The following is a 114,600-nucleotide window of genomic DNA, read 5'->3' on the forward strand; positions in this document are numbered from 1 at the left end:
TGCCAAGCAAGGTGCCTGATCATGCTCATCGACGCATTGCAATGCGGAAATTTCGACCGCGAGGTCTTCGAGGAACTGAAGGCGGGTGGGTTTACCTGCGTCACCCCGACACTTGGATTCTGGGAAGGGACCCTCGAATCGCTCGATGAGCTCGGCCGCTGGCGCGACCGCGAGCGGGAGTATCCCGATCTCATCAAGATCGTGCGCAAGGCCGAGGACATCCGCGCTGCCGAACGCGAGGGCAAGGTCGGCGTCCTGCTCGGCTACCAGAACACGAACCTGCTCGAAGACCGCATCGCCTATGTCGAGTTGTTTGCCGATCTCGGCGTGCGCGTGCTCCAGCTCACCTACAACAACCAGAACGAGCTCGGCGGCAGCTGCTATGAAGAGCACGACAGCGGGCTTGCCCGCTTCGGCCGCGAAGTCGTGCGCGAGATGAACCGCACCGGCATCGTCATCGATTGCTCGCATGTGGGCGACAAGACGACGCTCGATGTCATCGAATACTCGCAGAAGCCGGTGGCGATCACCCATGCCAATGCCGATTCCCTCTTTCCGCACAAGCGCAACAAGACGGATCCCGTTCTGAAGGCGTTGTCGCAGACTGGTGGCGTCATCGGCTGTGCGGCCTATCGCAACATAACCCCGGCGGATGCCTGCGCCACGGTCGATGCCTGGTGCGAGATGGTGGCGCGCACCGTCGAGATCGCCGGCATCGACCATGTGGGTCTCGGCACCGACTACAGCCACAAGACCGGGCCGAACCATCTGGACTGGATGCGCAAGGGCCGCTGGACCCGCGGCGTGCAGTATGGCGCCGGGTCGGCCGCCGTCCCGGGCAAGGTCGCCAAGCCCGACTGGCTCGTCAATATCGGCGCGTTGAACAGTGTCGAGGGCGGTCTGCGCCGCGTCGGCTTCGATGAGGGCGATATCGCCAAGATCATGGGCGGCAACTGGCTGCGCCTCTACGAAGACGTGTTCGGGTGACCACAGAGAATTTGTTGGAACAGACGGGGAGATAACAATGACAAAATCAGATATCGGCGGCATTTCTTCTCCGGAGCAGGCCGCGCCGACCACGGCGGGTAAGGTTTCGCGCCGCTCGTTCCTGGCAACCGCTGCCGCAGGCGCTGCCTTGTCCATGCCCGCCGTGCGCCGGGCTGCGGCCGCCGACGAGAAGGTGCTCTATGTGAACACCTGGGGCGGCGCCTGGGAGGAGGCGGCGAAGGAAGCGCTGTTTACGCCGTTTACGCGCGATACGGGCATCGAGATCCGCACGGTCGCGCCGGTGTCCTTCGCCAAGCTCGCGGCGCAGGTGCGCACCGGCGTCTACGAATTCGACGTCACGACCCTGGGTGTGGCCGAGCTCGGGCGCGCCAACCAGGCCAAGCTGATCGCTGCGCCGGACAAGGCGATCCTCGATCCGGCAAAGCTCTGGCCGGGCGCCGTGGTGCTCGACGGCGTGGCCTCGCACGCCTTTGGCAATGTGTTGGCCTACCGCAACGAGAAGTTTCCCGCGCCGGGCCTCCAGAGCTGGGCCGATTTCTGGGATGTGCAGAAATTCCCGGGGTCGCGCTGCCTGCAGCGCTATGCCGGCCGGGTCATTCCCATCGCGTTGCTGGCCGATGGCGTGGCGCCGGACAAGCTGTTTCCCCTGGATCTCGACCGGGCCTTCAAGGCGCTCGACCGGATCAAGCCCCATATCCGCGTGTGGTGGTCGCAGGGGCCGCAATCCCAGCAGTTGCTGCGCGACGGCGAGGTCGACGCCATCGGCATGTGGAACACCCAGGTACAGCGCCTCGTCGAGGCCAAGGCGCCGATCACGGTGAGCTGGAACCAGGCCGTGGTCGACGTGGCCTATTGGGCCGTCGCCAGAGGAACGCCGCGCGCGGAGAACGCCTGGCGCTTCGTGAATTATGCCGTGCAGCCGGAGCCGCTTGCCCAGTTCGCGGTGAAGAATGACTACGGCCCGATGAATCCGGAGGCCTTCAAGTATATTCCGGAGGACAAGGCGAAACAGCTGCCGACCTGGCCAGCCAATTTCAAGAACTCGATCGTTCTCGATCCGGCGAAGATGTTGCCGCAGATTGACGAATTCTCGAAGCGCTTCGACCAGTGGATCGCGAGCTGACAGCTTCCGCGCCCGTTTCGCGGCGCTCGACTTCTCCCGGTCGTCTTGAAGGCGGCCGGAATTTTGGAACGCGCGGCACCTGCCACCGCGCGGCGGGCGCTGCCCGTCCGGTCTACGCGATGCTTGAGGAATAGGTTTATGGGGTCGAGCGTCTCGCGCCTGTTGAGAGGACCGGCTGTGCTTTATCTGCCGGCCGCGCTCTTTCTGCTCGTCTTCTTTCTCGTGCCGCTGTTCAACGTGGCGTGGATGAGCTTCACCGAGCCGGACACCGGAGTCGGCAACTATATCGCATTCTTCTCGTCGTCCTTCGACGTCGGCGTGCTCCTGAATACGTTCAAGACTGCGGCGATCGTCACCCTGACCTCGCTGATCTTCGCCTATCCCGTGGCCTATGTGGCCGCGCGCTACGGCGGGGCGTTCGGCTCCTTCCTGCTCATCGTCGTGACGCTCAGCTTCTGGACGAGCTTTCTGGTCCGCACCTATGCCTGGATGGTGATCCTCGGCGTCAAGGGCCCCATCACCGCCGCGCTCGTCATGCTCGGCTGGTCGCCGCCGCCGCAGATCCTGTTCACGACCTTCGCCTCGACCTTCGCCATGACGCATCTCCTGATGCCCTTCATGATCCTGACCCTCTATGCCGTCATGCGGCGTATCGATGCCACCTACATGCGTGCGGCGGCCGGGCTGGGCGCCAAACCCCTCAAGGCGTTCACGTCCATCTATCTGCCGCTCAGCCTGCCCGGTATCGCCAATGGCTCCGTGCTCGTCTTCATCACCTGCCTTGGCTTCTATGTGACGCCGGTGCTGCTCGGCAGCCCGCGCGACAAGATGATCGCCGGCCGGATCGGCGACGAGATCGAGCAGATGCTGAATTTCGGCGGCGCCTCGGCGATGGCGATGGTTCTTCTTGTCGCGACGCTCGGCCTCTTCGCGCTCTACAGCCGCTTCTTCGGCCTCGACAAGCTCTGGAAATAGCGATGTATTCGGAGAAGACCTTCCCCATCAAGCTCGTCGCCGGCCTCATCGCCCTGTTCATCGCGGCGCCGATGTTCATCGTCATCCCGATGTCGTTCTCGACGGCGCCCTCGCTCGAGTTTCCGCCGCCCGGCTACTGGCTCGGCTATTACCAGCGCTTCTTCACCGATCGGAACTGGACGCTTCCCCTGTTCAATTCCATCGTCATCGGGCTCGGCACCACCGTGTTGACCCTGGCGCTGGCCGCGCCGGCCGCCTTCGCGCTCGTGCGCCACGATTTCCGTGGCAAGGCGCTGCTCAATCTTGTGCTGATGATGCCGCTGGTGGTGCCACATATCGTCATGGCGCTGGCCTATTACAGCTATTTCGGCGCGCTGCGGCTGGTGCAGAGCTACACCGGGCTCATCCTCGCCCATACCTGCCTGTCGATGCCGGTGGCGATCCTCATCCTGACGGCGGCCTTGAAGACCTTCGATCGCAATCTGGAGCGGGCGGCCGCCAATCTCGGCTCGCGGCCGCTCACGACCTTCCGGCTCGTCACCCTGCCGGTGCTGAAGCCGGCATTCCTCGTTGCCGGCCTGTTCGTCTTCATCCACTCCTTCGATGAGACGGTGATCGCCCTGTTCATCTCCGGCCGCGATACCACGACGCTGCCGCGGCAGATGTTCAATTCCTTTCTGATGCAGGCCGACCCGGTGCTGTCGGCCGCGTCCTCCGTCCTTTTCACCGCCGTGCTCATCGCGGTCGCGGTGCCGGCCGTCATGCGTGCCATGCGCCGCAGGCGTCCGACGCCGGGCCGCGCCTGACCCTGTCGCCATTCGTATCGTTCATTCGTCTGAGAAGAGTTCATGCAGCCGCGCTCCCTGATCCTGACAGATCTCGTCAAGTCCTATGATCGGCGCACCAATGCCGTCGACCATATCGATCTCCGGATCGAGGCGGGTGAATTCGTCTCCTTTCTGGGGCCATCCGGTTCCGGAAAGACGACGACTTTGATGATGATCGCCGGCTTCGAGCAGCCGACTGCGGGCGAGATCAAGCTCGACGGTCGCGCCATCGAGCAGGTGCCGCCCTATGACCGCAACATCGGCATGGTCTTCCAGAACTATGCGCTGTTCCCGCATATGACGGTGCGCGGCAACGTGGGCTATCCCCTGCGCATCCGCCACATGGCGAAAGACGTGATGCGCCAGCGTGTCGACAAGGCGCTCGCCATGGTCGGGCTCAGCACCTTCGGGGAGCGCTATCCCGCGGAACTCTCCGGCGGCCAGCAGCAACGCGTTGCGCTGGCGCGCGCGCTTGTCTTCGAGCCCGGCCTCATCCTGCTCGACGAGCCCCTGGGCGCCCTCGACAAGAACCTGCGCGAGCATATGCAGGTGGAACTCAAGCGCATCCACAAGGAGCTCGGCGTCACCATGATCTATGTGACGCACGACCAGACCGAGGCGATGACCATGTCGGACCGCATCGCCGTGTTCAACGCCGGGCGGATCGAACATCTCGGCACGCCGACGGAGGTCTATTTCAAGCCGCGCACGCGCTTCGTCGCGTCCTTCGTCGGCGACAGCAATCTCCTGGAAGGGACCGCCGGCAAAGGCGGGGTGGTCGAGATTCCGGGCTTCGGCCCGGTCGCGACCGCTGCGACCGATCTGGCGCCGGGCGCGCCGGCGCTGCTGCTGATGCGGCCGGAGATCTTCGAGGTCGTCGCGGACGGGGAGGGGGCCTCCGTGACCGGCAACCACCTCGAGGTCGCCGATGTCGTGAACTACGGTGATAGCCTGCTTCTCATCGGCAAGGCGGGCGGGCAAGCCCTGCGCGTGCGGGTGCCGAGCCGGGTCGCGGCAGGCTATGAAGCGGGCGGGCGATACGGCATCCGCTGGAATCCCGCCAATGTCCAGGTGGTCGGCGGCTGAGCCCGTGACCGACGACAAGCGCGGCCGTTCCTGATATTCACGGCGGAAGCCTGTTTCGGGAGCCCGCCCCATGTCTGCGCCAAACTCCGCGCCAAACTCCGCTTATTCCGAACTTCACGCCCATTTTGGCCGCGTCGCGGCGCTGGCCAATGCGGTCGGCATCCTGCAGTGGGACAATGACACGATGATGCCGCGGGGCGCGGCCGGTCAACGCGCCGAGAGCATGGCGCTGCTGCATGTCCTGCGCCACGGCATGATGACCGATCCGCGCATCGGCGACTGGTTGGCCGAGGCGGAGGAGGATGCAAGCCTCGGCGCCTGGGAAAAGGCGAATCTGCGCGAGGTCCGGCGCGTCTGGACCATCGAGACGGCCGTGCCGCCGGATCTCGTGGAAGCCTCCAGCCGGGCCATCTCGGCCTGCGAGATGACATGGCGGCAAGCGCGCGCCGATGCCGATTTCAAGGCCCTGCTGCCCTCGCTGACCGAAGTGCTCAAGCTGCAGCGCGCGATCGGCGCGGCAAAGGGCGAGAAGCTCGGGCTCTCGGCCTATGACGCGCTTTTGAACGACTACGAGCCCGGCGGGCGTTCCACGGCCATCGATGCCTTGTTCGACGATCTCGCCGATTTCCTGCCCGGGCTCACCGCCGAGGTGCTCGCGGTGCAGGCGCGCCGGCCGGCCGATCCGCCTCTGACGGGGCCGTTTCCCGTTGCGGCCCAGCGCGCCCTCGGGGTCGAGATGATGGGCGTGCTCGGCTATGATTTCGAGCGCGGGCGCCTCGATGTCTCGACGCATCCCTTCTGCGGCGGGGCGGACAACGACGTGCGCATCACCACGCGCTACGACGAGGACGATTTCACCAGCGCCCTGATGGGTGTGATCCATGAGACCGGCCATGCCCTCTACGAGCAGGGGCGGCCGCAGGCACAACTCGGCCAGCCCGTCAGCCTCGCGCGGGGCATGAGCATCCACGAAAGCCAGTCCCTGCTCATGGAAATGCAGGCCTGCCGCAGTCGCGAGTTCCTTCGCTTCGCTGCGCCGGTGATGCGCAAGGCGATGGGAGGCAGCGGCCAGGCCTGGGAAGCCGAGGCCCTGTGGCGCCGCTACACCGAGGTGGAGCGCGGCTTCATCCGTGTCGATGCGGACGAGATCACCTATCCCGCCCATGTCATCCTGCGCTATCGCCTGGAGAAGGCGCTCATCGCCGACGCGATGCCGCTGGCCGAATTGCCGCTCGCATGGAACGCCGGCATGCGCGACCTCCTGGGTGTGACGCCGCCGAACGACCGCCTCGGCTGTCTTCAGGATGTGCACTGGCCGAGCGGCGGCTGGGGCTATTTCCCCACCTATACGCTCGGCGCGATGACGGCCGCCCAGCTGTTCGACGCGGCGTGCCGTGCCAATACGGATATCTTGCCGGCTATCGGTCGCGGCGATTTTGCGCCGCTGGTGAACTGGCTGCGCTCGAACATCCATATCTACGGGTCGTTCTACGAGACGAACGATCTGTTGATCCATGCAACCGGGCGGCCGCTCGATGCGAGCGTCTTCAAGGCGCATCTGCGCCGGCGTTACATCGAGGAAATCTAGGCGCAGCCCTGATTTCACCTGAAGGTTCACAGGGCGCCTTGATGCAAGTTTGGCGCAACAGAGGATCGTTGGCGTCCCTTCTCCCCGCCGGGGAGAAGGACAGGATGAGGGGGGCCGCGTTCGGGAACGAAAGCCGGGCCCTGGAGCATTTTCGCGTTTCTCCGAAGCGCGAAAATGATCCATGTCTTTGTTTTAGCGTATTTTCTTCACGCGAACCGGTGTCCACTTCGCTCGAAAATGCCCTAATCCTTCGATCCGCCGGTCAATCCTTCCGGCGCGGGGCCGTCGGGGGCTTCGATGAACATGCCGGAAACAGGCTCGACATAGGTCAGGTGGTCCTTCACGGCCTTCGTGCCGGCAATGCCTTCGGCCAATACCTTCAAGGCATAGCGCAGTTCATCGGTGACGATGACGCCGACGAGATGCACGACACCGTCACGGACGAAAACATCGACGCCATTGACGGGCGCCCAGGGCTGCTTGGCGATCTCGGCCGTGATCGCCTCCTGGATCGCCGCATCGCCCTTGGCGGGCTCCGGCCTGCGGAGCAGGGCCACATTCAGCGCCTTGAGAAGATCGGCGCGGGTGATGATCCCGACGAGGCGCCCGTCCTGCGTCACGGGAACGCGCTTGATCTTCTTGCCCTCCATCAGCCCCACGACCTCCTCGAGGCTGGTGTCGGGCGCGACGGTCACCACATCGCGCGTCATCACCTCCTCGACGCGGCGGGCATGGGCCTGCACGTAGTCCTCGGCGAGGCGGCCGGGCCCAAGGATATACGACAACCAGCGCTTGCGCTTGACCTCCGTCCCCAGCTCGGAACGCCGCAGGAGATCACCTTCCGTGACGATGCCGACGAGCTGGCCTGCCGTGTCGACGACGGGAAGACCGCTGAATCCATGTTCGACCAGCGACTGGACGGTATCCGCGATCGTCGCGTCCGCCTCAACGCTCATCACCGGGCTTGTCATGACATCCGAGGCTTTCATGGCCTGATCCTTTCGATACGGCTTATCTTTGTAGTGGACGATGCCGGCCGCATTGACAGCGATCAAACCACAGTTGATCGACGTCAAGGAGAAATAGTTGGTCCGGTATAGGTTTCGGTTTCGATCGGTATCGGCCGCGCGGCTCCAAGCCAAGCTGCCCGGACAAGGGAGCAGACCTCATGCCCAAGATGAAAGCCGCTATCTTCGTGGAACCCGGCCGGATCGTCCTCGATGAGAAGCCAATTCCTGAGATCGGACCGCTTGACGCACTTCTGCGCATCACCACGACAACGATCTGCGGGACCGACATCCACATCCTCAAGGGCGAATATCCGGTGGCCAGGGGGCTGACGATCGGCCATGAGCCGGTTGGGATCATCGAGAAGCTCGGCTCTGCGGTGACCGGCTATCGCGAGGGACAGCGCGTCATCGCCGGCGCCATCACGCCGAGCGGCCACAGCTATGCCTGCCTGTGCGGCTGCGCCTCGCAGGATGGCCCGGGCACGCGCCACGGCTTCAAGGCCGCCGGCGGCTGGAAGTTCGGCAACACCATCGATGGCGCGCAGGCTGACTATGTGCGGGTGCCGGACGCCATGGTGAACCTGAGTCCGGTGCCGGACCATCTGACCGACGAACAGGTGCTGATGTGCCCGGATATCATGTCGACAGGCTTTGCCGGTGCCGAGAGCGGCGGCGTTCGCATCGGCGACACGGTCGTCGTCTTCGCGCTGGGGCCGATCGGGCTCTGCGCGGTGGCTGGCGCCAAGCTGATGGGGGCGAGCACCATCATCGGCGTCGACACGGTGCCGGAGCGCTTGGCGGTGGCCAAGGCGCTGGGCGCCGATCACGTGGTCGATTTCAAGCAAGGCGATCCCGTCGAGCAGATCATGGCGTTGACCGACGGCCGCGGCGTCGACGTGTCGATCGAGGCGCTCGGGACGCAGGGTACCTTCGAATCAGCGCTTCGGGTGTTGCGTCCCGGCGGCACGTTGTCGAGCCTCGGCGTCTATTCGAGCGATCTCACCATCCCGCTCGATGCTTTTTCCGCCGGACTCGGGGACAACCGGATCGTCACGTCGCTGTGCCCCGGCGGCAAGGAGCGCATGCGGCGGCTCATGAGCGTCGTGGCATCGGGGCGGGCGGATCTGACCCCGCTCGTGACGCATCGCTTCAAACTCGAAGATATCGAGGACGCCTACGATCTCTTCTCGCATCAGCGCGACGGGGTTTTGAAGGTCGCTATTACGCCCTGACGCGCGAGGGCGGCGCAAACGAAAACGCCGCCCAAATGGGGCGGCGTTTCAGCGAAATCCTCATGTCTGAGGGAGTGGAGCAGGCCCGCTCTAGCCTGCGCGGGCCAAGGGCTGGCCTTCCTCCGCATTGTCGGTACCGCCGCTGAGGTCGCGCAGGCTGCGGGGGCGCTCGATGGTCAGGTGATAACGGCCGCGGAAGGAAATCACGCCTTCGCGCTGCATCCGCGTGAGCACGCGGCTCACCGTTTCAATGGTCAGGCCGAGGTAGTCCGCCATGTCGAGGCGGCTCATCGGCAGATCGATCTCCCGCCGCGACGGCCCAAGGCGTTCGGCCATGGCGAGGATGAAGCTCGCCACGCGTTCGTCGGCGGTTTTGCGACCCAGCATGACGATCTGGTCCTGCGCGCGCCCCAGCTCCCTTGCGATGGTTGCGAGTGCCTCGAAGCGAAGGCTCGGGATTTGATCGGCGGCGCTGTAGAGATTGCGGCGTGACGCGCGCCGGAGCTTGACCTCACCCACCGCCTCGGCGCTGCAGGGATAGCGGCCTGTGAAGGCAAGGCCGACGATCTCGCCCGCGCAGGCGAAGCCCGTGATGGCCCGGCGTCCGTCAGGAAGCGCCCGGTAGAGCCGAAGCAGGCCTTCCACGACGGTAAAGACATCCTCCGCCCCATCGCCCTCCCAGAACACCGTCTGACCCACAGCAAAGGGTTCGAGCGCCGCCTCGCGGAATAGGACACAGAGACCCTGGCCGCCCTGTCCGCCCTGCACCGCCTCCCAGCCACGTTGCGACAGCGAAGGGTGCCACGCGGGAAAGGGGAAGACGGCGGGTGTTGTCGAGACGGTCATCAGAGTTTGCATGGCGCTTTCCTGTCGAGGTGCGACAATGAGAAAGCGCGCGCTGTGTGACGTGCGTGTCAGACCTATCGCAAGAATCCGTGCGATTGTGTAACAGTTTGTAATCGGTGAAGGTCCAGTGGTTCGTCGTCGACATGTGCATCCGCCTGATACGGGCCTCGGAGCCAATGTCGGATTGACGAGAACCACTAGCAAGTTATTGGTTTTAGTGGAGCTTTTGAATTTGACATTTGATCCGGAGCCTCATGTCAGGCGGGACTCACATGTCAAATTCGCTCCACGAGCTGGTGTTTGGAGCTGGTTTGAGCGACGACGACAAGGCAACGGCGCATATCCTGGTGGTGGACGACGAGGTTCGCATCCGCGATATGCTCTATCGTTATTTCGACGGCGAGGGCTTCAAAGTCACCTTGGCCGATGGCGGCCCGTCCATGCGCGCCGTGCTCGAGCGCGAACAGGTCGACCTCGTCCTGCTCGATCTCATGATGCCAGGTGATGACGGCTTCGTCCTCGCCAAGGAGATCCGGGCGCGCGCGGACATCGGCATCATCATGCTGACCGGTCGCAGCGACATGATCGATCGGGTCGTCGGGCTCGAGGTCGGCGCCGATGACTATATCGCCAAGCCCTTTCACCTGCGGGAGGTCCATGCGCGGGTGAAAAGCGTGCTGCGGCGCCTGCGGCCCGGCGCCCGGCCAGCCGGCCAGACCGGACCAGCGGTCGAGCAGACCGTGCGTTTCGATGGATGGGTGCTCAATCTCGATCGCCGGCAGCTCACGGCCCCGACGGGCGAGGATGTGGCATTGACCACCGGTGAGTTCGACCTCCTGTCGGTCTTCGTCAGCAATCCCGGGCGCGTGCTCGATCGCGACCGGCTGATGGATCTGACGCGGGGGCGCCAGTGGGAGGCTTTCGATCGCACCATCGATGCGCAGGTCGGCCGTCTCCGGCGCAAGCTGGATATCGATCCCAAAGATCTCACAGATGCCAAAGGCCTCACGGATTTCAGGAGCTCCTCGCTCATCAAGTCCGTGCGCGGCGTCGGCTATGTCTTTACCGGCGCTGTGTCGCGCGGGTGATTGGTCGGCCGTTCAATCGAGGACGGCGCGTAATTTTTTCGCCAGGGCGGCCGTTGTATAGGGCTTCATCAGCCATTGGGCGGACGATGCGGGATGCCGCAGAACGAGGTCGGGTTCGGCATAGCCCGATGTGAACATGAGCTTGATGCCTGGGCGCAGCACCTCCGCGGCCTTGGCAAGGTCACTACCGGTCATGCCGCCGGGCATCACCATGTCCGTGAAGACGAGCGCGATCTTCTCATGATGCCGGAGCCGTTCAAGCGCCACCGGGCCGTTCTCTGCCTCCAGCACGTCGTAGCCGAGGTCACGCAGCCGGCTGACGGTGACGCGGCGCACGCGGGGGTCGTCCTCGACCACCAGCACCGTCTCGCCCCGCGCTCGCGGCAACAGCGTCGGATCCTGCGCCGAGGATGCTGCGTCGCTGTCCGGCTCATCGATGGCGGACGGCAGGTACAGCCGCACGGTCGTGCCATGGCCAGGCTCGCTATAGAGCTGGACATGCCCGCCGGACTGCTTGATGAAGCCATAGACCTGGCTGAGGCCAAGCCCCGTGCCGGCGCCCACCTCCTTGGTGGTGAAGAACGGCTCGAAGGCGCGGTCCCGCACCTCCGCCGTCATGCCGGTGCCGCCGTCGGTTACAGCGATCAGCACATAGTGTCCGGCGACGGCGTCCGGGTGGATCTCGCAGTAGCCGGCGTCGAGTTCCGCGCGGCTGACCGCGATCGTGAGCCGTCCGCCATCGGGCATGGCATCGCGCGCGTTGATGCCGAGATTGAGCAGCGCGTTCTGCAATTGCGATGTATCGACGACCGCCTGGAGATTATGCTCGTCAACGACCATGCGCACCTGGACCCGTTCCCCGAGGGTGCGGCGCAGCAGCCCGGCGAATTCGCTGACGAGTGCGCTGATATCGACGAGCTTGGGGTCAAGAGGATGCCGCCGTCCGAAGGCGAGAAGGCGCTCGGTCAGTTTGGCGCCGAGCTGGGCGGCCTCCTGTGCCTCGCGCACCAGAGTGCGTTTGAGCGGGTCCGGCCGCAGCCGGCGCTCGAGCATCTCGAGATTGCCGAGGATGACCGTGAGCAGATTGTTGAAATCATGGGCGATGCCGCCCGTGAGCTGTCCCACGGCTTCCATCTTCTGCGCGTGCCGCAGCTCCTGCTCCATGCGATGGCGCGCGGTGAGGTCGCGGATGAAGCCGGTGAACAGCCGTCGGCCGTTGGCGATCGCCTCGCCGACGGCAAGCTCCATCGGGAAGGTCGAGCCATCCTTGCGCAGCCCTTCGACGGCCCGGCCGATGCCGATGATGCGCTTCTCGCCGGTCGCGAGGTAGCGGTCGATGTAGCCGTCGTGAGCGTTCCGGTGGGGGGCTGGCATGAGCGTGCTGACATTGCGGCCGACGATTTCATCGGCGCCATAGCCGAACAGGATTTCCGCGGACTTGCTGAATGATTCGATAAGGCCGTGCTCGTCGATGGTGACGAGCGCTTCGGGAGCGGTATCGAGGATGGACCGCAGCCGTGCCTCCCGCTCGCGCAGCACACTTTCCGTATCGCGCTTGTCAGCCGTGCCCTGTTCGGCGGCCGCGCTCATCTTGGAGGCACTCTCAGTCACGCCGGCTTCGTCCCTGGATTCCGGAAATGTATCGCATTGGACGCAATTACAGTGCTTCTTCCCACGCCATGCATTGCGCGATGTCAAACCGAAGCCAATGATTTTGGACTTGTCCACCGCCCCCAAAGCGCAAGGCAGGGCAGAAAGACGTTAATTTTTGCCTGTTCGCACCTGCGGCTGTCTGTCGCGACAACCCTTGGGTTCGTTAAAGTTTTGGTAACTTTTTGGAAGTTTTCTCGTCATGTTGCCGCAAAAAAACACGCGGCAGTTGATGGACGAACCCGACGCCACCGTTATAGTGCGGACATCTGTGGCGTCAGGGAGCTCCGGCATTGGATAAAGCGGCATGAACGAACGCAGCTTCGCGAAGATCTCGATGGGCTTGGCCTTGCTGCTCGTGACACTGACGCTCGGTGCCTGCAGCGCTTCCCGTGGAACGGTTTCCGACGCGCGTACGTTCTCCGGCACGAGCCGGGAATGTCTGGCGCGGGCCATGTATTTCGAATCCAACCGCTCAAGCGAAGACGGCATGCTGGCCGTCGGCACCGTGGTCATGAACCGCGTTGAGTCGCGACAGTTCCAGAATTCTGTTTGCGGCGTGGTCGGTGCGCCCCGGCAATTTGCCCAGGGGGTTCTGTCCAAGCCGATGAAGGAGGGAGCTTCCCGCGAGCGTGCGCTGAAGGTGGCGGACGCCCTTCTTGCCGGCAAGCGCCACAAGGGCGTCGACAAGAAGGTCATGTACTTCCACACGGCCGGCCTGAAGTTCCCCTACAAGAACATGCATTACACGGTCGTCGCCGGGGGCAACGCCTTCTACGAGAAGCGTGGCCGCAAGCCGACGATTCCGCTGGCCCCGATCGAGACCGCCTCGCCGGTCATCATGGTCGCGGATGCCCGCCCGGTCTCGCGTGCCACGCCGAATATCGTGCTGGCTTCGGCGGACCAGCCTGAGGTTGTGAGCGAACAGCGCAGCGTTGTCGCCAGCTATGCACCCGCGCAGGAGCCTGCGACGCCGGCGCCCGTCGTGGCGCGCGTCGAGCCTGAGGCTCGGCCGGCCGCAGCGGCGGTGCAGGAAGCGGTCGCGCCGGCAAGGCTGCCGGTCCTGCGCACGGCGATGCAAGCCAAGCCCGTCTACCAGCCCAAGCCGGTCGTCGTGGCCTCAATGATGCCGCTTCCGCCGATCCGCGCGGCTGTGGCAGCGCCGCCGGCCCGTGCGCCACGCAACATGACGGAGCTCATCGAGGCGACGTCGCATGTGAATGCGGGTCTCGGCCCGATCTACTGATACCGCCGTTCTGGTATCCGGATGCAGTCTTGAGCCGCCCCATGGGCGGCTCTTTTGCGTCCGGGGCTGATTTCTATCGGCTCGCCGCAACCCCCGGCATTGCCTGCCAGCCGCCGCCCAGCGCCCTGAACAGCCCGACGCTGGCCTGCAGGCGCTGGAGATTCACAACCGCCATCTGGTCTTCGGCCTGAAACAGGGTGCGCTGTGCGTCGAGCAAGGTGATGAGATCCGTGGCGCCGGCGCGGTAGCGGGCGTCGGCGAGCCGGAAGGCGATCTGCGCCTGTCGCTGCTGTTCGGCGACGAAGACAGCCTGCCGGTTGAGCGTTTCGACGGCCTTGAGCGCGACGCTGACGTCGGCGAAGGCAGAGGCGATCACCGCCCGGTAGCTGGCGACGAGCTCCTGCTGGCTGGCGAGCGCCAGATCCCGTTCGGCGATCAGCCGCCCGCCTTCGAAGATCGGCTGCACCAGCCCGGCGGCGAGGCCATAGGAATAGCTGCCGCCGCTGAACAGGGCGGTGAGGGCAGCGCTTGCGAGATTGCTGCTGCCGGTGAGGCTGATGGTCGGGAAAAAGGCGGCGCGGGCCGCCTGCACGTCGGCTCCCGCCGCAGCCAGGCGCTCTTCCGCCGCTTTGATGTCGGGGCGCCGTGTCAGGAGGCCGGATGGAAGGCCGGGCTTGACCTGCGGCGCGCGGATGCCGGAGAGAGAACCGCCGACGACCGTCAACGTGTCGAGGGGCTGATCGAGCAGGACCGCCAGCGCCGAGCGGGCCTCGAACTCCTGCCGTTCGAGCTGGGGCAGCGCGGCCTCCTGGCCAGCGATGACAGCCCGCTGCTGGGCCAGATCGAGATCCGTTCCCGCGCCCGCCCGGACCCGGGCCTCGATCGTGGTGAGCACACTCTGGGCATTGGCGAGGTTGGAGCGGGCAATGCGGAGCCGGTCGCGCAGCGACAGCACGATGAGATAGTTGTTCACCACGTCCGCGGTGATGCTCAGCGCGACGGTGCTCTGGTCCGCGGTGCTGGCACGGAGCAGGGCCTGGGCGGCCGATTCGTTGGCGCGGAGGCGCCCCCAGAGATCGACCTCGTAACTGCCGCCGATGCCCGCTCCGTATGAGCGTGTGACGCTGCTGTTGCCGGCGTTGCCGCGCAGCGCCGCATCGGCGTTGAAACTGATTCGCGGGAACAGCGCCGCGCCGACGATGCGCGTGCGCGCCTCAGCCTGGAGGATGCGCGTCGCGGCGATGGCGATGTCCGTGTTGTTGGCATGGGCGGTGACGACGACCCTGTCGAGCTCGCGGCTGCCGAAGCCGCTCCACCACTCCGGCGCCGGCCAGGTTGGGGCACCGTTGGCCACCGGCGCGCTCCAGCCGCGCGGTTCGGCGACCGCCGGCTTCTCCGCGGGCGTGCCGATGCATCCCGCGAGCGAGGTCATGAGGGCCGCGCCGCAGCCGAAATGGATGATGCGCCTGATCGTCATTCGTTGGCGAGCGCGACGACGGGATCAAGCCGCGAGGCCTTGATCGCCGGGGCGAGACCGAAGAGGAAGCCCGTGCTGACGGCACAACCGAAGGCGAGCAGGACCGGACCGGCGGTGAGCTGCACCGACAGGCCGGTCAGCGTCGTGACCCAGGCCGCAAGGAAGCCGAGCGCGATGCCGGCGATGCCGCCGCAGGCCGATATGACGAAGGCTTCCGTCATGAACTGGCTGAGGATATCGCGCGTCGCGGCACCGGTCGCCATGCGGATGCCGATCTCGCGCGTGCGTTCGGTCACGCTCATCAGCATGACATTCATGACACCGATCCCGCCGACGAGCAGCGATATGGCGGCGATGGAGCCAAGCAGCACTGTCATGGTGTTGGCTGTCGCCGAGACGGTTTCGATCAGTGACGCCATGTTGCGGATCTGGAAATCCTCTCTGCCGTGCCGGTCGGTGAGGAGGGCGCGCACGTCGGTCTCGCTCTGGTCGATCCGGCTTGTGTCCGCGACGGCGACGGTGACCGACTGGACATGGCGCCGGCCGAAGATGCGCAGGCTGCCGGTGGTGATCGGGACGATCATGACGTCGTCCATGTCGCGCCCGCCGGTGTTGGCGCCCTTGGGCGCGAGCACGCCGATGATCTGGAAGGGGACGTTGTTGATGATGATGAACCGCCCGAGCGGGTCCTCGCCGTCGGGAAAGAGAATGGTGGCGACGGTGGTGCCGAGTACGACGACCGCGGCATAGCTCGCCGCATCCTCAGCCGTGAAGAAGGTGCCGCGCGCGATATCCCAGCGCTGGGCGACCGGATAATCCGCGGTCGTGCCGGTGGTCTGGGTGCTGTAGTCCACGCGCCCGCCGCGCACCGTGACGGATGAGGAGATTTCAGGCACGGCGACGACGATATTGTCCAGCTTGGCGATGGCCTCCGCATCCGCGGGTATGAGGCTCGTCACCGATCCGCCCGCGGAGAAGCGCTGGTTCGGCGCGCCCGGCCGCACCAGGAGAAGGTTGCTCCCCATTGCGGAAACGCGCGCAAGCACGTTCTGCTTGGCACCCTCGCCGACAGCCAGCATGGCGATGACCGAGGCGACGCCGATCATGATGCCGAGCAGCGTGAGCACGGTGCGGAACGGGTTTGTGCCGAGCGCGCGCATGGCCATCTTGGCCGCTTCCGCCATCTGGCCGGCCGCATGGCTCATTTCCGGCGCGGGATGGGCGGCAAGGCCGTGAAGCGCCGCATGGTCGAGCGAGGCGAAGTCGTTGCCCGTATCGGACAGGATGCGGCCGTCCTGGATTTCGACGACGCGCCGGGTTTGCGCGGCGACGCTGCGGTCATGGGTGATCAGGATGATGGTGCGGCCTTCGTCGGAAAGGCGTTTCATGAGATCGAGCAACTGCTGGCCGCTCTTGCTGTCCAGCGCGCCGGTCGGTTCGTCCGCGAGGATCACGCGGCCGTCGTTCATGAGGGCGCGGGCGATCGAGACGCGCTGCTGCTGGCCGCCGGAGAGCTGGTTCGGCAGGTGATGCAAGCGTTCGCCAAGCCCGAGGTCCGTCAGGATCGTCTCCGCCGCCTCGTGGCGCTCGGCCGCCGGTCGGCCCGCATAGATCGCCGGTATCTCCACATTCTCGACGGCCGTGGCATTGGCGATGAGGTTGTAGCTCTGGAACACGAAGCCGAATTCGTGCCGGCGAAGCTGGGCGAGCTCATCGCGCGACAGGTCTTCCACGTCGCGTCCGGCGAAGCGGTAGCGGCCGGAGGTGGGCCGGTCGAGACAGCCGAGGATGTTCATCAGGCTCGACTTGCCGGAGCCGGAGGAGCCGACGATGGCCACGAACTCGCCGGGATAGATGGTGAGCGAGATGCCCTTCAGCGCTTCGGCCCGGACCCCACCCTCGGTCACATAGACCTTGGTGATGTCCTCGAGCGCGATCAGGGGCTGAACTATTCCCTCCGGCTTGGCTCGAGGTTGGTGAGGATCGGGCTCGGCGTTCATGGCATGCCCGGGTCAGAAGCGCATGCGGGGCAGGCCGGGGGAACCGCCGGGCCGGTTGCCCTGCGCCGTGCGTGGCTCTGCCGCGCGGTTGCCGATCACCACGCGTTCGCCGGGCGTGATGCCCGAGCGGATTTCAGCCAGAACGCGGTTCGTCACGCCGACTTCGACGGGGCGTGTCTCGATGGCGCCGTCTTCGCCGACGACATCGACGGTCGCCTTCCGCTCGCGGCCGCTGCGTTTCACCGCGGAGAACGGCACGGTCACGACGTCATGGGCTTCCCCCACGACGAAATAGACCTGCGCGGTCATCTGCGTCATCAATTCCTGCTTCGGGTTGGCGACGTCGAACAGGGCCGTGTAGAGCACGACGTTATTGACGACCTCGGGCGTCGGCATGATCTGCCGGAGCCTGCCCGTCCAGCGTCGCTGCGGCGTGCCGAGCGTGTTGAAATAGGCCTTCATGCCGAGCTTGAGCCGCGACACGTCGGCCTCCGACACCTGGGTCCAGATGGTCATGGTCGACAGATCGGCGATGCGCAGGATGATGGGGGCCTGCTGGTTGGTGTTGAGCGTCTGGCCCTTGCGCGCGGTCAGGGACACCACCGTCCCCGCCATGGGCGCATAGATCTTGGTGTAGCCGAGTGTCGCCTCGTCTCCACGGATCGTCGATTCGACCTGGCTGATCTGGGCCTTCAGCATGTCGACCTGCGCGGCGGCCGAGCGCGCCGCGGCATCGGCGCTCTCATAGGCTTCCTCGCTCGTCGCCTTGTCGCGACGGAGCTTGCCCTGCCGCTCAAAGACCAGGCCGGCAAGCGTCGCCTGCGCCTGCCGATCGACGAGCTGGGCCTTGAGGCTCGCGAGCTGGGCGCGCCCGCCCTCCACCCGCGCCACGAGGACCACGGGATCGATTTCGGCCAGCAGGAAATTGTTGGGCACGTCCTGGCCCACCACGACGTGGATCTGCTTGAGCTGGCCTGACACCTGGGCGCCGACATCCACGTAGTCCCGTGGCTGGATGTTCCCCAGGGCCGAGACCGCGTCTTCGATATCGCCGCGCACCGCGAGCGCGGTCACCGGCTCTGCCTGCGCCTCGGCGTCCGAGGCGGTGCGGAAGTAGCCAAGGGCCCCGCCACCGGCGGCGAGGAGGACAATTGCAATGAGGAGAGGGCGCCAGCGCGAACGCCTGCGGCGCTTGACCGGGGCGGGCCGCGCCGTGTCATTCGACGATGGATTGGTGCTCTCGGCCATCAGTTGTCGGATCCGCCGTCTGTCACGTCCACCGGAACATCCCGAAGCTGGGTCAGTCCGTCGGCTGTCTCATTCGACGCGCACAGCCCATGATCTCTGATTGATGAGATATGCCGGCAATATCAATAGCGGCCGATAGGTGCGTACGTCGAAATCGCATTAAATTTTTGTAAACATTACGTGCGGCGCGACCAAGGCGGCGGAAACGCGGCCGCAAAAAGCCTAGGCTTGCGTGCGGATGGCGCCAAAAATTGCCGCCACGCCGGAGGTGACGGCGGCTATGACGAGCACGGCCGTCGGAGCGCCGCTCCCAATGAGGCCGAACACGGCTGCGACGCCGGCGACCCCGAGGGTCTGGCCGACGAGGCGGGCGGATGACTGCATGCCGCTGGCGCTGCCGCTGCGCGACCGCGGGGCGGCCATCACGATGGTCATGTTGTTCGGCGTCTGAAACAGCCCGAATCCGATACCCGCGAAGGCCAGCCGCCAGAGAATATCCGTCGTGGTGGCCGCCGCGGGCAGCATGGCGAGCAGGGCGATACCGAGCGTCATCAGGATGAGGCCCGCCGACGAGACATAGGGTGGGGGGTAACGGTCGGCCAGACGGCCGGCAAGGGGCGCGGTGCAGGCGACCGCCACAGGCCAGGCCGTCATCACGAAACCGGCCTGGATGACTGGCCAGCCGAGGCTGTCCTGCAGATAGAAGGCAAGCGCCAGGAAGGTCATCGCCTGGGTTGCGAAGGATGAGATCGAGGTCAGGATCGACAGGCTGAATATCGGCCGTTTCAAGAGGTCGATCGGCAGGAGCGGGAGCGGAAGCTTGAGCTGCCTGCGCACGAAGAACACGCCGACGACGATGGATACGGCGATTTCCGCGATTGGCAGGGTTCGGTCCGCCGCGCCCCCGATGGTGCTGACGCCACGGACGAACAGGCCGATCACCACCGCATAGAGCAGGGTACTGATCGCATCGAAGGGCCGTCCGGATCGCGGGGTCAGCGGCAGATGGCGCAGCGATGCGGCCAATGCGAAAAGGCCGATCGGAACGTTGAGGAGGAACAGCCAGTGCCACGATGCCACGGAGAGGATGGCGGCGCCGATCGTCGGCCCCGAGGCGATCGACAGAGCGACGACCACCGCCATGCGCCCCGCGCCAAGGCCGAGCAGATGGGGCGGATAGATGAAACGCACCAGGGCGAAATTCACACTCATGACGCCGGCCGCGCCGAGACCCTGGATGGCGCGGCCCACCAGAAGAACCTCGAACGATGGTGCTGCGGCGCACAGCACCGAGGCGAGCGTGAAGATCGTGAGGCCCGCACAGTAGACACGCTTGTAGCCGTGGCTGTCACCCAGGGCGGACAAGGGCAGCAAGGCGATCGTCACCGCGAGCTGGTAGATATTGACGAGCCAGATGGCCTGCGCGGCGGGTACATTAAGGTCGCGCGCCATGTGGGGAAGCGCGATATTGACGGCCGTGCCGTCAATCACCGAGAGGCTCACCGACGCGGCAATGGCGATGAAGGCGAGGTTGCGCGCGGTACGGGGCAGGCCTTCTTCGCTCACGGCCGGCTTCGGTGAATTGGCGGGCGTCGCAACATCATGCCCGGCCGGGGAATCCCCGCTCCGTGGCGTCTCGCCTTTCGCATCCCTATCCGGACACGCGCCGGAGGATGGTCCCGCGTGAGGCCCCCTGGCCTCCTGGCCGTCCCTGGAGCGCTGATCGTCCTTGCCCGCATCGTTGCTGGAAAGCGTCATTCCTGGTCCATAGGGTGTGGCCGCCGTCTCACGAAGCCACTGAAACTCCAATGCGGCTCTATCGTTTTGCGCAATCTGCGACAAGCGCTGATTTCGCATGGCTTCAGCCCATCTCAGGAATGCATGGGCGATGCCTTTATTTTCCGGCTTTCCCGGCCTATAAGGCCGCCACATTTCCTTCATACGGGATCGCAGCACGCGGCCGTTTGCGCCGTGGGCCGATCCGCCAGCCGGAGCAGACCATGGCCGGACATTCACAGTTCAAGAATATCATGCACCGGAAAGGCAAACAGGACGCCGTCCGGTCCAAGCTCTTCTCCAAGCTCGCGCGGGAAATCACCGTATCGGCCAAGCTCGGTCTGCCCGACCCGAACATGAACCCGCGCCTGCGCGCCGCCATCCTGGCCGCCCGCGCCGAGAACATGCCGAAGGACAATATCGAGCGCGCCATCAAGAAGGCGGCCGGCGGCGACGGTGAGAACTACGAGGAAATCCGCTACGAGGGCTATGGCCCCGGCGGCGCGGCGCTCATCGTCGAGGCGATGACGGACAACCGCAACCGCACCGCCTCCGACGTCCGCTCCTATTTCGGCAAGGCCGGCGGGAACCTCGCCGAGACCGGAGCGGTGGCCTTCATGTTCGATCGCGTCGGGCTCATCGAGTTCGATGCGGGCGTCGCTTCCGCGGATGCCATGCTCGAGGCTGCGGTCGATGCCGGTGCTGACGATGTGCTGTCCAGCGAGGACGGGCACGAGGTCTATTGCGAGCAGGGCGCGCTGGCCGAAGTCTCCAAGGTGCTCGAAGGCCATTTCGGCGAGCCGCGCAAGTCCAAGCTCATCTGGAAGCCGCAGACGCCGGTCGCCGTCGACGACGAGACCGCCGAGAAGCTCATGCGCCTGATGGAGACGCTCGAGGACCATGACGACGTGCAGAACGTCTATGGTAATTTCGAGTTCTCGGACGCGTTCCTGGCGAAGCTTGCGGATTCATGAGCATTCCAGCCCGGGGGGCTGGTGTGTTCTTATTTTGTTTCCGCTAAGCTCCCGGCATGGCGATCCGTCCGATTCGAATCCTGGGTATCGATCCCGGCTTGCGCCGCACGGGGTGGGGCGTTGTCGTGGCAGAGGGCTCGCGACTGTCCTTCGTCGCCTGCGGCTGCGTGGAGTCCAACGGCAAGCTGAGCCTGGCGGAGCGTTTGCGCGAGCTGCATATCGGCCTCACGGAGGTGCTGGAGCGCCACGCGCCGCATGAGGTCGCGGTCGAGGAAACCTTCGTCAACAAGGATGCCCAGGCAACCCTGAAGCTCGGGCATGCGCGCGCCATCGCGCTCCTGGTGCCGGCGCTCGCGGATCTGTCTGTCGCTGAATATGCGAGCAATCTCGTCAAGAAGACGGTGGTCGGCGTCGGCCACGCCGAGAAGGCGCAGGTCGGTGCCATGGTGCGCGTGCTCCTGCCGAAGGCCACGCCCAAAACGGCCGACGCCGCCGATGCCCTCGCGGTTGCCATCACGCACGCCCAGCACAGGCAGGCGCGGGCCCTGGCGCGGCGGGTTCTGGAGAGCGCATCATGATCGGACAAGATATTCTGGATCGAATTGTCCGGATTGATGCGGCGGGTGAAATCGGAACGGGCTTATTCCTGAGTTTTTCGGGTCGAGGGTTCATACTCACTGCAAGGCACGTGGTTGCGTATGTGCATAAGACGCAGGCGTTGGATATTGCAGGACGGTTATGGGCTGACAAGATCCCCGTGGTCGCGAAGTTCCAGCGTGAATCTGGCGCTGATATCGCTCTCGTCGAGGTGAAGTGCGAGGCCACTTGGCCAAGTATTTCATTTTCGATAGATCCATCAAAGAGCTTTTATACACAGGACGTTTTCCTGTTTGGCTTCCCCCACGGAGCTCAAATCGAAACGCGAACTCAACGTGGACGCGAGCTCAATCCGTTCTGCAAAAAGGGAATCATCGCGCAACTCGATGGTCACCAATTTTATGTCGATGCCCCAATTGCTAAGGGTTTTTCAGGTGGGCCGGTTTTCTCCATATCCTCGCCTTCATCTTCTGACGGCTCAAATTACAATCTGATTGGGGTGTTGACTCACGATTGCCCAAAAGAATGTGGGTTTTCGTCAGCTTATAGCTCTGCTCTCGTTCGAGAGCTCCTTGAGGAGGCTCTCGCGTCATGATCGGCAAGTTGAAGGGGCTCGTCGATTCCTATGGCGAGGATTTCGTCATCATCGACGTGGGGGGTGTCGGCTATGTCGTGCATTGCTCGACGCGCACCCTGCAGAATCTGCCGCCGGCGGGAGAGGCCGCAACGCTCGCCATCGAAACCCACGTCCGCGAGGACATGATCCGGCTCTACGGGTTCCGTTCGGACGCCGAGCGGGAGTGGTTTCGCATCCTGCAGACGGTCCAGGGCGTCGGTGCCAAGGTGGCGCTCGCCATCCTGTCCGTGCTCGATCCCGGCGCGCTCGGCACGGCCATTGCCATGGCGGACAAGACGGCGGTGGCGCGGGCGCCCGGCGTCGGCCCGAAGCTTGCCGCCCGCCTCGTCGCGGAGCTGAAGGACAAGGCGCCGGCCTTCGGCGCCGTCGATCCGATCGTCGCGAGCCTCGCCGTTGCCGTCGAGGATCGGCGCGCGCCGCAGCCGGCGGCGGATGCCATCTCGGCGCTGGTCAATCTCGGCTATGGCCAGCCGCAAGCGGCGGCGGCTATCGCGGCAGCCATGCGGCAGGGCGGCGACGATGCGCCGACCGCCACCCTGATCCGCCTTGGCTTGAAAGAACTAGCGCGATGATGGGGGGAATCGACGCCGGGGCTGTCTTGTTTCATCGCCCGGCAGGCGCATGCCGGGCGGGAGGTCCTTGGCTGACGGAAGGTCCTTGGCTGAAGGAAACGGCCGGGCAGGGGCAGAAGAGGGCGTATCCGGCGGAGAGAGCGACCGTGGGCCTTTCGTGTCCGGACAATGTCCCGGCATCCAACGCTCGCATTCGCCCGCTCGCCCATCATAGGGGACCGGAGGGGTGGTTTCCGGCCCGGACTGACGCCGAAAGTCCGCGGAAACGGCGTAAGGCCATGCCACTGCAAGCACGAGCCACACGCCGGCAAGCCTCACTCGATGCGTTCTGCACAGCATGATAATCCTGGATTTCATAGAGGGGACGACAAGAGCTATAGGGCTGTGGACCGGCGCAGGCGTCGCAACGCGACGCGACCCGTTGGCATCAGCTGCCGGGCAAAGCGTGCGGTGATGCGATCAAATTTCCATGTCTTTGCCGAAACGGCCGGTTTCGGGCTCTTCAGCGCACGGGTCAGGAGTGCCTTACGGTGACAACACCTTCCCGCCTTGTGACCGCCGAGAAGCGTGACGACGACCAGGAGATGTCGCTGCGCCCGCTGGCGCTGGGTGAATTCATCGGCCAGGCGGCGGCGCGCGCCAATCTTGGCGTGTTCATCGAAGCGGCCAAGACGCGCGGCGATGCGCTCGACCATGTGCTGTTCGTGGGGCCGCCGGGCCTCGGCAAGACGACGCTGGCGCAGATCGTCGCGCGGGAGCTCGGCGTCAATTTCCGCTCGACCTCCGGCCCCGTGATCGCCAAGGCCGGCGATCTCGCGGCGCAGCTCACCAATCTGGAAGAGCGCGACGTGCTCTTCATCGACGAGATTCACCGCCTCAACCCGGCGGTCGAAGAAATCCTCTATCCCGCGATGGAGGATTACCAGCTCGACCTCATCATCGGCGAGGGGCCGGCGGCGCGTTCAGTCAAGATCGACCTGCCGAAATTCACGCTCGTCGGCGCCACGACGCGCCAGGGCCTCCTGACGACGCCGCTGCGCGATCGTTTCGGCATTCCCATCCGCCTGCAGTTCTACACGGTGGAGGAACTGGAGCTCATCGTGACACGCGGGGCGCGGGTGCTCGGCATCGGCATGAGCGCTGACGGTGCCAACGAGATCGCCCGCCGCGCGCGCGGCACGCCGCGCATCGCTGGCCGCCTTCTCAGGCGCGTGCGCGACTTCGCGCTGGTCGACGGCGATGCCACGGTCACGCGCAGCGTCGCCGACAAGGCGCTCAGCCTGCTCGACGTCGACGGGGTCGGGCTCGACCTCATGGACCGGCGCTATCTCACGATGATCGCCACCTCCTTCGGCGGCGGCCCGGTGGGTATCGAGACGATCGCGGCCGCCCTGTCGGAGCCGCGGGATGCGATCGAGGAGATCATCGAGCCCTTTCTCATCCAGAAAGGCTTCGTGCAGCGCACCCCGCGCGGGCGCATGTTGACGCCCCATGCCTTCCGCCATCTCGGCTTGGCCGAGCCCTCGCGGGAGGGCCCGCAGATGCCGCTGTTCGACGAAGGCGATTGAGCCTGTCGACGGCCGCGCTTCCGTCATGTAAAGCCTCATCACATGAGCGGGTCCAAAAAGGCATGAGCTGGTCCAAGAAGGATGGTCCGCGCGGCTATCATCACGGCAACCTCCGGGAGGCCCTGATGCAGGCGGCGCTCGACCTGATCAACGAGAAAGGCACGGCGGGCGCGACCTTCGCCGAGGCGGCGCGGCGCGCGGGCGTCAGTCCGGCTGCGCCGTATCGCCATTTCCGTGACCGGGACGAGCTTCTGGCCGCCGTCGCCGCCTCTGGATTCGCGCAGTTTGCCGAGGCGCTCCAGACGGCGTGGAGCGACGGCGGCCCCCAGCCTGCCCAGGCCTTCGAGCGCATGGGTAAGGCTTACCTCGCCTTTGCCCGGGATAATCCGGCGCTCTATGTGGCCATGTTCGAATCCGGCCTGCCCGCGGACGCCAGTGCCGAGCTCCAGCAGGCGGCCGAACGTGCCTTCGGCGTGTTGCGCCAGGGCGCCGAGGTGCTCGTCGCTGCGATGCCGTCGCCGGGGCGTCCGCCCGCGCTCATGGTCGCGCTGCACATCTGGTCCATGGCGCATGGGGTGGCGAGCCTGTTCGGCCGGGCCGATGCCGCGCGGCGCAAGCTGCCGATGGCGCCGGAGGACCTTTTGGAGGCAGGATTTCTTATCTATCTCAAGGGATTGGGCGGGGCGCCGCAGTCGGGTTGATCGACGTCAAAGGCCAGGCGAATGGCGCTGGCTTGGTCTCTCCCCGGCAGCGGGCGCGATCGGCGGCTTTGCTGCCCGGTGAGGGGTCTGCCCGGCCCTGATCTCTGCCAGCCAACCCTCACCCTGTCCCTCTCCCGACCGGGAGAGGGAACGCCAACGCCGGCCAGCCCTTGACCGCCATATTTCGCGCATGATCCCGACATCGTGTCGGACGTTTCGGCGCCTATCGTCGCCAAGGTCGCCGGCTTGCGCGCCGCATCGCTGACGGGCGCCTCCCGTCACGTGGCGCGTGGCAGCGACACCGGACGCCGTTGGTTTCTGCGATTTTTCAATGCCCATTATTGACAGAACGGCCAACCCGATCTAACTATGTAAATGTGATTAACATTCACAGAGGACGGACGGTGATGCAGCTCGCAGCGAAGCTGGATGAATTTGGCAAACCGGCCTGGATCGCCCTCATGGTGCTCGGCTTCATTGCCTGGTGGCCTTTGGGCCTGGCGGTCCTCGCCTTCTCGATATGGAGTGGACGTATGGGACGCGGTAGCAGGTGCGGTGGTTTTGGCCCTTGGGCGTTCCGCCGGGATGATGGGCAGCGCTGGGGCGGCCGGTGGGGCGGCCCGCCGTCGAGCGGCAACCGCGCCTTCGACGAGTATCGCGAGGAAACGCTGCGCCGGCTGGAAGACGAACAGCGCGAATTCCGCGACTTCCTCGAGCGCCTGAGGCTCGCCAAGGACAAGGCCGAGTTCGACCAGTTCATGGCGGACCGGCGCAACCGCCCGCAGACGCCGCCTTCGCAGCCGGAATCGCAGGCTTGATCTCGACGCCTGCCGGCCCGGGCGGGTGGCCTGATGGGACCCGTTCCCACAAAGACAACGCCGCGCTCGTCAGAGCGCGGCTTTTTTTTGCCCGGGTGGCTCCCCGTCCTTCACGCGCGATAGGCGATGAGGACCGCGCCCGCTGCAATCATGACGACGCCGAGCCAGTTGGTGCCGGACAGTTTCTCGCCGAGGAACAGGACGCCGAAAATCGCGACGAGGACCACGCTCATCTTGTCGAGGGGAGCGACGCGTGCGGCGTCGCCGAGCTTCAGCGCGCGGAAGTAGCATAGCCAGGAGGCGCCGGTCGCCAGGCCCGAGAGGGCGAGGAAGACATAAGTTCGGGCGGGAACCGAGCCGGGCGACTGCCATTGACCGGTCGCCATCAGCAAGGCCGCGACCGTGATGAGGATGACGATGGTACGGATGAAGGTGGCATAGTCGGAATTTACCTCGCTCACGCCGATCTTGGCGAGGATGGCGGTTGCGGCTGCGAAGGCGGCGGACATCAGCGCCCAGAACTGCCAGGTGAGAACGAAGGGTTTCATGAGGTGAAGGGTCCCATGAGGTTAGGGGTCCCATGAGGTTAAGGGGACCATGAGGTTAAGGGGGCCATGGGTTCGATGGGCCTCTGGTGTGATCCCGCCGAAATTCGTATCACCGGTTCCGGGCCAGCGGCAGACGAGCCGCCGCATTCGGGGCGCCCTGCCCGGACGCGTGGCCGCGATGTCAAAAGCGCCAGATCAGGTTTTGGATATCCGATGAGTGAAACGCAACGCACCGATTTTTCCTACCTCGCCGGCCAGTTGAGCGACGGTGTTCATCGCCTGCCCGTGCGCATCTACTACGAGGATACGGATTTCTCGGGCATCGTCTATCATGCCGGATATTTGCGTTTTCTGGAGCGCGGACGGACGGATTTCCTGCGGCTCGCGGGCGTCGACCAGTCCGTGCTCCACGACGAAGGGCAGGGCCTGGCCTTCGCCGTGCGCCGCATGACGATCGACTTCATCCGTCCGGCGCGTATGGACGACGTGGTCGAAGTGGAAACGCGCATGGCCGAGGTGCGCGGTGCCTCGCTCGTCATCGCCCAGGCCATCACGCGCGGCAATGACGTGATCGTGACGGCAGATGTACGTGTCGCGCTTATCCGGGGCGGCGCGCCCGCCCGCATTCCCGAGGCCCTGCGCCGCATTCTGAGCGGCGGCAACACGCCCTGATCGCAGGTGTCTTATGTCCAAGGGGCGTCGTCGCCGTGTCTACCGCCGGTCGGGGAAGCGGCCTCGGGTGCCGCGGGCCGTTCGACCAGGACTTGATCATCACGGCCGTTGCTAACTGCAAATTAACCTTATCTCATGCTTAACTCATCGGGAGGGCGCGAGAGGGGGCTGCCTTGGCTATCCCTTTGCAGCGCCCTCATTTCGACAGATTCCGGGGCGAGTGAGGGGTACGCGGATCATCCCATATTTCACAAGCCGTTCGACCGTGGTGACTTGACACGCGCCGAAGAGGATGGGCCCGCGCATTGAAGGAGTAGCCGATGAATCCGGCCGAGGTTACCCAGGCGGCACTGCCCCATGCGGGCGGTGGTTCGTTGCTGGAGTTGTTCTGGCAGGCGCACATCGTTGTCAAACTGGTGATGCTGGGGCTGATCGCCGCTTCGGTGTGGTGCTGGGCCATCATCGTCGATAAATCGCTCCTTTATGCGCGCACGCGCCGCGCCATGGACCGCTTCGAAGAGGTGTTCTGGTCGGGCCAATCGCTCGACGAACTCTACCGTTCGCTGCACAACCGCCCGACCCAGGGGCTGGCGACCTTGTTCACGGCCGCAATGCGCGAATGGAAACGCTCCTTCGAAGGGGGCGGACGCTCGATGGCGAGCCTGTCCCAGCGCATCGACAAGGTGCTCGATGTGTCCATCCAGCGGGAAACCGAGCGCCTGGAAGCGCGCCTGCTCGTTCTGGCCACGGTCGGGGCTTCAGCACCGTTCATCGGGCTTTTCGGCACGGTCTGGGGCATCATGACGGCCTTCCAGTCGATCGCCGCGTCCAAGAACACGAGCCTTGCGGTCGTCGCGCCGGGCATCGCCGAGGCCTTGTTCGCCACGGCGATCGGACTGTTCGCCGCCATCCCGGCCGTCATCGCCTACAACAAGCTGCAGGCGGAGGCCGCCAAGGCGCAGGGGCGCATGGAGACCTTCGCGGACGAGTTTTCGGCCATTCTGTCACGGCAGATCGACGAGCGGGTCGCCGCCTGACGGCGCGCATGGGGAGCGGACAGCATGGGCATGTCTCTCGGAGCATCGGCCGGTGGCGGCGGCGGGCGGCGCAGGCGGCGGCGCAAGCATGCGGCCATGGCCGACATCAACATGACGCCGTTCATCGACGTCATGCTCGTGTTGCTGATCATCTTCATGGTTGCGGCACCGCTGTTGACGGCCGGTGTGCCGCTGGACCTGCCGCAGACATCGGCCAAGCCGATCAATGTCGACCAGAAGCCCTTGACGGTCTCCATCAATGCGCAGGGGCGCGTCTATCTCAACGAGGACGAGGTGCAACCCGCCGATGTGGTGGCGCGCCTCAAAGCCCAGGCCCAGGAGGGGATGGATCAGCGCATTTACGTGCGCGGCGCCAAGAGCGTGAATTACGGCCGCGTTGCCGAGGTCATGTCCCTGATCACGGCGGCCGGCTTCAAGAAAGTTGCCCTGATCACCGAACCGGACCAGCAAAGCTGATATCGTGACTGTGAAATCGGCCATCCTGCGTTTTGTGAAGCGTGAACCCGGGCTTGTCGCATCAGGCACCGGGCATGCGGCGATTCTCGTCGCCGGGCTGGTCGCCTTTTCGTCGGCCACGCCTTTCGCGGACCAGCAGGAGTCGGTTGCCGTCGAGCTGATGTCGGCGAGTGAGTTCGGCGCCATGATGCGCGGCGACAAATCGGCGAAGGAGGTCAAGCCCGACCCCAAGCCCCGCGCCGACAAGGTCGCCGAGGTGGCCGAGGAGAAGCCCGTGCCGGGCGAGGCTGCGCGTGATGTTCCGGCGCCGCCATCGCGGCCGCAGGTCTTGCCGGATCCCAAGGCCGTCGAGACGCCGCCGCCTCCGCAGCAGCAGGCAAAGGTGGAGCCGACGCCCGAACCGCCCAAGGTCGAGCCGCCCAAGGTCGAGCCGCCGAAGCCGATGCCCAAGCCCGAGCCGGTCAAGGCGGAGCCACCCAAGCCGGAGCCGGTGAAGGAAGCGGAGCCGAAGCCGGAACCGCCGAAACGGCCGGAGCCGCCGAAGCAGGCCGAGACGAAGCCTGAGCCGCCGAAGCCGGAGCCGAAGAAGGTCGAGGCGCCCAAGCCGGAGCCGCAGAAGCCCGAGCCGAAGAAGCAGGAGCCACCGAAGCAGGACTTGGCCAAGCTCATCGAGAGCAGCGAGCCGAAGGCCAAGCCTCAGCCGGCGAAGCCCGCCGAGCAGGCGAGCAGCAAATTCAACCCGAGCGACATCCAGAAGCTTTTGCAAAGCAAGGAGAAAGCTCAGAATGCGGCATCGACCGGTCACGAGGTGAGCCGTACGGCGTCGGCCGGCACGCGCACGGGGGCCGGCACGAGCAATACCAACGCGCCGAAGCTCTCGATGGCCCAGAGGGATGCCATCGGCCGGTTGCTGAAGGAACAGATTCAGCGGTGCTTCTCGGCGCCGCCCGGCGTGGAGCAGGTCAAGACCTCGCCCATCGTTCGCGTGGAATTGAGCGCGGATGGTTCGCTGGCGGCTTCACCCAAGGTGGCTAACTCATCTGACGACCCGGGCTTTCGGTCCTATGCCGAGAGCCTGCGCCGGGCCATCCTGCGCTGCGCGCCTTATCATATCCCCGCTCAGTATGCGCCTTTCATGAATGACTGGCGCGATCTCAATATCGTCGCCGACCCTCAGGACTTCTTAGGCTGATGCGCATTTTCTCCTTTCTTCATCCGATGCCTGAACGAGGTATCGCCATCGATACCGGCTTTTTGGGCCGGGACCGTCTTGGCCTCACCCTCGGCGACGCGGGTTCGCTCGCGGCTGTCGTCTGGAGGGCGCTGCAACGTGGCCGGCGGGAACTCGCGTGTGGGCGGCATCTCGCCCTGCGGGCGATGGCCATCGGCGCGGCTGCGTTTCTCGCTGCCGCGGTGGTCGGGCCGGCCCATGCCGAGATCACCATCCGGCTCGATCGGGCCAATTTCGAGCCGCTGCCCGTGGCGATCACGGATTTCGTCGGTGATGGCGATCTTGGCGCAAAGATCGCGGGCGTGATTGCCGCCAATCTCAAGCGCTGCGGTTATTTCGTCCCGATCGATCGCCAGAGCATGCCCGCGAGCGTGGCCGGCTTCGACGCGGTGCCCCAGTTCCAGGCCTGGCAGGCGCTGAACGTGCAGGGCCTCGTGACCGGCCGTGTCACGCGCGAGGGGTCTGGTCGCCTCAAGGTTGAGTTCCGCCTGTGGGATGTTCCGGCCGGGCAACAGCTCACCGGCCAGCAGTATTTCACCGACCCCGCCAACTGGCGCCGCATCGCGCATATCATCTCGGACGCGGTGTTCACACGGTTAACCGGCCTCAAGGGCATGTTCGACACCAAAGTGGTGTTCGTCGACGAGTCCGGTTCGAAGGAAAACCGCCGCAAGCGTCTTGCCGTGATGGATCAGGACGGCGCCAATGTCCGTTTCCTCACGCGCGGCGAGGATCTGGTCGTCACGCCGCGCTTCTCGCCGACGAGTTCCGAGATCGCCTATATGGCCCAGCGCCGCGGAGCCCAGCCGCATATCCAGTTGCTCAATCTGGACACCAACCAGCGCGAGATGGTGGGGAATTTCCCCGACATGACGTCGAGCCCGCGGTTCTCGCCGGACGGGAGCCGGCTGCTGCTCAGCCTGCAGCAGGGCGGTAACGCCAATATCTATGTGATGGACCTGCGCTCGCGCACGACCACCCGCTTGACGTCCACCAACGCCATCGATACGAGCCCGTCCTTCTCGCCGGATGGTTCACAGATCGTCTTCGAATCGGACCGTGGCGGCCAGCCGCAGCTGTATGTGATGCCGGCTTCCGGCGGGGAGGCGCGGCGCATCTCCTTCGGCCAGGGCACCTATGGCCAGCCCGTCTGGTCACCGCGCGGCGACTATATCGCCTTCACGCGTCAGAGCGGCGGGCGTTTCGGCATCGGCATCATGAAGCCGGATGGATCGGGCGAGCGCATCCTGACGGAAGGCTTCCACAACGAAGGCCCGAGCTGGGCGCCGAACGGCCAGTTCCTGATGTTGTGGCGTGATGGCGGCGGTGCCAATGGCGGCCGGCTCTTCATGGTCGACATTACCGGGCGGGTAGACGTGCCGGTGCCGACCCCGTCCTTCGCCTCTGATCCTGCCTGGTCGTCCGTTCTCACGGAAATTCGCTGACGTCCATGCCCGCCCGACGGCGCTGCCACTGGCGCGGCGCCGCAAGGCTCGGGCCAGTCTTCACCGGCCGTTAACCCTGTTTTACCTTTTGGTCTTGAAACGAGCCGGAGGCTCGCCGCGTCAAGGACCCGTCAAGGTTGACGGATCATGAATTGTAACAAACCGAGCGGTTCCTCTGCCCCGCACTCTCCGGCCGGATGTTTCAGGCAAAGGGAGTATTGGCGGGCGAACTGCAGCACAAGCCGACGTCCTGGAGTGTCCCGATGCTGTCTTACATCTCATCTCCGCGCAGCATGAAGCTGGCAGCGGTCCTCGTTGCAACGCTCGCCATGGCCGCCTGCGCCAAGGACGCCGACAAGGCGGGGCTTGGCGGAGCGGGCGGCGCCGGTGGCTATGGCGCCGGTGGCGCCAGCACGCCGGGCTCGACCCAGGACTTCGTGGTCAATGTCGGCGATCGCGTCTTCTTCGAGACGGATTCGAGCGATCTGACGCCGACCGCCATCGCCACGCTCAACAAGCAGGCGCAGTGGCTGCAGCAATATCCGCGCTACACCTTCGTCCTTGAAGGGCACGCGGATGAGCGCGGTACACGCGAGTACAACTTCTCGCTCGGTGCCCGCCGGGCCCAGACGGTTCGCGACTACCTTGCCTCGCGCGGCATTTCCGCCTCGCGCATGCGCACGATCTCCTATGGTAAGGAGCGGCCTGTCGCTGTCTGCGACGACATCTCCTGCTGGTCGCAGAACCGGCGTGTCGTGACCGTGCTTGACGGGGCCGGGGCGTAACGTCGCCCCCCAGGGGCGGCTGCCTCTGCCGGGCGCGGCGAGGATGGCCGGCGAAGTGGCCGTACCGGGCGGGTTATGGTAAAAGCCACGGGATCGTCGGCTGGCCGGCGCGCGAGCCATTGGATTCGCGGCAACGGCCGCCTGGCGATCGGAATGGGGAAATTCGCTTTGTACCGCGATCTCGTGAATTGACGCGACAGTGCGAATTGTCTCCGCTCGTCTTGGTTCTCCATTGTAGGGCTCTTCATGATCAGAGTTCAGCGTTCGCTTCTGCTCCTGACCGTTTGCGGACTGGCTCTTTCGGCTGCGGCCGGGGCGCGGGCCCAGGACGCCTCCGAGATGTTCGTCCGCTTGCAGCGGCTCGAGGGGCAGGTGCGCGAGCTCTCCGGCCGCGTTGAACAGCTCCAGTTCGAGAACCGCCGCCTGCAGGACCAGACGCGCAAGTTCCAGGAGGACGTGGAATTCCGTTTCCAGGAACTGGGCGGGAAGGGCGGAAGCAGCCCGGCGCCGCAGCGGCCACCGCAGAAGCGAAGCGATGCCTTCGATCCGTCGACGCAGGCCGGGCAACCCGGCGCGCCGCGTCCGCTCGGCCAGTCACCGTCGAATCTCGCCGCGGCTGATCCCGATGCGACAGGCGGCATCGCCATCATCGACGAATCCGGGCCGGATACCCGTCCAGACGCGCCGCTCGACTTGTCGAGCGTCGGCCGCCAGGCGTCGGCACCACCTGCGCGCGAGCGCATGAGCGTGGCCGCGACGACGACCGATGATCCGCGCACGCAGTATGAGACGGCGGTGTCCCTGCTGCAGCGGAAGGAATACGAAGGGGCGGAAATGGGCTTTCGCCAGTTCCTGCAATCACATCCCCGTGACCGGCTGGTGCCGGATGCAACCTATCTCCTCGGTGAAAGCTATCTCTCCCGCGGGCGCTATCGCGAGGCCGCCGAGCAGTATCTCAAGGTGACAACCGAATACGGCAAGAGCAGCCGCGCGCCTGCCGGCATGGTGAAACTCGCGGTGTCGCTGAATGCGCTCGGCGCCCGCGACCAGGCCTGCGCCACGCTGGCCGAAGTCGGGCGCAAATATCCCCAGGCCGATGCCAATGTGCGCCAGAACGTCGCGCGGGAGCGTGCACGCGTCAAATGTTCCTGAGACGCCAGCCCCGGTGCTGGGCGACCGGGTGACACGCGAACCGTCGTCTCGTTCGCCCATGGGCGAGCCACTGCCGGGCTTTGCCGACAGCGAGATCGCGGCGTTGCTCGATCCGCTCCGCGATGCCAAAGGCATCGTGCTGGCGGTGTCGGGCGGGCCTGACTCGCTTGCGCTACTCCTCATGGCCTGGCGTTGGCGGGCGATCGTCGCTGCCCCGCCGATCACAGTCGCCAGCGTCGATCACGCCCTGCGGCCGGAGAGTGCGGCGGAAATCAAGGCCGTGGCCGCGCAGAGCGCGCGTTTCGGGCTCGTCCACCGCGCCCTGCGCTGGGAGGGGCCGAAACCCGTGACGGGCGTGCACGAAGCGGCGCGCGCCGCGCGTTATCGTCTCCTTGAAATCGCGGCCCGGGATGCCGGCGCGACGCATCTCGTCACGGCGCATCACGAAGACGACCAGGCCGAGACGGTTCTCCTGCGCCTCGTCCGCGGCAGCGGGGTCGGCGGCCTGGCTGCCATGCGGCGCGAAAGCCGCATGGCATCGGGCCTGATCCTGGCGCGGCCGCTCCTTGGCCTGCCGAAGGCGCGGCTCGTCGCCCTGGTGGATGCCATGGGCTTGGTGGCCGTCGATGACCCCTCCAATCGCGATCCCCGTTTCGCCCGGGGTGCGTTGCGCATTCGGGCCGATGCGCAGGAAGGGCTGGGCTTGACCGCCGCACGGCTCGCCTTGCTGGCACGCCGGGCCGCGCGTGCCGATGATGCCATCGAGCAGGCGGCGGACCGTGCCGCTCTGCGCTGCGGCTTGCCGGAGCCTGCCGGGGCGGTGGCCGAGATCCGGCTTGCTCCTGCGCTCTTCCTCGAGGCTGAGGAGGTGCGGCTGCGCCTGCTGCGGCGGGCGATCCTGCAGGTCGCGGGCGTCCCCGCCGGCGCGCAGGAGCTGCGGCTGGAACGCCTGGAAGCTTTGGGAGAGGGGCTCGCCGAGGCGCGTGCGCGCGGCGCGACGCTTAAACGAACTCTTGGGGGAATGGTGATACGCTTGGCAGCGGACGGGAATGTCAGCCTGACCCGGGAGGGCCCGCGTCAGCGGGGACAGTCGCGCCATGTTTGACTTTTAGACCAGGCATCTGGGACAATCCCGCCCAGTTTCTGGCGCTTGCGTGAACTTCCTCTGCCTCTTCCCTTGGCAAGGGTGTCCGTGAGCCCTAAATTAGCGCGTAGGGTGGCTTTCGCGGATAACATATGCCGCCGCCGAGTGACGAGGAAGACGTAAACAGATGAACCCCAATTTTCGCAATTTCGCCCTGTGGGTCATCATCTTTCTATTGGTGCTTGCGCTCGTCACGCTCTTCCAGAATCCGGGCACGCGCGGAACCGCGAATGAGATCCCCTATTCGCAGCTTCTGAACGATGCCGACGCGGGGCGTATCACGAGTGTGGTGATTTCCGGCCAGGACATCACAGGCACCTATACGAATGGTGGTTCGTTCCGCACCTTCGCGCCGAATGACCCCTCGCTGGTGAGCAAGCTCTCTCAGAAGGGGGTACAGATCACGGCGAAGCCCCCGTCGGATTCCACGCCCTGGTTCATCGCGCTTCTCTTCAACTGGCTGCCGCTGCTCGTGTTCATCGGCGCCTGGATTTTCCTCTCGCGTCAGATGCAAAGCGGCGCGGGGCGTGCCATGGGTTTTGGCAAGTCCAAGGCCAAGCTCCTCACGGAAGCCCACGGCCGCGTGACCTTCGAGGACGTCGCCGGCATCGACGAGGCCAAGGAAGACCTGCAGGAGATCGTCGAGTTCCTCCGCGATCCGCAGAAATTCCAGCGGCTCGGCGGACGCATCCCACGCGGCGTGTTGCTTGTCGGCCCTCCCGGCACGGGTAAGACGCTGACCGCGCGTGCGGTCGCTGGCGAAGCGAATGTGCCGTTCTTCACGATTTCGGGTTCGGACTTCGTCGAGATGTTCGTCGGCGTCGGCGCGAGCCGCGTGCGCGACATGTTCGAGCAGGCGAAGAAGAATGCGCCCTGCATCATCTTCATCGATGAGATCGACGCGGTCGGCCGCCATCGCGGTGCCGGCCTCGGCGGCGGCAACGACGAGCGCGAGCAGACCCTGAACCAGCTTCTCGTCGAGATGGACGGCTTCGAGCAGAACGAAGGCATCATCATCATCGCCGCGACCAACCGTCCCGACGTGCTCGACCCGGCGCTGCTGCGCCCGGGCCGTTTCGACCGCCAGATCGTCATCCCGAATCCGGACGTCGCCGGCCGCGAACGCATCCTGCGCGTCCATGTGCGCAAGGTTCCGCTGGCGCCTGACGTCGATCTCAAGACGATCGCGCGCGGCACGCCCGGTTTCTCCGGCGCCGACCTGATGAACCTCGTCAATGAGGCGGCCCTGCTCGCGGCGCGGCGCGCGAAGCGGATCGTCACGCAGGCGGAATTCGAGGACGCCAAGGACAAGGTCATGATGGGCGCCGAGCGCCGCTCCATGGCCATGACCGAGGAAGAGAAGGAACTGACGGCCTATCACGAGGCGGGCCACGCCATCGTCGGCCTCAATGTTCCGAGCCACGACCCGATTCACAAGGCCACGATCATTCCCCGTGGCCGCGCCTTGGGCATGGTGATGTCCCTGCCCGAAACCGATCGCCATTCCTACACCCGTGAATGGTGCGTGTCGCGCCTCGCCATGATGTTCGGCGGGCGCGAGGCGGAGATCATGAAGTTCGGCCCGAACAAGGTGACCAACGGCGCCACCGGCGACATCCAGCAGGCCACACGTCTCGCCCGGGCCATGATCATGGAATGGGGCATGTCCGACAAGCTCGGACGCGTGCGCTACCAGTCGAACGAGCAGGAGGTGTTCCTCGGCCATTCCGTGGCGCAGAGCCAGCTCATGTCCGACGAGACGGCCAAGCTGATCGACGCCGAGATCCGCAAGCTGATCGAGGATGGCGAGAACGAGGCCCGCCGCATCCTCACCGAGAAGCGGCAGGATTGGGAGACGCTGGCTCAGGCGTTGCTCGAATACGAAACCCTGTCCGGCGACGAGATCCGCGACCTTCTCGAAGGTAAGCCGCCGACGCGTGACAACGGCGGCGACCCCAAGACGCCCACGCGCAGTTCGGCGGTGCCGTCCACCGGTCGCAACCGCCCGCGCGGTGAACCCGACACGGGGCTGGAGCCGCAGCCGCAGGTCTGATCACGTCTGAGACTCCAGAAATGGCCTTTGCGACCTCCGACGGATTCCATCCGACGGGGGTTTTGCGCTTGAAGGCGTGCGCGTGAAAGATTTGCTCACATTTTTTGAACGAAGTCCGGTCACACTCGGCCGATGGCGCTGCTATAAGCGTCGGCAGTCTGCACGTCGTGAGCGGACTGAACTGCGGAGGTCGCGATGGCGCGTAAGGGCCGTGGGGCGCGCCTTGAGACGACCCCTCCAGTCGAAGACAAGAAGGCTGCCGATATGAGACGCGCGTATTTCGGGACGGATGGCATTCGCGGCCTGGCCAATACGGTGATCACGCCGGAACTGGCGCTCAAGGTCGGGCAGGCGGCGGGCCTCTTGTTCCAGCGTGGCGAGCATCGCCACCGCGTGGTGATCGGCAAGGATACGCGCCTCTCGGGCTATATGATCGAATATGCGCTGGTGGCCGGCTTCACCTCCGTCGGGATGGACGTGTTGCTGCTCGGCCCCATGCCGACGCCGGCCGTCGCCATGCTCACCCGCTCCATGCGCTGCGATCTCGGCGTCATGATTTCCGCCTCGCATAATCCTTACGAGGACAACGGCATCAAGCTGTTCGGCCCGGATGGCTACAAGCTTAATGATGAGGTCGAGGAGGAAATCGAGGGGCTGATCGATGCGGATCTGCGGCTCCGCCTCTCCAAGCCGGACAGCCTCGGCCGCGCCAAGCGTATCGAGAGCGTGCACGCCCGCTATATCGAATTTGCCAAGCGCACCCTGCCGCGCCAGCTCGACCTCGACGGTTTGCGGATCGTCGTCGATTGCGCCAATGGAGCAGCCTACAAGGTCGCGCCGGAAGCTCTTTGGGAGCTCGGCGCGGATGTCATTTCCATCGGCGTCGAGCCGGATGGTTTCAATATCAACCGCGACGTTGGTTCCACCGCGCCGGCGGCGTTGATCGCCAAGGTGCGTGAGACACGGGCCGATATCGGCATCGCGCTCGACGGCGATGCCGACCGTGTCATCATCGTCGATGAAAAAGGCCATCTGGTGGATGGTGACAGCCTGATGGCTGCCATCGCCACGAGTTGGCGGGAGGACGGGCGCCTGTCCCGGCCCGGTATCGTCGCGACGGTGATGTCCAACCTTGGGCTGGAGCGCTATCTCGAGGGGCTCGGGCTCAGCCTCGTCCGCACTGCCGTGGGGGACCGTTACGTGCTCGAGCGCATGCGGCAGGATGGCTATAATCTCGGGGGCGAGCAATCCGGGCACATCATCATGCCGGATCATGCGACGACCGGCGACGGGCTCGTGGCCGCGCTCCAGCTGCTCGCGGTGGTCAAGGGCCGTAACCGGCCGGTCAGCGAGATCTGCCAGTGCTTCGAGCGCCTGCCGCAGATCCTGAAGAACGTGCGCTACAGCAAGGGCCAGGTTCTGTCGGAGGACCTGGTCGGACCGGTGGTTGAGGCCGCGCGCCAGAAGCTCGGCTCCGGCGGCCGGCTGGTCATCCGGCCTTCAGGCACCGAGCCGCTCATCCGCGTGATGGGCGAGGGCGATGATCGACATCTCGTGGAAGCGGTGGTCGATGAGGTTGTCGAAGCCTTTACCCGGGCCGCCGCCGCGGCGGCTTAGGCCAGCCCCGCGCAAGAATCGACGCGCAAATCCTCACTCTTGGATGGTGACTGCCGACACCATCCAAGCCGGATTGGCGCCACGCGGGCCGATGCGCTCCATTGCAGCCAAAATCCCCTCGCAATACTCGCGTCGCCGCGCCGTTGTTAACATCCGGCCGTCCCGCCGTATGGCGCTGCGCGCCCTCTGCCGCGCTGGGCTGCAGCCGGGGCTGGACGATGCCAGACCGCTTGCGGCTGTCCGCTGCGGGCATCTCTTTCAATAAATCACTGTGATACTTGCCTTTTCCGATGACCGGCGGCGTCTCACGCGGGATGGGGGAGGGCACTGTGCGATGCGCTCAGCGCAGCTGCAGAACGGCATGCGATTTGGCTCAGCGTCTAACCGTCAAGTCATCGTGGTAAATTATTAAGGTTAAGCCCTGCTTAAGAAATTTGTGCGAACGTCCGCTCATGTGCAGTGGGGAGCTCCACAACCGGAACCTTCCCTGACAAGAAGGAACTTCGTTCATGCGTGGCATGAAAACTCTCGTCCTGGCGAGCGGCCTCGTTGTGGGGGGCATGGGCGGTGGCCTGGCGGCGGATCTGTTGCCGCCGCCGCCACCGTTGTTGCCTCCCGTTCCGCTCGAAGTGAGCGGATGGTATCTCCGCGGCGATATCGGCTATAGCAATCAGCAGGTCGACAAACTCGACAACGTGCTGTTCCAAGGTTCGAACGTCACGGTGGTCAACAAGGAGTTCGATGCTGCGCCATTCGCCGGCGTGGGCGTTGGTTACAAGTTCAACAACTGGTTCCGCACAGACCTGACGACCGAATACCGTGCCAGGGCGAATTTCAAGGGGCTCGATATCTATGAGGCCCCCTATCTGTCGACCGGCTACGCGACCAATCAATACTCCGGCGGCAAGACGGAGTGGACGACGCTCCTCAACGCCTATTTCGATCTCGGGACATGGGCCGGTGTTACGCCCTTCGTGGGCGCTGGTATCGGCTTCTCCCGCAACACCATCTCGGGCTTCACAGATACCAATGTGATAACCCAGGGGCTTGCCTATGGCAGCGACAAGTCGAATTGGGATTTGGCCTGGGCGCTTTATGCCGGTCTCGGCTATGAGGTGACGCCGAACTTCACGATCGAACTGGCCTATCGTTATCTCAACCTGGGTGACGCGGAATCCGGTGATCTTATTACATATTCCGGCTATAATTCGACCTATAATCCGATGAAGTTCAAAGATTTGAGCTCGCATGACATCAAGATCGGCATGCGCTGGCTTCTCGGTGGTCCGGCCTATGCAGAGGCCGAGCCTCCCTTGATGCGCAGCTACTGACTTATACTGTCGGGGCGCGCGCGTCGCGCCCTGCCGAGCGCGCCTCCGGCGCTCGCGTGGTCGTTTGATATCGCAAGGCGCAGTTTCCCAGGTTCTATCAGCGCGCGTGGAAAAGCACGGGCGCGGGATAAAGTGGAGCATGTTCACGTGGCTGGCCCAGCCGGCTTTGCGTGATGTGCTCCTTTTTTTTATGCTGCGCTTCCGGGCCTATGGGGTGTCCCCAGGCTCGATCCCGGCGAATTCTGCCGCGGCCTTTGCGTTATCAATGTATTTGTAAATCTAGTATAGATATACATGATATACATTTTATAAGAATTTTCATTGCGGGTTTATATGATATGAGAATCTCTTTCTATATATCAGCTTTTCGAACGATTATTGCTGATCGAAATAATATTACCTTTCTCGATGCGGGTATTTGACGCGAATTCGCGATTTGTTAACCAATACGGCCAAGCATCTGCCGGCCGTAGCAAGTTGTCGTGAGTTGGGGGCCGGCGGGTCGATCTCGCCGCGCTGCGCGAAACGAGCTTCGAGGATGACAGGAACATGCGTGCGTTTTTCTTCGGGACGGATGTCTGGGCTGGCGCGCCTGCGACGGCTGCGCTGCTGGTGTGGGCTGTCCTCGCAATTCCGCTGACGCCGGTGCGGGCTGCGGACCTCGATTACGCCGCGTTACGCGGTGCCGTGATGGATGATAAGCCGACAAAATTTGGCGATTGGAGCGGTGTCTACGTTGGTGCACAGGCCGGCTATGCCAATACGAACGTGGATTTCGGCAATGCTGCGGGTGATCTCGTCGCCTATGCGCTGCGCGACACGATCATCGAGGCCGAGGCTGCCGTCTCGGGCTGGACAGTGCTTCCCGAGAGGGACGCGCGGCGCGGCGTTTTCGGCGCCTTCCTGGGGTACAACAGCCAGTGGGACGACGTGGTCCTCGGTGTAGAGGTGAACTACAACTACACGGATCTGAGCGTATCGGCGCAGGATAAGCTGCGAAGAAGCTACGTCACGTCCAATCAATACACGTATGATGTCGGTCTGGATTCCCGTTCGGCAGTCAAGATTGTAGACTATATGACGTTCCGGACACGCGCAGGATACGTGCTCGGCAGCTTCATGCCCTATGCCTCGTTGGGCGTGGCCGTCGGGCGTGCGAGCATCGATCGCTCGGCGTCGGTATCGACGACCGCGGTCGATTATTCCGGCGCCAGACGGCCCACGCTCAGCCTCGATCCCAATCCGACGACAATCTCTGAGACTAAAAATAACGAATTCGCCTATGGCGTTGCAGCAGGATTGGGCGTTGACGTCCTCGTGACCGAAAGTATATTCCTGCGCGGCGAATACGAATACATACGCTTCGTCTCGCTCTCCAAGGCGCGAGCAGATATCAATGCCTTGCGGGGTGCTGTTGGCGTGAAATTTTAGAGCTTGTTCTGTAAACTCCAGTTCACCGGACATGCTTCAGGTCTGTGCTTCTCCGCATTGTCTTCGCGCGAACCGGTTTTCACTTCGCGCGAAGATGCCCCGGCGTTTCCGCTCAAAACTGGGTTGCGGGACCGCTCAATCCTATCCGGTTGCTTCGAACAACTCCGGACGGGAAGCCGTTCCTTGTGTTGCGGGACTTGCTCCGGGATAGCCGGGCGCTTCCCGGCGCAGATGGTGGCGCGGGCTCCTCGATCGCCAAGCCGGTGCTGCAGTGATATCGCAGCATCGGCGTGTGGCTTTCGCGAAAATGAACCGTTGACTGTCCGCGCCGTCTCCCTTATCTCCATCCGCGGGACACCTTCCCCCAACGGAAGGCGCCCATCTGTAAGGATGGACTGACATGACAGAGACAGTACCTGCCGTGCGCCCCGCGCGGCCTCATTTTTCGTCTGGCCCTTGCGCAAAGCGCCCCGGCTGGAATGCCGCCGCCCTCGATACGAGTTCGCTCGGCCGCTCCCATCGCGCCAAGATTGGCAAAGCCAAGCTCAAGCTGGCGATCGATCTCACCCGTGAAATTCTGCAGGTGCCTGCCGATTATCGCATCGGCATCGTGCCCGCGTCCGATACCGGCGCCGTCGAGATGGCGCTGTGGTCGTTGCTCGGCGCCCGCCCGGTCGACATGCTCGCCTGGGAATCCTTCGGCGAAGGCTGGGTCACGGATGTCGTCAAGCAGCTCAAGCTTGCTGACGCCCGTGTCATCAAGGCCGGCTATGGCGAGCTGCCTGATCTCGCGCAAGTCGATACCAAGACCCGCGACGTCGTCTTCACCTGGAACGGCACGACATCCGGTGTGCGTGTCCCCGACGCCGACTGGATCGCCGCCGACCGCGAAGGCCTCATGATCTGCGACGCCACCTCGGCGGCCTTCGCGCAGCGCCTCGACTGGCCGAAGCTCGATGTCGTCACCTTCTCCTGGCAGAAGGTTCTCGGCGGCGAAGGCGCCCACGGCATCCTCATCCTCTCGCCGCGGGCTGTTGCGCGCCTCGAGAGCTATACGCCGGCCTGGCCGCTGCCGAAGATCTTCCGCATGACCAAGGGCGGCAAGATCGTCGAGGGCATCTTCCAGGGCGAGACCATCAATACGCCGTCGATGCTCTGCGTCGAAGACTATATCGACGCGCTGGAATGGGCGAAGTCTCTCGGCGGGCTCGATGCGCTGGTCGCGCGCGCCGATGCCAATGCCAAGGCCATCGCCGACTGGGTGGCGAAGACGCCGTGGGTCGCCAATCTCGCGAAGGTCGAGGCGACGCAGTCCAATACCTCGGTCTGCCTGTCGATCGTCGATCCGGACGTCGTCGCCAAGGGGCCGGAGGCGGTTGCCGCCGTTGCCAAGGGGCTCGCCGCCACGCTCGACAAGCTTGATGTCGCCTATGATATCGGCGCCTATCGCGATGCGCCTCCCGGCCTCAGGATCTGGTGTGGCGCAACGGTCGATACGGCCGATGTCGCGGCCCTGACCCACTGGCTGGACTGGGCTTTCGCGCAGGAAAAGGCGAAGCTCGCCTGATTGGCCGGCGCCCTTCCTTCATCGTGAAGGGCGCTTTCGTGCAGGCCGGAATGGATAACTGCTCTGCCATTCCGCCCGCTGACACCGACAAGTCCCTGAAATTCCACTTCGCAGTGAATGCGCGGCGCCCGACACCCCTAGCGTGGACCGGCTTGCGTCGCAGCTCCTGAAAGGACGTCCGATGCCCGCTCCCAAGGTTCTTATTTCCGACGCTTTGTCCCCCGCCGCCGTGCAGATCTTCAAGGATCGCGGCATCGAGGTCGATTTCCAGCCCGATCTCGGCAAGGACAAGGACAAGCTCGCCGCCATCATCGGCAATTATGACGGTCTCGCCATCCGCTCCGCCACCAAGGTCACGCCGAAGATCCTCGAAGCGGCGAAAGCGCTGAAGGTCATCGGCCGCGCCGGCATCGGCGTCGACAATGTCGATATCCCCGCGGCGACCGCCAAGGGTATCATCGTGATGAACACGCCTTTCGGCAATTCGATCACGACTGCCGAGCATGCCGTCGCGATGATGTTCGCGCTGGCGCGTGAGATCCCCGCTGCGGATGCCTCCACCCAGGCCGGCAAGTGGGAGAAAAACCGCTTCATGGGTGTCGAGATCACCGCCAAGACGCTCGGCATCATCGGCTGCGGCAATATCGGCTCCATCGTTGCGGAACGCGCGATCGGCCTGAAGATGAAGGTCATCGCCTACGATCCCTTCCTCTCGCCGGAGCGGGCGCTGGACCTCGGCGTCGAAAAGGTCGAACTCGAGGACCTGCTCGCGCGTGCCGATTTCATCACGCTGCATACGCCGCTGACGGAGAAGACCAAGAACGTGCTGTCCGCCGAGGCTCTCGCCAAGACCAAGAAGGGCGTGCGCATCATCAACTGCGCCCGCGGCGGTCTGGTCGACGAGGTGGCTTTGCGCGCCGCGCTCGATTCCGGCCATGTCGCGGGGGCTGCCTTTGACGTGTTCGTCGAGGAGCCGGCTAAGGAGAACCCGCTGTTCGGCCATCCGAACGTCGTCTGCACGCCGCATCTCGGCGCTGCCACCACCGAGGCGCAGGAGAATGTCGCCCTCCAGGTCGCTGAGCAGATGTCCGAATATCTCCTGCGGGGCGCGATCTCCAATGCGGTGAACTTCCCGTCGATCACGGCCGAGGAAGCGCCGAAGCTGAAGCCTTTCATCGCGCTGGCCGAGAACCTCGGCTCCTTCGCGGGCCAGTTGACCGAGACGGGCATCAAGAGCGTCCACATCACCTATGAGGGCACGGTCGCCGGGCTCAAGATCAAGGCGCTCACCTCGGCGGCGGTCGCGGGCCTGCTGCGCCCGATGCTGGCCGATATCAATGTCGTCTCGGCGCCGAGCGTGGCCAAGGAGCGCGGCATCGTCATCGAGGAGACGACGCGCGAGGCCCAGGGCGAGCATGACGCGCTGATCACGCTCACGGTCGTCACCGAGAAGCAGGAGCGTTCCGTCGTCGGCACGGTCTTCGCCGATGGCGCGCCGCGGATCGTCGCGATCAAGGGCATCAAGGTCGATGCCGAGTTCGCGCCGTCGATGATCTATGTGACGAATGAGGACAAGCCGGGCTTCATCGGCCGCTTCGCCGGGCTCTTGGGCGATGCCGGCGTCAATATCGCGACCTTCGCCCTGGGCCGGGACCGGCAGGGTGGATCGGCGATCGCGCTCGTCGAGGTGGATGGAGCAGTGCCGGACAGCGTGCTGGCGAGCGTCCAGACCATCCCGGGCGTCAAGCAGGTGAAGCCGCTGAAGTTCTGAGGCGGCGGGAGAAGGATCTCCCAACGCCCATCGAGACGACCGACGGCGGCTCTTCCGGGAGCCGCCGTTCTGTCATTGGCGGAAGGATCCACTAGAGCAAATCCGACTTAGATGGAATCGCCGGATACCAGCTAAGTTGGTGAATTTGCTCGTTAATTTTTGAACGGAGCAAGTCCGCAAAAGACGGACTTGCTCTAGCGCAGGCGCTCGGCGATGAGAATGCCGCCGATCACCAGCACCATGGCCGCCATCTGGTAGAGGCCGAAGGCCTCACCCAGCAGCACGATGGACAGGGCGATGCCGAAGACCGGCATCAGATTGTTGAACAGGCCGGCGCGGCTCGGGCCGATGAGCTGGACGGAGCGGATAAAGAAGATCTGCCCGAGGAGAGACGGAAAGATCCCGATATAAAGAAGCGTGAGCCAGCCGGTCGGGCTCGGCCAATAGGCTTTGCCCTGGGCGATCTCGATGGCGAGCAGCGGCAGGGATGACACGAAGGCCGCCAGCGCCATCGCCGCGAAATAGGCGGTGTCCGACACCTTCGGCCGGCTGCGCAGATGCAGCGCATAGGCTGCATAGAACGCGCAGGCGACCAGCATGTAGAGGTCGCCGCGGTTGATGGTGAGATTGAGCAGCGTTTCCAGGTCGCCATGCGAGGCCGTCACCATCACGCCGAGGATGGTCAGGACAAGACCCGCGGTCTGGCCGATGTTGATCCGCTGACGGAAGAACAGGATCGCCCCGACCACGACGAACACGGGAATTGCACTCTGGATGATCGTCATGTTGACGGCGGTTGTCTCGTAGGCCGCGACATAGAACAGCGCGTTGAAGCCGGTGAAGGCCAATGTGCCCATGCCGACGATGACCGGCCAGCGGGACTTCAGCACAGGCAGATCGCGGACGATGTCCCGGCGGCTGAAGGTCAGCAAGACGACGCAGACGATGCCCCAGCGCAGGCAGACGATGCTCATCGGCGAGATCTGGCCCACGGCAAATTTGCTCGCCGTGACATTGCCCGCCCACATCAGCATCGTGAGCGGCAAAAGGACATAGGCTTGATCGAACAACCACCGGGTGGCGCGCGCAATCGGGGAGTTCGTATCAGGCATGTCTGCCTGGCGCGCTCGTAGTCGCGATCATGGGAAGAGACACTCCTGCGCGCGGGGTACCGCGGGTTTCATCCATGGACCGTCATCCCATGGAACCTCATCGACGAGAACGCTATTCGGGGGCGCGACCATACCCAATAGCACAGGGACAGGGTTAGCAGACTGCGCGCAACGCAGACATGCAGAAAGACCGCCCCGGATCCGCTTCGGCAGCGGCGTCCTTCGGCCATCAACGGCTCGCGGGCGGCCGCGGTAACGCTGTGGCTTGACCTCGCCGGCCTAATCGTCGATGAGAGGCTGTAAGGACCCCGGCCTTGCGCCGGGGTTTGTCATGTGAGGGGTCGGCTGTCCGCCGGCTTGAAGGATATGGCGAACGTCGTAGTGGTCGGTGCCCAGTGGGGCGATGAAGGCAAAGGCAAGATCGTTGACTGGTTGAGCGAACAGGCCGACGTGGTCGTGCGCTTCCAGGGCGGTCACAATGCCGGTCATACGCTTGTCATCGATGGCACCACCTACAAGCTGTCCCTCCTGCCATCGGGCGTCGTCCGTCCCGGCAAGCTTGGCGTCATCGGCAATGGCGTCGTGCTCGACCCGCAGGCACTGATCGCGGAGATCGCGCGGCTGAAGGAGCAGGGGCTCGCGATCTCGCCGGAAAATCTGCGTGTTGCCGACAATGCCGCCTTGATCCTGCCGTTACATCGCGAGCTTGATGCGCTGCGCGAAAGTTCCAACAGCGGCACGAAGATCGGCACGACGCGCCGCGGCATCGGCCCGGCCTATGAAGACAAGGTGGGGCGCCGCGCGATTCGCGTGATGGATCTCGCAGACCTCGACACCCTCGAGGACAAGATCGAGCGGCTGCTCGTCCATCACAATGCCTTGAGGCGCGGCTTCGGCCTGCCCGAGTTCAACGCCTCCGAGATTTTCACGGAACTCAAGGCCATTGCGCCTGATATCGTGCCCTATATGGGCGTGACGTGGCTGCTGCTCGATGACCATCGCCGCGCCGGCAAGCGCATTCTCTTCGAGGGAGCCCAGGGCGCCCTGCTCGATGTGGACCATGGCACCTATCCCTTCGTCACATCGTCGCACACCGTTGCCGGCCAGGCTGCCGCCGGCTCGGGGCTCGGCCCCAATGCCATCGGCTATGTGCTGGGCATTGCGAAGGCCTATACCACGCGCGTCGGCGAGGGGCCGTTTCCGACGGAACAGGACAACGAGGTCGGCGAGATGCTCGGCACGCGTGGCCATGAATTCGGGACGGTCACGGGGCGTAAGCGGCGCTGCGGCTGGTTCGATGCCGTCCTCGTGCGCCAGACGGTGAAGACATCGGGGATCAACGGCATTGCCCTGACTAAGCTCGACATTCTCGACGGCTTCAAGACCATCAATGTCTGTGTGGGCTATCGCCTCGACGGCAAGGCGTTCGACTATCTGCCGGCAGGGCAGGCCCAGCAGGCGCATGTCGAGCCGATCTACGAGACCATCGAGGGCTGGGAAGGTTCGACGGCCGGGGCGCGTTCCTGGGCTGACTTGCCGGCCCAGGCGATCAAATATGTCCGGCGTATCGAGGAATTGATCGGCGCGCCGGTGGCGCTTCTCTCGACGAGCCCGGAACGGGATGACACGATCCTGGTGCATAACCCATTCGAAGGTTGACCTGACGCGCGATTCGAGACATTCGACCTGAATGGCCGATTATTACACCCTGCTGCAGCGGGCAATTTCTGGTCTGCCGGAGAATACGCCCGAAACTCGCGGAGCCATCTACGAGCGGGCGCGTACCGTGCTCGTCCAGCAACTGCGAAAAGTCGAGCCGCCGCTCCCTGAGGCTGATATCGATCGCGAATATGCCGCGCTCGATCTCGTCATCGCCCGCATCGAGGCAGAGGCCCGGCCGCGCGAAGACGCCGCGTGGCCGGATGAGAACTGGCCCGACCAGGAGCATCTGCACGCCTTCGAGCAGGTGCCGGAGGCAGTTGATGACGAGCCCGGGTCCGACGAGCAGGCTCCGCGGCGGGACGAGCCTGTCGAGCCGCAGCCGGCGGAGCCGCCACAGCCCGAGTTCGCGGCCTCCGACGCAGAGACCAATGGATCGCCCGGCCGGGAACGGCCGCGGCTGGCGCCTGTCCGTCCCAAGCGGGACTGGCACAGCCACATGCGCACCTTCGTCGTGGCGGGAGTGCTCGCCGCTGTCGTCGCAGCGATCGCAGGTGTAGCGGTCGTGCTGCGTGACCAGCCTGTGGAGATCCCCCACGGCGCCGAGCAGGCGGCACCACAGGAGCAGAGCGACGGCAAGTTCACGGAGCGCCTCGGGGGCGAGCCGGCGCCGGCAGCCCCGCCGCCCGCAGCACCGACGCAGACGCAGACGCAGACGGCAAGCCCACAGCAGCCTCCGGCCCCGCAACCACAGCCGCAGCCGCAGGGTGGCGTTGCCGTTGCGCAGCGCGCCAGCCTGTATGAGGAATCGCCGGACAATCCGCAGGCTCCCATCGTCACGGCCGGTCGGACCACCTGGAGGATCGACAGCATCAACCCGGGCCAGGGCGAGCCGTTGGAAAGCGTTGTGCATGCGGATGTCGAGATTCCACAGGCCGGGCTTTCCCTCGCGCTGGTGCTGCGGCGCAACCGCGACACCACCTTGCCCGCCTCCCATACGGTTGAGCTGACCTTCCGCAACACCTCCGGTGATGCCACGCGCTCTGTGCGCGACGTCGGCGTGATGCAGCTGAAGGCGGACGAGGGCGGCCGGGGGGCACCCCTGGCAGGGCTTCCAGTGCCCGTGACCGAGAATATCTTCCTGATCGGCCTGTCGAACCTCAGTGCGGACATGGAACGCAACGCCGCTCTGCTCAAGAGCCAGGCCTGGATCGACCTGCCGCTGCGCTTTGCCAACGGACGCCGCGCGGTGCTGACCTTCGAGAAGGGCGTCTCCGGTGAAAAGGCGATCAATGAGGCCTTCCGCCTCTGGCAATAGCGCGAGGGCGACTTGAATAGAGTCGACAGAATCCACTCAAGTTTTTGAATTTACTCGTCTCTTTTCGAGTTGAGCAAATCTGCGAAAGACGGACTTGCGCGCGCGCGGTGCGCTCCCGTCTCGACGGGGCTGCCTGGTGATGGCCAGTCGGCGTCCGGTCTTCACCGAAGCCAGGGCAAGACCCACAAAAAAAATGGCCCCGCGAGGGGCCATTTTCGCTCAGGCGGCCCGTCGGCCGGACCAAAAGGTTACATTGCCGGCAAAGCCGCCGGGGTGGCCATTTCGAGCTTGGCCAAGCCCTTCTTCACCGCCTCCTGAACCTTCTCGAAGGCGCGGACCTCGATCTGGCGGACGCGTTCGCGGGAGACGCCGAATTCGCCGGACAATTCCTCAAGGGTGACAGGCTCGTCCTGCAGACGGCGCGCCTCGAAGATACGCCGCTCGCGGTCGTTGAGGACGCCGAGCGCATCGCGCAGGGCGGTGAGGCGATTGCGCCCCTCCTCCTCGTTGGCCAGGATCGTCTCCTGGTCGGCGCTGTCGTCGACAAGCCAGTCCTGCCACTCACCTTCGCCTTCCTGACGCAGGGGCGCATTCAGGGACGTGTCGCCGCCAAGGCGGCGATTCATGTCGATGACGTCCTGTTCGGTCACACCGAGGCGAGTCGCAATGGTCTTGACCTGCTCCGGGCGGAGGTCGCCCTCCTCGTAAGCCGAGATATGGCTCTTGGCTTTGCGCAGGTTGAAGAACAGCTTCTTCTGGTTGGCCGTGGTTCCCATCTTCACGAGCGACCAGGACCGCAGGATGTACTCTTGAATCGCGGCCTTGATCCACCACATCGCATAGGTGGCAAGGCGGAAGCCTTTATCGGGCTCGAAGCGTTTCACGGCCTGCATGAGGCCGACGTTACCCTCCGAGACGACTTCCGAGATCGGCAGGCCGTAGCCGCGATAGCCCATGGCGATTTTGGCCACGAGCCGCAGATGGGAGGTGACAAGTTTGTGGGCCGCTTCGCGATCATCGTGCTCGCGCCAGCGTTTCGCGAGCATGAACTCCTCTTCCGGTTTCAGCATGGGAAACCGGCGGATTTCGTCGAGATAGCGCGATAGGCCACCTTCGTTAAGCAGCGCGGGAAGAACCGTCGAAGCCATGAAAACCTCCTAACCAACCCCCTTTCAGGCAGGTTGTCTTAGAGCCGCCTTTGTGGCCGGCTCCGTATTGTAGCATACAGGTCTCGACCTGAGCGGGCGAGGCACCCTTTTGCGTCAGGATGCATATTGAAGTGCGAATACGCAGAATGCAGTGCGATTCCGCACATGGCCTATCGTTTGGGCCTTGTCGCCGGCAAAGCCGCTACCAACCGAGCAAGGTCGTCCGGCGGGGCACTCTCAAAACACATGAATTCACCGCTCGCGGGATGGGCGAAGCCAAGCCTCGACGCGTGCAGGGCCTGTCGTCCAAGTGACTGGAGCGCAGCACGCGCATCGGAATCGAGCAGGCTCTCCTTTGTCCTGAAGCCCCGCCCATAGAGCTGGTCGCCCAGCAACGGATGGCCGATATGGGCCATATGAACGCGGATCTGGTGAGTTCGCCCGGTTTCAAGACGACAACGGATGAAGCTTCCGATGGGTTCCACGCCCCCGCCGCGCGTGCCATCTCCCCAGAAATGCCCATCAACCTCATAGTGGGTGATCGCCACCCGGCCACGCCCTTCGCGCGTGACGGTCATCTTCTCGCGATTGTGCGTCGCCCGCTCGATCGGCTGATCGATGGTGCCTCTGAGGGTGGGCAGGAGCCCCCAGGCAAGGGCCGTATAGACGCGTTCCAGCGGCCCCGTGCGGCCGTGATCGGCGAACTGCTGCGACAAGGCCGCGTGGGCCTGGTCGGTCTTGGCGACAACCATGACGCCGGAGGTATCCTTGTCCAGCCGATGCACGATGCCAGGCCGCCGCACGCCGCCGATGCCGGACAGGCTGTCGCCGCAATGGGCAAGCAGCGCATTGACGAGCGTGCCGCTGGCATGGCCAGGGGCGGGATGCACGACGAGGCCGGCGGGCTTGTCGATGACGATGATGTGATTGTCCTCATAGAGGACGGTGAGAGGGATTGTCTCAGGCTCGGGCTCCGCAGGCGCTGCCGGCGGCACCACCAGACTGACGGTCGCGCCGGCGACCACCTTATGCTTGGGGTCCGAAACCACCGTGCCATTGATGCGCACCTGACCGGCGCGGACCAGCTGCTGCAGGCGCGAGCGGGACAGATCGGCGAAAGCCACCGCGAGAAATCGGTCGAGGCGGTCGCCGGCGAAGTCATCCGCCACCGTCACGGTCCGCGCTTCGGCGGAGGTGGCGTGAGGTGCGGGATCGAAATCAGCGTGCATCGCTCAGGCATGCATCACTCCGCCCGAGGGGGCAAGCATCATGACCGGTGCTGTGGGGAATGCCTGTCGGACGCCCCCGCGCCGTCCCGGCGTGACCTATGGTCACCCGCGCCCCTGAATCCGCCTCGAATCCATCGTCGCGGTGGAACGTTTTCGCAGTCCGGCGTATGATAACGGCGCTGGGGCCTGCGGTGCCTTGACAGCCTTTGGCTGTCTGGGGTTCCTGCGCGTGAACCCGGCGCGCCGTGCAATCCGGCAGATGGGACAGCTTGAGGGAAATTCGGACCGGATGAATACGCGAGCAACGCGTTGCAGGGGCGCTGATATGGGGGCAGGTATTGCGTCTTGGCCAGAGCATCGGCGGAGGCCAAGGTGAGCGATCTGCGGCTGCCCCCCTCGCTCGTCTCGCTGCAAGGCGTCACGTCCTCCCCCGCGAATGCCGACAGCCCTGAGAAGCCGATGGTTTCCGGCCTGTTCGAGGGTGACGAACGGGATATCCTCGCCGCCGAATTGTCGCGGCTGCGGGAGGAGCATCGCGATCTCGACATGGCAATCGGCGCCCTGGAGCATGTCGGCCCGGCCGATCAGTTGCAGATTCAGCGGTTGAAGAAGCGGAAGCTTGTCCTGAAGGATCGTATCTCCTTCATCGAGGACCAGTTGACCCCGGATATCATCGCGTGACGATGCGCGCGGGACCTCGGGCGCGGCTTCGCGCGCAGGGGCTCGCCTGCGAAAGCGCGCTTGGCACGCGGGGTACAACAATGTCAGCCCTTGCATAGGGCCACGGCAGCCGCTATGGCGCGATCGTCAAAGGAGAGCAAACGCATGGGAAGCGCCGGCTGCGGCACCCGCCCGCATTGGAATGGGATGATCGCCCGATGAATGGAGACGCGGGGAAGGCACCGGTTGCCGTCATCATGGGGAGCCAGTCGGACTGGGCGACCATGCGTCATACCACCGAGACGCTCGAGGGCCTCGGCATCGCCTTCGATGCCAGGATCGTGTCCGCCCACAGGACGCCGGACAGGCTTTATGATTTCGCCAAGGGCGCGGCCGATGCGGGCTACAAGGTCATCATCGCCGGTGCCGGCGGCGCGGCGCATCTTCCGGGCATGGCGGCCGCGCTGACGCATCTGCCGGTCTTCGGCGTGCCCGTGGAGTCGAAGGCCCTCTCCGGCCAGGACAGCCTGCTGTCGATCGTGCAGATGCCGGCCGGCATTCCCGTCGGGACGCTGGCGATCGGCCGGTCCGGGGCCGTGAATGCGGCCTTGCTCGCGGCAGCTGTCCTTGCGCTCGGCGACGCCGCGCTGGCGACGCGCCTGAAGGACTGGCGCGCCCGCCAGACGGCTGCGGTGGCGGACGTGCCCGAGACCGCATCATGAGCACGTCAACGCCCGCGAACGAGACCGCGATGCGCATGCTTCCGCCCGGCGCGACCGTCGGCATTCTCGGCGGTGGGCAGCTCGGCCGCATGATGGCGATGGCGGCGGCGGCCTATGGATTGAAGACGCATATTTTTGCGCCGGATGCCGATAGTCCGGCCTTCGAAGTGTCCGGTAAGCACAGTTTGGCGGGCTATGACGACGAGGCGGCGCTGGTCGCCTTCGCGGCGTCCGTCGATGTCGTCACTTATGAATTCGAGAACATTCCGGCTGAGAGCGTCGACCTGCTTCGCCGGCATGTCCCGCTCTTCCCGGATCACATGGCACTGGCGACGACCCAGGACCGCCTGCTCGAGAAGCGCTTCGTCGCGGCTCTCGGAATTCCCACCGCACCCTTCCGGGATGTCGCCAACAGGGCGGATCTCGCGGCGGGGCTTGCCGCGCTCGGTACCCCGGCGATCCTCAAGACGCGCCGCTTCGGCTATGACGGCAAGGGGCAGGTGAAGATCGAATCCGCGGATGATATCGACGCCGCGCTCGCGGCGATCGGCCATGCGCCGGCGATTCTCGAGGGGTTCGTGCCGTTCGAGCGCGAGGTGTCGGTGGTCGGCGCGCGTGACCGTGCCGGCGGGTTCGCGGCCTATGACGTCTGTGAGAACGTCCATCGCCATCACATTCTCGATACAACAACCGTTCCCAGTGCCCTGTCCGCGGCGCAATGCGCCAAGGCGGTCGAAGCGGCAAAGCGCATCGCCGATGCGCTGTCCTATGTCGGGGTCCTTGCGGTCGAAATGTTCGTGCTGGCTGGCGATGACAGCCCGATCATCGTGAACGAGATCGCGCCGCGTGTGCATAATTCCGGCCACTGGACGATCGAGGGGGCGGTGACCTCCCAGTTCGCCCAGCATATTCGTGCGGTCTGCGGCTGGCCGCTGGGCTCCACCCGCCGCAACGGTCGGGTGGACATGCGCAATCTCATTGGCGCCGATATCGAGGCCTGGGCCGACATCGTTGCCGAGCCCGGTCTGCACCTTCACCTCTACGGCAAAACCAGCGCCCGGCCGGGGCGCAAGATGGGGCACGTGACGCGTGTTCTGCCCGAATGAGATCGGCAAACGCCCTCGTGCCTGGAACAACAGGCCTGTGACAATCGTCGGTCTTTCATGCCGGAATCATGGATGCGGCGGTGGACAGCCGTGATGACATCTGCTATTCGCAACCATCTTTGGCGGCGGCGCGTTTCAGCGCCGCTTTCGGCTTTTGCCAACCTTATTCAGAACACGGGATGAAGGCGTGCAGGTTCTCGTTCGCGACAACAATGTCGATCAAGCGCTGCGTGCGCTGAAAAAGAAGATGCAGCGTGAGGGCATCTTTCGGGAGATGAAGCTTCGCGGACATTACGAGAAGCCGTCCGAGAAACGTGCCCGCGAGAAGGCGGAAGCCGTGCGCCGCGCGCGCAAGCTGATGCGCAAGCGTCTGCAGCGCGAAGGCCTGCTCCCGTCGAAGCCGAAGCCCACCCGCTGATCATCGTCTCGCAGGGCTCGGTCGTTTCGCGACCGGCCCGGCCGTGGTGCACAGTCATGGGAAACCGCACTGCTTTCAGGGTAGCGGTATGGTCTGGCAAGGGGTGCGGTCTATACGGCGGTCGCAACCTGCGCGGGTCATGGTAAAACAGTTCAGTTGTGCGGCGCCCTGGAACGTCCCGGGCGCTTTTTGCGTTTGCGCTCAGTGGCGGCTTCGCATGCGGTCGGCTGTTGTCGGGACGGAGGGCACCCTGTGCGGGCTGCCTGGCTGGTCTGCTCATGGCGCAGGGTTGAGACAATCCGCCGCGTCGATGCGGGCCGATCGCGCGGCTGCTCGTGCCGAAAACGCTTCCGGAGGCAGCGGCCATTGCCTGTAACCCCTTCTCAATAATGGGAAATTTCCCCTGGGGGTGGCGGCGGCCGACAGCCTCCACCGTGGGCCATTTTGGCGTTGATATATGTCAGTTGATAGAAATCTAAACGCTTCCGAAACCGGATTCGGCAGAATGATGGTTAAGGGTTAACCGAACAGGTGTTTAAAGCGTTGAGGCTGGCATCACAGGGTGGCGGCAGAGCGGGGCCTTGTTCGGGATGCCGGATGTCGAGCGGCATCGAGGTTAGGAGAATCTGTGGTGATGAATCAGCACGCGGCGCAGGCCTCTCCCCGCCGTTTTGATGGCACGGCGGGAAGCCGATTTCGGGTGGGCGCGCGCCTTGTCGCGGCAGCGGGCCTGATGTGCGGACTTGTCGCCTGCGAAACGGTGGCGCCGCAATCGACGCGGGTTGCCGAACTCGTGAAGGACAACTCAGCCGCCACATCGACCAACATTGCGTCCTTGACGGACGTCATCAAGGCTAATCCCGGCGATCCCGGGGCCTATAACACGCGTGGCGCCGCCTATGCCCGCACCGGGCAGTTCTCGGAAGCGGTGGCGGATTTCTCGCAGGCCGTGAAACTTAACCCCAATTATGCGCCGGCCTATACGAACCGGGCCCTGGCCTACCGTCAAACCGGGCGTGACCAGCAGGCGCTGAGCGATTTCGACCGCGCCATTGCCTCCGATCCAAGCTATGCACCGGCCTATGTCGGACGCGCGAACCTGCTCCGCGTGCAGGGGCGCTTCGATCAGGCCCAGGCCGATCTGAGCAAGGCTATCCAGATCAATCCGGAATCCGCCGAGTCCTTCCACGCCCGGGCGCTCGTTTATCAGCGCCAGGGTCAGAATCAGCTGGCGATCAAGGATTTTGACGCGGCGCTCGATCGCAACCCGTTCGTCGCGGCGCCCTATACGGGCAGGGGGCAGAGCCTGCTGGCGGTTGGCCAATATGACAAGGCGATCGAGGACTTCAACGCGTCGCTCAACGTCGACAATCACAACGCTGATGCATGGGCGGGCCGCGGCATGGCCTACGAGCGGCTCGGCAAGAAGAACGAAGCGGTCGAATCCTATCAGCGCGCCCTCTCGGTCGACCCGAACAATGATATCGCGAAGCAGGGGCTTCGTCGCGTGCAGGGTGGCGGCGGATTGTTCGGCTGAGATCCGCCGCATTCAAACGAGTCCCGGCGGAGTGCGCCGGTGCTGCGAGAGCCAATCCCTGCGCAATGGGCCGCGGCCTTGTGGTCAGCTCTTGATACTCGAGGGCTCTGCCGTCATCGGCAAGGCCTTGCGTCTGCGCCCTGAGAGGGGGGCGGCCGGGCGTCTTTCATCACAAAAGCCGCGCCATGATGTGTAGCCGACGGCCAGCCAGAACGATAGGCCGGCGACGACTGTCGCGATCCACTGTGCAACAAGCATAGCTACCTTACCTGAGATGGAGGCGCTTCCCTCAAAGCACTCTTGATCTATCTCTATCAGCTTGCCGCGCTGGAACGACAACAGGGGTGTTTCGGCGCGTTTCAATCTGTTTCAGAGCAAGCCAACAAAAAAGGCGCTTCGAACGAAGCGCCTTTCAGGTGATGGCAGACCTCCTGCCCCTCGCGGAGGCCTATCAGGCTCAGTCCTCGTCCTCTTCGTCGCGTGGCCGCAACTGCTTGAGCTTGGCGAAGACGCTGTCGGCGTCGATTGTCTCTTCCTCTTCCTTCTTCGGCCGGCTCATGCCGCCGAAAGGATCATGCGTCTCCTCAGGAAGCGGCGCGGTCGTCTCTTCCGGCGACAGCAGGGTCTGGCCCGCATCCATCTGGGCGGGGCGATCCTTGGCAGAACGGGCAACCTCGAAATCGAGGTCGATCTGCGAACAGAGGCCCAAGGTCACCGGATCCATTGGGGTGAGGCTTGCCGCATTCCAATGGGTGCGCTCGCGGATCTGCTGGATGGTCGTCTTGGTGGTGCCGATCAGCCGCATGATCTGCGCATCCTTCAACTCGGGATGGTTGCGCAACAGCCAGAGAATCGCATTGGGACGGTCCTGGCGCCGCGAGACCGGCGTATAGCGCGGGCCTTTCTTGCGCTTCTGCTCAGGCAGCTTGACCTTGGGGGCCGCCATGCGCAGGACGTGGTTTTCATCTTTCTCGGCGCGGGTGATCTCTTCACGGGTCAACTGGCCCGTCGTCGTCGGGTCGAGGCCCTTGATGCCGATCGCGACTTCGCCATCGGCGATGCCCTTCACCTCAAGCGGGTGCAATTTGCAGAACTCGGCGATCTGCTCAAAGGTCAATGCCGTGTTCTCGACCAGCCAGACGGCTGTCGCTTTCGGCATCAGGGGGCCCGTGGACATAGGGAGCTCCTTAAAGGTCTTATTCGCGGCATCGTCTTCACGACAACGCCTGTGAGGTCAAGCGCCAGAGCCCATTTGGCAACGGCGGGCCGCGTCGCGAGCCTGCAATACCCTGCCAAGTCGGCTCCAAGTTATTGATCTGGAGCATTTTCCTGTGAACCGCATGATACCATTCGGCTCACAAGCGCTCTAGAGCACGTCGGTCTATTGCGGACTTGCTCCGCTCCACAACAGACGAGCACATTCACCGACCTGCATGGGCATCGGACGATTCCATCCAAGTCGGATTTGCTCTAGGGCGGTGGACGCGCCGATTTGATCGGAGCGGCCGCTCTATCGCGTTGCTTGAGCATCGGGTCATCCCAAAAACCGTACTCGGTCCTTGGCCCGATGCTCCAGGTAAACCTTCCGCGGGCTTCCGGCCAGGCTAACCGGCCAGGGCGGGACGTCACCACCGATGAAGGGGAACCCGCGGAATATAGGCCTTGGAAAGGTCGCTGGCAAATGGCGAACCGCGAGAAAGCGACATTCCGGGACGCAAAAAATAAGCGCAGCGCCGTTCGTGCCGCCCCACACGCGCCTTGACTGCAATATCGGGTCAATTGTTCCATGGGCTCGTGGTTCTGCTCCGACATTTGCATCCGCCTGATACGGGCCTCGGAGAAAATGTCGGAATCAAGAGAACCACTAGCAAGTTATTGGTTCCAGTTCGGATTCGGGACACGAGGGGCATGCCCCCGCAATGGCAGTTATGAGGAGAATTGCCGATGGTTGGCCTCTTCGATGATGACGCTCCCAGGCCGGCGACCCAGCATGTCCTCGGCCAGGATCTCAGCACGTTGTCGCTCCACGAGCTCAGCGAGCGTATTGCGCTGCTTCGGGCCGAAATCGAACGCCTGGAGGCGGCCCGCTCCGCCAAGGAGGCTTCCCGGGCGCAGGCGGATGCGGTGTTTCGCTCCTGAACGCATGACGGATATCTGTATCTTTTTGGAGCGCATGCGCTGGCCCAGGCTTCCGTGCAACGCTCCATTAAGGTTTCTAATATATGACTAACCCGTCCATTTCCTGGACGCTGAGTGGCCCTGTCCACTCTTTTTGACGCCTCCCTGCTTCGACCTTCAGCCGCCCTTGAGGCGGCTGCTTTTTGCGTGGCATACCGCGCCGCCGCGAGCCGCCCCAAGCCATGACTGGCGCCGTCCTTGCGATGTCGGATCCAGGTGGGAATCGATGTTTCATTACGAGACGTCGGTATCCGGCCGGAGCCGGAAAGGTGAGGTATGGCAAGCGTAGACATGACTCGGCAGGCGACGGCGCCGATTCCGTTCGGTGTACATTTTGTCGCTTCGGAGCAGTTCCGCCGCTTGTTCCGTGAAGGCATGGCCCTGATCGAAGAGACGGCCACCTATCTGGAGGGGGCAGGGCGCGCGGAGGCTCGCGCGCTTCGCCGGCAGGCTGCCTTGGCCTATGCGACCGAGAGCATGCGCCTGACAACGCGCTTGATGCAGATGGCCTCCTGGCTCCTGTTGCACCGCGCGGTCGCGGATGGCGAGATCAGCCTGTGTGAAGCGCGCAGCGAAAAATCCAAGGTGCGCCTGACCAACGCCGAGCCGGGTGAAGTTGTCTTGACGGACGATGCGCTACCGCCGCGACTAGGCGAGCTGCTGGCGCGTGCCCAGCGTCTCTTTGCCCGTATCAAGCATCTGGACCTCGTACTCGCGACCGGCGAGGCGGACGTGGTCTTCGTGGCCGCCCAGGCCCCATTGACGCAGGTCAACCGTCTCCAGTCCGTCTTGCTGTAGACGAGGCAAATTGGGGGGGGGAGGACCGGCTCGCCGCTTTTCATGGTGGCGGGCCGGTCAATTCCGGGGGCTCGCGTGGTGCGAACACCTGCGCGGGGCACGTGGAACGCATGGGTTCCCATATGGAAACGGGTCAAGACCGGGGCTTGGCTGCGCCATCCGGAAGCTGGTCGACGGCAATCAGCTGACTTAAAGACTGCTAAAGCAGGCTGATCTCATACGGAACCACCGCGTCATTCCGGGCCCCTCGCTGATACGAGGCCGCCGGAATGACGGCGGGAGCCCGTCCAAACACGGCATGCTCTTGAGGACGTCCATCTCTCGCGGACTTGTACCGCTCCCGAAAAACGAGAGAATTCACCGACTTGGATGCTAGAGCATTTCCGGTGAACTCCGGTCCACCGGAAGTGCTCCAGGTCTTTGATTCTACGCATTTTCTTCACGCGAACCGGTGTCCACTTCGCTCGAAAATGCTCTATCCGACGAAGCCATCCAGGTTGGATTTGCCAGCGCGTGATTCTGGACAAACGTCAAACGGCGGCAGGCGATCATCCCGCCGCCGTTTGATTATGAAGCGCTGTCCGCTTGACTGAGATGCAATCCCAGGGGGCAGGGAGCCGTCGTCGCCCGACGCTCGACCTGCCGTGGTGCGGAGACCAGGTCCCTTCAGGATGCCGGCCAGGGCGTGCCCTGGCACCGGCACCGGCGGCTCACTTCTTGGCGAAGCTGAGACCGGCGAAGCGGTTGTTGAAGCGCGACAGGCGGCCGCCACGATCGAGAAGCTGCTGCGACCCGCCGGTCCAGGCCGGATGGGTCAGATTGTCGATATCGAGGTTGAGGTTGTCACCCTCTTTGCCGTAAGTCGAACGCGTGACGTAGGTGGAACCGTCGGTCTGCGTGACCTTGATGAAATGATACGTGGGGTGAATGTCGGCCTTCATGGCAAATTCCTTTCGAAGTCACCGCAAGCGGCGGCAACCACGCGCGTCGTCGGCAGGTTGTCTCAGGGTCGCGACCCTATAGCGCAGCGCCAAGCGAAGGACAAGCGGACAAAAGGAAGCAAATGCGGAGGATCGATGATGGCACGCCGCTCGGCAAGGCCGACTGACGACGTGGGACAAGAGACCGGATCGGGAAACGCGCCCGGGACGCGGGCACCGCTCAGCGCCTTGCGGCCGCTCCTGCCCTATGCGCTACGGTATCGCGGCCGCATTGCTGCTGCCTGCCTTGCCCTGCTGATGGCGTCCGCTGCCACCCTGGCCCTGCCGCTGGCCGTGCGCCGCGTGATCGATCACGGCTTCTCGACCGATGGCGCCGGCATGATCGACAGCTATTTCGCCGTGCTCGTGGTCGTGGTCGGTGTTCTCGCGCTGGCCAGCGCCACGCGCTATTATTTCGTGACGACGCTTGGCGAGCGGGTGGTCACCGATCTCCGCTCGGCTGTCTTCCGCCATCTGACGCATCTCGACGCGGGCTTCTATGACCAGGCGAAGAGCGGCGAGATCACCTCACGCCTCACCGCCGATACCACCATGATCAAGGCCGCCTTCGGGGCGAGCGCCTCGGTTGCGCTGCGCAACATGGTGCTGTTCTTCGGCGCTGCGGCGATGATGGTGATCACGAGTCCGCGCCTGTCGAGCCTTGTTCTGATCGTCATCCCGGTCATTGTCATTCCGCTGGTCGTGTCCGGCCGCGGCGTCCGGCGCCGTTCGCGGATCGCCCAGGACAAGCTCGCCGCGGTCGCGGCCTATGCGGTCGAGGCGGTCGGCGCGGTGCGCATCATGCAGGCCTTCAACGCCGAGGATGCGACGGCGGCTCGCTTCAGCCGCGCGGCCGAGGAGACCTATGAGGCTGCCCGCGCCTCGGTGACGGCGCGCGCCATCCTCACCGCCTTTGCCCTGTTCCTCATCTCCGCGAGCGTCGTCGGCGTGCTGTGGTATGGCGCGCAGGATGTGCTCGCCGGCCGCATGACGGCGGGGCGCCTGTCGCAGTTCGTGATCTATGCCGTGCTGGCCGCCTCCTCCCTGGGGGAACTCAGCCAGGTCTGGGGGGAGGTTTCTCAGGCCGCAGGCGCCGCGGGACGGCTTGCCGAGCTTCTGGCGACGCGGCCCGCGGTGACGGCGCCGCAAAGCCCCGTGGCGCTGCCCGAGCCGCCCCTCGGCACGGTTGCATTCGAGAAGGTTCGCTTTGCCTATCCGACGCGCCCGGACACACCCTCGGTCGATGATCTCAGCTTCGAGATCCGCCGCGGCGAACGCGTGGCCCTTGTCGGCCCGTCGGGCGCGGGCAAGAGCACGGTGATCCAGCTTCTGCTGCGTGCCTATGATCCGCAGGCGGGCGTGGTACGGGTCGACGGTGTGGATATCGCCACCGCCGATCCCGCGGCGGTGCGCCGCCGCATCGCCTTCGTCCCCCAGGACCCGGTGGTCTTCGGGACCAGCGTGATCGACAATATCCGCTATGGCCGGCCGGAGGCGCGCGAGGCCGAGGTGCGGCAGGCGGCTGCCCTCGCGGCTGCTGACGGCTTCATTCAGGCGCTCCCGGACGGCTACGAGACGCTTGTCGGCGAACGTGGCGTCACGCTGTCCGGCGGCCAGCGCCAGCGCATCGCCATCGCCCGCGCCGTGCTGAAGGATGCGCCCATCCTGGTGCTCGACGAAGCGACCTCGGCGCTCGATGCCGAGAGCGAGCAACTGGTGCAAAGCGCGCTTGACCGCCTCATGGAAGGCCGGACGACGCTGGTGGTTGCCCACCGCCTGGCAACGGTGCTCTCGGCTGACCGCATCCTGGTGATCGATGACGGGCGCATCGTCGAGGAGGGCACGCACCAGAGCCTTGTCGCGCGTGGCGGGCTCTATGCACGCCTGGCGCGGCTCCAGTTCAACCATGCCACGCCGGAGCGGGTCGCGGTCGCCGCCGGCGATCTCCGGCTCACCGCTCCGTAAGCTTCAGCTCGATGCGGCGATTGCGGCGATAGGCCTCTTCGCTGTCACCGAGCTCGATCGGCTGATATTCGCCAAAGCCGGCGGCGAGCAGCCGCTGCGGCGGCACGCCCTTCATGACAAAATACTGCACCACGGCGATGGCGCGCGCTGCCGACAGCGCCCAGTTGGACTTGAATTCGCCGAGGCCCGAGAGGGGCCGCTTGTCGGTGTGCCCGTCGACGCGAATGATCCAGGGGATGTCGGCCGGGATCTCCTTGTCGAGGTCGATGAGGGCACTCGCCACCTTGTCGAGCTCGGCCGCGCCGGCCGGCAGGAGGGCGGCGGAGCCCGCGTCGAAGAACACCTCGGACTGGAAGACGAAGCGGTCGCCGACGACGCGGATGTCCGGGCGTTCCCCCAGAATCTGCCGCAGGCGTCCGAAGAAGTCCGAGCGGAACCGGGCGAGCTCTTGGACACGCTGCGCCAGTGCCACATTGAGGCGGCTGCCGAGATCGGCGACGCGCGCCTGACTGTCCTTGTCGCGCGCCTCAGAAGCCGCGAGCGCGTCCTCCAGCGCCGCGAGCTGGCGGCGCAAGGCGGCGAGCTGCTGGTTGAGCAGCTCGACCTGCGACATGGCCCGCGCGGAGATAGCCTTCTCCTTGTCGATTTCCGCCGTCAGCTGGCCGATGCGGGCATTGGCAGCCGTGCTGGTGGCTGAACCCGAGCTCAGCAGGCCTTGCAGCCGTTGCCTGTCGGCCTCGGCCGTCTGCAGGGTCGATTGCAGCGCGGCGAGGTTGTCCTCCGCGTCCTGGCGGTTCGCGCGCTCGAGGGCGAGCAGTTCGTTGAGCTCGAGGATCTGGCGGTTGAGCCGCTGCAGCGCCGTGTCTCGCCCGGAAATTTCCTGGGAGAGGAAGAACTGCCCCAGCACGAAGACCGTGAGAATGAAGATGATCGACAGCACAAGCGTCGACAGGGCGTCGACGAAGCCCGGCCAGTAGTCGAGCCGGCGCTCGGAGCGGCGGGCGCGGGACAGGGCCATGTCAGCGGATCCGCTCGTCGACGAGGCGTTCCAGCAGCCGCTTCAGCTCGCGCTGCTGGGCGGCCTGGGCCTCCACCCAGTCGCGGATCATCTGTTGCTCGGAGCGCATGTGCTGCACGAGGCCCTGCACGCCCTCCGCCAGATTGGCCATGGCATGGGTCGCCGCACGGCCGCCCTGGCCGTCGTTGATCACCGTGGCGAGTTTCTCGAGCGCCCCCGCGATGTCCTGGTCCGAACCGCCCAGGGCCGGCGGCAATCGTCCGGATAGGGGGTTCTCGACCACATGGGCGGACAGCCAGTCCTCGAGTTCCGTGTAGAAGCGCGCCTGCGCCTGGCCGAGCTGCAGATCGAGGAAGCCGAGCACCAACGAGCCGGCGAGGCCGAACAGCGAGGACGAGAAGGAGATGCCCATGCCGGCGAGCGGCGCGGCGAGCCCGCTCTTCAGTTCCTCGAACAGGACACCGGCCTCGGCGCCTGTGCGCATGGAGGAGATGACGCCGCCGACGGAACTGACGGTCTCGAGGAGGCCCCAGAACGTGCCGAGCAGGCCGAGGAAGACCAGCAAGCCAGCGAGATAGCGCAGATTCTCGCGGTTTTCGTCCAGGCGCGCGCCGATCGATTCGAGGATCGCGCGGAAGGTATTGGTGCTGACGCCCCGGGAGGAGCTCTTGCTGCCGAACAGCTTGGCCGTCGGGCCGAGCAGGCTCGGCGGTGTGTCGAGCGTCGCATTCGCATTCGAGCGTCTGAGCTCGTTGATCCAGCGGACCGAACGGAACAGGCGGATGACCTGGCGGAAGGCCAGGATGATGCCGATGAGCAGGGCGCCGATGATGAGGCCGTTCAGCCCGGGGTTCGTCAGGAAGGCAACGGTGATCTGCCGGTGCAGCACGAAGGCGAGGAAACCGACGAGCAGGATGAATACGAGCATGCGGACCACATGGATCCGGGGCGGTGTCAGCTTCAGGGAGTCATCGGCAACCATGCATCCATCCGCCTCATTACGGCCATCTATAGAAGTGGCTGCATGTTCGCTGGCGCGGCCCTCGCAATCAAGCCTTTACGGCGAGCAGGCGACGCCATCCCGGGGGCTTTATGCACCCGGGCCCGGACCGTGCCATTTTTGTACGCCCTGTTGAACGGTTAAAAGGGGATCGGCCCGGTGACACGCGCGATGCTGCCCCTGCCTTCTCCGAGCAAATCCGGCGTTTGCGGACTTGCTCCACTCCATTCAAGCCGGATTGGCTCTAGGTCTTTGATTCTACGTATTTCTTCACGCGAACCGGTGTCCACTTCGCGCGACAATGCTCTAGGCCGCCGGCTGGGTCGCGCGCGCCGTCTTGAGCACATCGAGCAGTTCGCGGTGCAGGGCTTCGTTGCCGCAGGCGATATGACCCTTGGCGACAGGATCGGCTCCCCCTTCGGCGTCGCTTGCAAAGGCACCCGCTTCGCGCAGGATGGCGAGGCCGGCGGCCATGTCCCAGCTCTTGAGGCCGCGGCCGAAGAAGGCATCGAAACGGCCGCAGGCGACATAGGCGATATCGAGGGCGGCTGCCCCGTAGGAGCGCAGGCCCGCGGCCCGCGCGCTCATGGTCGCGATCTCGCGCAGCGTCGTTGCCTGGGTGCGCTCGCCGAGATGAGGGATGTCGCAGCCGACGACCGATGCGCTCAGTTCACGCCGCGCGGCGACGCGCACCCGGCGGTTGTTGAGGAAAGCCCCCTTGCCCTTCTCGGCAATGAACATCTCGTCCTTGATCGGATCATAGATGATGCCCGCAACCATCTGCCCGTCGCGCTCCAGGCCGACGGAGATGCAGAAATGCGGGATGCCGTGCAGGAAGTTGGTGGTGCCGTCGAGCGGATCGATATGCCAGCGATGCGACTGGTCGGTACCTTCGACGACCCCGCTTTCCTCCATGACGAGGCCGTAGCCGGGCCGGGCCTTCTCGAGTGCCTCGCGCAGGATTGTTTCCGCCTTGCGATCGGCGTTCGAGACGAAATTGCCCGGACCCTTGATGGAGACCTGAAGGGCCTCGACTTCGCCGAAATCGCGCTTGAGCGAACGTGAGGCCTTGATGACGGCCTCGGACATGACGGTGATGAGCGGAGAGCGAATCATTGCTTGGGGTCTGCCTTCGCGCCGTTTCGCGACGCCATCGGTAAAACGTGGATTATGTCCCGGAGGGTCGTATCCAAGAGGCGCCGGCCGAAAGGCCGGCCCGCGGACACTAACCCAGGGAATTGATCCGGGGAACCGGTCTCGGAGGCTTTGCCCGAAGGACGGGTCCCGGCCCTCAAAGATCGGAGCCGTTGTGTGCCCGCCCGCCAGCCGCCCGTCAAGGCTGGAGATTGGCGGAAAGATCGGCGTTGCGCTGCCGCGCCAGCCCTTCCGCCTTCATCCGCTCCGCCGAAGAGAGGTCCTTCAGCGCATCGTCGAGCCACCGGTCGGTGAGACCTTGCTGCGCCGCCATCAGATTCCAGGATGCGGCCTCGACCCGGCTTTTCGGCACGCCCCGGCCCATCAGCAGCAGGCGTGCATAGCGGTTTTGCGCAATGGCATTGCCGCGACCGGCCGCCAGCGCGAACAGGCGCGCGGCGCGTTTCTCATCAGCCTTCACGCCCTCGCCGTTGAACAGCATGATCGCGTATTCGACCTGCGCGCTGATATTGTCGTTGGCGGCGGCACGCGCCATCCATTGCGCGGCCTCCGTATCACTTTGCTGTACGCCGCGGCCCTGTTTGGTCAGCACGGCGAGCGCATACTGGGCGTCGCCGATTTCGCCCTCCGCAGCGGTGCGCAACAGATCCACCGCGCGCTTCAGGTCATCCGGCTTGCCTGTGCTGATCAGCGCCACCGCGAGGTTATACGAGGCCGGTCCCTGGCCGGCCTTGGCGGCCTTCTCGAGATAGCCGAGGGCGGCCATCTCGTTCTTCGGCACCCCGCGGCCCGCCAGCATCATCATGGCCAGCCCGAAGGCCGCATTGGGATCGCCCTGTGCCTCCGCCAGCTTGTACCATTCCGCCGCCTTGGCGAAATCCTGGCGAACGCCGAGGCCCTGGTAGGTGAGTTCGGCAAGCAGGGTCAGCGCCGCCGCGTCACGCGGGTTCTGGTCGACGCGCGCCTTGGCCTCATCATAGGCGCGGCGATAGAGCCCCCGCTGGTAGGCGCCATAGGCGAGATCGGCATTCGGATCAGGCAGGCTAGGCAGCGTCGGTATGGCCGATGCCGCAGGCTGCCCAAAACCGCGCCGGCTGGGATCCCCGAACGGGCTGTCCGGCGCGTCGAGGCTCGGCGTCACCGTCGACGGCAACTGGCGGGGGCGCGTGCCCTGCGCCCCCCGATCACCGGCGAAGGGCAGCAAGCCCTGCGGGTTCACCGGGGCAGGGTTCACTGGGGCAGGGTTCACCGGTGCAGGGCTCGCCGGCGCGGGCTTGTCAGCAGGACGGCCGCCGGCCGGGACGCGCGCGCCATCCTGAGCTGCCGCGGCGGTGGCCGTCAGCAAGAGCCCGCCGAGGACGAGCGCCCGCGCGATCATGGCTCAGCCGGCACATTGGCGGCTATGCTGGCAAGGGCCTCGCTGATGGCTGCGGCCGGTCCGGCTGGGTGCGTCCAGGCCGCATCGCCGAGCGCGACGAATTCGACGCCGGCCGCTGCGAGCGGGCCGACGTCGTCGAGGGTCGGCGCGAAGGCCACGCAAGGGATGGAAAAGATCGCCGCCCACCAGCCGGCGCGTTCCAGTGTCTCGGAGGCTGGTGGAATGCTGCCGTCAGGGCGTGGCTCGCCAAACATCACATAGTCCACATCGGCCTCGCCGGCCTGCATGGCGATGTGGCGGCTCTTGAGGCCGCCCACACCGAGAATCCGCTGGGGCCGGAGCTGCGATGCCGCATCCTCGAGCACGCCGGCTGGCTCCTCCATGCTGCGGATATCGAGATGGGCGCCGTCCGCTCCGCCGCGTACCGCAACGGCCGCCGGGCCCGCAACGATGAGGGCGGCCCCTGCGTCCTGGACGATCGGTGCGAGGTCCTTGACGATATTCACGGCCGCCCGCTCGTCGTCGGTGACGAGCCGGAGCAGCACCGCAGCAACATCGCCGGCGGCGCAGGCGGCCTTCAGCACAGGCGCAAAAGCCCGGGGATCGGTGACTGCGGGGCTGACAAGATAGAGACGGCAGAAGGGTTTGGTCATTCGTTCACTCGATGCCACGCAATCGCTATGCTCCGCGGTTAGCGCGGAGCATAGCCTGATTCTGCCGTGATTCTGTCGTTGATGATGGCGCGAGAGTGGCGCGCCATCATTCGCCATCATACCAAAAAGCGAAGATGCTGACGCATCCGCGCTTTGGCGACGCTCAGGCGCCGCGCGGGCTTGACCAACGTGCGATGACCAGCGCTCATCGCACGGTGGCATTAGCTGATCTTGGGCGCAAGCTCGCCCTTTTCGTAGCGTTTGGCCATGGCGGCCAGCGACAACGGCTTGATCTTGCCGGCCTGGCCGGCGGTGCCGAATTCCTCGAAACGCTGCTTGCAGAGCTTCGTCATGGCGTCCATGGCGGGCTTCAGATATTTGCGCGGGTCGAACTCGCCCTTGTTCTCGGTGAGGACCTTGCGGATCTGGCCGGTCATCGCCATGCGGTTGTCGGTGTCGATGTTGATCTTGCGCACGCCGTGCTTGATGCCGCGCTGGATCTCTTCCACCGGCACGCCCCAGGTCTGGGGCATCTCGCCGCCATAGGCGTTGATGATGTCCTGCAGGTCCTGCGGCACGGACGACGAGCCGTGCATGACGAGGTGGGTGTTCGGCAGGCGGCGGTGGATTTCCTCGATCACGTTCATGGCGAGGATGGCGCCGTCGGGCTTGCGCGTGAACTTGTAGGCGCCATGCGAGGTGCCCATGGCGATGGCAAGCGCATCGACCTCGGTTTCCTTGACGAATTTCACGGCCTCGGCCGGATCGGTCAGCAACTGGTCGTGGCTGATCTCGCCCTCGACGCCGTGGCCGTCTTCCTGTTCGCCGCCGCCGTGCTCCAGCGAGCCGAGCACGCCGAGCTCGCCTTCCACCGAGACGCCGCCCCAATGGGCCATCTCCACCACCTTGCGGGTGATGCCGACATTATAGTCCCAGTCCGCCGGGGTCTTGCCGTCGGCCTTCAGCGAGCCGTCCATCATCACGGAGGTGAAGCCGTACTGGATGGCGGTGGCGCAGGTCGCCTCGTTGTTGCCGTGGTCGAGATGCATGCACAGCGGAATATGCGGATAGAGCTCGGCCAGGCCCTCGATCAGCTTCGCCAGAACGAGGTCGTTGGCGTAGGCGCGTGCGCCGCGGCTCGCCTGGATGATCACCGGGGCGTCCACCGCGTCGGCCGCAGCCATGATGGCGAGGCCCTGTTCCATGTTGTTGATGTTGAAAGCGGGCACGCCATAGCCGTTTTCCGCGGCATGATCGAGCAACTGGCGCAGGGTGATGCGAGACACGGTTTGGATCTCCTATGCGACGGTGGCCAGCGGCCACTCATGTGGTGGATTTGAAATTCGTCACAGAATGGATCGAGGGTGATGGACGAATTTCAAATCCGAAAACCACACGAGAATTACTAGCTTTCTAGTGTCCTGATCTCATCCGAAATTCGAACGACACCCCCCGGAGATGATACGAATTTCGGTTTCGGGACACTAGGGGACGGGAGCGACAGGGCCGGTTGGCCCCGAATTGCGGATCAGGGCACTTTCAGAGCGCTGACACCCGGCAGGTCCTTGCCTTCGAGCCATTCGAGGAAGGCCCCGCCAGCCGTCGACACATAGGTGAAGTCGTCGGCAACCCCGGCGTGGTGCAGCGCCGCGACGGTATCGCCGCCACCGGCGATGGACACGAGCTTGCCTTGCTTCGTCCGCTCGGCTGCGTGGCGGGCGGCGACAACGGTGCCATGGTCGAAGGGCGCGAGTTCGAACGCACCGAGCGGGCCGTTCCAGACGATGGTCGCGGCGTCGTCGATTGCGGCCTTGATCCGCTCGATCGACTGCGGCCCGACGTCGAGAATCATGCCGTCGGTCGGCACCGCATCGAAGCCATAGGCATGATGCGGCGCATGCGCCTTGAATTCGTAGGCGACCACCCCGTCCACCGGCAGGATGATGGCGCAGTTCTTCTCCTGCGCGACAGAGAGGACACGGCGGGCGGTGTCCGCGAGGTCCTTCTCGGCGAGCGACTTGCCGATATTGACGCCCTCAGCATGGAGGAAGGTGTTGGCCATGCCGCCGCCGATGACCAGCGCATCGACCTTGGCGACCAGATTCTCGAGGAGGTCGAGCTTGGTCGAGACCTTCGCGCCGCCGACGATGGCGACGACCGGGCGCGCGGGCTTTTCGAGGCCCTTGCGCAGCGCGTCGAGCTCCGCCTGCATGCTGCGGCCGACATAGGCCGGGAGGACGTGGGCGAGGCCCTCGGTCGAGGCATGGGCGCGATGGGCGGCCGAGAAGGCGTCGTTGACATAGAGGTCGCCGAGCTTCGCGAGCTCGGCCACGAAGGCCTTGTCGTTCTTTTCCTCGCCGGCATGGAAGCGCGTGTTCTCGAGCAGCAGGACATCGCCCTCGCCGAGTTTCGCGATGGCTTGAGCAGCGACATCGCCGATGCAGTCGTTGGCGAAGGCGACAGGCTTGCCGAGCGCCGCGGATACGGCCTTCGCCACGGGCGCCAAGCTGTCCTTTGGCTCGCGCTTGCCTTTCGGGCGGCCGAAATGGGCAAGAAGCACGACCTTGCCGCCACGTGCGGAAATCTCGCGTAGCGTCGGTATCACCCGCTCGATGCGCGTGGCATCGGTGACCTTGCCATCTTCCATCGGGACATTGATGTCGACGCGCACGAGGACGCGCTGCCCCTTCACCGGTGCTTCGTCGAGGGTGCGGAACGAGGTCATAGGCCAAGGCCTCCTGCATAGCGGAGAAGGATGACGGCGAGCACGGCCCCGCCAACGGCGGCCAGCGCTGCGACGACGATGAGCGCGCCATAGCCGGGAAGCCGCCTGACGCGGTCGTGGACGACCGCGATGTCATCCTGGCGGGCCAGCGAGCCGGTGATACCCGTCGACTTTTCGATCTGCGCTTCGAGCCGCAGCATCAAGGCCTCGGAGCGCGCGAATTTTTCCTCGATGCGGGCCGCCTTTTCCTCGATGCGGGCCAACTGGTCGAGGCCGGGACGCTGGGTCGCCGGGACGGCCTGCTGCGCGGGTGCCGCGTGCGATTGCGATTGCGGTTGTGGGGGCGCGGGACGCGGAGCCGGCTGAGGCGCCGGATGGGGCGGGGGCGCAGCCCGCGTCTCGGCTGGGGGCTGAGGCGGCGGCGGTGCCGGACGCGTCTCGGGCTGTGCTGCTGGTGGGTGCGGCATGGCCTCTGCCTCAGGTGTCGACAGGCTGGGTTCGATACGTCCGCTCGTCCGGGGGTCGCTCATGGCATCCATCCAGTTGCGAGAAGGAGTGGCGGGTAAAACGCCCGCCGATTATCCGTCATCACGGCGTGTCTGCCAGAGCCTCCCGCTCGCTGCGGCATGCACGGTCCTCGTTTCGAATGAAAAAGGCACCGGCCGTGCCGATGCCTTTGACGATACGGAGTGGCTCAGATGAGCTTCGCCATCGCGACGGCCGTGTCGGACATGCGGTTGGAGAAGCCCCACTCGTTGTCATACCAGGACATCACACGGACCAGCTTTCCATCCAGCACCTTGGTCTGGTCAAAGGCGAAGGTGGAGGAATGGGGATCGTGGTTGAAGTCGATCGAGACGTTCGGCGCGTGGGTATAGGAGAGGATGCCCTTCAGCGGGCCGTCGGCTGCCGCCTTCAGGGCCGCGTTCACCTCATCCTTGGTCGTGGCGCGGCTCGGCACGAATTTGAAGTCGATGACCGAGACATTCGGCGTCGGAACGCGGATCGAGGTGCCGTCGAGCTTGCCTGCGAGCTGCGGCAGCACGAGGCCCACCGCCTTGGCGGCGCCGGTCGAGGTCGGAATCATCGACATCGCCGCCGCGCGGGCGCGATAGAGGTCCTTATGCATGGTGTCGAGCGTCGGCTGGTCGCCGGTATAGGCGTGGATCGTCGTCATGAAGCCCTGTTCGATGCCGAAGGCGTCGTTCAGCACCATGGCGACGGGCGCAAGGCAATTCGTGGTGCAGGAGGCGTTGGAGACGACGAGGTGATCCTTGGTCAGCTTGTCGTGGTTGACGCCATAGACGACGGTAAGGTCCGCGCCGTCGGCCGGCGCCGAGACCAGGACGCGCTTGGCGCCGGCGGCCAGATGCGCGGCTGCCTTCTCACGGCTCGTGAAGATGCCCGTGCATTCCAGTGCGATATCGACGCCGAGATCCTTGTGCGGCAGCTCGGCCGGATTGCGGATGGCCGTGACCTTGATCGGCCCGCGGCCGACATTGATGGTGTCGCCGTCGACCGTCACCTCATGCGGGAAGCGCCCGTGAACAGAGTCGAAACGCAGCAGATGGGCGTTCGTCTCGACCGGGCCGAGATCGTTGATCGCCACGACTTCGATGTCCGTGCGTCCGCCTTCCACGATGGCCCGCAACACGTTGCGCCCGATCCGCCCGAACCCATTGATCGCGACCCGAACCGCCATAACCTCACTCCTCCGCTTGGCCTCCCGCCATGGGGAGGCCTCCGTTCCAAAAAGATACCGACCGTCATCAGCCGTTGTGGCGCGCGGTCACTCGCTCGACAACGCTCTCAGCCGTAATGCCGAAATAAGCGTAAAGATCCTTGTAGGGCCCGCTCGCGCCGAATGTCGCCATCCCCACGAAGATACCATCGTGGCCGATGACGGCGTCCCAGCCGAAACGGACCGCGGCCTCGATGGCCACCTTGATGGGCGCATCGCCGATCACGGCCTTCTGCACGTCCTCCGGCTGCTCGAGGAAGAGTTCGAGCGACGGCACGGAGACGACGCGGGCATGGATGCCCTTCTCGGCGAGCTGAGCCTGCGCCGCGACCGCGATCTCGACCTCCGAGCCCGAAGCGAAGAGCGTCGCGGTGGGCTTGCCGCCCGCGGGTGACAGCTCATAAGCCCCCATGGCGCAGAGATTGCTCTCGACGGGCTCCTTGCGCAGGAGCGGCAGGTTCTGGCGCGTGAGCGCGAGGACCGTCGGGCCGTCCTTGCGGGTGAGCGCAAGCTGCCAGGCTTCAGCCGTTTCGACGGCATCGGCCGGGCGGAAGACGCGCATGTTCGGCATGGCGCGAAGCGCCGCCAGATGCTCCACCGGCTGGTGGGTGGGACCATCCTCGCCAAGTCCGATGGAATCGTGCGTCATGACGTAGACCACGCTCGCGCCCATCAGCGCCGCGAGGCGCATGGCCGGGCGCGCGTAGTCCGTGAAGACCATGAAGGTCGCGCCGGCCGGCAGGAAGCCGCCATGCAGGGCGATGCCGTTCATGGCCGCGGCCATGCCGAATTCGCGGATGCCGTAGTGGATATAGCGGCCACTGAAATCCGCGGCATTGACGGCCTTAGCCGTCTTGGTGCGGGTGTTGTTCGACGGCGTCAGGTCGGCCGAGCCGATCGCCATTTCCGGCAGGAGCGGCACGACGGCCTCAAGGACGAGTTCGCTGGCCTTGCGCGTGGCGATCGACGGCGCCTCGGCGATCAGCTTGCCCTTCAGCGCCGAGATGGTCGGACCAAGCGCCTTCGGGCGCTCGCCGACAAGCCGGCGCACGAAATCGTCGCGCGTATTCTGCGGTGCGGCGGCAAGGCGGCGCTGCCATTCCTCGCGCGCGGCGCGGCCACGTTCGCCGATCGCGCGCCAGGCGCTGGCAATATCTGTGGGAATCTCGAAGGGGCCGTATTCCCATTTCAGGGCTGCCTTGGCGCCCGCCAGCTCCTCGGCGCCGAGCGGCTCGCCATGGGCCTTGGAGGTGCCGGCCTTCTTCGGCGCACCGAAGCCGATGGTGGTGCGGCAGGCAATCATCACGGGCCGGTCGGCGGTGCGCGCATCGGCGATGGCGGCAGCGACGGCCTGGGGATCATGCCCATCGACGCGCGAGGCGAGCCAGCCGGCCGCCTCGAACCGCTTCACCTGGTCCACGGTGTCGGCAAGCGAAAGCGGGCCATCGATCGAGATGCCGTTGTCGTCGTAGAGGACGATGAGCCGCGAGAGCTTGAGATGGCCGGCGAGCGCGATGGCCTCGTGGCTGATGCCCTCCATCAGGTCGCCGTCCGAGGCGATCACATAGGTATAGTGGTCGACGAGGTCCTCGCCGAACTCGGCGGCGAGCATGCGCTCGGCCAGCGCCATGCCGACCGCGGTCGCGAGCCCCTGGCCGAGCGGGCCTGTGGTCGTCTCGACGCCCGGCGTCACGAAATTCTCAGGGTGGCCCGGGGTCTTCGAATGCAACTGGCGGAAGCGCTTGATCTCGTCGAGCGTGACGCTCTCGTAGCCGGTCAGATGCAGCAGGGAATAGAGCAGCATCGAGCCATGGCCCGCCGACAACACGAAGCGGTCGCGATCGGGCCAGGACGGGTCGGCGGCATCGAATTTCAGAAACCGCGAGAACAGGACCGTCGCGACATCGGCCATGCCCATGGGCAGACCGGGGTGGCCGGACTTGGCCTTCTCCACCCCATCCATGGAAAGGGCGCGGAGCGCATTGGCCAGACGGTCGTGTTCAACCTGGGATGTCATTGTTTCGCCTGCACGCGTTCGGAGGTCACTGCGATCGCGAAAAATCGCGCGATGGACGTGAGGCGCAGGAGCGCCCGGCACGCTGTGGGCTTGATAGCAGCAGATATGGGCAAGTCAAAGAGGCACATTGACGTTCTATCTTGCACTCTGCACCCTGACGCGCAGAATTGGCAGGGATATGGCAGAGATTCGGGTGCGCGCGATCGTGCGCTGCAATGTCGGCTGGCAGGGTGCGGCCGCCCCTTGCCGTGGCTGTGGACACCGGGGCCGGGAGGGCGATCGACATGACGCTTGCTGAGGCGCTGAAGCGGCTCGAGGCGGCGATCGGGACGCTTGAGGCCGCCACCATGCGCCGGTTGGAGACCGAGCGCCGCCGTGGCGATCTTGAAACCGAGCTGTCGCTGATGCAGGACGATCGGGCGCGGATGGCGGTGGAACTCGACGGCACGCTGGCGCGCCTCAACAATCTGGAGGCCGTCACCGAGGATGTCGACAAGCGGCTGGCCCGCGCGACAAGCGTCGTGGGCGCAATCTTGGCCGGGGCTGCGCCGCGTTAGGAGCAAGTCCCATTCACAAGTCCCATTCAAGGGCACATGAGCGTTCTCATTCCGTGTTATCCCGGCGGGCTGCGTGGAAGCCCGGGAAGGGGATTGAAGAAAAGGGGACTCAAGAGTTGTGCATCCGGGGTGAATGGATCCCCTTCCCGTCGCTTCGCGACGCCGGGGATGACACGCCGTGGTTCGCTGTGCGTTTGTGGAGTGCGCCGTTGGTGATCAAGGGGAATTCCGTTTCGCACGGATGTGGGGGCGGGGAGGGCTGAATGGCGGAGGTCAATGTCAGCATTGCCGGGCGCAACTATCGCATGGCCTGCGGCCCGGGCGAGGAGGAGCATATCGCTGAACTGGCGGGTCTGCTCGATGGACGCATTCTCGAGCTCAGGCAGTCCTTTGGCGAGATCGGCGACATGCGCCTGCATGTCATGGCGGCGCTCACCATCGCGGACGAGTTGTCCGAGGCGAAGCGCGGCATGGCCAATCTCGAAGCCGAGGTGGCCAAGCTCAAGGATGCGGTCGGGGCCGGCGATGAACGGGTGGGGGCCATGGAGGCCGAGCTCACCGAGGCGGTGGCTTCCGCCGCGGCGCGCATCGAGCGCATCGCCCGCGAGCTGAACACGCCGCAGCAGAACGGTTGATTCCGGGCCGGATTGCTTGGATTGCGCGCGGAATGATGCGTGATGGCGACTGGCCACTAGTATTCCGCGCGGGAGGCGACTATCTTCGGTCACGCGGGGCTATGGGGTGCGTCAGGAGACATATTCCCCGGGGCCTTACGATCTCCTAGGGAGCTGTTCCTGGCCAGGTCCGTGGACCTGGACACACGGCGCCCACCTACTTATGTAGGTTCCCGGGATCGTCACTCCAACGGCCTTCGTGGCTCCGCGCTTTTCTCAACGGGTCGAGCCTTTGAACGATCGTCCGATCGCGGCGCTGAAATCTGAACTCCGCGCCGCCCTGCTCGCCGCCCGCAAGACCTTTGCCTCGTCAGACGGTGCCGCCGCCAGCACGGCGCTGGCTGCCCGGGTGATCGAACTGCCGGTTTTCGCCCAGCGGGACGCCGCGGTCGGCGGCTACTGGCCGATCAGGGGGGAGGTCGATCCAAGACCTCTTCTGGCAGCGCTCGATGCGAGAGGCGTCCCGACTGGCCTGCCCGTCATCGTGGAGGACGACCTCGCCTTTCATCTCTGGCGGGACGGCGATCCGCTCCTTTCCGCCGGCCTTGGTACCTTCGGACCCGACCCGGCGGCAGCGCCCATCGTGCGGCCTTCGATCCTCCTCGTTCCCCTTGTTGCCTTCGACCGTCGGGGCCACAGGCTCGGCTATGGCCGCGGCTTCTATGACCGCGTGATCGCGCGGTTGAGGGCGGGGGGGCCGCTCACCACCATCGGCCTCGCCTATGCGATGCAGGAAGTCCCGGTCGTGCCGACCGAGCCCCATGACCAGCCGCTGGACTATATCGCCACCGAGCATGAAGTCCTCGGCATGAAGTCCTCGGCATGAGGTCCTCGGCATGAGGTTCTCGGCATGAGGTCCTCATTCTCCGGGCGTGACGGCAGGTGAAACGGAGTTCACTTCCCTTTGATCAGCTTTCCGCCGCGAAAGGTGCTGCTTGCGCCGCCGCGCCGAACCCTGCAAGAGGGGATCGATCGATAGAGGCTTTTTAGAGGGCATCATGCGCCTGCTGTTTCTCGGCGATGTCGTCGGCCGTTCCGGCCGTTCCGCAGTCACGCGCCTTCTGCCGGGGCTCAGGCAGGCATGGGCGCTCGATTGCGTCATCATCAATGGCGAGAATGCGGCGGGCGGCTTCGGGCTGACAGAGGCGATCTGCGACGATCTTCTGGGAGCGGGAGCCGATGTCGTCACGCTGGGCAATCACTCCTTCGACCAGCGCGAGGCGCTTGTGTTCATCGAGCGGCAGCCGCGTCTGTTGCGTCCGGTGAACTTTCCGCCGGGCACGCCCGGACGGGGCGTCACGATGGTCGAGACCACCACAGGCGCGCGCGTCCTCGTCGCCAATGTCATGGGGCGGCTCTATATGGATGCGCTCGACGATCCCTTCGCGGCGATGGAGCGGGTGGTGGGCGAATGCCCCCTCGGCCTCGGCGCGGACGCGATCGTCGTCGACGTGCACGCCGAGGCGACCAGCGAGAAGCAGGCCATGGGCCATTTTCTCGACGGACGCGTCAGCATCGTCGTCGGCACGCACACCCATGTGCCGACGGCGGATGCGCGCATCATGCCGGGTGGAACGGCCTACCAGTCCGACGCCGGCATGTGCGGCGATTATCAGTCCATCCTCGGCATGCAGCATGAGGAGGCGGTCCGCCGCTTCGTGGAGAAGACGCCGGGCGCGCGCCTCGAGCCCGCGACGGGGGAAGGGACGATCACGGGCCTCGCCGTCGAGACCGATGACCGGACGGGCCTCGCGGTGAAGGTCTCGGCCGTGTCGATCGGACCGAACCTGGCGGAAAACCGCCCTGCGTTCTGGGAATAGGCTCAATAGCCGCGCGCGACGTCGAACCGGTTCGGGAGCGGGCGCCCCTCACGCAGTGCCTTCATGTTCGCGAAGAGCACGTCGAGCGTATTCGCCATATAGCGCGCGGGATCATCGGCCGACATATGCGGCGTGATCACGACATTGGGCGTCGTCCAGATGCGCGCATCCGGCGGCAGCGGCTCCGTGACGAAGACATCGAGCACGGCGCCGGCGAGCGCGCCTGCGTCGAGGGCATCGCAGAGGGCCTCCTCGTCGACGAGGGCCCCGCGCCCGATGTTGACCAGGCCCGCATGCGGCGGCAACAGCGCGAGCCGACGGCGGTCGAGGATGTTGCGGGTGGCCGGTGTCAGCGGGCAGGCGAGCACGAGATAATCCGTCTCCGGCAGGACGCTGTCGATATCGGCGGTCGCAACCACGCGGTCGCAGGCGGGATGGGGCGAGGCGCTGGTGCGCACGCCCGTCACATGCATGCCGAAGGCCTTGCCATGGTGGGCGGTGGCCCCGCCGAGGGCGCCAAGGCCGACCACGGTGAGGCGGCCGTCGCGCAGAAGCCGGCCTGCCTGCCGGCTCCAGCGCGCCTCGCCCTGCGCCGTGACGAAAGCCGGAATGCCATTCGCCAGCATCAGCAGCGCCATGAGAGCATATTCGCCGGCCTTGTCGGCATGGGTGCCGCTGTTCGTCAGAAGGGTCACGCCGCGCGGCAGCCAGTCGAAGGGGGCGAGCGAATCAAGGCCGGCGTTTCCGCACATGACGTATTTCAGCCTGGGCGCCTCGGCGGGGAAAAGGCTCGGGATGCTTCGGTTGTGGCTGAGCAGGAGCTCGGCATCCGCAATGGCGCCGGCGTAGTCGTTCGGGGTCTTGCCGAAGGTGACCTGATAGGCCGCGGCGTCCTCGCCGTTGCGGGCCAATGCGGCGGACCACACGGCTTCGTCGACGGTATAGGTGGGGCTGAGGCTCGCGGTGTTCTGGATATGGATGCGCATGCTGGACCTTCAGTGGGCTGAGAAGCGGACACCCGGACGGGCGAGGCCGCCGCCGATGCCGATGACCGTACCGTCGGCGCGCCAGCAGGCGGCGCCCGTCATGGAGCCGTCGGGATGGAAGGCAATGGCGTTCATGCCGCCGGCGACGCGCCCGACGCGCGTGACGCGATGGCCACGGCGGGCGAGTTCGGCCTGTACCGCCTCACTGACGCCGCGCTCGACCTCGAGGTCCCACCCTTGCGTCCAGACACGCGGCGCTTCCACCGCCTCCTGCAGTCCCATCCCATGATCGATGAGATTGATGAGCGCCTGCATGGCCGAGCCGAAGATGCGCAGCCCGCCGGGAAGGCCGAGCGCATAGGCGATCCGCCCGTCCTTGAGCGCCATCATCGGCGCCTGCGAGGTGAACACGCGCTTGCCCGGGGCGATCGACAGCGCCTTGCCGGGGTGCGGATCGAAATTGAACATGTAGTTGTTGGCGATCATGCCCGTACCGGGCACCATCACCCGTGCGCCGAAGACGGAATTGATGGTCTGCGTGGCGGCGACCACGTTGCCCTCGCTGTCGGCGATAGTGACATGGGTGGTGTTGGGCGATTCCGGCGGCATGAGGCTCCGGCCCGCGGGAATGCCGGGCGGCCAGTCCCGCGCCTGATCGAGCGACAAGGCCGCCCGTCGCTCGGCCGCATAGGCGGGATCGATGAGGCGGGCGACCGGCACGTCGATGAAGGCCGGGTCGGCGGTGGCGACGGCACGATCGGCAAAGGCGATTTTCAGCACTTCGGCGAGGAGATGCACGTTATCCGCTGAGCCGAAGCCAAGCGCGCCGATGTCGTAGCCTTCGAGGATAGTGAGCATCTGGGCGATATGCACACCGGCCGAAGAAGGCGGCGGCGGTCCGACGATCTCGAAGCCGCGGTAATGGCTGCGAACGACGTCGCGGGTGACGGTCGCATAATCGCGGAGGTCCGAGACGGCGATGGTGCCGCCGCCGCCGGAGATGGCTGTTGCCAGGGCCGCGCCGAGCGGGCCGTGATAGAGCGCATCGGCCCCCTCGTCGGCGATGGTCTGGAGCGTGGCCGCGTAGTCGCCCTGAACGAGGCGGTCGCCCGTCTGCAGCGTCCGGCCGCCGGGCAGGAACAGCCGGGAAAGGCCGGCGTCGCGCGCGAGGTCGGCGGCCGTGTCGGTGATGCAGTCGACCAGATAGGGTGTGACAGCGAAGCCGCGCGCGGCGAGCTGGATCGCCGGGGCGACGACATCGCCGAGCGGCAGCCTGCCGAACCGCTGAAGCGCCTCACACCAGCCGGCGAGCGCCCCGGGCACCGCGACTGCCGCCGCGCCCGTCTCATTGCGGCGTCCGACGGTGAGCTGATAGTCGGGCAGCCCATCCGATACCGTCTCGTACATGCCGGCATGGGCGGCCGCTGGCGCGGTCGACAGGGCATCGATCACGCGATGGGTGCCGTCCGCCAGGCGGATATGCAGCAGCCCGCCGCCGAGCACGCCGACCATCATCGGCTCCACCACGGTCAGGGCGAAGAGCGCGGCAACCGCGGCGTCGACCGCGTTGCCGCCGGAGAGCAGCATCTGGCTCGCTGCCTGGGAGGCCAGCGGGTGGTTGGTGACGACCATGCCCTTCGTCGCACGGACGGGTGTCTTCTCGCATAAAAACGCCGGGGACACGGCTGGCACGTCGGGGTCTGGGGCAGAGGGCGCGGCATTGATGGGCATGACTTGATGTCCTTCCGGCCGGGACCGGCCACTCATCGGTTCCGTTCGCGGTTGGCCCCATGGCACAGGCCCGTCCGTCGGGTTGCACTCTGTCGAGAAATCGCGCTCCCGACAACCGTCTTCCCTTTAACGCATTCTGCATTCCCCTTTTTCCAAGGGTGACCGCGCCTTGATTGTCTTCGCGGTGCAGGGTAAGGAAAATCACTACCCGCCGATGGCGAAGTCGACGATTCACTCGAGAGATGTGGCCGCGCGTGCTCTTCTTTTCCCAGTCGTTCCTCTTCGTCTTCTTGCCGATCGTGCTGGCCGGCGCGCTCTTCCTCTCGCGAATCCGGGGCGCCTTGTTGGTGGTGCCCTGGCTCGCCGTCGCCTCGGCCGTGTTCTATATCCAGGATGGCTGGCGCCACGGCCTCCTGCTGGCCCTGTCCATCGTGGTGAACTGGGTTGTGGGAGCCGCCCTGATGCAAGCGCGGGGGAACCCACGCTTGGCCCGCGCGATTTTCATCGCCGGTGTGGTGTTCGACGTCGGTCTGCTGGCGATCTTCAAATATCTCGATTTCCTCATTCGGACGACGAATGATCTCACCGGCTGGCATGGCGCCGCCTTTGAAATAGCGCTCCCGGTCGGTATCTCGTTTTATACCTTCACGCAGATCGCATACATTTCCGACGTCTATCTGAAGCGCCACGATCACGAGCCGTTCATCCCCTATGTGCTCTTCGTGACGTTCTTTCCGCATCTCATCGCCGGCCCCATCATCCATCACAAGGAGATGATGCCGCAGTTTCATGCGCGTCGGCGGATCTCGCTCTTCTCCGATGAGATGGCGCAGGGCTGGCTTCTGTTCGCGATCGGGTTGTTCAAGAAGCTTGTGCTTGCCGACACGCTCGCCCTGTTTGCCGACCGCGGATTCGCGGAAAAGGCGGTGCTCGGTGTCGGCGATGGCTGGCTCACGAGCCTCTCCTACACCTTCCAGCTCTATTTCGATTTCTCGGGCTATGCCGACATGGCGGTCGGGCTCGCGCTGATGTTCGGCATCCTTCTGCCGTTCAACTTCAATTCGCCCTACAAAGCGTTGAACGTGCAGGATTTCTGGCGCCGCTGGCACATGACGCTGTCGCGCTGGCTGAGGGACTATCTCTATATTCCGCTCGGCGGTAACCGCAAGACCGAGGCCCGAACCCTCGGCAATCTCTTCATTGTCTTCCTGGTCGGCGGCCTCTGGCACGGCGCCGCCTGGACCTTCGTGATCTGGGGCGCGATGCATGGCGCTGCCATCGTCGTCCACCGGCTCTGGGTGCAAGCCGGGATGCGCATGATGCCGGCGCTTGCCCTGCCGCTGACCTTCCTGTTCGTCAACGCGGCCTGGGTGCCGTTTCGCGCCGAAAGCGGTGCTACGGCGGCCAATATCCTATCGGCGATGGCGGGTGCGGCCGCATCGCCAGATCTCATGACGCTGTTCGCGACAGACGGGCAATGGCTCATCGCCCTGCTTATGCTGTGCGGCGCGATCGTGTGGACCCTGCCCAATTCCCAGACGCTCGTCCTTGGCGGGCGGTGGCGCATCGGCTGGGTGAGCGGCGTGGCGACGGGCCTCGCCGTATTCCTTGCGCTCATCCGCGCCGGTGGCGGCGAGACGTCGCCTTTCCTCTATTTCAATTTCTAGGGGACCGCCGATGTCCCCAAGCCGCAACGGCCAATTCCTGCTGGCCGGCCTCGTCACCTTCCTGGTGCTCGCCGTCGCGAGTTTCCTTGTTTTCGATCGCCTGCTTGTCCTGCCCGCGCGCGATCCCCCGCAGTCGGTGAGGCAGGTCCTGTTTGAGCAGACGACCGGGCCACGGATTATCATCGATGCGGGATCCAACGCCTATGTGGGGCTTGATCCGGAGATCCTCGAGCGCAGGTTCGGTCGGCAGACCGTGCTGCTGGCCGATCATGCCGGTTACCCGCTTGATATAAAGCTCGCCCGCCTGGAAAAATATCTCCACGCGGATGACGTTCTGATCTTGCCGCTCGAGTGGAACTATTACGTCGGACATTTTAGTGATTCGACGTTCACGGATAATGTTTTTACGGCATTGAAACACTATTACCGTGCCTTGCCCTTTTGGGAGAGGGTGAAATTCTTTTTCACGGGTATGAAATTCTCGTCGATCTTCAAGCATGTGAGGTCCCTTGCCCTTGGCGAGGTGAAGCGTCCCGGTCCTCAGGCCATCGTTTCCGAATGGTACGCCCAACTGAAGCATTCGCCGTTTGGCGCCGCGCTCAACGACGGTCCGGTGCCGCGTTATGTCGGCTTTTTCGACTGTCGCAGCATGTTGCTGTTCGGGGAGAAGAACGGAGCTCCCGATCTCGAGCGCCTGGCGGACAGGCTCGCTGCGATCGCCCGCGCGAAGCAGGTGAAGATCGCGCTGACCTGGCCGGTGGTGATCGGCAAGGATTGCTACGATACCTATGAGCGGGATTTCCGGCCGGCCGAGAACGCGCTGCGCGCCGCGATGGCGCGTGTCGGCATTCCCATCCTCGGCAGCCCGCGCGATTACTATTTCGCCGATGAGCGCTATATGCTCGACACGTACTACCATCCTATCGCCGAGGGCGCGCGCATCCGGACACGCCGTCTCGCCGACCAGACCGCAAAGGCAGGCCTGTTGGCGCCCGAGGCCGTGCCGGCGGCCGAACTGGCTGAGCAACGCCTGGAAGCGATCGACGCCGCGATCGCCGCGGTGGCGTATCGGGGGCTCAAGCCGGCGCGCAACGGCACGCATGTGATCGATCAGTCGATGGTGGAGAACACCATCCTGTTCGGCCGCGGCTGGTCGCAGCCCGAGGCCAACAGCTTCGTCTGGTCAGACGGGACGGAATCGGTTTTGGCCATCCGCTTGCCGGAGCGGCGCTGCCGGCTGACGTTGAACCACTTTCTACACGGAGATCAGCAGGACAGCCTGGTGAAGCTCGCGCCATCGCAGGATTGGCAATCGGCGTCGGAGCCCATCATCGTTCCGGCGGAGGCGAGGGGCGTGGCGCTCCTGCAGTTGCGCCATCGCAACGTGAAGTCGCCGCTGGAACTGGGGCAGGGAGGCGATCCGCGCCGCCTCAAATTCAATCTGCAGTCGATCACGGTCGACTGTGGCGCAGACGAGACGGCGGGCGCACGATGATGCGCCCGCCGAGCAAGCTTCAGCACTGCTGATAGCGGCGGCCCCGATACCAGTAGTACTCGCAGCGGGGCGTGGTGGCGTTGCCCACGATCGCGCCGCCGACACCACCGATCGCAGCGCCAGCGAGAGCGCCGCCAGCGGTTCCTGTCGCGAGGCCTCCGACAAGCGCGCCCGCGCCGCCGCCGATGAGGGCGCCGCCGACCGTGCGATCCGTCGGGTTGTTGGGGTTGCAAGCTGCGAGACCCAGCGCCACAGCGCCTACGGCCAATAGCTTCTTCATTCGACTGACTTCCTCCATGGACGCTGCATGGCAGCACATACGTTCCCGTTTTAGGCGAACCTGCCACAAGAATAAACAGGGCTTGGTGTTTCGGGCGGTCTCATGTTCACCGCACCCGCCCAGTTGCAAGGCGCTTTGGCCGGCGAATCCGTTGTGGATCGCTGCAAATGGCCGGGAAGCTGTTCGCATTCTGCAATCAAAAACACACGGACTGAACCTTCTGTCATGGTTTCCATTGTCCTTCGGGGCGGCAGACGCTTCGATGGAATGAGATGCGGGCCTTCATTCATTGTCCGCGCAACGCATCGTCGCTGAGGCGGAGGCCATCGTAGCCAGCGCCAGATCTCTGTGCCTTATCGGCTGCAAATGTCTGCAGTGATGAGGATTGGGGAGGGTAACGTATTGTAGATAAATAATTTCGCCATTTTAATGTATTCGGCAGCGTCATTTGCATAAATTTCGAAAATTGAATCAATTTCTATAAATATGCCCGGTTGTAATTACCTGGTTGAATATATAATATCGTGCGAGCATAATTTTGTTAGATTTTAGCCATGCCGGTGATATTGCTGTGGTAATGTGTCGCTCTTAAGTATTGGAGCTAGCAGTAAAATCAAAAGGGTTCATCTGGCTGGCGAGTGTGGAGTCAGGAGAGGATGGAAGAGAGAGCAAGAGGCCCCAAGGTGAGTGCGTCGATCACGCCTTGCGCAAGCCGTATTGAAAACGGCGCTGTCGAGGACTTTTCGATCGATCAGCTCTCGCCTGTCGTTCAGGATAACGACGATCTCGAGCCGGGGCACGTCGCCCATCTGGAGCTCGTGCGTATCGTGGAGCGGGTGTATCGCCGCTATCTCGATCTTCTGCGTAACGATCTGACCCGGCTGGGGGTCGATGATGTCAGCCCGTCGCAGGTGATGATGCTGTTTACGATCGGGGGGGACGATCTGTCGGTGCGCGATCTTATCGACCGCGGGCATTATCTCGGGTCGAATGCGTCCTATAATCTCAAGCGTCTCGTGGAATGCGGTTATGTCGAGCGCAGCGCCTCCCCGCGCGACAAGCGGGCCGCGCGTATCCGGCTATCCGACGAGGGCCGGCATCTGTGCGATCTCATTCGCAAGATCGACGACGGTTATCATCGGCTGGCTGTGCGGGACGACGAGCAGGTCCGGGAATTCGCCGTCACCTTCATGACGTTGCGGCGGCTGGAGCATATCTGGACCAATGCGGCGCGCTACGGCGAGGCTCGCCTCGTATAGCGATAATGCCGGGTGGGATGGGGCGGTTGGTTGCCGTCCCATACTGCCTGGCAGAGTTATGATCGCCACGAGGCTCGCGGTACCGGAGGTCGAGGGCGGCGGACGGAGACGGTCTCCTTATCCATTCGGCACGGCCTCCGCGCGCTGTCCGACGCCTGTCGGGCGGCAGAAGCTCTATCCCGCGCCCCGCGGGCGCAGCTGTTCAGAGGAGCCCCTGCGCGTTGCGCGTCCGCGCGGGGCTCATCCCGCGCGCCGCGGTTTCTGTCAGTCTTCGAGCTCGCCGATATGGTTCTGTGCATAAAGCTGTTCGCCGAGTTGCTTGATCAGCTCCAACTGCGTTTCCAGGAAGTCGATATGGCCTTCCTCGTCCGTCATGAGCGCAATGAACAGATCGCGTGACGGGTAGTCCTTTTGCGTCTCGCAATAGGCGGCAGCTTCCTGGTACAGGGCACGGGCGCCGACCTCTGCCGCCAGATCGCATTCGATGACTTCCTTGACCGTCTGGCCGATCTGCAGCGGATCCAGCACCTGGAGATTCGGGTGCCCATCGAGGAAGAGGATGCGATCGACGAATTTGTCGGCATGCACCATTTCTTCGATCGATTCAGCGCGCCATTTCTTGGCCATCGCCTTGTAGCCCCAGTTGTCGAGCATGCGATAATGCAGCCAGTACTGGTTGATCGCCGTCAATTCGCTGCGCAAACCCCGATTGAGATACTCGATGACCTTTGCGTCGCCCTTCATGGCGTCCAACTCCCTTGCCCGACAATCACAGTTTAGAAGAGCTATAAAGTTAAATCCAAAAGATCAAGCCCCAGCAACGCGGGCAGGGCTCATTTGGAGTCCGGGGAAGGGAGCTTGCAGCCGAGGGGGGCGTGGCGAGAGCGCCGGCGAAGGGCTGACGGGTGTCGGTTTTGGAGCTCGCGCGGCGAGGGCTGTTATTCGGCCGCGATGAGCCTCACTGGCGCGCGTTGCCTGATCTCGTGACGGGCGATATCACGCGGGGCCGCGGGCTCGCGATGGTCATGCCCATGATGGTCCTGCCCATGATGGTCATGACCATGATGGTCGTGAGCGGCGGCGGGACAAATAGCGCAGCCAACCGGACATGCCGAGGCGCGTGCGTCGGAGAGGATACGGCGCACGGTGACGAGGCAGCGGCCGCAGTCCGGGCTGCAACCGAGGCAGCGATAAGCCTGCGCGGGGCTGCGTGGCTTGGTCGGATCTTCGTCTGCCAAGGTGCTGCGGATTTCAGCATCGGTGACGACGTTGCAGTGGCAGACGATCATAACCGGTCCAGTTTAGAACAATTCAAAAAAAGCTTCTGTATCAATAACTTACTCATGGCGGTGGGAAATTCAAGGCCTCGCCCTGCGACAGAATCGACCGTTTCGCGCGCAATTGGTCAGGGCAAGTCTGCCCATTGCGGACTTGCTCCAATCCACAACACGCGAGCAAATTCACAGGCCTGAATTGCAACGTCTCATTCAACCCAAGCCGGTTCAACCCAAGCTGGATTTGTTCCGGGAGGCGGTAGGGAGGTGTGGGGCTTGCGCATTTGCACTGGCGCATTATGCCAGGGGAGAACAGATGGCAGGCAGGTGATGATCCGCATCAACGATCAAATCGAGCTCGACGAGCGGGAGATCGAGGAGAGTTTCGTCCGCGCGGCCGGCCCGGGCGGACAGAACGTCAACAAGGTCTCGACGGCTGTTCAGCTCAGGTTTGACGTCCGGCGCTCGCCTTCGCTCCCCAACGATGTCGCGATCCGCCTGATGAAGCTCGCCGGCAGCCGGCTGACCAATGATGGCGTGATCGTGATCACGGCGCAGGCCCATCGCAGCCAGCAGCGCAATCGCGAGGAGGCACTCGCCCGGCTGGTCGAGCTCATCCGGCAGGCCACCTATGTCGAGAAGCCGCGGCGCGCCACGCGGCCGACCTTGGCCTCGAAGGCGCGGCGGCTGGAGGCCAAGAGCCGGCGCAGCGCGATCAAGGGAATGCGTGGCCGCAAACCGGGGGAGGAGTGAGACCTGCGCGCCGCCGGGGATGAAACGGTGGGAGTGCAGCCTCGATCCCTCCCCTCCGGGGGAGGGTGGCGCCGCAGGCGCCGGGTGGGCCGACTTGGTGCTGGCCGGCCAGCAAGACGACAGCTGCATGGCCAATTGAACATCACGCCCGACCTCTGACCCCGCCCGACCTCGCTGGCGCGAGGCCACCCTCCCCCGAAGGGGAGGGATCGAGGCGGCGAGGTCGGGTGAGGTGAAGCCCTGCCGTCGGGCTTCAAGCCTTCGGCGGGTAGCGATGGATGGCGCCCTGGTAGTCCATGACGTCGTAGCTGTCGGCCTCGACACCTTCACACAGATAGCCGGGGCCGATCGGCACCTTGCCGTGGCCGCCGGGAATGTCGAGGACATAGGTCGGCTGGCAAAGGCCGGAGACGCGGCCGCGCAGGGCGCGCATCAGGGCCTGGCCCTCCGTGATGGTTGTGCGCAGATGGCTGGTGCCGGGCGCGAGGTCGCCGTGATGCAGGTAGTAGGGCTTGACCCGGCTCTCGACGAGCGCGCGCATGAGATCGGCCAGCGCCTCGGGCGTGTCGTTGATCCCCTTCAGGAGGACGGACTGGCTGAGCATCGGGATGCCCGCGTCGACAAGTCGGGCGCAGGCGGCGCGGGCGGCGGGCGTCAGCTCCCGGGCATGGTTGGCGTGCAGCACGACGTAGCTCGCCTTGCCCGGCGCCTTCAGGGCGTCGACCAGCGCGGGCGTGATCCGCGCGGGATCGACGACGGGCAGGCGCGTGTGCCAGCGGATGACCTTGACATGGTCGATGGCGGCGAGGCCGGCGACCGCCTCGGCGATGCGGCGGGGCGAGACGACCAGCGGATCGCCGCCGGTGATCACCACCTCCCAGATGGCCGGCGTCTCACGGATATAGGCGAAGGCGGCGGCCATCTCGTCCGGCGTCAGCATCTTGGCGCCGGGCCCCACCATCTCCCGGCGGAAGCAGAAGCGGCAGTAGACGGCGCAGACATGCACCAGCTTGAGCAAGGCGCGGTCGGGATAGCGATGGACGATGCCGGGCGCCGCGGCATGCGGTTCGTCGCCGATGGGGTCGTCGATCTCCTCCGGCCGACGGTCGAGCTCGGCCGGATCGGGAATGAACTGCCGGGCGATGGGATCATCGGGGTCGGCGGCGTCGATCAGGTCCGCCATCGCGGGTGTCACCGCCACGGCATATCGCGCTGCCACCGCGTCGAGCGCGGCGATCCGCTCCGGCGCGATCAGGCCGCCTGCCGCAAGCTCTGCGGGGCGGGTCATCTGCCGTGCCGGCCGCGCGTCTGCGGCGGCGGGCGAAGGGGGTTTGACCGGTGAATTCATCAGGAGGGTTGTGCCGCGTCAGGGCATGGGTGTCCAGAGCACGTCCTCGATGCGGCGCGCGCCGACAGCCAGCATCACCAGCCGGTCGAGGCCGAGCGCGATGCCGCTTGCCGCTGGCATCGCGGCCAGCGCGGCGAGGAAATCCTCGTCGAGCGGGTAGCGCTCGCCGTAGATGCGCTCCTTCTCATCCATGTCATTGACGAAGCGGGCGCGCTGTTCCTCGGCGTCCGTGAGCTCGCCGAAGGCATTGGCCAGTTCGACGCCGCAGACATAGAGCTCGAAACGCTCCGCGAAGCGCGGGTCGTCGGGCTTGCGGCGGGCGAGCGCGGCCTCGCTCGCGGGGTAATCGTAGAGAATGGTGGCGCGACCCAGTCCAAGCCGGGGTTCGACGCACGCGCTGATGACACGGCTGAAGATGTCGCTCCAGCCGTCGTCCTCCGCGACGCGCAACCCCGCCGCGCGGGCTGCGGCCGCGAAGGCATCGCGCGCGGCGGCGGGATCATCGCCCGGCAGAACGGCTGCGAGATCGATGCCGGCATGGCGGGCGAAGGCCTCGACGACGGAGAGGCGCTCCGGCGGCGCATGCGGATCGGCCGACACGTCGCGATGGCGAAAGACGTCCGCTGCGGCAGCCTGCGCGGCCAGCGCCAGAATGTCGGCGCAATCGGCCATCAAGGTCTCGTAGCCTGCGCCGGCGCGGTACCATTCCAGCATGGTGAATTCGGGATGGTGCAGGGGGCTGCGTTCCCGGTTGCGGAACACGCGGGCGATGTCGAAGATGCGCGTCTCGCCGGCAGCCAAGAGCTTCTTGCAGGCGAATTCCGGTGACGTATGCAGGTAAAGCGGCGTGTCACCCTGATCCAGGCCGACGAGCGTTGTGCGAAAGGCATGCAGATGCGTTTCGTTGCCCGGCGAGATCTGGAGGATCCCCGCCTCGACCTCGACGAAGTCCTGCGCGCTGAAGTGTTCACGCAGGGCACGGATGATGGCCTGACGCGCGAGAAGGGCCGGCCGGCGGCGGCTGTGTTCCTCGCGGGACCACCAGGGCGACGGCGGGAACGACGGCAATAGGGGCATTTTAAAGGGATCCCGAGCGATTTTTGGGTGCGGCATATGGCGCTCGCCGCCAAGATCGGTATTGTGCACCGAAAATCAGCGGCATTGGTGGCCTGATGGCGCGCCGATGCGTGTAGCCATTCGATGAATCAAGGACCACCACCGTGAAGGTTATCGCGAGCTCCGTGCGCAAAGGCAATATTCTCGAGGTGGACGGGGCGCTGTACGCCGTGCTGTCGGCCGAGAGCTTCTTTCCCGGCAAGGGAACGCCCACCACCCAGATCGACATGCGTCGCCTCTCCGACGGCGTGAAGACCTCGCAGCGCTACCGCACGACCGAGCAGGTCGAGCGCGCCTATGTCGAGGATCGCGAGCACACCTATCTCTACCAGGACGGTGCCGACTACGTCTTCATGAACCCCGAGAGCTTCGACCAGATCACCGTGCCGGCGGATGTCATCGGCGATCAGGCCGTCTATCTGCAGGAAGGCATGGCCTGCATGATCTCGATCCACGAAGGCGTGGCCGTGTCCATCGAGCTGCCGCAGCGCGTGGTGCTCGAGGTGGTGGAAACCGAGCCGACCGTGAAGGGGCAGACCGCGTCCTCGTCCTACAAGCCGGCCCAGATGTCGAACGGCATCCGCGTGATGGTGCCGCCGCATATCGGCGTCGGCACGCGCATCGTGGTGATGACGGCCGACAACAGCTATGTCGAGCGCGCCAAGGACTGAGGTTCTCCGGCAGGCTGCTGCGGGGGGGCTGACGCCGTCAGGGCCAGGCCCCAGATTTCCGTTTCCTGGCTGCGGCCGCGCAGGAGCGTGCGGCCGATGTGGCTGAGCCTGTCCAAGGCGGGGAGCGCCGTGCTGGCGTCGCAGTTGCGCGCCGCCTCGAGCGCCTCACGGCTGACGACGATCGCTGCGCCATGGGTTCGACAGAGGACCTGCAGGCGGCTTGCGGCATTGACCGTGTCACCCACAACGGTGATGGCGAGCGCCTGCTCGCCCCCGATGTCACCAAGCATCACATCGCCTTTGTGGATGCCGATCCCCATCGCGATTTCCGGCAGTCCGCGCCCCGTTCGGCTCCGGTTGATTTCATCGAGGGCCTCGAGCATCGCAAATCCGCAGGCGAGCGCCCGTCGCGCGTCGTCGCCGCGCGGCTCGGGCATGCCAAAGACCGCCATCAGCCCATCGCCCAGGAAACGGTCGAGCGTGCCGTGATGGGCGAAGATAACCTTGGCCATCGCTTTGTGGAAATCCCGCAGGAGTTCCATCGTCTCCTCGGGACCCGCCTTCTCCGAAAAGCCTGTGAAGTTGCGGATGTCGCAGAACAGCACCGTCGCCGGCAGCTTGCGCGGCTTGGCGAAGGGGCGGCCCAGGCGTGCGACGAGTTCGACCATGTTGGGCGAGAAATGGCGCGCAAGATTGATGCGTTCGGCCGCGCTGCGGCGGCTCTCCGCCACGGTGGCATAGAGCACGAATTGCGTCGACGTGACGGTCAGAATGTAGAGCTGCGCCAGCAGCAGCAGGATCGGAAGCTCGAAATTGGCGTCGCTGTTGTGGCTGCCGACCACGATCAGCGTCAGGCTGGCGGTGGTCAGAACGATCGCGCAGAACATCCGGGGCCGGGTGGAAAATGCTGCGGCCGCGAGCGCGGGCCCAATCAGCAGCAACATGGCCGCGTTCTCCACCATCGCGGGCAGATTGACTGAAAGTGCCGCGAGCGCGGTGACGATCGTCAGTCCCCACAGGATAAGAACGGTTGCCGGCGGGCGCTCCCACCGGCCGGGCTGGCTCCAGGCGATCAGGGCCGGTGTCACCATGATACAGCTCGCCAGGTCGCCGATGAGCCAGGGGATGAAGCTGCCGATAAAGTCGTTGGCTCCTCCAAGGGGTTCAATTCCCCTGAGTGCCAGTGAACCGCGCAGAATCGTCGTTCCGACCAGCGCGCTCATGAAGGCGAAAGCCTCGCAGCCTGCGGCCAGAAGAATGACCATGCTGCGGGGGTGGCTGAACGGATCCTTGGGTCCGTCCCAGTTCTGCGTGAAGAGCCTGGACATGGCGGCGCCGGAGACCGCACCGGCGACCGCTGCGCTGATGAGCAGGGTTTCCGTTATGAAGAAGCCGAGGGTCGGTTGATCCTTCTGCAGAGACGTGATGATGGCGGCGAGCAGGCCGCCAACAAGTGTCGGGCCGAGGCCCATGACGAGATTGGCGCGGCCATACCGCAGCATGAGGTAAAGAGCGACGCCGCCTGCCGGCCACAACACCGTAATGTCGTTGGCGATGGCTCCGTAATTATGCGCCAGGACGGCAAGTACGCAGTATAGCGCCGTCCAAACCAGAAAACCGACCACGATTGCTCCTCAGCGTGACGCGCGAACGCTACCCCCTTTCGCACCAGGAGCCTACCGGAAAGGCGCATGGCGCCGAGGCAGATCTCGGCCTCCGTTTAGCCTTCCCCATGGCAGGGCCTTTCATAAGAGGGTGTCACCTGGTCAATCATCAACCCGTAGCGTGCGCCCCGCTATGTGCTGGCACACGCGGAATCCGCGCAGCACGTGCATGCCTCAAAAAAAAGAACCCGGATGGACGGGCCATCCGGGCTTGCCAAGTCTTGGGCGGAAACAAAGTCTTGGGCTTGCCAAGTCTTGGGCTTGCCAAGTCTCGGGCGGAAACAAGTCTTGGGCGGAAACAAGTCTTGGGCGGCGAAGGGTTTAATGCAGAAGCGCGATCGGCTTGGTTACTTCTTGGTTACTCCGCTCCGGCGGTTCCGCGTGGCTTACCAGCTCGGGAGGATGGAGCCCTTGAAGGTCTTTTCGATGAAGTTTTTGACGTCAGGCGTGTGGTAGCTATCGACCAGGACTTTCACCCACGGCTTGTCCTTGTCGACGCTGCGGACCGCGATGATGTTGACGTAGGGACCCTTGGCATCTTCCGTGAGGATGATCGCCGAAGGATCGATACCGGCCGAAGTCGCATAGTTGGTGTTGATCGACGCTGCCGCCACGTCGTCGAGGGTGCGCGGCGTCTGCGCCGCCTCGATCTCCAGGAATTTCAGCTTCTTCGGATTGTCGGTGATGTCGAGCGGGCTCGGCTTGAAGCCAACGCCGTCCTTCAGCTTGATCAGCCCTTTGGCTTGCAGAAGCAGCAAGCTGCGCCCGCCATTGGTCGGGTCATTCTGGATCGCGATGGTTGAGCCTTCGGGGATGTCGTTCCAGGACTTGTATTTCTTGGAGTAGATGCTGAGCGGGAAGGTCACGGTGGATGCGACATTCTCGATCTTGAAGCCGCGATCCGCCTTCTGGTTGTCGAGGAAAGGCGCGTGCTGGAACGAGTTGGCCTGGATGTCGCCGGAATCGAGCGCCTGATTGGGCACCACATAGTCGGAGAATTCGACGATCTCGATGGTGACACCCTGCTTGGCGGCGATCGGCTTCACCGCCTCCAGGATCTGCGCATGCGGGCCGGGCGTCACACCGATCTTGATCGTCTCGGCCTGGGCGGAGAGGGACGTCGCCGCGAATGCAAGGCCGGCCGCGACGGCAAGGGTTGAGAGCGTAAGTTTCATGGCAGTCTCCGTGGAAGATATGTCGTTCAAGATAGGGCGTGCGTGATCAGCCGTGGCGCACGCGTTTGTTGAGTTTGCGCGACAGGGCGTCGCCGAGGCTCTGGATGCCCTGCACGAGAAGGATGAGGACAAGGACGACGGCGGCCATCACATCCGGCATGAAGCGCTGGTAGCCGTAGCGGATACCGAGATCGCCGAGGCCACCGCCGCCGACGACGCCGACGATGGCGGAGAAGCCGATGAGGCTGACGATCGCGAGCGTCAGGCCGAGCACGATGCCGGGCAAGGCTTCCGGCACCAGCACCTTGGCCAGGATCTGGAGCGGGCTTGCCCCCATGGCGCGGGCCGCCTCGATCAGCCCCTGGTCGACCTCGCGGATGGAGCCTTCGACGAGCCGCGCGATGAACGGCGTCGCGGCCACGGCCAGGGGAACGATGGCCGCCGTCGTGCCGATCGAGGTGCCCGCGACCAGACGCGTGAACGGGATGATCGACACGGTGAGGATGATGAAGGGCGTCGAGCGGGTCGCGTTGACGATGACGCCGAGGATGCTGTTGGCAAGCGGCGCGGACAGGAGTTCACCGCGCTTGCTCGTCGCCAGGAATACCCCGAGCGGCAGGCCGATGAGCGTGCCGATGGCGGTGGCGGCTGCAACCATATAGAGCGTATCCAGCGTGGATGACGCGATCAGGCGGATGATTTCAGGCGACATGGCTGTGTCCCCCCTCGTTCTGCGCGGCAGGCGCCGAGGCCCGGTCGGCCTCGAGCGCGATGAAACCCAGCGCCTCCACATCCAGGCCGCGCGCCGTGAGGAAGGCGGTGACGCGCTTGAGGAGATCAGCCTCATCGGGCACGGCGACGATCAAGGTGCCGAAAGGCCGTCCGGCGATGGCATCGACCGTGCCGCCGAGGATGTTGACGTCGATGGCGAAGGTGCGGGTGATCTGCGACAGCACGGGGTCCGTGGCGTGCGAGCCCCGGAAAATGATGCGCAGGACGGCCTGGCTGCCGGGTCCCGCCCGCTCGGTCAGCCGCTCCGCGACATAGGCGGGCAAGGCGCGGCCGCTCTCGGCGGCGAGGAACGTCCGCGTCGTCGGATGCCGGGGCCGCGTGAAGAGATCGAAGACGTCGCCCTTCTCGACGATGCGGCCGTTGTCGATGACGGCCACGTCGCGGGCGATGCCCCGGATGACCGCCATCTCGTGGGTGATCAGGAGAATGGTGAGCTTCAGCTCGGCATTGATGGTCGCGAGCAGATCGAGGATGGAGCGGGTGGTCTCGGGATCGAGCGCCGAGGTCGCCTCGTCCGAAAGAAGGACCTTAGGGCGCGTCGCCAGCGCCCGGGCGATGCCGACGCGCTGCTTCTGGCCGCCGGAAAGTTCTGCCGGGTAGCGGCTGCGCTTGTCGGCGAGACCGACGAGTTCGATGAGAGGATCGACCCGCTGTCTGATGTCCTCGCGGCTGGCGCCGGCGATCTCGAGAGGCAGCGCGATGTTGTCGTAGACCGTGCGTGATGAAAGCAGGTTGAAATGCTGGAAGATCATGCCGATAGAGCGCCTGAGCTGCCTCAGGTCCTTCTCGGGCAGGCGGGCGACATCGGTGCCGTCCACCAGCACACGCCCGGCGGTCGGCTTCTCCAGCCCGTTGACCAGGCGGATCAGCGTCGATTTGCCGGCGCCGCTGCGCCCGATGACGCCGAGAATGGCGCCGCGCCGCACCGTGAGATCGATGTCCTCGAGGGCCGCGACCGCGGTCTGCCGCCCGCGGGCGGCGAAGGTCTTGGCGACGCCTTCGAAGCGCACGACGGCCTCGTCAGCGGCCTGCGGCGGCTGGGCGGCGTCCGGCGGATGGAAGGAAAGAGCGTTCACGATCGGTCTCGGTTCTCACAACATGGGTGGCAGAATAACATGGGCCGTCATGCACTGATGGCCTGTGCTGCGAAAGTATAGGCTCGCGATGCTGCCAGGATTATGCTTGCTACGCAGCCCGGATCAGTCGATGCGATGCGGGATGTTGCGCCGCCCGCTTCCGTTGAGATGGCGCTGCGCGGCCTTCTGCGCGGCCCACGGATCAGCGAAGACCTGGCCGTTCAGGGTATAGAAAGGGCGTGCGGACGCATGGAAGCGATAGCCGTGGGTATCGCGTGCAACGATGCCCGCCGGCCGCCCGGCGACCTCGATGAGATAGCTGTCGTACATGATTGTTATGCGCCGGTGCTGCGGCGCCTCTCCTGCTCGGATGATCGGGAATGGTCGTTCAGATGCGCTGGATGGGACAGCACATGCGTGTGACATCACGTCGACACGGACACATTCGCGAGGAGCGGAGAGATTGAACGGTCACGCGCGGAGCCTGGATCGGCGGCGTTGGGTTCAGGAAGGACAGTGCCATGCGCATCTCCTGCAAGGATCGGAGCCACGAAGACACTTCGTGGCGCTTTAGCGTTTGGTGACGCGGCGCAAGCTGCTTTCAAATTCCCGCGGTGGAACGGCTTTTTGCCGATCCGACGCCCTGATACTTAAACCTCCCCGCATGAATGTCAAGTAATTTTGTAGAATGATTTTTTAAACAGATCTTTTGTGTATATTTGCGGCCGGCACAAGCGAGCCTGTGATGCGTTTCCTAAGGGTGTCGCGTTCCGGCGCGCCAGACGGAGGATGGCCGAGTCGACGCTATTGCCGGCTAAACGGCGTAAAATTATTTATTCTACAAACTCTATTGATTATATAAAAATATGCGTGAACAATGCGGTCAATCGGTCTTTGTCGAGCCCTTTGATTGAGGAGGCCACCATGGTGGCGAGTACATTCACGCTGTCGCGTCGGTTTGTCGTGGCGCTTGCGGCGCTCGGTGCCGCATCCGTGGCCGCGCCGATTGCGCCGGCCCGCGCAGAGACGGTGCTGCTCAATGTCTCCTATGACCCCACGCGGGAGCTGTATCGCGAGATCAACGCCGCGTTCGTCGCGGATTATGAGAAGAGGACGGGTGAGAAGCTGACCGTAAGGGCTTCCCATGGTGGCTCCGGCTCCCAGGCGCGCACCGTTATCGACGGGCTGGACGCCGATGTCGTCACGCTCGCGCTGGCCGCGGATATCGACGCGATTGTCAACCGCACGGATCTCATTCCGAAGGATTGGCAGAAGCGGCTCGCGAATAATTCCTCGCCCTATACCTCGACCATCGTCTTCCTCGTGCGCAAGGGAAACCCCAAGGGCATCAAGGATTGGGACGATCTCATCAAGCCAGGTGTTCAGGTCATCACCCCGAACCCGAAGACATCAGGCGGTGCGCGCTGGAACTATCTGGCGGCCTGGGGCTACGAGCTTGGCCGGACCAAGAGCGAGGAGAAAGCGAAGGATTTCGTCGCCGCTCTCTTCAAGAATGTGCCCGTCCTCGATACGGGTGCGCGCGGCTCGACGATCACTTTCGCCCAGCGCGAGCTCGGCGATGTGCTGCTCGCCTGGGAGAACGAGGCGTTCCTGGCGTCGGCCGAGTTCGGCGCCGACAAATTCGACATCATCGTGCCGTCGATCTCCATTCTGGCCGAGCCGCCGGTCACGCTCGTCGATGGCAATGTCGCGAAGAAGGGCACGCGCAAACAGGCCGAGGCCTATCTCAACTTCCTCTATACGCCGCAGGCGCAGGCGATCATCGCCAAGCACAAGTATCGGCCGTCGAAGCCTGAGTTCGCGCGCAAGGAGGATCTCGCGGTTCTGCCTGAGATCAAGCTCTTTACCATCGACGACGTCTTTGGCGGCTGGACGAAAGTGCAGAAGGAGCATTTCGACAACGGCGGCATCTTCGATCAGATCGTGAAGGTCAAGCGATAATGACGGCCGGGGCTCGCGGTCCATCGTTTCGATATTTTCGGGCGCCGAGCGCGCTCCCCGGCTTCGGTCTCGCGTTCGGCTACACACTCGTCTATCTGGCTTTGATCGTCCTGATCCCGATGGCGGGGCTCGCGCTCAAGGCAGCCTCGCTTGGCATAGCCGGGATCATCGACATCATCACCGAGGCGCGGACGCTCGCGGCGCTCCGGACGAGCTTCGGCGTGTCGCTCGCCGCCGCAGGCTTTGCGAGCCTGTTCGGTCTTGCCATCGCCTGGGTTCTGACCCGCTACCATTTTCCCGGCCGCCGGCTGATCGATGCGATGGTGGATCTGCCCTTCGCCCTGCCGACAGCCGTTGCCGGCATCGCGCTCGGCGCCATCTACGCACCGAACGGCTGGGTCGGGGCGCAGCTTGCCCCCTTCGGCATCAAGGTGGCCTTCACGCCGCTCGGCATCTTCGTCGCGCTCGTCTTCGTCAGTCTGCCGTTCGCCGTTCGCACCGTGCAGCCCTTGATCGAGGAGATCGACCGGGAGCTCGAGGAGGCTTCCGCGACGCTCGGCGCGGGCCGCCTGCAGACCGTATGGCGGGTGATGCTGCCGCCGCTCGTGCCGGCGGTGCTCACGGGGCTCGCGCTCGGTTTTGCACGGGCTGTCGGCGAATACGGCTCGGTCATCTTCATCGCAGGCAACCTGCCTTACGTGTCGGAGATCGCTCCGCTTCTCATCGTTATCAAGCTCGAGGAATTCGACTATGCGGGTGCGACGGCGATCGCGCTGATCATGCTCGTGATCGCCTTTTCAACCCTGCTCGTCATCAATCTCATCCAGGCCTGGGCGAGGCGGAGGTTCGGCCATGTCTAGTTCGGCCATATCTAGTTCGGGCATGTCTCGTTCGGCGAGGCCCGGTTCAGCCATGCCCGGAGCGCTCTCCGATCGCTTTGAAATGGCTGATCCACCGGCGTCATCCCCGGCCTTGTGCCGAGGATCCCGATCGGGAGGGCGCGGTGGCATAATGATCGGGATGGCCGGGACGAGCCCGGCCATGACCACGGAGTTTCTGCGTCTGAACGAGATCGGGGATTGCCAAGGATCAGTCACGCTTGGTTCGGCCAACTCTTGTCCAGCCAAAGCCGGCTTTATCGTGCCGTCGCCGCCGGGGAGGCGCCCATGGCGAGCGTGAGCCTGAATACCGGCCGCCTCGCGGGGCCGCGTGCGGTCTCGCGCCGTGCGACGACCGAGGCGCTGCTTGCGCGCTGGCTGCTCATCGCGATCACGCTGTGCTTCCTCGCGCTGTTTCTGCTGCTGCCTCTTCTGGCTGTCTTCTCGCAGGCCTTCGCCGCGGGCCTTGAAACCTACTGGGCCGCGCTGCGCGAGCCCGATGCGCTGGCGGCCGTCCGCCTGACCCTGCTCGTCGCGGCGATTGCGGTGCCGCTCAACCTCGTTTTTGGCATCGCGGCCTCCTGGGCGATCACCAAATTCGAGTTCCGCGGCAAGAGCTTCCTGATCACGCTGATTGATCTGCCGTTCTCGGTGTCGCCGGTGGTCGCCGGCCTGATCTATGTGCTCCTGTTCGGCGCCCAGGGCTATATCGGGCCCTTTCTCAAGTCGCAGGGCCTGCAGATCGTCTTTGCTCTTCCGGGGATCGTCCTCGCCACCGTGTTCGTGACCTTCCCCTTCGTGGCGCGCGAGCTTATTCCTCTCATGCAGCAGCAGGGCACGAGCGACGAGGAGGCCGCGCTGACGCTGGGGGCCTCCGGCTTCACGGCCTTCCGCACGGTCACGCTGCCCAACATCCGCTGGGCATTGCTCTATGGCGTATTGCTGTGCAATGCGCGGGCCATGGGAGAATTCGGCGCCGTTTCGGTGGTGTCAGGGCGCATCCGGGGCATGACGAACACGATGCCGCTTCAGGTGGAGATACTCTACAATGAATATAACATCGTCGCAGCCTTCGCCGTTGCTTCGCTCCTCGCACTCCTCGCTCTTCTCACCCTTGCAGGGAAATCAATCCTCGAATGGCGATATGGTGACAGCCTCGACGCCTAGCTTGAACGCCGCCCGCCCGCCGGCTGGCATACGCATCGTCGGCGTCGCCAAGGATTTCGGGGGAGACGCCGCACTCCGTGGCGTCGACCTCGACATCGCGCCGGGCGAACTGGTGGCGCTGCTCGGTCCCTCCGGCTCCGGCAAGACGACCCTGTTGCGCATCATCGCGGGCCTGGAGGATGCCAGCGCCGGCCAGGTGTTCTTCGGCGCGGACGATGCCACGCGCCTCTCGGTGCAGGAGCGCCGCGTCGGTTTCGTCTTCCAGCATTACGCCTTGTTCCGCCACATGAGCGTGTTCGACAACGTGGCCTATGGCCTGAAGGTGCGGCCGCGCGCACAGCGGCCATCCAAGGCCGAAATCCGCGAGCGGGTGCTTTCGCTGATCGACCTCGTGCAGCTCGGCGGCCTGGAGCGGCGCTATCCCTCTCAGCTCTCGGGCGGACAGCGGCAGCGCGTTGCGCTGGCGCGCGCGCTGGCGGTCGAGCCACGGGTGCTCCTCCTCGACGAGCCCTTCGGTGCGCTGGACGCCAAGGTGCGCAAGGATCTGCGCCGCTGGCTCCGCGAGATCCACGATCGGACCGGCCATACCACCGTCTTCGTGACTCATGACCAGGATGAGGCGATGGAACTCGCCGACCGGGTCGCGATCCTCAACAAGGGACGGCTGGAACAGGTGGGCACGGCCGATGAGGTCTATGAGGCCCCGGCGTCAGCCTTCGTGATGTCCTTCGTCGGCGACACGGTCAACCTGCCCGTGGTGGTGCGCGGCGGCCGCATCTTCTTTGGCGACGCGCCCCTGGAAGCGGACGTGGCTGACGCGCCGGATGGGCCGGCCGCCTTGTATCTGCGTCCGTCGAACCTGGCCTTGACCCGTTGCGATGAAGGTGGAGCCCTGGGCGGGACCGTCGTGGCGGTTCGCCGCACGGCCAACGGCCGGCGTGCCGAGGTGCTGACGGATGTCGGCGCCGCGACGGTCGAGGTTGAGCTGCCCTCCGGCAAGACGCTTGCGGCCGGAGAACGCGTCGGCCTGCATATCCTGAAGGCGCGGCTTTTCCCGACCGGTTAGTGCGCATTGATCGTCAGGAACGGCCTGCTGCGGCAATCGACCGGCCCCGGCGCCCGATGGATCCCCTTCCCGTCGCTGCGCGACGCCGGGGATGACACGCGGGGGGTGCCCGCGCTGCTCCCTACGCCTCGGTAAGGGGCCTCGCGTCAGCGGTCGGGTGGACGTGGCAGGCGGGGTGTCATCCCCGGCGACCGGCGGAGCCGGTCGGGAAGGGGATCCATTCAGCTTCATCCCGGCAAGGCCGGAGGCGGATCCATCGCGACAACCAGTTTTAAAATACTTATAAATTTTGTATTTTATTTATAATCTACGCGTGTTATCGTGATTTATGTAATTTACGAACACGCGGTGTTAATTTGCCTCGTTTGCGGTTCTTCCCTGTATCCTATGACGTTGCCGGCAAGTCCGTTGTCGTTGCGGGCGGCGGAGAGCCCGCGCTCGCGAAGCTGCGCCTTCTGGTGCGGAGCGAGGCGCGGCTTACGCTCGTGTCGCCGGATATCGACGGCGAACTGTCAGACTTCGTCCATGCGCATCGCATTCCGCATGTCGCACGGGACCTGACGCTTGCCGACATAACAGGGGCCGCGCTCCTCTTTGTCGCGACCGATGACGAGGCGCGGGATGCGCGTCTTGCGGCGCTGGGGCGACAAGCCGGCGTGCCGGTGAATGTGGTGGACCGGCCGCATCTGTCTGACTTCGCCGTGCCGGCGATCGTCGACCGCGCGCCCGTCGCGGTGGCGATCTCGACCGATGGCTATGCACCGGTGCTGGCCCAGCGGGTGCGTGCGGCCATCGAAATGCTGCTGCCGCCGGAGTTCGGCAGGCTCGGCGAGCTTGCCGTCTCCCTGCGCGGTGCCGTTATGGCCTCGCTTGGTACCGCGCGCCATCGCCGGCGCTTCTGGGCCCGGCTGTTCGACGGCCGTAGCGCCGCGCTCGCCTTGTCCGGCGACCTCGCGGGCGCCCGGCGCGCCGCGCTCTCCGTGCTGGGCGAGAGCTTCGCGGCCGATGAAGGCGTGGTCTGGCTGATCGGGGCAGGACCCGGTGCGACCGACCTGCTCACCTTGAGAGCGCAGCGCCTGCTGCAGCAGGCGGATGTGATCGTCCATGACCGCCTCGTGCCGGCCGAGGTGGTCGAGATGGGCCGCCGGGACGCCGAGCGTATATCCGTCGGCAAGGCCAAGGGGCACCATTCCGTACCCCAGCATGAAATCGACGCGCTTCTCGTGCGGCTTGCCCGCGCGGGCAAGCAGGTGGCGCGGCTGAAAGCCGGCGACCCGCTGGTGTTCGGCCGGGCCGGCGAGGAGCTCGCGGCGCTTCGCGCCGCAGGTATCCGCCACGAAATCGTACCGGGGATCACCGCGGCGCTGGCGGCCGCCGCCGATGCCGGCGTGCCGCTGACGCTTCGCGGTGTTTCATCAACACTCGCCTTCGCGACCGGCCATGGCGCCGACGGCACCGAGCCGGCGGGCTGGGCGGAGGTCGCCCGAACGGGCGGCACGATCGCCGTCTATATGGGCGCCAGCGTTGCCGGCGACGTGTGCGAGCGGCTGGTGGGGCAGGGCGTTTCGCCGGCCACGCCGGTCGTCGCCGTGGAGAATGCCGGGCGCGCGGAGCGTCGGTTCTTCTCCGGCACGCTGGCCGAGCTTGGCCAGCTCGCGCGGCGCGACGATATCACCGGCCCGGTCATGATCCTTGTCGGCGAGGCCGTCGGGCATGGATCGGGCGAGGGCGTGTCTCTCGCCGACGAACAGGTGAGCCCGTCGCGCACCGCGCCGCGGCGTATTCCCCAGGAGGCATGACCCCATGAAGCGTGATGCCAAGAAGGCCGGGCCCAAGGTGGTCACGGCCAATGCCCTCGACACCGGCTGGGTCGTTTTCCTGAAGGCCGATGGCGGCTGGTCGCGCGATATCGGCGAGGCCCTCGTCGCGGAGGATCCCGACGCCGCGGCGGCCCTCGATGCGCAGGGCCTTGAAGCCGCCACCCATAACCTGGTGGTCGAGCCTTACCTCATCGAGGTCAGGGACATCGATGGCCGCCGCGTGCCGGTCCTCCTGCGTGAGGCGATCCGCGCGGCCGGGGGGCCGACCGCCAGCACGCTGCACCGCATCGCCGAAGGCGCGGTCGTCTGAGGCTGCGGCCCAGCCTATCAAGGGATTGAACGATGTACCGCTATGACGAATTCGACCGGCAGTTCGTGACCGAACGCGTCGCGGAATTCCGCGATCAGGTGGCGCGGCGCCTGAGCGGTGAGCTGACCGAAGATGAGTTCAAGCCGCTCCGGCTGATGAACGGCCTCTACCTGCAGCTCCACGCCTATATGCTGCGGATCGCCATACCCTATGGCACGCTGACGCCGCGGCAGTTGCGGCAGCTCGCCGCTATCGGCCGCCGCTATGATCGCGGCTATGGCCATTTCACGACCCGGCAGAACCTGCAGTTCCACTGGATCCACCTGAAGGACGTGCCGGATGTGCTGAGTGCGCTCGCCGAGGTGGAGATGCACGCCATCCAGACCTCGGGCAACTGCATCCGCAATGTCTCGGCTGACCATTTCGCCGGCGCCGCGGCCGATGAGGTGGCGGATCCGCGCGTCTATGCCGAGATCCTGCGCCAGTGGTCCTCGCTTCATCCGGAATTCACCTATCTGCCGCGCAAGTTCAAGATCGCGGTATCGGCCGCGCCGGATGACCGCGCGGCGATCCAGATCCACGATATCGGCCTCGAGGTGAAGCGGAACGAGGCCGGCGAGACGGGCTTCGGGGTTTTTGTCGGCGGGGGGCTGGGACGTTCGCCCTTCATCGCCAAGAAGCTGCGCGACTTCCTGCCCGAGGCGGAGCTGCTGAGCTATTGCGAGGCGATCCTGCGCGTCTACAACCTGTTCGGCCGCCGCGACAACAAGTACAAGGCGCGCGTCAAGATCCTCCTGCACGAGGCCGGCACGGAGGAAATCTCCCGCCAGGTCGAGGAAGAGTATGAGGCGATCCGCGCGCAGGGGCGGCTCACCCTGCCGCAGGCGGAGATAGACCGCATCCGCGCCTATTTCGCGCCGCCGGAGCTCGAGGAACTGCCCGCGCGATCCGCGCGGCTCGATGCGGCGGCCGCGTCGGACGAGGGGCTGCGGCGCTTTGTGGAGCGCAATCTCGTCCCCCACAAGGTGGCGGGCTACGGCATCGTGACGATCTCGCTGAAGGCGATCGGCGCGGTCCCCGGCGATGTCACGTCCGACCAGATGGAGGCGATCGCCGACATCGCGGAGCGCTATTCGGCCGATGAGCTGCGCGTCAGCCACGAGCAGAACCTCGTCCTGCCCCATGTGAAGCTGGACGATCTGCCGGAGGTTTTTGCGCTCCTGGAGAAGGCCGGCCTTGCCACGCCGAATGCCGGGTTGATCTCGGACATCATCGCCTGCCCCGGGCTCGATTATTGCGCGCTGGCCAACGCACGCTCGATCCCGCTCGCCCAGCGCATCGCCGAGCGCTTCGGCGACCATGAGCGCCAGACGCTGATCGGCGACCTCAAGGTGAAGATCTCCGGCTGCATCAATGCCTGCGGGCACCATCACGTCGGCCACATCGGCATTCTCGGCGTCGATCGCAAGGGCGAGGAATTCTACCAGATCACGCTGGGCGGCTCCGGCGACCAGAACGCGAGCCTCGGCGATATCGTCGGCAAGGGCTTCTCCTCGGCGGAAGTGGTCGATGCCATCGAGACGATCGTCGAGACCTACCTCGCGCGCCGCGAGAACGCCGAGGAGACCTTCCTCGCCTGCTTCCGGCGGATCGGCGAAGCGCCTTTTCAGGAGGCGCTCTATGCCGACGCACAATGACGATGACGGGCGCGTCGGCGTCTCACCTCTCCCCGGCGAGGAGAGGTCGTCTGCGAAGCAGGCGGGTGAGGGGGACATGTCCCCCGAGCGGAAAGGCCCGTCTCCCCTCACCCTGTCCCTCTCCCCGGCGGGGAGAGGGGACCAAATCCCGCCAAGCGATCGCCCGGTTGCAGGGGCCCGTCAGGGTTCGGGTGAAGGCGGGGCACCCCCCTCCCATCCCTCCCCCCTTGCGGGGGAGGGGGGTGCCACGGGTAGCCTTCTTCCAGGTCGATCCGAGGACGGGGGTTTACCCCCCTCTCCAACTCTCCCCCGCAAGGGGGGAGAGCGCCTGTCGCGCGCGTCAGACGCCGATTCACAATCTCGCGCAGAGCAGGCCGCCGCACTCGATGCGGAGATCGGCCAGCTCGCGCCAGAGGTGATCCTGCGCGAGGCGATGGCGCGTTTCCCCGGGGAACTCGCGCTGGTGTCGAGCTTCGGCGCGGAATCGGCCGTGCTGCTCCATATGGCGGCTCACATCGACCGGCATCTGCCCGTCGTCTTCGTCGATACGCTGCGCCTTTTCCCGGAAACGCTCGCCTATCGCGATGCGCTCGTCGCACGGCTCGGGCTCGCTGACGTGCGCACGGTCGGGCCGCAGCGGGCTGTCATGGAACAGGCCGATCCCTGGCATGCCCTGTTCAGGGTTGATCCCGACCGCTGCTGCCACCTGCGCAAGGTCGAGCCGCTGGCCGAAGCGCTGGTGCCGTTCGCCGCCTGGATCACCGGCCGCAAGCGCTATCAGGCGACGACGCGGGCGGCGCTCGCGGCGGTCGAGGCTGACGCAACGCATATCAAGATTTCGCCGCTCGCCAGTTGGGGCGCTCCGGAGATCGCAGCCTATATGCAGGCCCATGCCCTGCCGGTCCACCCGCTGGTGGCCCAGGGCTATCCGTCCATCGGCTGCGCCCCCTGCACCACCCAGGTCGCGCCGGGCGAGGACCCGCGGGCGGGGCGCTGGCGCGGCCAGGGCAAGGTTGAATGCGGCATTCATGTCAGCGCGGCGCGATCAGGTTAGCTGCGTTCAGACGGATCCATCTGAACGCAGCTAACCTGATCAATTTCAGACTATCGGAGCATGCTTATGGCGAAAAACCGCTCACAGTTTTTCGCAGCATGCTCTGGCGTTGCGAGAAGGAGCGCCTGATGCCCCTGTTCAAGAATGGTGCCTTCGTTGACGATCCCTGGCAGACCCTGGCCGACGATGTCGCCGTGCCGGCGGATCGCGCGGTCATCGTCAGCAAGGCGCGGTATCTCGCCGAGCGGGATGACCTTTCCGGCCGCAATGCACCGCTGGGGCTCCTGTTGCAGCCGGGGGAGGAGCTGGAGGCGGTCGAGGCTGATATTCCCCGCTTCGCGGTGATCGCGCTCGCCTTTCCCAAATTCAACGACGGCCGCTCCTATTCCGTGGCTCGCCTCCTGCGCGAGCGGCACGGCTTTGCGGGCGAACTGCGGGCAACCGGTAATATCCTGCGGGATCAGGTGAATTTCCTGCATCGTTGCGGTTTCGATGCGCTCGAGGTGACCCATACCGGAACCATCGCGGCTCTGGAGAAGGGGGCGATCACATTCGTGCACAGGCATTATCAGCCTGCGGCAATCGACGCCGCGGAGGTTGCGCCTCCCGCCGGCCGGCCGCGGCTGAGGGTGACACCTGGCGAAGCTTAACGCAATCCGGGTTAACCGGCGTGCCATTTTCAGGATCGATGCAATGACCTATCCCTTGCGGGCTGACCTCGCCGGTGATGCTGATCTGTCTGCCCTCGCCGTTGATCGGGAGGCCAGACCCGCGCTGTCGCCCCATCTCAAGCGCCTCGAAGCCGAGGCCATCCACATCATGCGGGAGGTTGCCGCGGAATTCGCCAAGCCGGTCATGCTCTATTCGATCGGCAAGGACTCATCGGTGATGCTGCATCTGGCGCGCAAGGCGTTCTTCCCCTCCAAGCCGCCTTTTCCGCTCATGCATGTCGATACGACGTGGAAGTTCCGGGAGATGATCAGCTTCCGCGATGAGACCGCGAAGGCGCTCGACTGGGAACTGATCGTCCATGTGAACGAGGAGGGTGTCGCGCGTGGCGTCGATCCCTTCCGCTCCGGCTCGGCCGTGCACACGCAGGTCATGAAGACGGAGGGGTTGAAGCAGGCTCTCGACAGATGGGGCTTCGACGCGGCCTTCGGCGGCGCCCGCCGGGACGAGGAGAAAAGCCGGGCGAAGGAGCGCATCTTCTCCCACCGCACGGCAAGCCATGCCTGGGATCCACGCAACCAGCGCCCGGAACTCTGGCGGGTGTTCAACACGCGGATCGGCCCGGGCGAATCGATGCGCGTCTTCCCGCTCTCCAACTGGACCGAGCTCGACGTCTGGCAGTATATCGCCGCCGAGGGCATTCCCGTGGTGCCGCTCTATTTCGCCGCCGAGCGGCCGGTCGTAAAGCGCAATGGCGCGCTCATCATGGTCGATGACGAGCGCATGCCGCTCGACCCCGGTGAACAGCCGGAGCTGCGGCGCGTCCGCTTCCGCACGCTCGGCTGCTACCCCCTGACGGGGGCCATTCGGTCCGACGCCACGACCCTGGACGATATCGTCGCCGAGCTCCTCGCCTCGAAGGTCTCGGAACGCCAGGGCCGCGTGATCGACCAGGACGAGCAGTCGTCCATGGAGCGCAAGAAGCGCGAGGGGTATTTCTGATGGCTGTGCTGTCTCTTGCGCGCGCGGCGGACGCTCACGCCGCCGATCTGCTGCCGGCCGATCGCGGCCTCCTGCGCTTCATCACCTGCGGCTCGGTCGACGACGGCAAGTCGACCCTCATCGGGCGCCTGCTGTTCGAGACGCACGCCGTGTTCGATGACCAGCTCGTTGCGCTGGAAGCCGATTCCCGCCGGGTCGGGACCACGGGCGACGATATCGACTTCGCACTGTTGGTGGACGGGCTGGAACAGGAGCGCGAGCAGGGCATCACCATCGATGTCGCGCATCGCTATTTCTCGACGCCGCGCCGCTCCTTCATCGTGGCCGACACACCCGGCCACGAGCAATATACGCGCAACATGGCGACCGGCGCGTCCAACGCCGAACTCGCCATCATTCTCGTCGATGCCCGCAAGGGCCTCCTGACCCAGACGCGGCGGCACAGCCTCATCGCCGCGCTGATGGGCATTCGCCATATCGTCGTCGCGATCAACAAGATCGACCTTGTCGGCTATGACGAGGCGCGCTTCCGGACCTTGACCGCCGATTATGCGCGGCTCGCCGAGGGCCTGGGCTTCGCCTCGATCGCGCCGATCCCGCTCTCGGCGCGTTTCGGCGACAACGTCTCCACCGCGAGTGCCGCGACACCCTGGTACGAAGGGCCGACCTTGCTCGGTCATCTCGAAACCGTCGATGTCGAGGAGACCGGAGTGCGGACGGGTTTCCGCTTTCCCGTGCAATGGGTGAACCGGCCGGACCAGTCGTTCCGCGGCTTCTCCGGGACCGTCGCCGGCGGCACCATCGCCGTGGGAGATGCGGTGGTGACGGCTGTCTCCGGCCACCAAAGCAGGATCGCCCGGATCGTGACCTTCGACGGGGACCTGGAGCGGGCATCCGCGGGCGATGCGGTGACGCTGGTCCTCGCCGATGAGATCGATGTGCCCCGTGGCGACGTGCTGGTCACGCCCAGGGAGCGGCCGTCAGTCGCAAGCCGCCTCAGTGCGGATATCGTCTGGATGGGGGAGGATCTCGCCGTCGCCGGTCGCAGCTATCTCCTGAAGATCGGCACGCGGACGGTGCCGGCCAGGATCAGCGCCATCGACCATACCCTCGACGTCGAGACCCTGGGTATCACCCCTGCCGTGTCCCTTGGCCTCAACGCCATCGGCCAGGTGGAGATCGAGACGCTGGTGCCGATTGCCTTCGATGCCTATGCGGATAACCGTGCGACGGGCGCCTTCATTCTCATCGATCGCTTTACCCATGCCACGGTTGCGGCAGGGCTCGCCCGTGAGGCGCGCGGCGCGACCAACGTCCATCGGCACGGTTTCGACGTCGATCGTGATGCGCGGGCCGCGCTGAAGCGCCAGCGACCGCTCGCGATCTGGCTGACCGGGCTGCCTGGGTCAGGCAAGTCGACCATCGCCAATCTTCTCGAGCGCAAGCTCCACGCGCTCGGCCGCCATACGGCCGTGCTCGATGGCGACAGCCTGCGGCAAGGGCTCAACGCCGATCTCGGTTTCGATGCCGCTGCGCGCGCCGAAAACGTGCGCCGTGCGGCCGAGGTGGCGCGCCTGATGGTCGATGCGGGCCTGATCGTCATCTGCGCCTTCGTTTCGCCGTTCCGCGACGATCGCGCCAATGCGCGAGCGCGCTTTGCGGACGGGGATTTCCTTGAAGTGTTTGTCGATGCCCCGCTCGAGGTCTGCGCGGAACGCGATCCGAAGGGCCTCTATGCCGGCGCGCGGGAGGGGCGCATTGCCACGTTCACGGGCGTGGGCCAGGCCTACGAGCCGCCACTCTCGCCCGATGTCCATCTCGACGCGGCCGGGGCGGAGGCGCATGCGCTGGCGGAACAACTCCTTGCCGTGGTGGAGCGCCGTATCACCGGTGCCGCCGGCAATTCCGAGGATTCGGCGGCGCTCTGACGAGGCGCCATCCTGTCTCGCAGAGAGACAGACCGGCCACGGCCGCTTCGTCCAAGAGCATTTCCGGTAAACTCCGGTTCACCGGAAATGCTCCAGGTCTTTGATTCTACGCATTTTTTTCACGCGAACCGGTGTCCACTTCGCTCGAAAATACTCTAGCGCTCGGCTTTCGCCAGTTGCCCGGTCAGCGGTTTGCCGCTGCGGCGCGCCTTTTCAGCCAGCCGTTCATAGTGATCGCGGAACGCATCGAGTTCCTGCTCCGACAGTTCTTCGAGGTCCAGCAGGGAATTCTGGGCGTTTCGCGTCGCGCGGATCAGTTCGTCAAGCTTGATCTGCATGGCCTGCGCGTCACGGTTCTGCGTGTTCTGGATGATGAACACCATCAGGAAGGTGATGATGGTCGTTCCCGTATTGATGGTGAGTTGCCAGACTTCAGAGAAGCCGAGGAACGGGCCGGAAATGGCCCAAACCACCACAATGATACAGGCCGCGGCAAAGGCGGCGGGGCTTCCGGCAAGGCGGGCTGTCCTTGATGCGAACTGCCCGAACCAGTTGGAATGACGCCGCGCCTGCGGGCTCTCTCCTGGGCTCTCTCGTGGGCCCTCTCCTGGGCCCTCTTGCGGCCTCTTCTCTTGCGGCATGGGGCGCGCGCCTCCGTTATGGCGATCGGTGCTCCCTGCAGCATTGGTCCATGGTGTCGGGCGTACCGTTCCGTTGCCTCGCTATAACGGCCGCACCGCGTCTCCGGTTCCGCCCGTCACCGGTCTATTGTGCCCCGGAACGCGCCGGAGCTTGCCGCTTCGCACGCGGCGCCGGCTTCGGCTTCGGCGCATCGAGCGCCAGGAACGCGTCCCCGATCTCCTCGATGCGCTGGCGCAGGCCTGCGGTTTCCGCAGCAAGCTCGGCATCGCCACGTCCGTTGGTGGCGGCGGCATCGCCGGCCGCCCTGGCCTTGCGTGTCCGGATCGCGGAAGGCGCCCCGGCCGCGGACATATTGGCAAGCTGGGCTTCGAGCTCCGCAATGCGGGCGTCGGCCTGGGTTATCGCGGCTTCGCGCTCCTCGATCGTCGCACGCAACCGCGCCGCTGTGACGGTCGCCTCCGTCAGCTTGGCTGCAAATTCGATCTCGTTGGCCTCGAGCATCTCGACGAGGGAGCTCGTGTTGTCCTGGCGCAGCGTGATTTCCGAGAGGCTGCGCGAGAGGGCCTGGGCATTTTTCTTTTCCGCAGCGAGTTTCTTTTCAGCGATCTCAGCCCGCTTCTGGACAGCCTCAAGTTCGCTGCGGGCGCCCGCGGCCTGCCGTTCCGCATCTTGCTGGCGCAGGGCGCTGGCCTGGTTGCGGGTTTCGAGCTCCACGACCGTGATGCGACGGCGATCAAGCTCGAGCATCAGGTCCTGGTTCTTGGCATCGAGCGCCGCTATCGCCGCCTCGCGTTCGGAAACGGTGGAGCGGGTATCCCGGAGCAGTCGCTCCAGTTCGGAGATGGTCGCCTGTTTCTGGTAGATTTCGGCACTGGCGTCGGTGTTGCGGGCCTCGACCAGAAGCGCCTTCGTGGCCGCCAGTTCCTGGTCGCGCTGGGCAAGGCTATCCTCCAGCGCGATGACGGCCTTGTTGCGCTCCGTGAGCGCAGCCTGGCTCGCGGCATAGAGGCCGCGCTGCTTCTCCGTCTCGCGTTCGAGGCGGCGCACGGTGACCGCGAATTCGGCGCGCAGATGGTCGCGCTCCGCAAAAATTTCCTCGCGCGTCAGTGGAAGCTGGGCCTCCAAACGCCGGCGGATCAGTCGCTGGGCGCGGCGGTTGAACGCCGGCAGAAGCATGGCCACCAGCAAGGCAGCTGCCAGGAAGCCCAAGGCGAAAAGCATGGCTGCCTCGACCTTCGCCATTTCGATCATTGTCGATCCCTGGTTCCGGAGCGAATATCTCAGAGAGATTATCTGTTAAAAACAAATGGATAAAACATTCTTCATGGCGACCGCCGACGCGGTGCCGGACACGCCACCACCAGGCGTCACGCTCATTCCGCAATTCCACCCGCCGCTGCCCTGTTCGGCGCGGCGACCAATTCATGATTGTGCAGAAGAGTTATCACAGCCGAAGGCTGGGCGGCGCCTCAATGCGCGGCCGCGAACTGGCAATGTCGGCGCTCGTTGCAGCTCTGCTCCGTTAGAGCCACGCGAAGGCTGTGTGAGGCGGCCCATCTACGAAGCAACGCAGAAACAATTCGATAGGGCATTCGCGGCCGGGCGAAGCGGATATGCGCCTGGAAGGGGCCCTTAGAAGGGATTCCAGGTCGCGCTGGGCGTAAACTTGACATAACCGAGATTGACGCCCAAACGCGCGCCCACGCCGGATTTGATCGGAACGATGATGATGCCATTGTTCGTTAGCGCGGTCATGCCGAAGCCGGCGACCAGATAGGCCGATCCATTGATGCCGGCAAACCGCTCAAAGATCGCATCCACTGCCGGGAGATTATAGACCAGCATCATGGTGCGTGCGCCGTCGCCACCGATATCGAAGCCCAGCGATGGTCCCTGCCAGAAGACCCGACGGTCGCCCGCGTTGCGGGTGTAAAGGATACCTTCACCATAGCGCAGCCCGCCAAAAAAGGCGCCAGACCCCTCCTGACCCAGAATATAGCCGTTGGGCTGCCCCCAGCGGCGTGTGGCCTCCTGGATCGTGAGCGCTATGCCGCGCGAGACATTGCCGAAGAACTTGTGGCCGGAGGTGACGAGTTCATCCGGACTGAAGGTCTCCGGTGCCTGTTGGCCCTGCCCGCCGGAGCCACCGCCCTGGGCTGCGGCGGTGGGGATTTGGCCCGCGACAGCCAGGAGGATGGCGACGATGCCGGCCATCATCAGGCCGTAGAACCGCGACATGGGCTTCTCCTCACTCATGCATATGCATCAAGCGCCTGCGTCAATGCATCGATGCGGCATAAGCGCCGCACCCGATCGAATCACCACCATGAACAGTCATGCTTAACAATGTCTGTTCCATGGCTGGATAATCGAGGACTGGATAATCGGGGCCGAATTATCGCGCTGTGGGCTGGAGCACATCCGGCGCGAGGGCAGGGTCGCCAAAGGCGATGAAGGCGCCGTTGAGAAAGGCGCGCTCGGCGTGACCATAGGTGAAGGGGCTGCCATCCGGAGCCACCACGCGGCCGCCCGCGGCGGCAAGGATAGCTTCGCCGGCCGCGGTGTCCCACTCCTTCGTGGGGCCGAAACGGGGATAGATGTCCGCCTGGCCGCTGGCCACGAGGCAGAATTTCAACGCCGAGGCGCGCCGTTCCACGACGCGCACGGGCAGGCGCGCCAGCAGTGCCTCACTTTCGGCATCGCCATGACGGCGGCTCGCCAGCGCCACGAGTCCCTCCGCGGGCGCGCCGCGCGTCGTAATCGGCTGCCACAGTGCCTTGTCCGGCAGGGACCCGCCAGCCGCCACGGCAACCACATAGGCACGGGTGCCGCCGACATAGAGCTGTCCGAGACGGGGCATGAACACGGCACCGGCGATGGGGCGTCCGTTGCGGACAGCCGCGATGTTCACGGAGAAATCCGTCTCGCCGGCGATGAAATCGCGCGTCCCGTCGAGGGGATCGACCACGAAAAACGATGTCGTCAGCGGTGCGCCCGCCTCAGCGCTTTCCTCGGATACGATGGCGCAGTCCGGCGCGCCCTGCCGCAGCGCGGCGACGATCGCCGCCTCTGCCGCTTCATCCGCCGCGGTGCAGGGGCTTCCATCATCTTTCGTGCTGACATGGAGGCCCGGCTTCGTCGCCGCCACGATCGCCGCGCCAGCCGCTACCGCGATGGCGCCGAGGAAGGCCGCGAGCGCATCCGGCTCGCTTCGGTCGATATGAAACACGGTCTTTGCCTTTGAACGTCGAACTGTGTGGAAGCGGCACCAGGGTGCCAGGTCCACGGGGCATTTTCACGGGGCACTTTCACGGGCCGCTTTCTCCTACGCCGGAGATGGCGCCAAACATACTCCCAAAATTGCTGGAGGTTGTCATGGATCTCACGAAAGCAGCGGCGGGCCGCTCCTGAGTGCCCTCGTCAGGGGGCGTCTGCCGGAAGATTGTCGCGGAAGGCTTGGCAGTGAAGAGCTGCCGCCAGCTTCCAAGGAACGGCAAGGCGGTGTATCACAACCAGCCGGGTCTAGGTTGTATTGGTCGACGTGATTCTGACCCGAGGCGGAGCTGCGGATGAATTCTATCTCTTTGGACGCTCTCGATCTAGCTGCTCTGCTGTGCAGTCGTGTTTGTCATGATGTGATCAGCCCGGTGGGAGCCATCGTCAACGGCCTTGAGGTTCTCGAGGACGAGGACGATGCGTCCATGAAGGAGTTTGCGCTCGATCTCATCCGCAAGAGCGCCCGTCAGGCGTCCGCGCGCCTTCAGTTCGCGCGTTTGGCCTTCGGCGCAGCGGGCTCGGCCGGCGCCTCCATCGATCTTGGCGATGCGGAGCAGGTGGCGAAGGGCTTCATCCAGGATGACAAGCTCTCGCTGACCTGGGAAGCCGTGCGCGTGCTGATGCCGAAGAACAAGGTGAAGCTCCTGCTCAACCTCATCCTGGTCGCCACCAACGCCATTCCCCGCGGCGGCCGGATAGACGTGAAGGTGGAAGGGGCCGACGAAACGATCACCTTCGTTCTGACGGCCACGGGGCGCAGTGCCCGCATTCCCGTCCATGCGGAGGAACTCATCGGCGGGCACTCGGCCGACGGTTCCGTCGACGCTCATGGGATCCAGGCTTACTATACGGGCCTCGTGGCGAAGGCGGCGGGGATGCATGTCGCGTTCTCCATCGAGGAAGAGACCGTGACGTTGAAGGCCGAGCCGTCAGCCTGAATCAGAGGCTTTCGCAACCGAACGTCAACCGTTGGCCCTCAAAATACGCATGTTAGTATGCGTGCTCGCCCCGTCCGGGCGTGAATGTGCGGGTTGGCGTAATGGACGAACTCCTACGTGAGTTTCTGACGGAGACGAACGAACACCTCGACGTTGTCGACGTCGAGCTCGTTCGCTTCGAGCGCGACCCGAACGATATCGATGTTCTGCGCAACGTCTTCCGCCTCGTTCACACCATCAAGGGCACATGCGGCTTTCTTGGATTGCCGCGCCTCGAGGCGATTGCCCATGCGGCGGAATCCCTTCTTGGTCGTTTCCGCGAGGGCAAGGTCGAGGTTCAGCCCGAGGACGTCGCGCTCATCCTCGCCAGCATTGATCGCATCAAGCATATCGTCGCCGAGCTTGACCGCACGGAGGCCGAACCGCCCGGCACTGACCGCGATATCATCGACCAGCTCGAAGGCAGCCTGACCCGGCCCCAGGAGGCGGCCCGGGTTGCACGTCTCGCGCCGACCGCGGAGGCATTGCCGAACGAGGGGGAGCGCGGAGGAACGCGCCAGCCGACGATCCGCGTCACGGTGGATGTCCTCGAACATCTGATGACGATGGTCTCCGAGCTGGTGCTCACCCGCAACCAGCTGCTCGACCTCGCGAGGCGTCAGGACGACCCGGCGTTGATGGTACCGCTGCAGCGGCTGTCGCATGTCACCGTCGAGTTGCAGGAAGGCGTCATGAAGGCGCGCATGCAGCCCATCGGCACGGTGTGGCAGAAGATGCCGCGCATTCTGCGCGACCTTGCTGTCGATCTTGGCAAGAGCATCGATCTCAAGCTGCGCGGGCCGGAGACGGAGCTCGACCGGCAGGTGCTGGAGTTCGTCAAGGACCCGCTGACACAGCTCGTGCGCAACGCGGCGGACCATGGCATCGAAGTGCCGGCCGAGCGTCTCAAGGCCGGCAAGCCGGAGCGCGGCACGATCACCCTGTCGGCCTTCCATGACGGGGGCTCGATCACCGTCGAGGTCTCCGATGACGGCCGGGGCCTCGATTACCAGCGCATCCGGCGCATCGCGGTGGGGCGTGGGCTGATCAGCGAGGTGGAGGCTGAGCGGCTGAGCGATGCGGCGGTCTCCCGGTTCATTTTCCATCCCGGATTTTCGACGGCGCAGGCTGTGACATCGGTCTCCGGTCGCGGCGTCGGCATGGATATCGTGAAGACGAATATCGATCTGATCGGCGGGTCGGTCGAGGTTCGGTCCGAGGCCGGGCGCGGTACCACCTTTGTGGTCAAGCTGCCGCTGACGCTCGCGATCGTCGCGACCCTGATCGTCGGTGTGGCCGGCCAGCGCTTCGCGATCCCGCAGATGTCCATCATGGAGCTGGTGCGCGTGCGGCCGGGCCAAGGGGACGCGGTCGTTGAGAAGTTGAACGATGCCCTGGTGTTCCGGCAGCGCAACGAGCTCATCCCCGTCATTCCCTTCGCGACGCTTCTTGGGCTGACGCCGCAGGACGGCGCGATCACCCAGGACGGGTTCATCGTGGTGATCCAGATCGGCCGCCAGCGCTTCGGCCTGCTCGTCGATACGGTTCTGCACACCGAGGAGATCGTCGTGAAGCCGCTGAACAAGCGGTTGCGCAACCTGCGCTGTTTCTCGGGCAGCACCATTCTCGGCGACGGGAGCATCATCCTCATCGTCGAGCCGGGGGGGCTCGTGCGCATGTTCGAAGACTATGCCGAAAGCGCCGTTCCAACGGTCGAGGCACGGCCTGAGCCGGAACCGCAATGGGTTGAGGACGATTCGGAAGGCCCGGTCTCGCTGCTCGTTTTCCGGGCCGGAACCGACATGGCGAAGGCGGTCCCGCTTTCCCTCGTCACGCGCCTCGAGGAAATCGACGTGGCGCGTATCGAGCAGGCCGGAGGGCGCTTGCTGCTGCAGTATCGCGGCCATCTCATGCCGCTCGTTTTCGCTGATCCTGCGATGAGCCTGCAGAAGGAAGGGCGGCAGGCCATGGTGGTGTTCTCCGACGGGGATCGCTGGATGGGCCTCATCGTCGACGAGATCCTCGATATCGTCGAGGATGAGCTCACGGTCGAGCTCGTCGCAGACCGGCCCGAACTGGTCGGATCGGCCATCGTCCGCGGCCGGGCGACGGAGATTCTCAATGTCGCGCATTTCCTGCCGCTCGGCCATGGTGACTGGCTGCAGCGGGAGGTCGCGCCCCAGGCGGTGACGCGAACCGTGCTTCTCGTGGATGATTCCGAATTCTTCCGCAGCATGCTTGCCCCCCTCTTGCGCGCCTCAGGCTATCGCGTGCTGGTCGCCGACGGCGTGGAGGCTGCACTGGCCACGCTGGCCTTGCCGCGCCTCGTCGATGTCGTCGTCACGGATCTCGAAATGCCGGTCAGGAATGGCTTCGATCTCATCGAGAGTCTCAGGGCGGAAGCCCGGTTCGCGGGCCTTCCCATCATCGCGCTGTCGTCCTACGTCAGCCCGCCGATGGTCGAGCGGGCGCGCAAGCTGGGTGTCGTGAATTTCGTGGCCAAGTTCGACCGCAGTGGGCTTGTGGAAGCGCTGAGCGCCGTCCTCAGCGCCCGCAGCCGCGGGGTGGCCGCGTGATGGCCGTCGCCAAGCATTCGCCCGACAGGACCACCGCCCGGGCACCAACGGCCGAACATGAGGACAAGCACGTCCAATATGTCACGGCCTGGGTCGCCGACCAGCTCTTCGGCATCCCGATCGCCGATGTTCGGGACGTGTTCATCATCCAGTCGATGACACCCGTGCCCTTGGCGCCCCCACAGATTCTTGGACTGGTCAACTTGCGCGGACGCGTCGTGACAGCGATCAGCCTGCGCTGGCAGCTTGGACTGCCCGAGCCCGCCGACCGGCAGCGGATGATTGCGATCGGCATCGAATCGGACGGTGAATCCTACGGCGTGATCGTCGATCGTATCGGGGAAGTGCTGAATCTCATGCCCGATACCGCGGCTCCGACGCCGTTTCATCTCGACTCGCGCTGGGCCGGCATG

Annotated in this window: 103 protein-coding genes and 1 other RNA gene (2 of these 104 only partly in view); 66 read left to right on the forward strand and 38 right to left on the reverse strand. The window is 65.0% G+C overall.

Translation table 11 applies throughout. The annotated features are described in order from the left end of the window. The 7 genes from C7450_RS11565 to C7450_RS11595 all read left to right on the forward strand — a co-directional run. On the forward strand, positions 1-19 hold the final stretch of the coding sequence (locus C7450_RS11565) for a hypothetical protein (RefSeq protein WP_245449626.1). Its footprint begins 734 nt before the window's first position; 19 of the gene's 753 nt are visible here — the last part of the coding sequence; the start codon falls outside the window, past its left edge; the stop codon is at positions 17-19. Positions 20-21: 2 nt separating this feature from the next. Then, positions 22-987: a membrane dipeptidase gene (locus tag C7450_RS11570; protein WP_110374590.1), complete on the forward strand. Its 966-nt coding sequence runs from the start codon at positions 22-24 to the stop codon at positions 985-987. Positions 988-1,024: 37 nt separating this feature from the next. Then, on the forward strand, positions 1,025-2,131 hold the full coding sequence (locus C7450_RS11575; protein WP_110374591.1) for an ABC transporter substrate-binding protein: 1,107 nt from the start codon (positions 1,025-1,027) through the stop codon (positions 2,129-2,131). 138 nt (positions 2,132-2,269) lie between these two features. Further along, positions 2,270-3,106, forward strand: coding sequence for an ABC transporter permease (locus tag C7450_RS11580; protein WP_110374592.1), 837 nt, complete (start codon positions 2,270-2,272; stop codon positions 3,104-3,106). A gap of 2 nt (positions 3,107-3,108) precedes the next feature. Beyond that, positions 3,109-3,912 carry an ABC transporter permease gene (locus C7450_RS11585; RefSeq protein ID WP_110374593.1) on the forward strand — a complete coding sequence of 268 codons (804 nt, stop codon included), beginning with the start codon at positions 3,109-3,111 and terminating at the stop codon, positions 3,910-3,912. A gap of 42 nt (positions 3,913-3,954) precedes the next feature. Then, positions 3,955-5,019 carry an ABC transporter ATP-binding protein gene (locus C7450_RS11590; protein ID WP_110374594.1) on the forward strand — a complete coding sequence of 355 codons (1,065 nt, stop codon included), beginning with the start codon at positions 3,955-3,957 and terminating at the stop codon, positions 5,017-5,019. A gap of 70 nt (positions 5,020-5,089) precedes the next feature. Continuing rightward, positions 5,090-6,607 carry a carboxypeptidase M32 gene (locus C7450_RS11595; protein ID WP_110374595.1) on the forward strand — a complete coding sequence of 506 codons (1,518 nt, stop codon included), beginning with the start codon at positions 5,090-5,092 and terminating at the stop codon, positions 6,605-6,607. A 242-nt stretch (positions 6,608-6,849) separates the two neighbouring features. Here C7450_RS11595 and C7450_RS11605 read toward each other — a convergent pair whose 3' ends face one another. Next, the gene (locus C7450_RS11605) at positions 6,850-7,596 is read right to left on the reverse strand and encodes a CBS domain-containing protein (RefSeq protein WP_110374733.1); all 747 of its coding nucleotides are present in this window, start codon (positions 7,594-7,596) and stop codon (positions 6,850-6,852) included. Between the two features lie 179 nt (positions 7,597-7,775). On the opposite strand from C7450_RS11605, the gene C7450_RS11610 reads away from it, so the two are divergent. After that, positions 7,776-8,849: an NAD(P)-dependent alcohol dehydrogenase gene (locus C7450_RS11610; protein ID WP_110374597.1), complete on the forward strand. Its 1,074-nt coding sequence runs from the start codon at positions 7,776-7,778 to the stop codon at positions 8,847-8,849. 90 nt (positions 8,850-8,939) lie between these two features. Here the strand turns inward: C7450_RS11610 and C7450_RS11615 are convergent, their stop codons facing one another. Next, a complete protein-coding gene (locus tag C7450_RS11615) occupies positions 8,940-9,707 on the reverse strand; it encodes a helix-turn-helix domain-containing protein (protein WP_110374598.1) in 768 nt (255 codons plus the stop codon). Between the two features lie 260 nt (positions 9,708-9,967). Here C7450_RS11615 and C7450_RS11620 point away from each other — a divergent pair, with 260 nt between their 5' ends. Beyond that, positions 9,968-10,783 carry a response regulator gene (locus tag C7450_RS11620; protein ID WP_110374599.1) on the forward strand — a complete coding sequence of 272 codons (816 nt, stop codon included), beginning with the start codon at positions 9,968-9,970 and terminating at the stop codon, positions 10,781-10,783. A 12-nt stretch (positions 10,784-10,795) separates the two neighbouring features. Here C7450_RS11620 and C7450_RS11625 read toward each other — a convergent pair whose 3' ends face one another. Continuing rightward, complete coding sequence (locus C7450_RS11625) at positions 10,796-12,373, reverse strand: PAS domain-containing sensor histidine kinase (protein WP_110374600.1); 1,578 nt, start codon at positions 12,371-12,373, stop codon at positions 10,796-10,798. Between the two features lie 367 nt (positions 12,374-12,740). On the opposite strand from C7450_RS11625, the gene C7450_RS11630 reads away from it, so the two are divergent. Continuing rightward, positions 12,741-13,679, forward strand: coding sequence for a cell wall hydrolase (locus tag C7450_RS11630; RefSeq protein ID WP_110374601.1), 939 nt, complete (start codon positions 12,741-12,743; stop codon positions 13,677-13,679). Positions 13,680-13,752: 73 nt separating this feature from the next. Here C7450_RS11630 and C7450_RS11635 read toward each other — a convergent pair whose 3' ends face one another. The 4 genes from C7450_RS11635 to C7450_RS11650 all read right to left on the reverse strand — a co-directional run bounded on the left by C7450_RS11635 (position 13,753) and on the right by C7450_RS11650 (position 19,970). After that, a complete protein-coding gene (locus tag C7450_RS11635) occupies positions 13,753-15,156 on the reverse strand; it encodes an efflux transporter outer membrane subunit (RefSeq protein ID WP_110374602.1) in 1,404 nt (467 codons plus the stop codon). Then, entirely contained in the window at positions 15,153-17,156 is a 2,004-nt protein-coding gene (locus C7450_RS11640) for a MacB family efflux pump subunit (RefSeq protein WP_110374603.1), read from the reverse strand. Before C7450_RS11640 ends, C7450_RS11635 begins: the two co-directional genes overlap by 4 nt. A 12-nt stretch (positions 17,157-17,168) precedes the next feature. Next, entirely contained in the window at positions 17,169-18,404 is a 1,236-nt protein-coding gene (locus C7450_RS11645; RefSeq protein ID WP_110374604.1) for an efflux RND transporter periplasmic adaptor subunit, read from the reverse strand. Positions 18,405-18,626: 222 nt separating this feature from the next. Next, complete coding sequence (locus C7450_RS11650) at positions 18,627-19,970, reverse strand: MFS transporter (protein WP_170147212.1); 1,344 nt, start codon at positions 19,968-19,970, stop codon at positions 18,627-18,629. Between the two features lie 434 nt (positions 19,971-20,404). Between C7450_RS11650 and C7450_RS11655 the strand changes: the two genes are divergently transcribed. The 7 genes from C7450_RS11655 to C7450_RS11685 all read left to right on the forward strand — a co-directional run bounded on the left by C7450_RS11655 (position 20,405) and on the right by C7450_RS11685 (position 26,047). Then, on the forward strand, positions 20,405-21,154 hold the full coding sequence (locus C7450_RS11655; protein ID WP_110374734.1) for a YebC/PmpR family DNA-binding transcriptional regulator: 750 nt from the start codon (positions 20,405-20,407) through the stop codon (positions 21,152-21,154). 56 nt (positions 21,155-21,210) lie between these two features. Beyond that, a complete protein-coding gene (gene ruvC, locus C7450_RS11660) occupies positions 21,211-21,732 on the forward strand; it encodes a crossover junction endodeoxyribonuclease RuvC (protein WP_110374606.1) in 522 nt (173 codons plus the stop codon). After that, the gene (locus C7450_RS11665) at positions 21,729-22,346 is read left to right on the forward strand and encodes a S1 family peptidase (protein WP_110374607.1); all 618 of its coding nucleotides are present in this window, start codon (positions 21,729-21,731) and stop codon (positions 22,344-22,346) included. Before ruvC ends, C7450_RS11665 begins: the two co-directional genes overlap by 4 nt. Beyond that, the gene (gene ruvA, locus C7450_RS11670; protein ID WP_110374608.1) at positions 22,343-22,960 is read left to right on the forward strand and encodes a Holliday junction branch migration protein RuvA; all 618 of its coding nucleotides are present in this window, start codon (positions 22,343-22,345) and stop codon (positions 22,958-22,960) included. Before C7450_RS11665 ends, ruvA begins: the two co-directional genes overlap by 4 nt. Positions 22,961-23,490: 530 nt before the next feature. Next, positions 23,491-24,528 (forward strand): Holliday junction branch migration DNA helicase RuvB, encoded by a 1,038-nt coding sequence (gene ruvB / locus C7450_RS11675; protein WP_110374609.1) that lies wholly within the window; start codon positions 23,491-23,493, stop codon positions 24,526-24,528. A gap of 62 nt (positions 24,529-24,590) precedes the next feature. Next, positions 24,591-25,229 (forward strand): TetR/AcrR family transcriptional regulator, encoded by a 639-nt coding sequence (locus C7450_RS11680; RefSeq protein ID WP_110374610.1) that lies wholly within the window; start codon positions 24,591-24,593, stop codon positions 25,227-25,229. 407 nt (positions 25,230-25,636) lie between these two features. Next, complete coding sequence (locus tag C7450_RS11685) at positions 25,637-26,047, forward strand: DUF2852 domain-containing protein (RefSeq protein ID WP_110374611.1); 411 nt, start codon at positions 25,637-25,639, stop codon at positions 26,045-26,047. A gap of 110 nt (positions 26,048-26,157) precedes the next feature. On the opposite strand, the gene C7450_RS11690 is transcribed toward C7450_RS11685, so the two are convergent. Beyond that, a complete protein-coding gene (locus C7450_RS11690) occupies positions 26,158-26,595 on the reverse strand; it encodes an EamA family transporter (protein ID WP_110374612.1) in 438 nt (145 codons plus the stop codon). A 213-nt stretch (positions 26,596-26,808) separates the two neighbouring features. Between C7450_RS11690 and ybgC the strand changes: the two genes are divergently transcribed. The 14 genes from ybgC (at position 26,809) to serA (ending at position 44,308) form a co-directional block, all read left to right on the forward strand. Further along, entirely contained in the window at positions 26,809-27,267 is a 459-nt protein-coding gene (gene ybgC / locus C7450_RS11695) for a tol-pal system-associated acyl-CoA thioesterase (protein WP_110374613.1), read from the forward strand. Between the two features lie 320 nt (positions 27,268-27,587). Beyond that, entirely contained in the window at positions 27,588-28,304 is a 717-nt protein-coding gene (gene tolQ, locus C7450_RS11700; protein WP_110374614.1) for a protein TolQ, read from the forward strand. Between the two features lie 24 nt (positions 28,305-28,328). Next, entirely contained in the window at positions 28,329-28,781 is a 453-nt protein-coding gene (gene tolR / locus C7450_RS11705; protein WP_110374615.1) for a protein TolR, read from the forward strand. A gap of 4 nt (positions 28,782-28,785) precedes the next feature. Continuing rightward, complete coding sequence (locus tag C7450_RS11710) at positions 28,786-29,973, forward strand: hypothetical protein (protein ID WP_146227330.1); 1,188 nt, start codon at positions 28,786-28,788, stop codon at positions 29,971-29,973. Positions 29,974-30,158: 185 nt separating this feature from the next. Then, positions 30,159-31,457 carry a Tol-Pal system beta propeller repeat protein TolB gene (tolB, locus tag C7450_RS11715; RefSeq protein ID WP_110374735.1) on the forward strand — a complete coding sequence of 433 codons (1,299 nt, stop codon included), beginning with the start codon at positions 30,159-30,161 and terminating at the stop codon, positions 31,455-31,457. A gap of 263 nt (positions 31,458-31,720) precedes the next feature. Then, positions 31,721-32,242 (forward strand): peptidoglycan-associated lipoprotein Pal, encoded by a 522-nt coding sequence (pal, locus tag C7450_RS11720; protein WP_110374617.1) that lies wholly within the window; start codon positions 31,721-31,723, stop codon positions 32,240-32,242. A gap of 246 nt (positions 32,243-32,488) precedes the next feature. Continuing rightward, the gene (gene ybgF / locus C7450_RS11725) at positions 32,489-33,394 is read left to right on the forward strand and encodes a tol-pal system protein YbgF (protein WP_110374618.1); all 906 of its coding nucleotides are present in this window, start codon (positions 32,489-32,491) and stop codon (positions 33,392-33,394) included. Between the two features lie 28 nt (positions 33,395-33,422). Continuing rightward, a complete protein-coding gene (gene tilS, locus C7450_RS11730; protein ID WP_170147213.1) occupies positions 33,423-34,499 on the forward strand; it encodes a tRNA lysidine(34) synthetase TilS in 1,077 nt (358 codons plus the stop codon). Between the two features lie 166 nt (positions 34,500-34,665). Then, on the forward strand, positions 34,666-36,591 hold the full coding sequence (ftsH, locus tag C7450_RS11735; RefSeq protein WP_110374620.1) for an ATP-dependent zinc metalloprotease FtsH: 1,926 nt from the start codon (positions 34,666-34,668) through the stop codon (positions 36,589-36,591). Positions 36,592-36,855: 264 nt separating this feature from the next. Then, positions 36,856-38,208 (forward strand): phosphoglucosamine mutase, encoded by a 1,353-nt coding sequence (glmM, locus tag C7450_RS11740; RefSeq protein WP_110374736.1) that lies wholly within the window; start codon positions 36,856-36,858, stop codon positions 38,206-38,208. A gap of 509 nt (positions 38,209-38,717) precedes the next feature. Continuing rightward, positions 38,718-39,539, forward strand: a complete 822-nt coding sequence (locus tag C7450_RS11745; RefSeq protein WP_110374621.1) for an outer membrane protein — start codon at positions 38,718-38,720, stop codon at positions 39,537-39,539. A gap of 549 nt (positions 39,540-40,088) precedes the next feature. Next, positions 40,089-40,970, forward strand: coding sequence for an outer membrane protein (locus C7450_RS11750; RefSeq protein WP_110374622.1), 882 nt, complete (start codon positions 40,089-40,091; stop codon positions 40,968-40,970). Positions 40,971-41,370: 400 nt separating this feature from the next. Continuing rightward, positions 41,371-42,537 (forward strand): phosphoserine transaminase, encoded by a 1,167-nt coding sequence (locus C7450_RS11755; protein ID WP_110374623.1) that lies wholly within the window; start codon positions 41,371-41,373, stop codon positions 42,535-42,537. Positions 42,538-42,718: 181 nt separating this feature from the next. Beyond that, positions 42,719-44,308 (forward strand): phosphoglycerate dehydrogenase, encoded by a 1,590-nt coding sequence (serA, locus tag C7450_RS11760; protein ID WP_110374624.1) that lies wholly within the window; start codon positions 42,719-42,721, stop codon positions 44,306-44,308. Between the two features lie 194 nt (positions 44,309-44,502). On the opposite strand, the gene C7450_RS11765 is transcribed toward serA, so the two are convergent. After that, positions 44,503-45,420: a DMT family transporter gene (locus C7450_RS11765; RefSeq protein ID WP_110374625.1), complete on the reverse strand. Its 918-nt coding sequence runs from the start codon at positions 45,418-45,420 to the stop codon at positions 44,503-44,505. Between the two features lie 366 nt (positions 45,421-45,786). Between C7450_RS11765 and C7450_RS11770 the strand changes: the two genes are divergently transcribed. Then, entirely contained in the window at positions 45,787-47,079 is a 1,293-nt protein-coding gene (locus C7450_RS11770; protein WP_110374626.1) for an adenylosuccinate synthase, read from the forward strand. A gap of 31 nt (positions 47,080-47,110) precedes the next feature. Next, entirely contained in the window at positions 47,111-48,397 is a 1,287-nt protein-coding gene (locus C7450_RS11775; protein ID WP_110374627.1) for a histidine kinase, read from the forward strand. 248 nt (positions 48,398-48,645) lie between these two features. Here the strand turns inward: C7450_RS11775 and rpoH are convergent, their stop codons facing one another. Continuing rightward, the gene (gene rpoH, locus C7450_RS11780; protein ID WP_110374628.1) at positions 48,646-49,545 is read right to left on the reverse strand and encodes an RNA polymerase sigma factor RpoH; all 900 of its coding nucleotides are present in this window, start codon (positions 49,543-49,545) and stop codon (positions 48,646-48,648) included. Between the two features lie 170 nt (positions 49,546-49,715). Next, positions 49,716-50,774: an RluA family pseudouridine synthase gene (locus tag C7450_RS11785; protein WP_110374629.1), complete on the reverse strand. Its 1,059-nt coding sequence runs from the start codon at positions 50,772-50,774 to the stop codon at positions 49,716-49,718. 459 nt (positions 50,775-51,233) lie between these two features. Here C7450_RS11785 and C7450_RS11790 point away from each other — a divergent pair, with 459 nt between their 5' ends. From C7450_RS11790 to C7450_RS11810, 5 genes are all read left to right on the forward strand, one after another. Continuing rightward, on the forward strand, positions 51,234-51,455 hold the full coding sequence (locus C7450_RS11790; RefSeq protein ID WP_110374737.1) for a YdcH family protein: 222 nt from the start codon (positions 51,234-51,236) through the stop codon (positions 51,453-51,455). 197 nt (positions 51,456-51,652) lie between these two features. Then, positions 51,653-52,156 carry a 5-(carboxyamino)imidazole ribonucleotide mutase gene (gene purE, locus C7450_RS11795; protein WP_110374630.1) on the forward strand — a complete coding sequence of 168 codons (504 nt, stop codon included), beginning with the start codon at positions 51,653-51,655 and terminating at the stop codon, positions 52,154-52,156. Beyond that, positions 52,153-53,262 carry a 5-(carboxyamino)imidazole ribonucleotide synthase gene (locus C7450_RS11800; protein WP_245449629.1) on the forward strand — a complete coding sequence of 370 codons (1,110 nt, stop codon included), beginning with the start codon at positions 52,153-52,155 and terminating at the stop codon, positions 53,260-53,262. The genes purE and C7450_RS11800 overlap by 4 nt, the downstream gene beginning before the upstream one ends. A gap of 187 nt (positions 53,263-53,449) precedes the next feature. Continuing rightward, on the forward strand, positions 53,450-53,680 hold the full coding sequence (gene rpsU / locus C7450_RS11805; protein ID WP_019403310.1) for a 30S ribosomal protein S21: 231 nt from the start codon (positions 53,450-53,452) through the stop codon (positions 53,678-53,680). A 733-nt stretch (positions 53,681-54,413) separates the two neighbouring features. Continuing rightward, entirely contained in the window at positions 54,414-55,217 is an 804-nt protein-coding gene (locus C7450_RS11810) for a tetratricopeptide repeat protein (protein WP_110374739.1), read from the forward strand. 457 nt (positions 55,218-55,674) lie between these two features. Here the strand turns inward: C7450_RS11810 and C7450_RS11815 are convergent, their stop codons facing one another. Then, positions 55,675-56,394: a DUF1013 domain-containing protein gene (locus C7450_RS11815; RefSeq protein WP_110374631.1), complete on the reverse strand. Its 720-nt coding sequence runs from the start codon at positions 56,392-56,394 to the stop codon at positions 55,675-55,677. Between the two features lie 767 nt (positions 56,395-57,161). On the opposite strand from C7450_RS11815, the gene C7450_RS11820 reads away from it, so the two are divergent. Both C7450_RS11820 and rcdA read left to right on the forward strand, forming a co-directional pair. Continuing rightward, a complete protein-coding gene (locus C7450_RS11820; RefSeq protein WP_110374632.1) occupies positions 57,162-57,356 on the forward strand; it encodes a DUF1192 domain-containing protein in 195 nt (64 codons plus the stop codon). A 315-nt stretch (positions 57,357-57,671) separates the two neighbouring features. Beyond that, positions 57,672-58,193 carry a protease adaptor protein RcdA gene (gene rcdA / locus C7450_RS11825; RefSeq protein ID WP_245449631.1) on the forward strand — a complete coding sequence of 174 codons (522 nt, stop codon included), beginning with the start codon at positions 57,672-57,674 and terminating at the stop codon, positions 58,191-58,193. A 710-nt stretch (positions 58,194-58,903) separates the two neighbouring features. Here the strand turns inward: rcdA and rpmE are convergent. Next, positions 58,904-59,134: a 50S ribosomal protein L31 gene (gene rpmE, locus C7450_RS11830; RefSeq protein ID WP_110374633.1), complete on the reverse strand. Its 231-nt coding sequence runs from the start codon at positions 59,132-59,134 to the stop codon at positions 58,904-58,906. A 138-nt stretch (positions 59,135-59,272) separates the two neighbouring features. Between rpmE and C7450_RS11835 the strand changes: the two genes are divergently transcribed. Next, positions 59,273-61,138 (forward strand): ABC transporter transmembrane domain-containing protein, encoded by a 1,866-nt coding sequence (locus C7450_RS11835; RefSeq protein WP_110374741.1) that lies wholly within the window; start codon positions 59,273-59,275, stop codon positions 61,136-61,138. Here the strand turns inward: C7450_RS11835 and C7450_RS11840 are convergent. The 10 genes from C7450_RS11840 to tkt all read right to left on the reverse strand — a co-directional run bounded on the left by C7450_RS11840 (position 61,125) and on the right by tkt (position 72,825). Continuing rightward, positions 61,125-62,156, reverse strand: a complete 1,032-nt coding sequence (locus tag C7450_RS11840) for a peptidoglycan -binding protein (protein ID WP_110374634.1) — start codon at positions 62,154-62,156, stop codon at positions 61,125-61,127. The two genes, C7450_RS11835 and C7450_RS11840, sit on opposite strands and share 14 nt — an antisense overlap. 1 nt (position 62,157) lies before the next feature. Continuing rightward, entirely contained in the window at positions 62,158-63,138 is a 981-nt protein-coding gene (locus C7450_RS11845; protein ID WP_110374635.1) for a flagellar motor protein MotA, read from the reverse strand. 324 nt (positions 63,139-63,462) lie between these two features. Further along, the gene (locus C7450_RS11850; RefSeq protein ID WP_110374636.1) at positions 63,463-64,272 is read right to left on the reverse strand and encodes an inositol monophosphatase family protein; all 810 of its coding nucleotides are present in this window, start codon (positions 64,270-64,272) and stop codon (positions 63,463-63,465) included. Positions 64,273-64,489: 217 nt separating this feature from the next. Next, positions 64,490-65,689, reverse strand: a complete 1,200-nt coding sequence (locus tag C7450_RS11855; protein WP_110374637.1) for a tetratricopeptide repeat protein — start codon at positions 65,687-65,689, stop codon at positions 64,490-64,492. Then, the gene (locus C7450_RS11860; RefSeq protein WP_110374638.1) at positions 65,686-66,342 is read right to left on the reverse strand and encodes a thiamine phosphate synthase; all 657 of its coding nucleotides are present in this window, start codon (positions 66,340-66,342) and stop codon (positions 65,686-65,688) included. Before C7450_RS11860 ends, C7450_RS11855 begins: the two co-directional genes overlap by 4 nt. 221 nt (positions 66,343-66,563) lie before the next feature. After that, the gene (gene fba / locus C7450_RS11865; RefSeq protein WP_110374639.1) at positions 66,564-67,628 is read right to left on the reverse strand and encodes a class II fructose-bisphosphate aldolase; all 1,065 of its coding nucleotides are present in this window, start codon (positions 67,626-67,628) and stop codon (positions 66,564-66,566) included. A 242-nt stretch (positions 67,629-67,870) separates the two neighbouring features. Continuing rightward, the gene (locus C7450_RS11870) at positions 67,871-69,067 is read right to left on the reverse strand and encodes a phosphoglycerate kinase (RefSeq protein WP_110374640.1); all 1,197 of its coding nucleotides are present in this window, start codon (positions 69,065-69,067) and stop codon (positions 67,871-67,873) included. Next, a complete protein-coding gene (locus C7450_RS33535) occupies positions 69,064-69,597 on the reverse strand; it encodes a hypothetical protein (protein WP_146227331.1) in 534 nt (177 codons plus the stop codon). The genes C7450_RS11870 and C7450_RS33535 overlap by 4 nt, the downstream gene beginning before the upstream one ends. A gap of 164 nt (positions 69,598-69,761) precedes the next feature. Next, entirely contained in the window at positions 69,762-70,769 is a 1,008-nt protein-coding gene (gene gap / locus C7450_RS11880; protein ID WP_110374642.1) for a type I glyceraldehyde-3-phosphate dehydrogenase, read from the reverse strand. Between the two features lie 67 nt (positions 70,770-70,836). Further along, complete coding sequence (gene tkt, locus C7450_RS11885; protein ID WP_110374643.1) at positions 70,837-72,825, reverse strand: transketolase; 1,989 nt, start codon at positions 72,823-72,825, stop codon at positions 70,837-70,839. A gap of 284 nt (positions 72,826-73,109) precedes the next feature. On the opposite strand from tkt, the gene C7450_RS11890 reads away from it, so the two are divergent. From C7450_RS11890 to C7450_RS11910, 5 genes are all read left to right on the forward strand, one after another. Next, entirely contained in the window at positions 73,110-73,382 is a 273-nt protein-coding gene (locus C7450_RS11890) for a DUF4164 domain-containing protein (protein WP_110374742.1), read from the forward strand. Positions 73,383-73,645: 263 nt separating this feature from the next. Next, positions 73,646-74,017, forward strand: a complete 372-nt coding sequence (locus C7450_RS11895) for a cell division protein ZapA (protein ID WP_110374644.1) — start codon at positions 73,646-73,648, stop codon at positions 74,015-74,017. A 93-nt stretch (positions 74,018-74,110) separates the two neighbouring features. Further along, positions 74,111-74,266: non-coding RNA, 6S RNA (gene ssrS / locus C7450_RS11900), on the forward strand. 22 nt (positions 74,267-74,288) lie between these two features. Continuing rightward, positions 74,289-74,882: a 5-formyltetrahydrofolate cyclo-ligase gene (locus C7450_RS11905; protein WP_110374645.1), complete on the forward strand. Its 594-nt coding sequence runs from the start codon at positions 74,289-74,291 to the stop codon at positions 74,880-74,882. A 172-nt stretch (positions 74,883-75,054) separates the two neighbouring features. Continuing rightward, complete coding sequence (locus C7450_RS11910; RefSeq protein WP_110374646.1) at positions 75,055-75,876, forward strand: TIGR00282 family metallophosphoesterase; 822 nt, start codon at positions 75,055-75,057, stop codon at positions 75,874-75,876. 2 nt (positions 75,877-75,878) lie between these two features. On the opposite strand, the gene C7450_RS11915 is transcribed toward C7450_RS11910, so the two are convergent. Together C7450_RS11915 and ggt are read right to left on the reverse strand one after the other, a co-directional pair. Further along, complete coding sequence (locus C7450_RS11915) at positions 75,879-76,862, reverse strand: D-2-hydroxyacid dehydrogenase (protein WP_110374647.1); 984 nt, start codon at positions 76,860-76,862, stop codon at positions 75,879-75,881. A 9-nt stretch (positions 76,863-76,871) separates the two neighbouring features. Beyond that, complete coding sequence (gene ggt, locus C7450_RS11920; RefSeq protein WP_210206429.1) at positions 76,872-78,593, reverse strand: gamma-glutamyltransferase; 1,722 nt, start codon at positions 78,591-78,593, stop codon at positions 76,872-76,874. 254 nt (positions 78,594-78,847) lie between these two features. On the opposite strand from ggt, the gene C7450_RS11925 reads away from it, so the two are divergent. Both C7450_RS11925 and C7450_RS11930 read left to right on the forward strand, forming a co-directional pair. Next, positions 78,848-80,260: an MBOAT family O-acyltransferase gene (locus C7450_RS11925; protein WP_146227332.1), complete on the forward strand. Its 1,413-nt coding sequence runs from the start codon at positions 78,848-78,850 to the stop codon at positions 80,258-80,260. Further along, complete coding sequence (locus tag C7450_RS11930) at positions 80,202-81,755, forward strand: hypothetical protein (RefSeq protein ID WP_210206430.1); 1,554 nt, start codon at positions 80,202-80,204, stop codon at positions 81,753-81,755. Before C7450_RS11925 ends, C7450_RS11930 begins: the two co-directional genes overlap by 59 nt. A gap of 19 nt (positions 81,756-81,774) precedes the next feature. Here the strand turns inward: C7450_RS11930 and C7450_RS11935 are convergent, their stop codons facing one another. Next, positions 81,775-82,035: a glycine zipper domain-containing protein gene (locus C7450_RS11935; protein WP_110374651.1), complete on the reverse strand. Its 261-nt coding sequence runs from the start codon at positions 82,033-82,035 to the stop codon at positions 81,775-81,777. 683 nt (positions 82,036-82,718) lie between these two features. Here C7450_RS11935 and C7450_RS11940 point away from each other — a divergent pair. Then, on the forward strand, positions 82,719-83,294 hold the full coding sequence (locus tag C7450_RS11940) for a MarR family winged helix-turn-helix transcriptional regulator (protein ID WP_245449635.1): 576 nt from the start codon (positions 82,719-82,721) through the stop codon (positions 83,292-83,294). Positions 83,295-83,558: 264 nt separating this feature from the next. Here the strand turns inward: C7450_RS11940 and bfr are convergent, their stop codons facing one another. Further along, positions 83,559-84,038, reverse strand: a complete 480-nt coding sequence (gene bfr, locus C7450_RS11945) for a bacterioferritin (protein ID WP_110374653.1) — start codon at positions 84,036-84,038, stop codon at positions 83,559-83,561. A gap of 161 nt (positions 84,039-84,199) precedes the next feature. Here bfr and C7450_RS35085 point away from each other — a divergent pair, with 161 nt between their 5' ends. Both C7450_RS35085 and arfB read left to right on the forward strand, forming a co-directional pair. Further along, positions 84,200-84,766, forward strand: coding sequence for a hypothetical protein (locus tag C7450_RS35085; protein ID WP_425351181.1), 567 nt, complete (start codon positions 84,200-84,202; stop codon positions 84,764-84,766). A 132-nt stretch (positions 84,767-84,898) separates the two neighbouring features. Further along, positions 84,899-85,321, forward strand: a complete 423-nt coding sequence (gene arfB, locus C7450_RS11955) for an alternative ribosome rescue aminoacyl-tRNA hydrolase ArfB (protein ID WP_110374655.1) — start codon at positions 84,899-84,901, stop codon at positions 85,319-85,321. 253 nt (positions 85,322-85,574) lie between these two features. Here arfB and C7450_RS11960 read toward each other — a convergent pair whose 3' ends face one another. Together C7450_RS11960 and epmA are read right to left on the reverse strand one after the other, a co-directional pair. After that, positions 85,575-86,609 carry a lysine-2,3-aminomutase-like protein gene (locus C7450_RS11960; protein ID WP_110374743.1) on the reverse strand — a complete coding sequence of 345 codons (1,035 nt, stop codon included), beginning with the start codon at positions 86,607-86,609 and terminating at the stop codon, positions 85,575-85,577. A gap of 78 nt (positions 86,610-86,687) precedes the next feature. Further along, on the reverse strand, positions 86,688-87,746 hold the full coding sequence (gene epmA / locus C7450_RS11965) for an EF-P lysine aminoacylase EpmA (RefSeq protein WP_110374656.1): 1,059 nt from the start codon (positions 87,744-87,746) through the stop codon (positions 86,688-86,690). A 143-nt stretch (positions 87,747-87,889) separates the two neighbouring features. Between epmA and efp the strand changes: the two genes are divergently transcribed. After that, on the forward strand, positions 87,890-88,456 hold the full coding sequence (gene efp, locus C7450_RS11970; RefSeq protein ID WP_110374657.1) for an elongation factor P: 567 nt from the start codon (positions 87,890-87,892) through the stop codon (positions 88,454-88,456). Here efp and C7450_RS11975 read toward each other — a convergent pair. The 5 genes from C7450_RS11975 to C7450_RS11995 form a co-directional block, all read right to left on the reverse strand. After that, positions 88,432-90,081, reverse strand: coding sequence for an adenylate/guanylate cyclase domain-containing protein (locus tag C7450_RS11975; RefSeq protein WP_110374658.1), 1,650 nt, complete (start codon positions 90,079-90,081; stop codon positions 88,432-88,434). The genes efp and C7450_RS11975 overlap by 25 nt on opposite strands. Positions 90,082-90,506: 425 nt before the next feature. Then, on the reverse strand, positions 90,507-91,295 hold the full coding sequence (locus C7450_RS11980; RefSeq protein ID WP_110374659.1) for a MetQ/NlpA family ABC transporter substrate-binding protein: 789 nt from the start codon (positions 91,293-91,295) through the stop codon (positions 90,507-90,509). A gap of 46 nt (positions 91,296-91,341) precedes the next feature. Next, positions 91,342-92,007, reverse strand: a complete 666-nt coding sequence (locus C7450_RS11985) for a methionine ABC transporter permease (protein ID WP_110374660.1) — start codon at positions 92,005-92,007, stop codon at positions 91,342-91,344. Beyond that, positions 91,997-93,163: a methionine ABC transporter ATP-binding protein gene (locus tag C7450_RS11990; protein ID WP_210206432.1), complete on the reverse strand. Its 1,167-nt coding sequence runs from the start codon at positions 93,161-93,163 to the stop codon at positions 91,997-91,999. Before C7450_RS11990 ends, C7450_RS11985 begins: the two co-directional genes overlap by 11 nt. A gap of 123 nt (positions 93,164-93,286) precedes the next feature. Further along, positions 93,287-93,493: a hypothetical protein gene (locus C7450_RS11995; protein WP_110374662.1), complete on the reverse strand. Its 207-nt coding sequence runs from the start codon at positions 93,491-93,493 to the stop codon at positions 93,287-93,289. Positions 93,494-94,087: 594 nt separating this feature from the next. Here C7450_RS11995 and C7450_RS12000 point away from each other — a divergent pair. From C7450_RS12000 to cysN, 11 genes are all read left to right on the forward strand, one after another. Then, positions 94,088-95,125, forward strand: a complete 1,038-nt coding sequence (locus C7450_RS12000) for a sulfate ABC transporter substrate-binding protein (protein ID WP_110374663.1) — start codon at positions 94,088-94,090, stop codon at positions 95,123-95,125. Then, entirely contained in the window at positions 95,125-95,985 is an 861-nt protein-coding gene (gene cysT, locus C7450_RS12005; protein WP_110374664.1) for a sulfate ABC transporter permease subunit CysT, read from the forward strand. Before C7450_RS12000 ends, cysT begins: the two co-directional genes overlap by 1 nt. Positions 95,986-96,291: 306 nt before the next feature. Further along, positions 96,292-97,170, forward strand: a complete 879-nt coding sequence (gene cysW, locus C7450_RS12010) for a sulfate ABC transporter permease subunit CysW (RefSeq protein ID WP_110374665.1) — start codon at positions 96,292-96,294, stop codon at positions 97,168-97,170. After that, a complete protein-coding gene (locus C7450_RS12015) occupies positions 97,148-98,236 on the forward strand; it encodes a sulfate/molybdate ABC transporter ATP-binding protein (protein WP_110374666.1) in 1,089 nt (362 codons plus the stop codon). Before cysW ends, C7450_RS12015 begins: the two co-directional genes overlap by 23 nt. Before the next feature lie 356 nt (positions 98,237-98,592). Continuing rightward, entirely contained in the window at positions 98,593-100,035 is a 1,443-nt protein-coding gene (gene cysG, locus C7450_RS12020; protein ID WP_110374667.1) for a siroheme synthase CysG, read from the forward strand. A gap of 4 nt (positions 100,036-100,039) precedes the next feature. Further along, a complete protein-coding gene (locus C7450_RS12025) occupies positions 100,040-100,366 on the forward strand; it encodes a DUF2849 domain-containing protein (protein ID WP_110374668.1) in 327 nt (108 codons plus the stop codon). Between the two features lie 32 nt (positions 100,367-100,398). Continuing rightward, positions 100,399-102,063, forward strand: a complete 1,665-nt coding sequence (locus tag C7450_RS12030) for a nitrite/sulfite reductase (protein ID WP_110374669.1) — start codon at positions 100,399-100,401, stop codon at positions 102,061-102,063. Continuing rightward, positions 102,047-103,117, forward strand: coding sequence for a phosphoadenylyl-sulfate reductase (locus C7450_RS12035; RefSeq protein WP_342588506.1), 1,071 nt, complete (start codon positions 102,047-102,049; stop codon positions 103,115-103,117). Before C7450_RS12030 ends, C7450_RS12035 begins: the two co-directional genes overlap by 17 nt. Positions 103,118-103,245: 128 nt before the next feature. After that, entirely contained in the window at positions 103,246-103,767 is a 522-nt protein-coding gene (locus tag C7450_RS12040; protein WP_110374745.1) for a DUF934 domain-containing protein, read from the forward strand. A 43-nt stretch (positions 103,768-103,810) separates the two neighbouring features. Continuing rightward, positions 103,811-104,788 carry a sulfate adenylyltransferase subunit CysD gene (gene cysD / locus C7450_RS12045; protein ID WP_110374670.1) on the forward strand — a complete coding sequence of 326 codons (978 nt, stop codon included), beginning with the start codon at positions 103,811-103,813 and terminating at the stop codon, positions 104,786-104,788. Next, the gene (gene cysN / locus C7450_RS12050; RefSeq protein ID WP_110374671.1) at positions 104,788-106,716 is read left to right on the forward strand and encodes a sulfate adenylyltransferase subunit CysN; all 1,929 of its coding nucleotides are present in this window, start codon (positions 104,788-104,790) and stop codon (positions 106,714-106,716) included. Before cysD ends, cysN begins: the two co-directional genes overlap by 1 nt. 155 nt (positions 106,717-106,871) lie before the next feature. Here cysN and C7450_RS12055 read toward each other — a convergent pair whose 3' ends face one another. The 4 genes from C7450_RS12055 to C7450_RS12070 all read right to left on the reverse strand — a co-directional run bounded on the left by C7450_RS12055 (position 106,872) and on the right by C7450_RS12070 (position 110,587). Next, positions 106,872-107,357, reverse strand: a complete 486-nt coding sequence (locus C7450_RS12055) for a low affinity iron permease family protein (RefSeq protein WP_110374672.1) — start codon at positions 107,355-107,357, stop codon at positions 106,872-106,874. A 124-nt stretch (positions 107,358-107,481) separates the two neighbouring features. After that, positions 107,482-108,609, reverse strand: coding sequence for a coiled-coil domain-containing protein (locus C7450_RS12060; protein ID WP_110374673.1), 1,128 nt, complete (start codon positions 108,607-108,609; stop codon positions 107,482-107,484). Between the two features lie 381 nt (positions 108,610-108,990). Beyond that, the gene (locus C7450_RS12065) at positions 108,991-109,596 is read right to left on the reverse strand and encodes a DUF1134 domain-containing protein (RefSeq protein ID WP_110374746.1); all 606 of its coding nucleotides are present in this window, start codon (positions 109,594-109,596) and stop codon (positions 108,991-108,993) included. A gap of 157 nt (positions 109,597-109,753) precedes the next feature. Further along, positions 109,754-110,587 carry a 3'(2'),5'-bisphosphate nucleotidase CysQ family protein gene (locus C7450_RS12070; RefSeq protein WP_110374674.1) on the reverse strand — a complete coding sequence of 278 codons (834 nt, stop codon included), beginning with the start codon at positions 110,585-110,587 and terminating at the stop codon, positions 109,754-109,756. Between the two features lie 340 nt (positions 110,588-110,927). Between C7450_RS12070 and chpT the strand changes: the two genes are divergently transcribed. The 3 genes from chpT to C7450_RS12085 all read left to right on the forward strand — a co-directional run. Beyond that, positions 110,928-111,572 (forward strand): histidine phosphotransferase ChpT, encoded by a 645-nt coding sequence (chpT, locus tag C7450_RS12075; protein WP_110374675.1) that lies wholly within the window; start codon positions 110,928-110,930, stop codon positions 111,570-111,572. Positions 111,573-111,673: 101 nt separating this feature from the next. Next, the gene (locus C7450_RS12080; protein ID WP_110374676.1) at positions 111,674-114,187 is read left to right on the forward strand and encodes a hybrid sensor histidine kinase/response regulator; all 2,514 of its coding nucleotides are present in this window, start codon (positions 111,674-111,676) and stop codon (positions 114,185-114,187) included. Next, on the forward strand, positions 114,187-114,600 hold the 5' portion of the coding sequence (locus C7450_RS12085) for a chemotaxis protein CheW (protein WP_110374677.1). Its footprint extends 93 nt past the window's final position; only the first 414 of its 507 coding nucleotides appear in the window; its start codon is at positions 114,187-114,189; its stop codon lies off the right edge, out of view. The genes C7450_RS12080 and C7450_RS12085 overlap by 1 nt, the downstream gene beginning before the upstream one ends.

Source organism: Chelatococcus asaccharovorans (genome assembly GCF_003201475.1).
Taxonomy (GTDB): Bacteria; Pseudomonadota; Alphaproteobacteria; order Rhizobiales; family Beijerinckiaceae; genus Chelatococcus; species Chelatococcus asaccharovorans.

Excerpts from the sequence above, each read along its gene's own strand:
- C7450_RS11570 (WP_110374590.1), top strand. The coding sequence starts at position 22 with ATGCTCATCGACGCATTGCAATGCGGAAATTTCGACCGCGAGGTCTTC.
- C7450_RS11575 (WP_110374591.1), top strand. The coding sequence starts at position 1,025 with ATGACAAAATCAGATATCGGCGGCATTTCTTCTCCGGAGCAGGCCGCG.
- C7450_RS11580 (WP_110374592.1), top strand. The coding sequence starts at position 2,270 with ATGGGGTCGAGCGTCTCGCGCCTGTTGAGAGGACCGGCTGTGCTTTAT.
- C7450_RS11585 (WP_110374593.1), top strand. The coding sequence starts at position 3,109 with ATGTATTCGGAGAAGACCTTCCCCATCAAGCTCGTCGCCGGCCTCATC.
- C7450_RS11590 (WP_110374594.1), top strand. The coding sequence starts at position 3,955 with ATGCAGCCGCGCTCCCTGATCCTGACAGATCTCGTCAAGTCCTATGAT.
- C7450_RS11595 (WP_110374595.1), top strand. The coding sequence starts at position 5,090 with ATGTCTGCGCCAAACTCCGCGCCAAACTCCGCTTATTCCGAACTTCAC.
- C7450_RS11605 (WP_110374733.1), bottom strand. The coding sequence starts at position 7,596 with ATGAAAGCCTCGGATGTCATGACAAGCCCGGTGATGAGCGTTGAGGCG.
- C7450_RS11610 (WP_110374597.1), top strand. The coding sequence starts at position 7,776 with ATGCCCAAGATGAAAGCCGCTATCTTCGTGGAACCCGGCCGGATCGTC.
- C7450_RS11615 (WP_110374598.1), bottom strand. The coding sequence starts at position 9,707 with ATGCAAACTCTGATGACCGTCTCGACAACACCCGCCGTCTTCCCCTTT.
- C7450_RS11620 (WP_110374599.1), top strand. The coding sequence starts at position 9,968 with ATGTCAAATTCGCTCCACGAGCTGGTGTTTGGAGCTGGTTTGAGCGAC.
- C7450_RS11625 (WP_110374600.1), bottom strand. The coding sequence starts at position 12,373 with ATGAGCGCGGCCGCCGAACAGGGCACGGCTGACAAGCGCGATACGGAA.
- C7450_RS11630 (WP_110374601.1), top strand. The coding sequence starts at position 12,741 with ATGAACGAACGCAGCTTCGCGAAGATCTCGATGGGCTTGGCCTTGCTG.
- C7450_RS11635 (WP_110374602.1), bottom strand. The coding sequence starts at position 15,156 with ATGACGATCAGGCGCATCATCCATTTCGGCTGCGGCGCGGCCCTCATG.
- C7450_RS11640 (WP_110374603.1), bottom strand. The coding sequence starts at position 17,156 with ATGAACGCCGAGCCCGATCCTCACCAACCTCGAGCCAAGCCGGAGGGA.
- C7450_RS11645 (WP_110374604.1), bottom strand. The coding sequence starts at position 18,404 with ATGGCCGAGAGCACCAATCCATCGTCGAATGACACGGCGCGGCCCGCC.
- C7450_RS11655 (WP_110374734.1), top strand. The coding sequence starts at position 20,405 with ATGGCCGGACATTCACAGTTCAAGAATATCATGCACCGGAAAGGCAAA.
- ruvC (WP_110374606.1), top strand. The coding sequence starts at position 21,211 with ATGGCGATCCGTCCGATTCGAATCCTGGGTATCGATCCCGGCTTGCGC.
- C7450_RS11665 (WP_110374607.1), top strand. The coding sequence starts at position 21,729 with ATGATCGGACAAGATATTCTGGATCGAATTGTCCGGATTGATGCGGCG.
- ruvA (WP_110374608.1), top strand. The coding sequence starts at position 22,343 with ATGATCGGCAAGTTGAAGGGGCTCGTCGATTCCTATGGCGAGGATTTC.
- C7450_RS11680 (WP_110374610.1), top strand. The coding sequence starts at position 24,591 with ATGAGCTGGTCCAAGAAGGATGGTCCGCGCGGCTATCATCACGGCAAC.
- C7450_RS11685 (WP_110374611.1), top strand. The coding sequence starts at position 25,637 with ATGCAGCTCGCAGCGAAGCTGGATGAATTTGGCAAACCGGCCTGGATC.
- C7450_RS11690 (WP_110374612.1), bottom strand. The coding sequence starts at position 26,595 with ATGAAACCCTTCGTTCTCACCTGGCAGTTCTGGGCGCTGATGTCCGCC.
- ybgC (WP_110374613.1), top strand. The coding sequence starts at position 26,809 with ATGAGTGAAACGCAACGCACCGATTTTTCCTACCTCGCCGGCCAGTTG.
- tolQ (WP_110374614.1), top strand. The coding sequence starts at position 27,588 with ATGAATCCGGCCGAGGTTACCCAGGCGGCACTGCCCCATGCGGGCGGT.
- tolR (WP_110374615.1), top strand. The coding sequence starts at position 28,329 with ATGGGCATGTCTCTCGGAGCATCGGCCGGTGGCGGCGGCGGGCGGCGC.
- tolB (WP_110374735.1), top strand. The coding sequence starts at position 30,159 with ATGGCCATCGGCGCGGCTGCGTTTCTCGCTGCCGCGGTGGTCGGGCCG.
- pal (WP_110374617.1), top strand. The coding sequence starts at position 31,721 with ATGCTGTCTTACATCTCATCTCCGCGCAGCATGAAGCTGGCAGCGGTC.
- ybgF (WP_110374618.1), top strand. The coding sequence starts at position 32,489 with ATGATCAGAGTTCAGCGTTCGCTTCTGCTCCTGACCGTTTGCGGACTG.
- ftsH (WP_110374620.1), top strand. The coding sequence starts at position 34,666 with ATGAACCCCAATTTTCGCAATTTCGCCCTGTGGGTCATCATCTTTCTA.
- glmM (WP_110374736.1), top strand. The coding sequence starts at position 36,856 with ATGAGACGCGCGTATTTCGGGACGGATGGCATTCGCGGCCTGGCCAAT.
- C7450_RS11745 (WP_110374621.1), top strand. The coding sequence starts at position 38,718 with ATGCGTGGCATGAAAACTCTCGTCCTGGCGAGCGGCCTCGTTGTGGGG.
- C7450_RS11750 (WP_110374622.1), top strand. The coding sequence starts at position 40,089 with ATGCGTGCGTTTTTCTTCGGGACGGATGTCTGGGCTGGCGCGCCTGCG.
- C7450_RS11755 (WP_110374623.1), top strand. The coding sequence starts at position 41,371 with ATGACAGAGACAGTACCTGCCGTGCGCCCCGCGCGGCCTCATTTTTCG.
- serA (WP_110374624.1), top strand. The coding sequence starts at position 42,719 with ATGCCCGCTCCCAAGGTTCTTATTTCCGACGCTTTGTCCCCCGCCGCC.
- C7450_RS11765 (WP_110374625.1), bottom strand. The coding sequence starts at position 45,420 with ATGCCTGATACGAACTCCCCGATTGCGCGCGCCACCCGGTGGTTGTTC.
- C7450_RS11770 (WP_110374626.1), top strand. The coding sequence starts at position 45,787 with ATGGCGAACGTCGTAGTGGTCGGTGCCCAGTGGGGCGATGAAGGCAAA.
- C7450_RS11775 (WP_110374627.1), top strand. The coding sequence starts at position 47,111 with ATGGCCGATTATTACACCCTGCTGCAGCGGGCAATTTCTGGTCTGCCG.
- rpoH (WP_110374628.1), bottom strand. The coding sequence starts at position 49,545 with ATGGCTTCGACGGTTCTTCCCGCGCTGCTTAACGAAGGTGGCCTATCG.
- C7450_RS11785 (WP_110374629.1), bottom strand. The coding sequence starts at position 50,774 with ATGCACGCTGATTTCGATCCCGCACCTCACGCCACCTCCGCCGAAGCG.
- C7450_RS11790 (WP_110374737.1), top strand. The coding sequence starts at position 51,234 with ATGGTTTCCGGCCTGTTCGAGGGTGACGAACGGGATATCCTCGCCGCC.
- purE (WP_110374630.1), top strand. The coding sequence starts at position 51,653 with ATGAATGGAGACGCGGGGAAGGCACCGGTTGCCGTCATCATGGGGAGC.
- C7450_RS11800 (WP_245449629.1), top strand. The coding sequence starts at position 52,153 with ATGAGCACGTCAACGCCCGCGAACGAGACCGCGATGCGCATGCTTCCG.
- C7450_RS11810 (WP_110374739.1), top strand. The coding sequence starts at position 54,414 with ATGTGCGGACTTGTCGCCTGCGAAACGGTGGCGCCGCAATCGACGCGG.
- C7450_RS11815 (WP_110374631.1), bottom strand. The coding sequence starts at position 56,394 with ATGTCCACGGGCCCCCTGATGCCGAAAGCGACAGCCGTCTGGCTGGTC.
- C7450_RS11820 (WP_110374632.1), top strand. The coding sequence starts at position 57,162 with ATGGTTGGCCTCTTCGATGATGACGCTCCCAGGCCGGCGACCCAGCAT.
- rcdA (WP_245449631.1), top strand. The coding sequence starts at position 57,672 with ATGGCAAGCGTAGACATGACTCGGCAGGCGACGGCGCCGATTCCGTTC.
- rpmE (WP_110374633.1), bottom strand. The coding sequence starts at position 59,134 with ATGAAGGCCGACATTCACCCCACGTATCATTTCATCAAGGTCACGCAG.
- C7450_RS11835 (WP_110374741.1), top strand. The coding sequence starts at position 59,273 with ATGGCACGCCGCTCGGCAAGGCCGACTGACGACGTGGGACAAGAGACC.
- C7450_RS11840 (WP_110374634.1), bottom strand. The coding sequence starts at position 62,156 with ATGGCCCTGTCCCGCGCCCGCCGCTCCGAGCGCCGGCTCGACTACTGG.
- C7450_RS11845 (WP_110374635.1), bottom strand. The coding sequence starts at position 63,138 with ATGGTTGCCGATGACTCCCTGAAGCTGACACCGCCCCGGATCCATGTG.
- C7450_RS11850 (WP_110374636.1), bottom strand. The coding sequence starts at position 64,272 with ATGATTCGCTCTCCGCTCATCACCGTCATGTCCGAGGCCGTCATCAAG.
- C7450_RS11855 (WP_110374637.1), bottom strand. The coding sequence starts at position 65,689 with ATGATCGCGCGGGCGCTCGTCCTCGGCGGGCTCTTGCTGACGGCCACC.
- C7450_RS11860 (WP_110374638.1), bottom strand. The coding sequence starts at position 66,342 with ATGACCAAACCCTTCTGCCGTCTCTATCTTGTCAGCCCCGCAGTCACC.
- C7450_RS11870 (WP_110374640.1), bottom strand. The coding sequence starts at position 69,067 with ATGACCTCGTTCCGCACCCTCGACGAAGCACCGGTGAAGGGGCAGCGC.
- C7450_RS33535 (WP_146227331.1), bottom strand. The coding sequence starts at position 69,597 with ATGAGCGACCCCCGGACGAGCGGACGTATCGAACCCAGCCTGTCGACA.
- gap (WP_110374642.1), bottom strand. The coding sequence starts at position 70,769 with ATGGCGGTTCGGGTCGCGATCAATGGGTTCGGGCGGATCGGGCGCAAC.
- tkt (WP_110374643.1), bottom strand. The coding sequence starts at position 72,825 with ATGACATCCCAGGTTGAACACGACCGTCTGGCCAATGCGCTCCGCGCC.
- C7450_RS11890 (WP_110374742.1), top strand. The coding sequence starts at position 73,110 with ATGACGCTTGCTGAGGCGCTGAAGCGGCTCGAGGCGGCGATCGGGACG.
- C7450_RS11895 (WP_110374644.1), top strand. The coding sequence starts at position 73,646 with ATGGCGGAGGTCAATGTCAGCATTGCCGGGCGCAACTATCGCATGGCC.
- C7450_RS11910 (WP_110374646.1), top strand. The coding sequence starts at position 75,055 with ATGCGCCTGCTGTTTCTCGGCGATGTCGTCGGCCGTTCCGGCCGTTCC.
- C7450_RS11915 (WP_110374647.1), bottom strand. The coding sequence starts at position 76,862 with ATGCGCATCCATATCCAGAACACCGCGAGCCTCAGCCCCACCTATACC.
- ggt (WP_210206429.1), bottom strand. The coding sequence starts at position 78,593 with ATGCCCATCAATGCCGCGCCCTCTGCCCCAGACCCCGACGTGCCAGCC.
- C7450_RS11935 (WP_110374651.1), bottom strand. The coding sequence starts at position 82,035 with ATGAAGAAGCTATTGGCCGTAGGCGCTGTGGCGCTGGGTCTCGCAGCT.
- bfr (WP_110374653.1), bottom strand. The coding sequence starts at position 84,038 with ATGAAGGGCGACGCAAAGGTCATCGAGTATCTCAATCGGGGTTTGCGC.
- arfB (WP_110374655.1), top strand. The coding sequence starts at position 84,899 with ATGATCCGCATCAACGATCAAATCGAGCTCGACGAGCGGGAGATCGAG.
- C7450_RS11960 (WP_110374743.1), bottom strand. The coding sequence starts at position 86,609 with ATGACCCGCCCCGCAGAGCTTGCGGCAGGCGGCCTGATCGCGCCGGAG.
- epmA (WP_110374656.1), bottom strand. The coding sequence starts at position 87,746 with ATGCCCCTATTGCCGTCGTTCCCGCCGTCGCCCTGGTGGTCCCGCGAG.
- C7450_RS11980 (WP_110374659.1), bottom strand. The coding sequence starts at position 91,295 with ATGAAACTTACGCTCTCAACCCTTGCCGTCGCGGCCGGCCTTGCATTC.
- C7450_RS11985 (WP_110374660.1), bottom strand. The coding sequence starts at position 92,007 with ATGTCGCCTGAAATCATCCGCCTGATCGCGTCATCCACGCTGGATACG.
- C7450_RS11995 (WP_110374662.1), bottom strand. The coding sequence starts at position 93,493 with ATGTACGACAGCTATCTCATCGAGGTCGCCGGGCGGCCGGCGGGCATC.
- C7450_RS12000 (WP_110374663.1), top strand. The coding sequence starts at position 94,088 with ATGGTGGCGAGTACATTCACGCTGTCGCGTCGGTTTGTCGTGGCGCTT.
- cysT (WP_110374664.1), top strand. The coding sequence starts at position 95,125 with ATGACGGCCGGGGCTCGCGGTCCATCGTTTCGATATTTTCGGGCGCCG.
- cysW (WP_110374665.1), top strand. The coding sequence starts at position 96,292 with ATGGCGAGCGTGAGCCTGAATACCGGCCGCCTCGCGGGGCCGCGTGCG.
- C7450_RS12015 (WP_110374666.1), top strand. The coding sequence starts at position 97,148 with ATGGTGACAGCCTCGACGCCTAGCTTGAACGCCGCCCGCCCGCCGGCT.
- C7450_RS12025 (WP_110374668.1), top strand. The coding sequence starts at position 100,040 with ATGAAGCGTGATGCCAAGAAGGCCGGGCCCAAGGTGGTCACGGCCAAT.
- C7450_RS12030 (WP_110374669.1), top strand. The coding sequence starts at position 100,399 with ATGTACCGCTATGACGAATTCGACCGGCAGTTCGTGACCGAACGCGTC.
- C7450_RS12035 (WP_342588506.1), top strand. The coding sequence starts at position 102,047 with ATGCCGACGCACAATGACGATGACGGGCGCGTCGGCGTCTCACCTCTC.
- C7450_RS12040 (WP_110374745.1), top strand. The coding sequence starts at position 103,246 with ATGCCCCTGTTCAAGAATGGTGCCTTCGTTGACGATCCCTGGCAGACC.
- cysD (WP_110374670.1), top strand. The coding sequence starts at position 103,811 with ATGACCTATCCCTTGCGGGCTGACCTCGCCGGTGATGCTGATCTGTCT.
- cysN (WP_110374671.1), top strand. The coding sequence starts at position 104,788 with ATGGCTGTGCTGTCTCTTGCGCGCGCGGCGGACGCTCACGCCGCCGAT.
- C7450_RS12055 (WP_110374672.1), bottom strand. The coding sequence starts at position 107,357 with ATGCCGCAAGAGAAGAGGCCGCAAGAGGGCCCAGGAGAGGGCCCACGA.
- C7450_RS12060 (WP_110374673.1), bottom strand. The coding sequence starts at position 108,609 with ATGATCGAAATGGCGAAGGTCGAGGCAGCCATGCTTTTCGCCTTGGGC.
- C7450_RS12065 (WP_110374746.1), bottom strand. The coding sequence starts at position 109,596 with ATGTCGCGGTTCTACGGCCTGATGATGGCCGGCATCGTCGCCATCCTC.
- chpT (WP_110374675.1), top strand. The coding sequence starts at position 110,928 with ATGAATTCTATCTCTTTGGACGCTCTCGATCTAGCTGCTCTGCTGTGC.
- C7450_RS12080 (WP_110374676.1), top strand. The coding sequence starts at position 111,674 with ATGGACGAACTCCTACGTGAGTTTCTGACGGAGACGAACGAACACCTC.